General features: G+C 72.2%; 103 protein-coding genes and 5 tRNA genes (2 of these 108 only partly in view). 90 read left to right on the top strand and 18 right to left on the bottom strand.

Annotated features, from left to right (window positions below; translation table 11 throughout):
• Positions 1 to 632 carry the 5' portion of a glycerol kinase GlpK gene (gene glpK, locus ITJ40_RS09390; protein ID WP_194666750.1) on the bottom strand. It extends 886 nt beyond the left edge of the window, so only the first 632 of its 1,518 coding nucleotides appear in the window; it begins with the start codon at positions 630 to 632; its stop codon lies beyond the left edge, outside the window.
• Positions 633 to 660: 28 nt separating this feature from the next.
• Positions 661 to 1,467: an MIP/aquaporin family protein gene (locus ITJ40_RS09385; protein WP_194666749.1), complete on the bottom strand. Its 807-nt coding sequence runs from the start codon at positions 1,465 to 1,467 to the stop codon at positions 661 to 663.
• Positions 1,468 to 1,696: 229 nt separating this feature from the next.
• On the opposite strand from ITJ40_RS09385, the gene dhaK reads away from it, so the two are divergent.
• The 3 genes from dhaK to dhaM are packed head-to-tail and all read left to right on the top strand — an operon-like array spanning position 1,697 to position 4,086.
• Positions 1,697 to 2,698 carry a dihydroxyacetone kinase subunit DhaK gene (dhaK, locus tag ITJ40_RS09380; protein ID WP_194666748.1) on the top strand — a complete coding sequence of 334 codons (1,002 nt, stop codon included), beginning with the start codon at positions 1,697 to 1,699 and terminating at the stop codon, positions 2,696 to 2,698.
• Between the two features lie 3 nt (positions 2,699 to 2,701).
• The gene (gene dhaL / locus ITJ40_RS09375; RefSeq protein WP_194666747.1) at positions 2,702 to 3,355 is read left to right on the top strand and encodes a dihydroxyacetone kinase subunit DhaL; all 654 of its coding nucleotides are present in this window, start codon (positions 2,702 to 2,704) and stop codon (positions 3,353 to 3,355) included.
• Entirely contained in the window at positions 3,352 to 4,086 is a 735-nt protein-coding gene (gene dhaM, locus ITJ40_RS09370; protein WP_194666746.1) for a dihydroxyacetone kinase phosphoryl donor subunit DhaM, read from the top strand. The genes dhaL and dhaM overlap by 4 nt, the downstream gene beginning before the upstream one ends.
• A 27-nt stretch (positions 4,087 to 4,113) precedes the next feature.
• Here the strand turns inward: dhaM and ITJ40_RS09365 are convergent, their stop codons facing one another.
• On the bottom strand, positions 4,114 to 4,530 hold the full coding sequence (locus tag ITJ40_RS09365) for a YchJ family protein (RefSeq protein WP_194666745.1): 417 nt from the start codon (positions 4,528 to 4,530) through the stop codon (positions 4,114 to 4,116).
• 89 nt (positions 4,531 to 4,619) lie between these two features.
• On the opposite strand from ITJ40_RS09365, the gene ITJ40_RS09360 reads away from it, so the two are divergent.
• The gene (locus ITJ40_RS09360; RefSeq protein WP_194666744.1) at positions 4,620 to 5,135 is read left to right on the top strand and encodes a DinB family protein; all 516 of its coding nucleotides are present in this window, start codon (positions 4,620 to 4,622) and stop codon (positions 5,133 to 5,135) included.
• Between the two features lie 45 nt (positions 5,136 to 5,180).
• Here the strand turns inward: ITJ40_RS09360 and ITJ40_RS09355 are convergent, their stop codons facing one another.
• Together ITJ40_RS09355 and ITJ40_RS09350 are read right to left on the bottom strand one after the other, a co-directional pair.
• Entirely contained in the window at positions 5,181 to 5,672 is a 492-nt protein-coding gene (locus tag ITJ40_RS09355) for a glutathione peroxidase (RefSeq protein WP_086522148.1), read from the bottom strand.
• 109 nt (positions 5,673 to 5,781) lie between these two features.
• A complete protein-coding gene (locus tag ITJ40_RS09350; RefSeq protein WP_194666743.1) occupies positions 5,782 to 7,542 on the bottom strand; it encodes a glycerol-3-phosphate dehydrogenase/oxidase in 1,761 nt (586 codons plus the stop codon).
• A gap of 110 nt (positions 7,543 to 7,652) precedes the next feature.
• Between ITJ40_RS09350 and ITJ40_RS09345 the strand changes: the two genes are divergently transcribed.
• Positions 7,653 to 8,612 carry a sugar-binding transcriptional regulator gene (locus ITJ40_RS09345; protein WP_043586532.1) on the top strand — a complete coding sequence of 320 codons (960 nt, stop codon included), beginning with the start codon at positions 7,653 to 7,655 and terminating at the stop codon, positions 8,610 to 8,612.
• 32 nt (positions 8,613 to 8,644) lie between these two features.
• Here ITJ40_RS09345 and ITJ40_RS09340 read toward each other — a convergent pair.
• Positions 8,645 to 8,717, bottom strand: a tRNA-Val gene (locus tag ITJ40_RS09340).
• 280 nt (positions 8,718 to 8,997) lie between these two features.
• On the opposite strand from ITJ40_RS09340, the gene ITJ40_RS09335 reads away from it, so the two are divergent.
• The 16 genes from ITJ40_RS09335 (at position 8,998) to ITJ40_RS09260 (ending at position 23,020) form a co-directional block, all read left to right on the top strand.
• Positions 8,998 to 9,069 (top strand) — tRNA-Gly (locus ITJ40_RS09335).
• Positions 9,070 to 9,133: 64 nt separating this feature from the next.
• A tRNA-Cys gene (locus ITJ40_RS09330) sits at positions 9,134 to 9,207 on the top strand.
• Between the two features lie 10 nt (positions 9,208 to 9,217).
• Positions 9,218 to 9,292: transfer RNA gene (locus ITJ40_RS09325), tRNA-Val, on the top strand.
• 165 nt (positions 9,293 to 9,457) lie between these two features.
• A complete protein-coding gene (gene thrS / locus ITJ40_RS09320) occupies positions 9,458 to 11,512 on the top strand; it encodes a threonine--tRNA ligase (RefSeq protein WP_194666742.1) in 2,055 nt (684 codons plus the stop codon).
• 2 nt (positions 11,513 to 11,514) lie between these two features.
• On the top strand, positions 11,515 to 12,099 hold the full coding sequence (locus ITJ40_RS09315) for an HIT domain-containing protein (protein ID WP_194666991.1): 585 nt from the start codon (positions 11,515 to 11,517) through the stop codon (positions 12,097 to 12,099).
• Positions 12,100 to 12,112: 13 nt separating this feature from the next.
• Positions 12,113 to 13,015 (top strand): pyridoxal 5'-phosphate synthase lyase subunit PdxS, encoded by a 903-nt coding sequence (gene pdxS, locus ITJ40_RS09310; protein ID WP_194666741.1) that lies wholly within the window; start codon positions 12,113 to 12,115, stop codon positions 13,013 to 13,015.
• The gene (gene pdxT, locus ITJ40_RS09305) at positions 13,005 to 13,634 is read left to right on the top strand and encodes a pyridoxal 5'-phosphate synthase glutaminase subunit PdxT (protein WP_194666740.1); all 630 of its coding nucleotides are present in this window, start codon (positions 13,005 to 13,007) and stop codon (positions 13,632 to 13,634) included. The genes pdxS and pdxT overlap by 11 nt, the downstream gene beginning before the upstream one ends.
• Before the next feature lie 76 nt (positions 13,635 to 13,710).
• The gene (locus ITJ40_RS09300) at positions 13,711 to 14,478 is read left to right on the top strand and encodes a YebC/PmpR family DNA-binding transcriptional regulator (RefSeq protein ID WP_194666739.1); all 768 of its coding nucleotides are present in this window, start codon (positions 13,711 to 13,713) and stop codon (positions 14,476 to 14,478) included.
• A 51-nt stretch (positions 14,479 to 14,529) separates the two neighbouring features.
• A complete protein-coding gene (ruvC, locus tag ITJ40_RS09295) occupies positions 14,530 to 15,138 on the top strand; it encodes a crossover junction endodeoxyribonuclease RuvC (protein WP_194666990.1) in 609 nt (202 codons plus the stop codon).
• 17 nt (positions 15,139 to 15,155) lie between these two features.
• Positions 15,156 to 15,797, top strand: coding sequence for a Holliday junction branch migration protein RuvA (gene ruvA / locus ITJ40_RS09290; protein ID WP_194666738.1), 642 nt, complete (start codon positions 15,156 to 15,158; stop codon positions 15,795 to 15,797).
• The gene (gene ruvB / locus ITJ40_RS09285) at positions 15,794 to 16,873 is read left to right on the top strand and encodes a Holliday junction branch migration DNA helicase RuvB (protein WP_194666737.1); all 1,080 of its coding nucleotides are present in this window, start codon (positions 15,794 to 15,796) and stop codon (positions 16,871 to 16,873) included. The genes ruvA and ruvB overlap by 4 nt, the downstream gene beginning before the upstream one ends.
• Before the next feature lie 76 nt (positions 16,874 to 16,949).
• The gene (gene yajC / locus ITJ40_RS09280) at positions 16,950 to 17,333 is read left to right on the top strand and encodes a preprotein translocase subunit YajC (RefSeq protein ID WP_228511891.1); all 384 of its coding nucleotides are present in this window, start codon (positions 16,950 to 16,952) and stop codon (positions 17,331 to 17,333) included.
• A gap of 126 nt (positions 17,334 to 17,459) precedes the next feature.
• Positions 17,460 to 19,268 (top strand): protein translocase subunit SecD, encoded by a 1,809-nt coding sequence (gene secD / locus ITJ40_RS09275; protein ID WP_194666735.1) that lies wholly within the window; start codon positions 17,460 to 17,462, stop codon positions 19,266 to 19,268.
• On the top strand, positions 19,268 to 20,278 hold the full coding sequence (gene secF, locus ITJ40_RS09270) for a protein translocase subunit SecF (protein ID WP_194666734.1): 1,011 nt from the start codon (positions 19,268 to 19,270) through the stop codon (positions 20,276 to 20,278). Before secD ends, secF begins: the two co-directional genes overlap by 1 nt.
• The gene (locus ITJ40_RS09265; protein WP_194666733.1) at positions 20,275 to 20,634 is read left to right on the top strand and encodes a rhodanese-like domain-containing protein; all 360 of its coding nucleotides are present in this window, start codon (positions 20,275 to 20,277) and stop codon (positions 20,632 to 20,634) included. The genes secF and ITJ40_RS09265 overlap by 4 nt, the downstream gene beginning before the upstream one ends.
• 136 nt (positions 20,635 to 20,770) lie before the next feature.
• Positions 20,771 to 23,020: a bifunctional (p)ppGpp synthetase/guanosine-3',5'-bis(diphosphate) 3'-pyrophosphohydrolase gene (locus tag ITJ40_RS09260; protein ID WP_194666732.1), complete on the top strand. Its 2,250-nt coding sequence runs from the start codon at positions 20,771 to 20,773 to the stop codon at positions 23,018 to 23,020.
• Here ITJ40_RS09260 and ITJ40_RS09255 read toward each other — a convergent pair.
• The 3 genes from ITJ40_RS09255 to ITJ40_RS09245 all read right to left on the bottom strand — a co-directional run bounded on the left by ITJ40_RS09255 (position 23,007) and on the right by ITJ40_RS09245 (position 25,460).
• Complete coding sequence (locus tag ITJ40_RS09255) at positions 23,007 to 23,615, bottom strand: type IV toxin-antitoxin system AbiEi family antitoxin (protein ID WP_194666731.1); 609 nt, start codon at positions 23,613 to 23,615, stop codon at positions 23,007 to 23,009. The two genes, ITJ40_RS09260 and ITJ40_RS09255, sit on opposite strands and share 14 nt — an antisense overlap.
• Positions 23,616 to 23,708: 93 nt before the next feature.
• On the bottom strand, positions 23,709 to 24,941 hold the full coding sequence (locus ITJ40_RS09250) for a DUF349 domain-containing protein (RefSeq protein ID WP_194666730.1): 1,233 nt from the start codon (positions 24,939 to 24,941) through the stop codon (positions 23,709 to 23,711).
• A gap of 207 nt (positions 24,942 to 25,148) precedes the next feature.
• A complete protein-coding gene (locus tag ITJ40_RS09245; protein WP_194666729.1) occupies positions 25,149 to 25,460 on the bottom strand; it encodes a dioxygenase in 312 nt (103 codons plus the stop codon).
• 73 nt (positions 25,461 to 25,533) lie between these two features.
• Here ITJ40_RS09245 and ITJ40_RS09240 point away from each other — a divergent pair, with 73 nt between their 5' ends.
• From ITJ40_RS09240 to pyk, 49 genes are all read left to right on the top strand, one after another.
• Positions 25,534 to 26,952, top strand: coding sequence for a replication-associated recombination protein A (locus ITJ40_RS09240; protein WP_194666728.1), 1,419 nt, complete (start codon positions 25,534 to 25,536; stop codon positions 26,950 to 26,952).
• Positions 26,953 to 27,199: 247 nt separating this feature from the next.
• Positions 27,200 to 27,829 (top strand): 30S ribosomal protein S4, encoded by a 630-nt coding sequence (gene rpsD, locus ITJ40_RS09235; RefSeq protein ID WP_012038492.1) that lies wholly within the window; start codon positions 27,200 to 27,202, stop codon positions 27,827 to 27,829.
• 192 nt (positions 27,830 to 28,021) lie between these two features.
• Positions 28,022 to 28,243, top strand: a complete 222-nt coding sequence (locus ITJ40_RS09230; protein WP_194666727.1) for a hypothetical protein — start codon at positions 28,022 to 28,024, stop codon at positions 28,241 to 28,243.
• A gap of 5 nt (positions 28,244 to 28,248) precedes the next feature.
• On the top strand, positions 28,249 to 30,906 hold the full coding sequence (gene alaS / locus ITJ40_RS09225) for an alanine--tRNA ligase (RefSeq protein WP_194666726.1): 2,658 nt from the start codon (positions 28,249 to 28,251) through the stop codon (positions 30,904 to 30,906).
• Positions 30,906 to 31,391, top strand: coding sequence for a Holliday junction resolvase RuvX (gene ruvX / locus ITJ40_RS09220; protein WP_194666725.1), 486 nt, complete (start codon positions 30,906 to 30,908; stop codon positions 31,389 to 31,391). The genes alaS and ruvX overlap by 1 nt, the downstream gene beginning before the upstream one ends.
• A gap of 160 nt (positions 31,392 to 31,551) precedes the next feature.
• A complete protein-coding gene (gene mltG, locus ITJ40_RS09215; protein WP_228511889.1) occupies positions 31,552 to 32,922 on the top strand; it encodes an endolytic transglycosylase MltG in 1,371 nt (456 codons plus the stop codon).
• Positions 32,915 to 33,799, top strand: coding sequence for a shikimate dehydrogenase (locus tag ITJ40_RS09210; RefSeq protein ID WP_194666724.1), 885 nt, complete (start codon positions 32,915 to 32,917; stop codon positions 33,797 to 33,799). The genes mltG and ITJ40_RS09210 overlap by 8 nt, the downstream gene beginning before the upstream one ends.
• Positions 33,800 to 33,885: 86 nt before the next feature.
• A complete protein-coding gene (gene aroC / locus ITJ40_RS09205) occupies positions 33,886 to 35,124 on the top strand; it encodes a chorismate synthase (RefSeq protein WP_194666723.1) in 1,239 nt (412 codons plus the stop codon).
• Positions 35,125 to 35,126: 2 nt separating this feature from the next.
• Entirely contained in the window at positions 35,127 to 35,618 is a 492-nt protein-coding gene (locus ITJ40_RS09200; RefSeq protein WP_194666722.1) for a shikimate kinase, read from the top strand.
• On the top strand, positions 35,615 to 36,730 hold the full coding sequence (gene aroB / locus ITJ40_RS09195; protein ID WP_194666721.1) for a 3-dehydroquinate synthase: 1,116 nt from the start codon (positions 35,615 to 35,617) through the stop codon (positions 36,728 to 36,730). The genes ITJ40_RS09200 and aroB overlap by 4 nt, the downstream gene beginning before the upstream one ends.
• Entirely contained in the window at positions 36,727 to 37,509 is a 783-nt protein-coding gene (locus tag ITJ40_RS09190; protein WP_194666720.1) for an SDR family oxidoreductase, read from the top strand. The genes aroB and ITJ40_RS09190 overlap by 4 nt, the downstream gene beginning before the upstream one ends.
• 31 nt (positions 37,510 to 37,540) lie before the next feature.
• Positions 37,541 to 37,981: a type II 3-dehydroquinate dehydratase gene (locus ITJ40_RS09185; protein ID WP_194666719.1), complete on the top strand. Its 441-nt coding sequence runs from the start codon at positions 37,541 to 37,543 to the stop codon at positions 37,979 to 37,981.
• A 114-nt stretch (positions 37,982 to 38,095) separates the two neighbouring features.
• On the top strand, positions 38,096 to 38,659 hold the full coding sequence (efp, locus tag ITJ40_RS09180) for an elongation factor P (RefSeq protein ID WP_194666718.1): 564 nt from the start codon (positions 38,096 to 38,098) through the stop codon (positions 38,657 to 38,659).
• A gap of 4 nt (positions 38,660 to 38,663) precedes the next feature.
• A complete protein-coding gene (nusB, locus tag ITJ40_RS09175) occupies positions 38,664 to 39,077 on the top strand; it encodes a transcription antitermination factor NusB (protein WP_194666717.1) in 414 nt (137 codons plus the stop codon).
• A gap of 112 nt (positions 39,078 to 39,189) precedes the next feature.
• On the top strand, positions 39,190 to 40,059 hold the full coding sequence (locus ITJ40_RS09170; protein WP_194666716.1) for an ABC transporter ATP-binding protein: 870 nt from the start codon (positions 39,190 to 39,192) through the stop codon (positions 40,057 to 40,059).
• Between the two features lie 85 nt (positions 40,060 to 40,144).
• Positions 40,145 to 41,194, top strand: coding sequence for an aliphatic sulfonate ABC transporter substrate-binding protein (locus tag ITJ40_RS09165; protein WP_194666715.1), 1,050 nt, complete (start codon positions 40,145 to 40,147; stop codon positions 41,192 to 41,194).
• Positions 41,191 to 42,039 (top strand): ABC transporter permease, encoded by an 849-nt coding sequence (locus tag ITJ40_RS09160; RefSeq protein WP_194666714.1) that lies wholly within the window; start codon positions 41,191 to 41,193, stop codon positions 42,037 to 42,039. The genes ITJ40_RS09165 and ITJ40_RS09160 overlap by 4 nt, the downstream gene beginning before the upstream one ends.
• A 73-nt stretch (positions 42,040 to 42,112) precedes the next feature.
• Entirely contained in the window at positions 42,113 to 44,155 is a 2,043-nt protein-coding gene (gene acs / locus ITJ40_RS09155) for an acetate--CoA ligase (protein ID WP_194666713.1), read from the top strand.
• Positions 44,156 to 44,233: 78 nt separating this feature from the next.
• Complete coding sequence (locus ITJ40_RS09150; RefSeq protein WP_194666712.1) at positions 44,234 to 45,127, top strand: GNAT family N-acetyltransferase; 894 nt, start codon at positions 44,234 to 44,236, stop codon at positions 45,125 to 45,127.
• Between the two features lie 89 nt (positions 45,128 to 45,216).
• Positions 45,217 to 45,795, top strand: coding sequence for a bifunctional pyr operon transcriptional regulator/uracil phosphoribosyltransferase PyrR (pyrR, locus tag ITJ40_RS09145; protein ID WP_194666711.1), 579 nt, complete (start codon positions 45,217 to 45,219; stop codon positions 45,793 to 45,795).
• On the top strand, positions 45,792 to 46,748 hold the full coding sequence (locus ITJ40_RS09140; RefSeq protein ID WP_194666710.1) for an aspartate carbamoyltransferase catalytic subunit: 957 nt from the start codon (positions 45,792 to 45,794) through the stop codon (positions 46,746 to 46,748). The genes pyrR and ITJ40_RS09140 overlap by 4 nt, the downstream gene beginning before the upstream one ends.
• A complete protein-coding gene (locus ITJ40_RS09135) occupies positions 46,745 to 48,148 on the top strand; it encodes a dihydroorotase (RefSeq protein ID WP_194666709.1) in 1,404 nt (467 codons plus the stop codon). The genes ITJ40_RS09140 and ITJ40_RS09135 overlap by 4 nt, the downstream gene beginning before the upstream one ends.
• Positions 48,145 to 48,672, top strand: coding sequence for a hypothetical protein (locus ITJ40_RS09130; protein ID WP_194666708.1), 528 nt, complete (start codon positions 48,145 to 48,147; stop codon positions 48,670 to 48,672). Before ITJ40_RS09135 ends, ITJ40_RS09130 begins: the two co-directional genes overlap by 4 nt.
• 5 nt (positions 48,673 to 48,677) lie before the next feature.
• Positions 48,678 to 49,850 (top strand): glutamine-hydrolyzing carbamoyl-phosphate synthase small subunit, encoded by a 1,173-nt coding sequence (gene carA / locus ITJ40_RS09125; protein ID WP_194666707.1) that lies wholly within the window; start codon positions 48,678 to 48,680, stop codon positions 49,848 to 49,850.
• Positions 49,850 to 53,140: a carbamoyl-phosphate synthase large subunit gene (gene carB, locus ITJ40_RS09120; protein ID WP_194666706.1), complete on the top strand. Its 3,291-nt coding sequence runs from the start codon at positions 49,850 to 49,852 to the stop codon at positions 53,138 to 53,140. The genes carA and carB overlap by 1 nt, the downstream gene beginning before the upstream one ends.
• Positions 53,137 to 54,030 (top strand): orotidine-5'-phosphate decarboxylase, encoded by an 894-nt coding sequence (pyrF, locus tag ITJ40_RS09115; protein WP_194666705.1) that lies wholly within the window; start codon positions 53,137 to 53,139, stop codon positions 54,028 to 54,030. Before carB ends, pyrF begins: the two co-directional genes overlap by 4 nt.
• Positions 54,027 to 54,935 carry a guanylate kinase gene (gene gmk, locus ITJ40_RS09110; RefSeq protein WP_194666704.1) on the top strand — a complete coding sequence of 303 codons (909 nt, stop codon included), beginning with the start codon at positions 54,027 to 54,029 and terminating at the stop codon, positions 54,933 to 54,935. Before pyrF ends, gmk begins: the two co-directional genes overlap by 4 nt.
• 48 nt (positions 54,936 to 54,983) lie before the next feature.
• Positions 54,984 to 55,253, top strand: coding sequence for a DNA-directed RNA polymerase subunit omega (rpoZ, locus tag ITJ40_RS09105; protein WP_012038467.1), 270 nt, complete (start codon positions 54,984 to 54,986; stop codon positions 55,251 to 55,253).
• Between the two features lie 81 nt (positions 55,254 to 55,334).
• Complete coding sequence (gene coaBC, locus ITJ40_RS09100) at positions 55,335 to 56,549, top strand: bifunctional phosphopantothenoylcysteine decarboxylase/phosphopantothenate--cysteine ligase CoaBC (protein ID WP_194666988.1); 1,215 nt, start codon at positions 55,335 to 55,337, stop codon at positions 56,547 to 56,549.
• A gap of 38 nt (positions 56,550 to 56,587) precedes the next feature.
• A complete protein-coding gene (metK, locus tag ITJ40_RS09095; RefSeq protein WP_194666703.1) occupies positions 56,588 to 57,799 on the top strand; it encodes a methionine adenosyltransferase in 1,212 nt (403 codons plus the stop codon).
• 42 nt (positions 57,800 to 57,841) lie between these two features.
• Entirely contained in the window at positions 57,842 to 59,887 is a 2,046-nt protein-coding gene (locus tag ITJ40_RS09090) for a primosomal protein N' (RefSeq protein ID WP_194666702.1), read from the top strand.
• A gap of 103 nt (positions 59,888 to 59,990) precedes the next feature.
• On the top strand, positions 59,991 to 60,908 hold the full coding sequence (gene fmt, locus ITJ40_RS09085) for a methionyl-tRNA formyltransferase (protein ID WP_194666701.1): 918 nt from the start codon (positions 59,991 to 59,993) through the stop codon (positions 60,906 to 60,908).
• Positions 60,905 to 62,368 carry an RsmB/NOP family class I SAM-dependent RNA methyltransferase gene (locus ITJ40_RS09080; protein ID WP_194666700.1) on the top strand — a complete coding sequence of 488 codons (1,464 nt, stop codon included), beginning with the start codon at positions 60,905 to 60,907 and terminating at the stop codon, positions 62,366 to 62,368. Before fmt ends, ITJ40_RS09080 begins: the two co-directional genes overlap by 4 nt.
• Before the next feature lie 10 nt (positions 62,369 to 62,378).
• Positions 62,379 to 63,047 (top strand): ribulose-phosphate 3-epimerase, encoded by a 669-nt coding sequence (gene rpe / locus ITJ40_RS09075; RefSeq protein WP_194666699.1) that lies wholly within the window; start codon positions 62,379 to 62,381, stop codon positions 63,045 to 63,047.
• A 34-nt stretch (positions 63,048 to 63,081) separates the two neighbouring features.
• Positions 63,082 to 63,450 carry an FKBP-type peptidyl-prolyl cis-trans isomerase gene (locus ITJ40_RS09070; protein WP_012038460.1) on the top strand — a complete coding sequence of 123 codons (369 nt, stop codon included), beginning with the start codon at positions 63,082 to 63,084 and terminating at the stop codon, positions 63,448 to 63,450.
• 109 nt (positions 63,451 to 63,559) lie between these two features.
• Complete coding sequence (locus tag ITJ40_RS09065; protein ID WP_012038459.1) at positions 63,560 to 63,823, top strand: phosphoribosyl-ATP diphosphatase; 264 nt, start codon at positions 63,560 to 63,562, stop codon at positions 63,821 to 63,823.
• 47 nt (positions 63,824 to 63,870) lie between these two features.
• Entirely contained in the window at positions 63,871 to 64,710 is an 840-nt protein-coding gene (gene hisG, locus ITJ40_RS09060; RefSeq protein ID WP_194666698.1) for an ATP phosphoribosyltransferase, read from the top strand.
• A gap of 1 nt (position 64,711) precedes the next feature.
• The gene (gene hisF / locus ITJ40_RS09055) at positions 64,712 to 65,512 is read left to right on the top strand and encodes an imidazole glycerol phosphate synthase subunit HisF (RefSeq protein ID WP_370532021.1); all 801 of its coding nucleotides are present in this window, start codon (positions 64,712 to 64,714) and stop codon (positions 65,510 to 65,512) included.
• The gene (gene hisI, locus ITJ40_RS09050) at positions 65,509 to 65,925 is read left to right on the top strand and encodes a phosphoribosyl-AMP cyclohydrolase (protein ID WP_194666697.1); all 417 of its coding nucleotides are present in this window, start codon (positions 65,509 to 65,511) and stop codon (positions 65,923 to 65,925) included. The genes hisF and hisI overlap by 4 nt, the downstream gene beginning before the upstream one ends.
• The gene (locus tag ITJ40_RS09045) at positions 65,922 to 67,472 is read left to right on the top strand and encodes an anthranilate synthase component I (RefSeq protein ID WP_194666696.1); all 1,551 of its coding nucleotides are present in this window, start codon (positions 65,922 to 65,924) and stop codon (positions 67,470 to 67,472) included. The genes hisI and ITJ40_RS09045 overlap by 4 nt, the downstream gene beginning before the upstream one ends.
• Positions 67,472 to 68,110 carry a Trp biosynthesis-associated membrane protein gene (locus ITJ40_RS09040; protein WP_194666695.1) on the top strand — a complete coding sequence of 213 codons (639 nt, stop codon included), beginning with the start codon at positions 67,472 to 67,474 and terminating at the stop codon, positions 68,108 to 68,110. The genes ITJ40_RS09045 and ITJ40_RS09040 overlap by 1 nt, the downstream gene beginning before the upstream one ends.
• A 104-nt stretch (positions 68,111 to 68,214) precedes the next feature.
• Positions 68,215 to 68,454 (top strand): DUF6704 family protein, encoded by a 240-nt coding sequence (locus ITJ40_RS09035; protein ID WP_015490434.1) that lies wholly within the window; start codon positions 68,215 to 68,217, stop codon positions 68,452 to 68,454.
• On the top strand, positions 68,455 to 69,231 hold the full coding sequence (gene trpC / locus ITJ40_RS09030) for an indole-3-glycerol phosphate synthase TrpC (protein ID WP_194666694.1): 777 nt from the start codon (positions 68,455 to 68,457) through the stop codon (positions 69,229 to 69,231).
• Positions 69,228 to 70,442, top strand: a complete 1,215-nt coding sequence (trpB, locus tag ITJ40_RS09025; RefSeq protein ID WP_194666693.1) for a tryptophan synthase subunit beta — start codon at positions 69,228 to 69,230, stop codon at positions 70,440 to 70,442. Before trpC ends, trpB begins: the two co-directional genes overlap by 4 nt.
• A complete protein-coding gene (gene trpA / locus ITJ40_RS09020; RefSeq protein WP_370532020.1) occupies positions 70,439 to 71,257 on the top strand; it encodes a tryptophan synthase subunit alpha in 819 nt (272 codons plus the stop codon). The genes trpB and trpA overlap by 4 nt, the downstream gene beginning before the upstream one ends.
• 70 nt (positions 71,258 to 71,327) lie before the next feature.
• Positions 71,328 to 72,350 (top strand): prolipoprotein diacylglyceryl transferase, encoded by a 1,023-nt coding sequence (gene lgt, locus ITJ40_RS09015; protein WP_194666692.1) that lies wholly within the window; start codon positions 71,328 to 71,330, stop codon positions 72,348 to 72,350.
• A 107-nt stretch (positions 72,351 to 72,457) separates the two neighbouring features.
• Complete coding sequence (gene gltB / locus ITJ40_RS09010) at positions 72,458 to 77,029, top strand: glutamate synthase large subunit (protein ID WP_194666691.1); 4,572 nt, start codon at positions 72,458 to 72,460, stop codon at positions 77,027 to 77,029.
• Positions 77,022 to 78,479 carry a glutamate synthase subunit beta gene (locus ITJ40_RS09005; protein ID WP_194666690.1) on the top strand — a complete coding sequence of 486 codons (1,458 nt, stop codon included), beginning with the start codon at positions 77,022 to 77,024 and terminating at the stop codon, positions 78,477 to 78,479. Before gltB ends, ITJ40_RS09005 begins: the two co-directional genes overlap by 8 nt.
• 86 nt (positions 78,480 to 78,565) lie before the next feature.
• Positions 78,566 to 80,011, top strand: coding sequence for a pyruvate kinase (pyk, locus tag ITJ40_RS09000; protein ID WP_194632853.1), 1,446 nt, complete (start codon positions 78,566 to 78,568; stop codon positions 80,009 to 80,011).
• Between the two features lie 93 nt (positions 80,012 to 80,104).
• Here pyk and ITJ40_RS08995 read toward each other — a convergent pair.
• Positions 80,105 to 80,187, bottom strand: a tRNA-Leu gene (locus ITJ40_RS08995).
• Between the two features lie 84 nt (positions 80,188 to 80,271).
• Here ITJ40_RS08995 and ITJ40_RS08990 point away from each other — a divergent pair.
• Entirely contained in the window at positions 80,272 to 80,880 is a 609-nt protein-coding gene (locus ITJ40_RS08990) for an ANTAR domain-containing response regulator (RefSeq protein ID WP_015490426.1), read from the top strand.
• Between the two features lie 23 nt (positions 80,881 to 80,903).
• Here the strand turns inward: ITJ40_RS08990 and ITJ40_RS08985 are convergent, their stop codons facing one another.
• Positions 80,904 to 81,350 (bottom strand): PaaI family thioesterase, encoded by a 447-nt coding sequence (locus tag ITJ40_RS08985; RefSeq protein ID WP_194666689.1) that lies wholly within the window; start codon positions 81,348 to 81,350, stop codon positions 80,904 to 80,906.
• Between the two features lie 53 nt (positions 81,351 to 81,403).
• On the opposite strand from ITJ40_RS08985, the gene polA reads away from it, so the two are divergent.
• The 16 genes from polA (at position 81,404) to ITJ40_RS08905 (ending at position 102,286) form a co-directional block, all read left to right on the top strand.
• Positions 81,404 to 84,088, top strand: a complete 2,685-nt coding sequence (polA, locus tag ITJ40_RS08980) for a DNA polymerase I (RefSeq protein ID WP_194666688.1) — start codon at positions 81,404 to 81,406, stop codon at positions 84,086 to 84,088.
• A 47-nt stretch (positions 84,089 to 84,135) separates the two neighbouring features.
• On the top strand, positions 84,136 to 84,594 hold the full coding sequence (locus ITJ40_RS08975) for a PTS sugar transporter subunit IIA (RefSeq protein WP_194666687.1): 459 nt from the start codon (positions 84,136 to 84,138) through the stop codon (positions 84,592 to 84,594).
• Positions 84,591 to 86,270: a DUF885 domain-containing protein gene (locus ITJ40_RS08970; protein ID WP_194666686.1), complete on the top strand. Its 1,680-nt coding sequence runs from the start codon at positions 84,591 to 84,593 to the stop codon at positions 86,268 to 86,270. The genes ITJ40_RS08975 and ITJ40_RS08970 overlap by 4 nt, the downstream gene beginning before the upstream one ends.
• Before the next feature lie 180 nt (positions 86,271 to 86,450).
• A complete protein-coding gene (rpsA, locus tag ITJ40_RS08965) occupies positions 86,451 to 87,905 on the top strand; it encodes a 30S ribosomal protein S1 (RefSeq protein WP_045528136.1) in 1,455 nt (484 codons plus the stop codon).
• Positions 87,906 to 87,992: 87 nt separating this feature from the next.
• Positions 87,993 to 88,607 (top strand): dephospho-CoA kinase, encoded by a 615-nt coding sequence (gene coaE, locus ITJ40_RS08960; RefSeq protein WP_194666685.1) that lies wholly within the window; start codon positions 87,993 to 87,995, stop codon positions 88,605 to 88,607.
• Between the two features lie 9 nt (positions 88,608 to 88,616).
• Positions 88,617 to 90,683, top strand: coding sequence for an excinuclease ABC subunit UvrB (uvrB, locus tag ITJ40_RS08955; RefSeq protein WP_045528132.1), 2,067 nt, complete (start codon positions 88,617 to 88,619; stop codon positions 90,681 to 90,683).
• Positions 90,684 to 90,760: 77 nt separating this feature from the next.
• On the top strand, positions 90,761 to 93,682 hold the full coding sequence (uvrA, locus tag ITJ40_RS08950) for an excinuclease ABC subunit UvrA (protein ID WP_194666684.1): 2,922 nt from the start codon (positions 90,761 to 90,763) through the stop codon (positions 93,680 to 93,682).
• Entirely contained in the window at positions 93,682 to 95,610 is a 1,929-nt protein-coding gene (uvrC, locus tag ITJ40_RS08945; RefSeq protein WP_194666683.1) for an excinuclease ABC subunit UvrC, read from the top strand. Before uvrA ends, uvrC begins: the two co-directional genes overlap by 1 nt.
• 76 nt (positions 95,611 to 95,686) lie before the next feature.
• A complete protein-coding gene (gene rapZ, locus ITJ40_RS08940; RefSeq protein ID WP_012038435.1) occupies positions 95,687 to 96,562 on the top strand; it encodes an RNase adapter RapZ in 876 nt (291 codons plus the stop codon).
• A 29-nt stretch (positions 96,563 to 96,591) separates the two neighbouring features.
• Complete coding sequence (whiA, locus tag ITJ40_RS08935; RefSeq protein WP_012038434.1) at positions 96,592 to 97,572, top strand: DNA-binding protein WhiA; 981 nt, start codon at positions 96,592 to 96,594, stop codon at positions 97,570 to 97,572.
• Positions 97,573 to 97,739: 167 nt separating this feature from the next.
• Positions 97,740 to 98,366 carry a superoxide dismutase gene (locus ITJ40_RS08930; RefSeq protein WP_012038433.1) on the top strand — a complete coding sequence of 209 codons (627 nt, stop codon included), beginning with the start codon at positions 97,740 to 97,742 and terminating at the stop codon, positions 98,364 to 98,366.
• Between the two features lie 126 nt (positions 98,367 to 98,492).
• Positions 98,493 to 99,500 carry a type I glyceraldehyde-3-phosphate dehydrogenase gene (gene gap / locus ITJ40_RS08925; protein ID WP_012038432.1) on the top strand — a complete coding sequence of 336 codons (1,008 nt, stop codon included), beginning with the start codon at positions 98,493 to 98,495 and terminating at the stop codon, positions 99,498 to 99,500.
• Positions 99,501 to 99,506: 6 nt separating this feature from the next.
• Positions 99,507 to 100,721, top strand: coding sequence for a phosphoglycerate kinase (gene pgk / locus ITJ40_RS08920; RefSeq protein WP_194666682.1), 1,215 nt, complete (start codon positions 99,507 to 99,509; stop codon positions 100,719 to 100,721).
• Positions 100,712 to 101,515, top strand: coding sequence for a triose-phosphate isomerase (gene tpiA / locus ITJ40_RS08915; RefSeq protein ID WP_194666681.1), 804 nt, complete (start codon positions 100,712 to 100,714; stop codon positions 101,513 to 101,515). Before pgk ends, tpiA begins: the two co-directional genes overlap by 10 nt.
• 139 nt (positions 101,516 to 101,654) lie before the next feature.
• Positions 101,655 to 101,906 carry a preprotein translocase subunit SecG gene (gene secG / locus ITJ40_RS08910; protein WP_012038429.1) on the top strand — a complete coding sequence of 84 codons (252 nt, stop codon included), beginning with the start codon at positions 101,655 to 101,657 and terminating at the stop codon, positions 101,904 to 101,906.
• An 11-nt stretch (positions 101,907 to 101,917) separates the two neighbouring features.
• Entirely contained in the window at positions 101,918 to 102,286 is a 369-nt protein-coding gene (locus tag ITJ40_RS08905; RefSeq protein ID WP_012038428.1) for an RNA polymerase-binding protein RbpA, read from the top strand.
• A gap of 172 nt (positions 102,287 to 102,458) precedes the next feature.
• Here the strand turns inward: ITJ40_RS08905 and pgl are convergent, their stop codons facing one another.
• The 6 genes from pgl to tkt all read right to left on the bottom strand — a co-directional run bounded on the left by pgl (position 102,459) and on the right by tkt (position 110,748).
• Positions 102,459 to 103,229: a 6-phosphogluconolactonase gene (pgl, locus tag ITJ40_RS08900; protein ID WP_194666680.1), complete on the bottom strand. Its 771-nt coding sequence runs from the start codon at positions 103,227 to 103,229 to the stop codon at positions 102,459 to 102,461.
• Positions 103,226 to 104,224: a glucose-6-phosphate dehydrogenase assembly protein OpcA gene (locus ITJ40_RS08895; protein ID WP_194666679.1), complete on the bottom strand. Its 999-nt coding sequence runs from the start codon at positions 104,222 to 104,224 to the stop codon at positions 103,226 to 103,228. Before ITJ40_RS08895 ends, pgl begins: the two co-directional genes overlap by 4 nt.
• Entirely contained in the window at positions 104,221 to 105,762 is a 1,542-nt protein-coding gene (zwf, locus tag ITJ40_RS08890) for a glucose-6-phosphate dehydrogenase (RefSeq protein ID WP_194666678.1), read from the bottom strand. The genes ITJ40_RS08895 and zwf overlap by 4 nt, the downstream gene beginning before the upstream one ends.
• 38 nt (positions 105,763 to 105,800) lie before the next feature.
• Complete coding sequence (locus ITJ40_RS08885; protein ID WP_194666677.1) at positions 105,801 to 107,396, bottom strand: glucose-6-phosphate isomerase; 1,596 nt, start codon at positions 107,394 to 107,396, stop codon at positions 105,801 to 105,803.
• Complete coding sequence (gene tal, locus ITJ40_RS08880; protein ID WP_194666676.1) at positions 107,393 to 108,508, bottom strand: transaldolase; 1,116 nt, start codon at positions 108,506 to 108,508, stop codon at positions 107,393 to 107,395. The genes ITJ40_RS08885 and tal overlap by 4 nt, the downstream gene beginning before the upstream one ends.
• 149 nt (positions 108,509 to 108,657) lie before the next feature.
• Positions 108,658 to 110,748, bottom strand: coding sequence for a transketolase (gene tkt, locus ITJ40_RS08875; protein WP_194666675.1), 2,091 nt, complete (start codon positions 110,746 to 110,748; stop codon positions 108,658 to 108,660).
• 173 nt (positions 110,749 to 110,921) lie between these two features.
• On the opposite strand from tkt, the gene ITJ40_RS08870 reads away from it, so the two are divergent.
• Positions 110,922 to 111,842, top strand: coding sequence for a heme o synthase (locus tag ITJ40_RS08870; protein WP_194666674.1), 921 nt, complete (start codon positions 110,922 to 110,924; stop codon positions 111,840 to 111,842).
• A gap of 189 nt (positions 111,843 to 112,031) precedes the next feature.
• Here ITJ40_RS08870 and ITJ40_RS08865 read toward each other — a convergent pair whose 3' ends face one another.
• Positions 112,032 to 112,982 (bottom strand): heme A synthase, encoded by a 951-nt coding sequence (locus tag ITJ40_RS08865; RefSeq protein WP_228511887.1) that lies wholly within the window; start codon positions 112,980 to 112,982, stop codon positions 112,032 to 112,034.
• Positions 112,983 to 113,308: 326 nt separating this feature from the next.
• Here ITJ40_RS08865 and sufB point away from each other — a divergent pair, with 326 nt between their 5' ends.
• Positions 113,309 to 114,727 carry a Fe-S cluster assembly protein SufB gene (gene sufB / locus ITJ40_RS08860; RefSeq protein WP_012038419.1) on the top strand — a complete coding sequence of 473 codons (1,419 nt, stop codon included), beginning with the start codon at positions 113,309 to 113,311 and terminating at the stop codon, positions 114,725 to 114,727.
• A protein-coding gene (gene sufD, locus ITJ40_RS08855; protein ID WP_194666672.1) for a Fe-S cluster assembly protein SufD crosses the window boundary here: on the top strand, positions 114,728 to 115,343 show its 5' portion. It continues 596 nt past the right edge of the window; only the first 616 of its 1,212 coding nucleotides appear in the window; the start codon lies at positions 114,728 to 114,730; the stop codon falls past the right edge of the window. It begins immediately after the preceding gene.

Raw genomic sequence — 115,343 nt, 5'->3', positions numbered from 1 at the left:
TCGAACGCCGTGAGGATCTCGTCGTCCCACTGGAGCGTCTCGAGGTCCATGAAGAGCGTGCGGGACGCGTTGGTCACGTCCGTGACGTGCACGCCGCCGTCGGTGCCGCCGGTGAGGTTCCAGAGGACCCACGTGTCGGTCGTGCCGAACATGAGGTCGCCGGCCTCCGCCTTCTCGCGGGCGCCGTCGACGTTCTCGAGGATCCAGACGATCTTCGTGCCCGAGAAGTAGGTGGCGAGCGGGAGCCCGACGGTGGGCTTGAACCGCTCGACGCCGCCGTCTGCCGCGAGGCGGTCGACGATCTTCTGGGTGCGCGTGTCCTGCCAGACGATGGCGTTGTAGACGGGCTTGCCGGTGGTGCGGTCCCACACGACGGCGGTCTCGCGCTGGTTGGTGATGCCCACGGCCTCGACGTCGTGGCGCGTGATGTCGGCCTTGGACAGCGCCTGGCCGATGACCTCGCGCGTGTTGCGCCAGATCTCCATGGGGTCGTGCTCGACCCAGCCGGCGCGGGGGAAGATCTGCTCGTGCTCGAGCTGGCCGGTGGACACGATGGATCCGCTGTGGTCGAAGACGATGGCACGCGTGCTGGTGGTGCCCTGGTCGATGGCGACGATGTACTTCTCGCTCATGTGGTCTCTCCTATGAGGTGTGGGGGATCTAGAGGATGGGGAGCAGCGCGTAGGACGCGAGGCCGGCGAGCAGTCCGCCGATGGCGGGTCCGACGACCGGGACCCACGCGTAGGACCAGTCGCTCGAGCCCTTGCCCTTGATGGGGAGGAACGCGTGCGCGATGCGGGGTCCGAGGTCCCGGGCCGGGTTGATGGCGTAGCCGGTCGGGCCGCCGAGGGACGCGCCGATGCCGACCACGAGGAGCGCGACGGGGATCGCGCCGAGGGCCGAGAGGCCGGCGGGGGTGGACGCGTCGGGGTCGGGGTTGTTCGCGAGGCTGAAGCCGAGGATCACGATGACGAGCACGAACGTGCCGATGATCTCCGTGACGAGGTTCCAGGCGTAGTTGCGGATGGACGGGCCCGTCGAGAACACGCCGAGCTTGGTGGCCGCGTCGGGCTCCTCGTCGAAGTGCTGCTTGTAGGCGAGCCAGCAGAAGACCGCGCCGATGATCGCGCCGACCATCTGGGCGAGGATGTAGACCGGGACGCTCGCGACGTCGTCGATCTTGCCGGCGGCGAGGAGGCCGAGCGTGACCGCCGGGTTGAGGTGGGCGCCGGACGCGTACGAGACGGTGACACCGGCGAAGACCGCGAGGCCCCAGCCGAAGTTGACCATCAGGGTGCCGCCGGCGAGGCCCTTCGACTTGATGAGCGCGACGTTCGCCACGACTCCGCATCCGAGGAGGACGAGCAGGGCGGTGCCCACCGTCTCCGACAGGAATATGACTCCAAGATCCACTGCGTGGTGCTCCGATCGTTCGTCGAGGCGCGGGTACGACCTCTGCCGCATCATCGCGGTGCGTCCAATCTAGTGCCGGTGGAGTGGTGGGTCCCGTCGCCCCTGGCCGCTGCGCGACGCGGATCCCTGCCCCCGCGGGAGGGTCTGCGGAGGGCTGTCGGAACGCGTCGGCCCGGGCGTAGGTTTGCGCTACACCCGAGTCGCCGCCGACCGAGTCCCGTCCTCGATCCGGCTCGGATGCGCGGCTGTCGTCCGGTCGCCCGAGACCCGCGAGGAGCCGGCCGTGAAGAAGCTGATCAACGATCCGAGGGCGGTGGCCGACGAGGCCCTCGCGGGCTTCGCCGCCGCCCACCCCGACCTGGTCGTCCTGAGCGCGGATCCGCTGTTCGTCCGTCGCGCGGAGCCCACCCGTGCCGGACGCGTCGCGCTCGTGAGCGGCGGCGGCAGCGGTCACGAGCCGCTCCACGCCGGGTTCGTGGGACACGGGATGCTCGACGCCGCCGTGCCCGGACCGGTCTTCACGAGCCCCACCCCGGATCCCGTCGTCGCCGCCACCCTGGCCGTCGACGGCGGGGCGGGGGTGCTGCACATCGTCAAGAACTACACGGGCGACGTCCTCAACTTCGAGACCGCCGCCGAGCTCGCGGAGGCGGAGGGCGTGCGGGTGCGGACCGTCGTGGTCGACGACGACGTCGCGGTCACCGACTCCCTCTACACCGCCGGGCGCCGCGGGGTCGCGGGAACCGCGCTCGTGGAGCGGATCGCGGGCGCCGCCGCGGAGCGCGGGGACGACCTGGACGCGGTCGCGGCGATCGCGGAGCGGGTGGTCGGGCGGGTGCGGAGCATGGGCGTCGCCATCCGCGCGTGCACCGTCCCGCACGCCGGCGAGCCGAGCTTCGCGCTCGAGGACGACGAGATGGAGATCGGCATCGGGATCCACGGCGAGCCGGGTCGCGTCAAGCTGCCGCTCGAGCCCGTGGACGCCATCGTCGAGCGCCTCCTCGATCCCGTCCTCGAGGACCTGGCCGCGCCAGCCGGCAGCCGCGTGCTGCTGCTCGTGAACGGCATGGGCGCGACCCCGCTGTCCGAGCTCTACATCGCCTACCGCCGCGCGGCCGCCGTGCTCGAGGAGGCCGGCCTGACGGTCGCGCGCAGCCTCGTGGGAGACTACGTGACGGCCCTCGACATGGAGGGACTGTCCCTCACGGTGCTCCTGCTCGACGACGAGCTCGTCGACCTGTGGGACTCGCCCGTGCAGACCGCCGCGCTGCGGTGGGGGAGGTAGCTCATGGCACTCGGGACCGACTGGGTCGTCGCCTGGATCACGGAGGCGGCGCGCGTCGTCGCCGACCAGCGCGGTGCGCTCATCACCCTCGACCGCGAGATCGGCGACGGCGACCACGGCGAGAACCTCGACCGCGGATTCGGCGCCGTGACGGAGAAGCTCCGGGCCACCGCGTCCGACGTCGCTCCCGCCGACGTGCTGAAGACCGTCGCCACCACGCTCATCTCCACCGTCGGCGGCGCGTCCGGACCGCTGCTCGGCACCGCGTTCCTCAAGGCGTCGGCGGCCGTCGCGGGCCGCCCGGACCTCGACGCCTCCGCGATCGCCGACCTCCTCGATGCGGCGGTGGGCGGGATCGTCCTCCGTGGCAAGGCCGAGCGGGGCGACAAGACGATGGTGGATGCGTGGGGTCCCGCCGCCGAGGCCGCGCGCGCGGCCGCCGACGCGGGATCCGGCCCGGCCGACGCCCTCGAGGCCGCCGCCGACGCTGCCGCGCGCGGGGCGGAGGCGACGGAGCCGCTCGTGGCGCGGAAGGGACGCGCCTCATACCTGGGCGACCGTGCGATCGGCCACCGCGATCCGGGCGCGCAGTCGTCCGCGCTCATCCTGCGCGCCGCGGCCGCGACGGCCCGCGCCTCCGAGGGAGCGGCCTCGTGAGCGTCGGCCTCGTCCTCGTCTCCCACAGCGCGCTGATCGCGCACGGGCTCGTCGACCTCGCACGCCAGATGGCGCCGACCGTCGCCCTCGTGCCCGCGGGCGGGTCCGGCGACGGCACGCGCGACGACGCGGGCATCGGCACGAGCTTCGACGTGGTGTCCGCGGCGCTCGCCGCGGCGGAGGGCGGCGACGGCGTCGTCGTGCTCGCCGACCTGGGATCCGCGTACCTCACGGCCGAGACCGCCGTCGACATGCTCGACGAGGACGCCGCCGCGCGGGTCGTCGTGGTGCGCGCGCCGCTGGTGGAGGGCGCGGTCGCCGCCGCGGTGGCCGCCGAGACGGGCGGATCGCTCGAGGACGTCGCCGGGGCCGCCGCCTCGGCTGCCGGGGCCGACGCCGCGGAGGACTCCGACGCGGGCCTCGCGCGGGATCCGCGCGCCGACGGCACCGAGCCCGCGCCGATCACCGGGACGGGCACCGTCCGCGGCGAGGCCACGCTGGTCAATCGCGACGGCCTGCACGCGCGGCCGGCGGCCGACTTCGTCACGCGCGCATCCGCCTATTCGGCGGCCGTCACCGTCAACGGCCAGAACGCCGCGTCGCTGCTCGGCGTCATGGCCCTCGGGCTGACCCGCGGAGCGCACGTCGTCATCGAGGCGACGGGCGACGACGCCGAGGAGGCGGTGACCGCGCTGGTCGAGCTGATCGAGTCGGGGTTCGGGGAGGCCTGACGGCCGGCCCCCGCGCGCGGTGATCGGTCAGAGGGCATCGAGGTAGACCCACGATCCCGCGTGCCGGACGAAACGGCTCGCCTCGCGCTGGCTGCCGCGCTCGCCGTCGTGCCGGAACGACGCCTCGAAGTCGACGACGCCCGTCGTGTCGTCGGGACCGCCGAGCGAGCTGCGGTGGATCGTGAGCCGGAACCAGCGGACGGACGGGTCGAGGTCGATGTCCCCGGGGCGCGTCGACGGGTGCCAGCTGCGGGCGAGGTACGCGGCGTCGCCCCGCGCGTACGCGGCGAACCGGGAGCGCATCAGCCGCTCGGCCGTCGGGGCGGACGCGTCGCCGCGGTGCAGCGGACCGCAGCAGGCGCCGAACGGATCGCCGCTCGTGCACGGGCACCACGCATCGTCGTCGGGGGTCGACCACGGGGCGTCGGGGGAGAGGCGCGTCATCCTCCGAGCCTCCCACGCCGGGACCCGGAGCAGGATGGGGGAGCGGCCGACCCGCGGACCCGCTCGATCCACGACCCGAGGAGCGCACCATGACCCCCGCCACCGATCTGCTCGTGGACGCCTACGGGCGCATCGCCGAGATCGTCCGCGACGCCGTCGACGGCCTCGACGCCGACGAGCTGGCCTTCCGCCCGGATCCCGAGGCCAACTCCATCGGCTGGCTCGTCTGGCACCTCGCGCGCGTGCAGGACGCCCAGGTCGCCCACGTCGCGGGCCGGGTCCAGACCTGGTCGAGCGGGGGATGGGCGGCGCGGTTCTCCCTCCCCTTCGAGGAGTCGGCGACCGGATACGGCCAGTCACCCGAGGACGTCGGGGCGCTGGACGGCGTCACGGCCGAGCTGCTGGTCGGCTATCTCGACGCCGTGCAGTCAGCGACGATCGCCTACCTCGCGGGGCTGGAGGACGCCGAGCTCGACCGCGTGGTCGACGAGGGCTGGACCCCGCCCGTGACGCTCGGCGCGCGCCTCGTCAGCGTGCTCTCCGACGACCTGCAGCACGCCGGGCAGGCGTCGTACCTCGCGGGCCTCCTCGCCCGTCGCCGCTGACCGCGCAGTCGCACCGACGCGAGCGCGGGCGAGGGAGACCCGCGCTCAGGCGGGCAGCTCGGCCTCGATGAGCGACACGATCTCGGGCGCGTCCGGCTCGACGGTCGGCCGGAAGCGGTGCACGGCGCCCGACGGCGTGACGACGAACTTCTCGAAGTTCCACTTGACGCGGCCGGCCTTGCCGTCCGCGTCGGGCGTCTTCGTCAGCTCCGCGTAGACGGGATGCGCGGAGCGGCCGTTGACCTTGACCTTCTCCATCATCGGGAAGGTCACGCCCCACGTGGTGGAGCAGTACTCGTCGATGGCCTCCGCGGATCCGAGCTCCTGGAGGAACTGGTTGCTCGGGAAGCCGATGACGGTGAAGCCGCGCTCCCCGTAGGTGCGCTGCAGCTGCTCGAGCTTCTCGTACTGCGGCGCGAGGCCGCAGCGCGACGCGACGTTGACGACGAGCACGACCTTGTCGGCGTACGCGCCGAATGTGGTGTCCTCGCCCTGGAGGGTGGTCAGCGGGATCGGGTCGAGCCGGGGATGCGTCATGGCCCGACCGTAGACCCGTCCGCTGACAGCGGCTCCCGGGACGACGGGAGGCCGGCCGCCTGTCGGCGACCGGCCTCCAGGATGCGGATCGGATCCGCCGCGCGCGCTGCTAGTTCGCGAACTCCGTGACGGTCGCGTCGGCCGCGACCTTCGTGGCGCCGACGTCGACGCCGTGGTACGTCCGGAGCGTGTCGACGGTGTCCTGGATCTCCGCGTCGCGCTCCTCGCCGGTCCAGCCGAGCGTGTCCTGCAGCACGTCCGCGATCTCCGCGAGCATCTCGCGGGTCACGCCGCCGACGAACGCGAGGTTCGTGCGGCGGAGCACGACGTCGGCGAGGTGCACCGCGTCCTCGTGCGTGGCGAAGTACGCGATCTCGGCGCGCGTCAGCTGCGGGTCGGTCGTGAGCGGCGTCGACGGCTGTCCGGAGAGGACGTCGATGACGCTCGTGGCGCGGGTGCCGTAGCGGTTGAGCAGGCGGTCGACCTGCTCGGTGCCGATGCCCTCCGCGCGAGCGGCCTGCGTGGCGATCCAGCGGGCGCGGGCGGTGCTGGAGGACGGGAAGTCCTTGCCGCCGCCGATGGGCATGCCGGTCGTGTCGACCGAGCGCTCCACGCCGAGGCGCGTGGTGGCCTCGGTGGAGAGGTGCGCCGACAGCGCGCGGAACGTCGTCCACTTGCCGCCGACCAGGCTCAGCACCTTGCTGCCGGCGAGGCCCGCGATCTCGGTCTCGACGATGCGGTAGTCGCGGGACACGAAGCCGGGCGCTGTGTCCTCGTGGCGCGGCAGCGGGCGGATGCCCGAGTAGCGGTACACGATGTGGTCGCGGTTCAGCTCGATCTGCGGGAAGACGTGCTTGACGAGGTCGAAGAAGTAGTCGACCTCCTCCTCGGTGCAGACGGCCGGCTCGCTCGGGTCGGCGTCGATGTCCGTGGTGCCGATGAGGACGCGGCCCTTGAGCGGGTAGATGAGGACGATGCGGCCGTCGTTGTTCTCGAAGAAGATCTCGCGGCCCTTGGTCGCCTCGAGCAGCTCGGCGTTGTCGACGACGATGTGCGATCCCTTGGTGCCGCCCATGAACTTCGTCTCGCCGCCCATGGCCTCGTTGGTGAGGTCGGTCCAGGGGCCGGAGGCGTTGACGACCACGTCGGCCTTCACGACGAACTCGGTGCCGGAGATCACGTCCCGCAGCTTCACGCCGCCGTCCGCGACGCCCACGGCCTCGAGGTAGTTGGCGCTGCGGGCGTGGTCGCCGGCGGCCAGCCCGTCCTTGAGCACGTCGAGCGCGAGGCGCTCGGGCTCGTGCACGGAGGCGTCGTAGTAGGTGCCGGTGAACTTGACGTCCTTGTTGAGCGCGGGCATGTCCTCCCGGGCGGCCTTGCCGATGCGGAAGCGGTGGCGCGGCACCGAGCCGCCGTCACGGGAGAAGGAGTCGTACAGCGTCATGCCGACGCTGATGAGGAGCGCGCCGCGCTCCTTGGTGGAGCGCTGCTTGTGCGTCAGCATGCGCAGCGGCGCGTTGAGGATGCCGGAGAAGGTGGAGAAGATCGGCATGGTCGTCTGCAGCGGCTTCACGTAGTGGGGCGCGATGCGGATCAGGCCGTTGCGCTCCTCGACGGACTCGCGGACGAGGCGGAACTCGCCGTTCTCGAGGTAGCGGATGCCGCCGTGGATCATGTGCGAGCTCGCCGCCGAGGCGCCCGAGCCGTAGTCGGCGCGCTCGACGAGCACGACGTCGACGCCCTGGAGCGCGAGGTCGCGGAACGTCGCGATGCCGTTGATGCCGCCGCCGATGACGAGCACCTGGGCGCTCGGGCGGTCGTGGATGCGGGCGACGTTGTCCCGCAGGTCGGTCTTCTTCGACGTGGTCACGAGGAGGCTTCTCTCTGTTCGATGCGTGCGTGGTGCGCGTGCTCTGCGTCCATCATCCGCCCGCGAACGGATCATGCGAAGCCCGTGCACGGATGTGCAACCATGACCGGATGGTCGACGGCATCGCGCACGAGCGCACCCAGGACGCCCTGCGCGCGGCGCACCTCTACTACATGCAGGACCTGACGATGGAGGCCATCGCGCGCGAGCTCGGCACGAGCCGCTCGTCGGTGTCCCGGCTCCTCTCGTTCGCCCGGGAGACGGGCCTCGTGGACATCCAGATCCGCTCGCCGCTCGACCTCGCCACGGTGCTGGGGGAGCAGCTGCACGAGCGCTACGGCGTGGTCGCGCACGTCGTCCCCGTGCCGGACCAGACGAGCGACGTCGACCGGGTCGACCGCGTCGCCCTCTCGGCTGCACGGATGCTCACGCAGTACGTGGACTCGAACATGGTCGTCGGCGTCGCGTGGGGGTCGACGGTGAGCGCGGTGAGCCGCTACCTCGTGCCGAAGCCGACGCACAACACGCTCGTGGTGCAGCTCAACGGGGCCGGCAACGTGCGCACCACCGGGATCATGTACGCGAGCGAGATCCTCCGCCGGTTCGGGCAGGCGTACGGCGCCACCGTGCAGCAGTTCCCGGTGCCGGCGTTCTTCGACGACCCCGCCACCAAGCAGGCGCTGTGGCGGGAACGGAGCACGAAGCGCGTGCTCGAGCTGCAGGAGCGGATGGACATGGTGCTGTTCGGCGTCGGATCCCCGGTCGCGCTCGTGCCCAGCCACGTCTACTCGGGCGGGTACCTCGAGCGGTCCGACCAGCGCGCGCTCGACGCGGACGGCGTGGTGGGCGACGTCTCCACCGTGTTCTTCCGGGAGGACGGATCGTCGGCCGACATCGCGATCAACGCGCGCGCGAGCGGTCCGGACCTGGCCACGATCCGCAAGGCGCCGCGACGCGTGTGCGTGGTCGCGGGGGCGTCCAAGGCGCGGAGCGTGCGCGGCGCGCTGGCCGCCGGGCTCGTGACGGACATCGTCTTGGACGAGGGGACGGCACGCGCGCTGCTGACGTGATGCGGCGGGATCCGCCGGATGGACTGCTTCGGTGGGCGATACCGGACTCGAACCGATGACCTCTTCCGTGTGAAGGAAGCGCGCTACCAACTGCGCCAATCGCCCGTGCTCGCACCGCGGACGGTGCGGATCCATGATGCCATACCGCGGGGCCGCTCGAGGTCACGGGGCGCCGGTCCCCTCGGTCGGGGCGGCCCGGGTCGCGACACGCCCGGACCGGCGTCGGTCCCGCGTCCACCCGATCCGCGTGAACACGGGGGGAACGGCGTGCGAGACGGCCGCCCGGTGCGCTCGAGCGGGCGTCGTTTTGCACCCGCGCCAGGAGATCGGCTAGAGTCATCGAGCACGCAGGGTCGCCGGGAAGCCGGTGGCGAGCGAGTGAAATGCGGATGTGGCGCAGTGGTAGCGCATCACCTTGCCAAGGTGAGGGTCGCGAGTTCGAATCTCGTCATCCGCTCGAACAGGGGCCCTGAGAGGGGTCCCTTTCACAAGGTGGGAACCACCGGTGTGGAAGCACCCATGGTGGGGTGGCCGAGAGGCGAGGCAGCGGCCTGCAAAGCCGTCCACGCGGGTTCAAATCCCGTCCCCACCTCCAGCAAGTGCATGAGCGATTGGCGCAGCGGTAGCGCGCTTCCCTGACACGGAAGAGGTCGCTGGTTCGATCCCAGTATCGCTCACCACCAGAAGGCCCCGGGAGACCGGGGCCTTCTTCTTTTCCCGGGCCCCCGCGCCGGCGGCCCGCTCCGGCGTGTCCCGAGGCGGATCCGTGCCGCGGGCGTCGATGGGGCCCCGTCGCGCGCCGGTAGTCTGGATCGGTTCCCTCCCCGTCCCGCAAGGAGCCCGCAGTGGTAGACGCCGCCCAGCCCGAGATCCACGACGAGGCCGCGCCCGCGGAGACGACCGGGCAGCCGGTCGAGGCGACGGAGGCGGGCACCGGGTTCACGCTGTTCTCCGACCGCGCCGTCGTCGCCATGCGCATCGGCGGGGAGCTGAAGGACCTCGCGGCCGAGGTCGCGCCCGGCGACGTCGTCGAGCCCGTCCGCATCGACTCGCCCGACGGCCTCGCGATCCTCCGCCACTCGGCCGCTCACGTCATGGCGCAGGCCGTGCAGCAGATCAACCCCGAGGCGAAGCTCGGCATCGGCCCGCCCGTCACGGACGGCTTCTACTTCGACTTCGACGTGGCCGAGCCCTTCACCCCCGAGGACCTGAAGGCGATCTCCAAGAACATGGAGCGCATCATCCGGCAGGGTCAGCGCTTCACGCGCCGCGTCGTCTCCGAGGAGGAGGCCCGCGAGCTCATGGCCGCCGAGCCGTACAAGCTCGAGCTCATCGGCCTCAAGGGCGGATCCAGCGAGGAGCTGGGCGAGGACGGCGAGTCCGTGGAGGTCGGCGGCGCCGAGCTCACGGTCTACGAGAACGTCGACGGCAAGACCGGCGAGGTCTTCTGGCGCGACCTCTGCCGCGGCCCGCACCTGCCGAGCACGCGCATGGTCGGCAACGGCTGGGCGCTGTCGCGCGTCGCCGCCGCGTATTGGCGCGGATCCGAGAAGAACCCGCAGCTGCAGCGCATCTACGGCACCGCGTGGCCCACGAAGGACGAGCTGCGCGCGCACCAGGGCCGCATCGAGGAGGCGCTCAAGCGCGACCACCGCCGCTTGGGCGCCGAGCTCGATCTGTTCTCCTTCCCGGACGAGATCGGCTCCGGCCTCGCGGTCTTCCACCCCAAGGGCGGCATCATCCGCCGCGAGATGGAGGACTACTCGCGTCGCCGGCACGAGACGGCCGGCTACGAGTTCGTCTACTCGCCGCACATCACGAAGTCGAACCTCTTCGAGACGAGCGGTCACCTCGACTTCTACAAGGACGGCATGTTCCCCGCCATGCACCTCGACGAGGCGCGGAACGACGAGGGCGAGATCACCCGCCAGGGCGCGGACTACTACCTCAAGCCCATGAACTGCCCCATGCACGTGCTCATCTACCGCTCGCGCCAGCGCTCGTACCGCGAGCTCCCGCTGCGCCTGTTCGAGTTCGGCACGGTCTACCGCAACGAGAAGTCGGGCGTGATCCACGGCCTCACGCGCGTGCGCGGCATGACGCAGGACGACGCCCACATCTTCACCACCCGCGAGCGCATGGCGGACGAGCTGAAGGGCACGCTCGAGTTCGTGCTGTCGCTGCTGCGGGACTACGGGCTCGACGACTTCTACCTCGAGCTGTCCACCAAGGACCCGGAGAAGTTCGTCGGATCCGACGAGGTGTGGGAGGAGGCGACCGAGACGCTCCGGCAGGTCGCGGTCGACACGGGCCTCGAGCTCGTGCCCGACCCCGCGGGCGCCGCCTTCTACGGCCCCAAGATCTCCGTGCAGGCGCGCGACGCCATCGGGCGCACGTGGCAGATGTCGACCATCCAGCTCGACTTCAACCTGCCCGAGCGCTTCGGCCTCGAGTACACGGCGAACGACGGCACCCGGAAGCAGCCGGTGATGATCCACCGGGCGCTGTTCGGATCCATCGAGCGCTTCTTCGGCGTGCTCACCGAGCACTACGCGGGCGCGTTCCCGGTGTGGCTGTCGCCCGTGCAGGTCGTCGGGATCCCGGTGGCCGAGGACTACGAGGAGTACCTGGGCGGCGTGCTCGACCGGCTGCGGGAGGCGGGCGTGCGCACGCAGCTCGACACCTCGGACGACCGGATGCCGAAGAAGATCCGCACGCACACGAAGGCGCGCGTCCCGTACCAGCTCATCGCGGGCGAGGACGACCGGGCAGCCGGATCCGTGAGCTTCCGCTTCCGCGACGGCACGCAGGTCAACGGCGTACCCGTGGCCGAGGCCGTCGAGCGGATCACGGGCGCGATCGCCCGGCGCGAGCAGGTGGTGACCGCGTGGCCCGTCTGACGATGTCGGACCACGAGTCCGGGGGAGAGGACGGGCGCGGCGAGGTGCGCCTCGACGACCCCGGCCACCTCACGGGCGTGCCCGACGAGTTCCAGCGACTGTGGACCCCGCACCGCATGGTCTACATCGAGAAGGGGCAGCAGCCGGATCGGGACGAGTGCCCGTTCTGCATCGCGCCGTCGATGTCGGACGAGGACGCGCTCATCGTCGCGCGCGGCGAGCGTGCTTACGTGCTGCTCAATCTCTTCCCCTACAACAGCGGTCATCTGCTCGTCTGCCCGTACCGTCACATCGCGACCTACGACCTCGCGACCCCCGAGGAGGTCGCCGAGATCGGGTCGCTGACGCAGACCGCCATGCGGGTCGTGCGCGAGGTGTCGCGGAACGACGGCTACAACATCGGCATGAACCAGGGGCAGGTGGCGGGCGCCGGCATCGCCGAGCACCTGCACCAGCACATCGTGCCCAGGTGGGGGCAGGACGCGAACTTCCTGCCGATCATCGCGAAGACCAAGGCGCTGCCGCAGCTGCTGGGCGACGTGCGCGCATCCATCGCCGCAGCCTGGCCCGCCCCCGCGGGCGAATAGGATAGGGAGCACAATGACTGACACCAACACCCCCGGACAGGTCGGCTCGAGCCGCGTCAAGCGCGGACTCGCGGAGATGCTCAAGGGCGGCGTCATCATGGACGTCGTCAACGCCGAGCAGGCGCGCATCGCGGAGGACGCGGGAGCGGTCGCCGTCATGGCCCTCGAGCGCGTCCCCGCCGACATCCGCTCGCAGGGCGGCGTCGCCCGCATGAGCGACCCCGACCTCATCGACCAGATCAAGGCCGAGGTCTCCATCCCCGTCATGGCGAAGGCGCGCATCGGCCACTTCGTCGAAGCGCAGGTCCTGCAGTCCCTCGAGGTCGACTACATCGACGAGTCCGAGGTGCTGAGCCCCGCCGACTACGTGAACCACATCGACAAGTGGGGCTTCACCGTCCCCTTCGTCTGCGGTGCCACGACGCTCGGCGAGGCGCTCCGCCGCATCACCGAGGGCGCGGCCATGATCCGTTCCAAGGGCGAGGCCGGCACGGGCGACGTCTCCGAGGCCACCAAGCACATCCGCACCATCAAGTCCGAGATCCGCGCGCTCAGCGCCCTCACGCACGACGAGATCTACGTCGCGGCGAAGGAGCTGCAGGCGCCGTACGACCTGGTGCTCGAGGTCGCGAAGACCGGTCAGCTGCCCGTCGTCCTCTTCACCGCGGGCGGCGTGGCCACCCCGGCGGACGCGGCGATGATGATGCAGCTCGGCGCCGACGGCGTGTTCGTCGGATCCGGCATCTTCAAGTCGGGCAACCCGGTGGCGCGCGCCAAGGCCGTCGTCACCGCGACCGCGCTGTTCAACGACCCCGACGCCATCGCCGAGGCGTCGCGCGGGCTGGGCGAGGCCATGGTCGGGATCAACGTCGCCGACGTCCCCGCTCCGCACCGCCTCGCCGAGCGTGGCTGGTAGCACCCCGGCGTTGCCCGGCGACGGCCCGCTGGTCGGCGTCCTCGCGCTCCAGGGGGACGTCCGCGAGCACGTCCGCGTTCTCGAGGGCTTCGGCGCCCGGACGCGGCTCGTCCGCCAGCCGAAGGACCTGCCCGGTCTGTCCGGGCTCGTGATCCCGGGCGGCGAGTCCACCGTGATGGACAAGCTGTCGCGCCAGTTCGGGATCGCGGAGCCGCTGCGCGACGCCATCGACGGCGGGCTGCCCGTCTACGGCACCTGCGCGGGCCTCATCATGCTGGCCGACGAGATCGTCGACGCGATCCACGACCAGCGGAGCATCGGCGGGCTCGACGTGTCGGTCCGCCGGAACGCGTTCGGATCCCAGACGGCGTCCTTCGAGGTCGACCTCGACGTCCCGGCGCTGGGGGACCCGCCCGTGCACGCCGTGTTCATCCGCGCGCCCGTGGTCGCCTCGGTCGGCCCCGCGGCGACCGCGCTCGCCTCGCTCGACGACGGCCGCGTCGTCGCCGTGCGGCAGGGGGCGCTGCTCGGCACCTCGTTCCACCCGGAGGTCACGGGCGATCTCCGGTTCCACCGCCTCTTCCTCGACATGGTCGAGGACGCCGGCCGCATCCTCTGACCTCCCGGGTCCCAGGCGGCGGGCCCCGATGGTCCATCATTGACAGCGAGCAGACGCCGCGTAAGGAGAACCCCCCGTGTCCGGACATTCCAAGTGGGCGACCACGAAGCACAAGAAGGCGATCATCGACTCGCGGCGCGCCAAGTCGTTCGCGAAGCTGATCAAGAACATCGAGGTCGCGGCCAAGATCGGCGGCGCTGACATGAGCGGCAACCCGACCCTCGTCGACGCGGTGCAGAAGGCCAAGAAGACCAGCGTCCCTAACGACAACATCGATCGCGCGGTCAAGCGCGGCGCGGGCCTCCTCGGCGAGGTCGTCGACTACCAGACGATCATGTACGAGGGCTACGCGGCCAACGGCGTCGCGATGCTCGTCGAGTGCCTCACGGACAACAAGAACCGCGCCGCCGCCGAGGTCCGCACGGCCATGAGCCGCAACGGCGGCACCATGGCCGACCCCGGCAGCGTCGCCTACAACTTCCACCGCAAGGGCGTCATCGCCGTGCCGCATGCCGAGGCGCCCAGCGAGGACGACGTCCTCACCGCCGTGCTCGACGCGGGAGCGGAGGACGTGACCGACCACGGCGAGGTGTTCGAGATCCGCTGCGAGCCGTCCGACATGGTCGCCGTGCGCCAGGCCCTCCAGGACGCGGGGATCGACTACGACTCCGCCGACGTGGAGTTCGTGCCGCAGGTCAAGGTCGAGGTCGACCTCGAGACCGCGCGCAAGGTGAACAAGCTCGTCGACGCCATGGAGGACCTGGACGACGTCCAGAACATCTACGTCAACAGCGACGTGCCCGCCGATGTGCAGGCCGCGCTGGACGACGACGACGAGGAGTAGGCCCTCATCGCCGGGGTGCGGGGGAGCGGCGCGGGCGGCAGCGGCCCCTCCGTGCGGATCCTCGGGATCGACCCCGGGCTGACGCGCTGCGGCGTCGGCGTGGTCGACGTCTTCGCGGACCGGTCCGCCCGGCTCGTGGACGTGCAGGTCGTCCGCACGAGCCCGAGGGCCGAGCTGCACCACCGGCTGCTCGCGGTGGGCGACGGCATCGAGGAGCTCGTGGACCGGCACCGGCCGTCCGTCGTCGCCATCGAGCGCGTGTTCGCGCAGGACAACCTCTCGACGGTGATGGGCGTGGCGCAGATCACGGGCGTGGCCCTGGTGGGCGCGGCCCGGCGCGGGCTCGACGTCGCGCTGCACACGCCGAGCGAGGTCAAGGCCGCCGTGACCGGGTACGGGCAGGCCGACAAGAGGCAGGTGGCGACGATGGTGGCGCGCATCCTCGGTCTCGACGAGCTGCCCACGCCCGCCGACGCGTCGGACGCGCTCGCCCTCGCGATCTGCGCCGGATGGCGCGCGGGGATGTCCCGCGCGGGCATCGCGGGGACCCCTGCTCCCGCGGCGCGCACGTCCGGGGCGGACGCCGCCGCGGGCACCGGACCGACCGCGGCGCAGGCCGCGTGGCTCGCGGCCGAGCGTGCGCAGCGGGGTCGGCCCTAGCTCGTAGGGTTGGGGGCGTGATCTCCTCCCTCCGCGGCACCGTGCTGTCCGTCTCCGGCCAGACCCTCCTGCTGGAGGTGCACGGGGTGGGCTACGGCGTCTCCGTGACGCCGCGGCACGCGCTCGAGCTGCGCCACGGATCCGAGGCCACGGTGCTCACCTCGCTCGTCGTGCGCGAGGACTCGCTCACCCTCTTCGGCTTCCCGGGCCCGGACGAGCTGCGGGCCTTCGAGCTGCTCTGCGGCGTCACGGGCGTCGGCCCGAAGTCGGCCCTCGCGGTGCTCGAGCACCTGGATCCGGAGGCCATGGCCCAGGCCGTCGCCGCGGAGGACGACGCCGCGTTCCGCCGCGTCTCCGGGATCGGCCCGAAGACCGCGAAGCTCATCGTCCTCCAGCTCGCGGGGAAGCTGTTCGTCACGCAGCCCCGCGCGCGCACGTCGGCGTCGGCGTCGACGGTCACGGCCGACGTCGTCACGGCCCTCATCGGCCTCGGCTGGTCGGAGCGCGTCGCCCGCACCGCGGTCGACGACGCCGCGGCCGCCGCCGCCGAGCAGGGCGCGCCTGCCGACATGCCCCGCCTCCTGCGCGTCGCGCTGGGCATGCTCGGGCCGCAGCAGCCCGCGGGCGCGTCCGCCACGGGCACGGCGGCGGACCGGTGAGCGACCTCGCGCACGGCGACGCGTCCAGCCCCGTCCCGGAGTCCGACGCGGAGCTCGCCTTCGAGGGCGCGCTCCGCCCGCGCTCGCTCTCCGAGTTCGTCGGGCAGGTGAAGGTGCGCGGCCAGCTGGAGCTGCTGCTCACGGCCGCCGCGATGCAGAACCGCTCGCCCGACCACATCCTGCTCGCGGGCCCGCCCGGTCTCGGCAAGACGACGCTCGCCATGATCGTGGCCGAGGAGAGCCGTCGCCCGCTGCGGCTCACCAGCGGTCCCGCGATCCAGCACGCGGGCGACCTCGCGGCCGTGCTGTCGGCGCTGGTCCCGGGCGAGATCCTGTTCGTCGACGAGATCCACCGCATGGCGCGCTCCGCGGAGGAGATGCTGTACCTCGCGATGGAGGACTTCCGCATCGACATCATGGTCGGCAAGGGCGCAGGCGCGACCTCGATCCCGCTGGAGCTGTCGCCCTTCACGCTGGTGGGCGCGACGACGCGCTCGGGCATGCTGCCGAGCCCGCTCCGCGACCGGTTCGGCTTCACGGCCCACCTCGAGTTCTACGAGACGCACGAGCTCGAGCAGGTGATCGAGCGCGCCGCCCGCATGCTGCACCTGGAGATCGAGCACGAGGCCGTCGCGGAGATCGCGGGTCGCTGCCGCGGCACGCCCCGCATCGCGAACCGCCTGCTCCGCCGGGTGCGCGACTACGCGCTCGTGCACGGGACGGAGGCGGGCCTCGCGACCGTGCGCGCCGCGCTCGACCTGTACGACGTCGATCCGCTCGGCCTCGACCGCCTCGACCGGGCGGTCATGCGCGGCATCCTCACGCGCTTCGGCGGGGGGCCCGTGGGCCTCAACACGCTGGCCGTCTCGGTGGGGGAGGAGGCGGAGACGATCGAGTCCGTCGTCGAGCCGTTCCTCGTGCGCATCGGGCTGGTGACGCGCACGCCCCGCGGCCGGGTCGCGACGCCGGCGGCGTGGGAGCACTTCGACCTCCAGCCTCCCGCCGCCCCCGGGGCTCCCGCCCGCCCCGCCGGGCCGTCCGCAGCTGCCGGGGCCCTCTTCGGCGATGAACTATGATTCAAGCTGGCCTCCCGCGGAACGTCGCCGGTTCGTCGTGTCCGTCACCTCCCAGCACCTGAAAGGCCCGTCCCGCATGGACCCGTTCACCCTGATCATGTTCGCCGTCCTGGCGCTGCTCATCTTCTTCATGTTCCGCAACAGCCGGAAGCGCCAGAAGGACCTCGCCGCGCTGCAGACCCAGATGGTCCCCGGTGCCGAGGTCATGACGGCCTCCGGCGTGTACGGCACGCTCGTCTCCTTCGACGAGGAGAACAACCTCGCCTACCTCGAGGTCGCGCCCGGCACGGTGCTGAAGCTGCACCGCCAGACGATCGCCCGCGTGGTGGAGCCGACCGTCGCCGATGACGCGTCCGTGCTCGTGGACGACGCACCCGCCGCGGACGTCGTCGACGAGACCGGCACGAGCGACGTCACCCGCCGCACCGACGACGGCGACGCCCCGAGCGCGCGCTCCTGATCCTCCGGGCGGGCGGCCACCGGTCGCCCGCCTCTCCGGGCGGTTCCCCGCCCGGCCCGCTCACCCCTCCATCCGGAGCGCCGCGCGGATCCCGCCGGCCCACCGCGAAGAAAGTCGAGTGTCCAGGTGGCCAAGTCGCCCACACCGGTACGCAAGGCCAGGCGCAAGCTCATCTGGCTGCTGGTCATCATCGGCCTCCTGGCCGGCGGAAACGCCGCCAGCGTGGCGTTCAGCAACGGGTCATGGGCCCCGAAGCTGGCCCTCGACCTCGAGGGCGGGACGCAGATCATCCTGGCTCCGCAGCTCGACGGGGCCTCATCGGGTCCCACGAGCGAGCAGCTCGCCCAGGCGGTGTCGATCATCCGCCAGCGCGTCGACGCGAGCGGCGTCTCCGAGGCGGAGATCACCACGCAGGGCGGGAGCAACATCGTCGTGAGCCTGCCCGGCGAACCCGACGCGGCCACCATGCAGCGCCTGCAGTCCTCGGCGAAGCTCGAGCTGCGCCCCGTGCTCATCGGCGCGGCGGGCACGGCGTCCGTCGCCCCGACCCCGACGCCCGCGCCCACCGACGGGTCGGCGCCGACGGACGGGTCCACCCCCGCGGCGGAGACGCCGGCCGCGGCGGCCACCCCGGATCCCTCCACCCTCTCCGACGAGCCGACCGCGGAGCCCACGGGCCCGAGCGACGTCTCGTGGGTCACCCCGCGCCTCCAGGCCGAGTTCGCCGCCTACGACTGCGCGACCGCGCCCGAGAGCGACGGGCAGGCGGCCCCCGCCGACCGCGCGATCATCGCGTGCTCCGGCGACGGCGCCGCGAAGTACGTGCTCGGCCCGGTCGAGGTCGACGGCAGCACCATCTCCGACGCCACGAGCGGCCTGCAGCAGTCGAGCCAGGGCGTCAGCACCGGCACGTGGTCGGTCAACCTGGTCTTCGACGGCGACGGCACGAAGCAGTTCGGCGACATGTCCACCCGCCTCATCACGCTCGAGTCGCCGCGCAACCAGTTCGCCTTCGTGCTCGACAACGAGGTCATCTCCGCGCCGGTCACGCAGGGCGTCGTCACGAACGGCAAGCCCTCCATCACGGGCAACTTCACGCAGGAGAGCGCGAAGGCCCTGGCCGACCAGCTCAAGTTCGGTGCCCTCCCGCTCAGCTTCACGCTGCAGAGCTCGGACGTCATCTCGGCGACGCTGGGCTCCTCGCAGCTCACCAGCGGCCTGATCGCGGGTCTCATCGGGCTCGTGCTCGTGGTGCTCTACTCGCTCGTGCAGTACCGGGTGCTCGGCACGGTGACGATCGCGTCGCTCGTGATCGCCGCGGTGATCACCTACCTCCTCATCACGCTGCTCAGCTGGCGGGAGGGGTATCGACTGTCGCTCGCCGGGGTGGCGGGGCTCATCGTGGCCATCGGCATCACAGCCGACTCGTTCATCGTCTACTTCGAACGCATCAAGGACGAGCTGCGCGACGGACGCGGCCTCGTCTCGTCCGTCGAGCAGGGGTGGAAGCGCGCGCTGCGCACGATCATCGCGTCCGACACGGTCAACTTCCTCGCCGCCGCGGTGCTGTTCATCCTGGCGGTCGGCAACGTCAAGGGATTCGCGCTCACGCTGGGGCTCACGACGATCATCGACCTCATCGTCGTCTCGCTCTTCACGCACCCGATCCTCCAGCTGCTCGCCAACCGGCCGTTCTTCGCCGAGGGCCACCGCATGAGCGGGCTCGACCCGCGGGCGCTCGGTGCCGTCTACCGCGGCCGCGCGACGTTCCGCACCCCCACCGCCACGGCGGGGCGCAACGCCGCGGCGGCCAAGGAGGCCGCGCGCCGGCAGACCATCGCCGAGCGCAAGGCCGCCCAGGGCCAGGCCACCGGATCCACGAAGACCGCGACGATCGACGCACCGCGGGCCGACGACACGAGCAGGGACGACTGATGGCTGGCTTCTCCGAGTTCGGCAACGACCTCTACACGGGCAAGCGCTCGTTCGACATCGTCGGCCGCCGCCGCCTCTGGTACTCCATCGCGGCCGTCTGCATCCTGATCTCCGTCCTCGGCCCGCTTGTGCGCGGCGGCTTCACCTTCGGGATCGAGTTCACGGGCGGATCGGAGTACACGGTGAGCGGCGTACAGTCGCAGTCGCAGGACATCGCGAGCGAGGCGGTCGCCACCGTCACCCCGGTGCCGGCCCGCGTTTCGTCCGTCGGATCCGACGGCGTCCGCGTGCAGACCGACCAGCTGCAGCCCGACGCCAGCTCGGCCGTGCGCCAGGCTCTCGCGACGGCGTACGGCGTCGAGACGTCCAGCGTCACCGAGTCCTTCATCGGGCCGTCGTGGGGCCAGGACATCACGCGGCAGGCGCTCTGGGGCCTCGTGGTCTTCCTCGCGCTGGCGGCGGTGGTCATGTCGGTCTACTTCCGCACCTGGAAGATGTCCGTCGCCGCGATCATCGCGCTCCTGCACGACCTCGTCCTCACCGCGGGCATCTACGGCATCACGGGCTTCGAGGTCACGCCGGCTGCCGTCATCGGCTTCCTCACGATCCTCGGCTACTCGCTCTACGACACCGTCGTGGTGTTCGACAAGATCCGCGAGAACACCGCGCAGGACGGGCAGGAGTCCCGGCGCACGTTCGGGCAGTCGGTCAACCTCGCGGTGAACCAGACGCTGGTGCGCTCGATCAACACGTCGATCGTCGCCATCCTCCCGGTCGGCTCGATCCTCTTCATCGGCGCCGTCGTGCTCGGGGCGGGCACGCTGCGGGACATCGCGCTGTCGCTCTTCATCGGCATCATCGTCGGCACGTACTCGACCATCTTCATCGCGGCCCCGCTCTACGCGCACCTCCGCGAGGGCGAGCCGAGGGTCAAGCGCGGTGACCAGCTGGCGGCCGCGGCGGCCAGCCGCGCCCAGGCCGAGCGCGCCGCCGTCACGGTGGAGTCGTGACGAGCGCGCAGGGCGCCGGCGTCCCCGAGGACCTCGACGCGGCGACGGCGAAGGCCCGCACCGCGACGGGCGACTCCTGGCTCCTCGACGTGCGTGAGCACGACGAGTGGGAGGCGGGCCACTCCGCCCTGGCGCACCACATCCCGATGGGCGAGCTCGAGGCCCGCGTCGCCGAGATCCCGACCGACCAGCACATCGCGGTCGTCTGCCGCTCCGGGCATCGCTCCTCGCTCGCCACCCAGGCGCTCCTGCGCGGCGGATTCGCGGCGTCCAACATCACGGGCGGCATGCACGCCTGGTCCGAGATGGGCGGCGACGTGGTCACCGACGACGGGCAGCCCGGCCGCATCGCCTGAGCCGCGACCGCCGCGCCGCATCTCGGCGGCAGTCGTCCTCATCGATGCGCCGCCGGTGCCCGCGGACCGTCCGTGGTCGGGAGCCCTCGACCGCGGTGATAATTTGGTCTCCAGCACACGCCTGGGAGGCTGAACGATGACGGAGACGACCTCGAGCACGGCTTCCCTCCGGCGCCTGGTGCCCCGCCTGTTCTCCCGGGCGCAGCCCGCCGGGGCCGTCGAGCAGCTGATCCGCACCGCTCGCCTGCACCACCCCAAGGCCGACATGAGCCTCATCGAACGGGCGTACGCCGTCGCCGAGCGGGCGCACGAGGGGCAGAAGCGCAAGAGCGGCGAGCCGTACATCACGCACCCGGTCGCGGTGGCGCAGATCCTGGCGGACCTCGGCATCGGCCCCAAGACCCTCGCCGCGGCCCTGCTGCACGACACGGTCGAGGACACCGAGTACACGCTCGACATGCTCCGCCACGACTTCGGCGACGAGATCGCCATGCTCGTCGACGGCGTCACCAAGCTCGACAAGCTGAAGTACGGCGACAGCGCCCAAGCCGAGACGGTGCGGAAGATGGTCGTCGCGATGTCGAAGGACATCCGCGTGCTCGTGGTGAAGCTCGCCGACCGCCTGCACAACGCGCGCACGTGGGGCTTCGTCGAGTCCGCGTCCGCAGAGCGCAAGGCGAAGGAGACCCTCGAGATCTACGCGCCGCTCGCGCACCGTCTCGGCATCTCGACCATCAAGTGGGAGCTCGAGGACCTCTCGTTCGCGGTGCTCTACCCGAAGATCTACGTCGAGATCGAGAACCTCGTGAAGCAGCGCACGCCGCAGCGCGAGGAGTTCGTGCAGCAGGTGATCGACAGCGTCAACGACGACCTGCGCGCCGCCAAGATCCGCGGCAAGGTGGCCGGCCGTCCCAAGCAGTACTACTCGATCTACCAGAAGATGGTCGTGCGCGGCCGCGAGTTCGACGAGATCTACGACCTCGTCGGGATCCGGGTGCTGGTCGACTCGCTCCGCGACTGCTACGCGGTGCTCGGCGCGATCCATGCCAGGTGGACGCCGGTCCCCGGGCGCTTCAAGGACTACATCGCCACGCCGAAGTTCAACCTGTACCAGTCGCTGCACACGACGGTCATCGGGCCCAAGGGCCGCCCGGTGGAGATCCAGATCCGCACGCACGAGATGCACCAGCGCGCCGAGTTCGGCGTCGCCGCGCACTGGAAGTACAAGGAGCGCATGAACGGCGGGCGCGCGGCCGAGGTGTCGCCGCAGGGGGACACCGACCTCGCCTGGCTCGCGCACATCTCCGACTGGCAGTCCGAGACGGCGGATCCCGGTGAGTTCCTCGACTCGCTGCGCTTCGAGATCGGCGCGAAGGAGGTCTACGTCTTCACGCCGCACGGCAAGGTGATCGGCCTGCCCGCGGGCGGGACGCCCGTGGACTTCGCGTACGCCGTGCACACGGACGTGGGCCACCGCACGATGGGCGCCAAGGTCAACGGGCGGCTGGTCCCGCTCGAGAACCCGCTCGCCACGGGCGACGTGGTGGAGGTGTTCACCTCGAAGAACCCCGACAGCGGTCCCAGCAAGGACTGGCTCGCGTTCGTGAAGAGCGCTCGCGCGCGCAACAAGATCAAGCAGTGGTTCACCAAGGAGCGGCGCGAGGAGGCCATCGAGCAGGGCAAGGACGCCATCGCCCGGGCCATGCGCAAGCAGAACCTGCCGCTGCAGAAGCTGATGAACCAGGACGCGTTCTCGGACGTCGCCCAGAGCATGAAGTACGACGACGTCGCCGCGCTCTACGCCGCCGTCGGCGAGGGCCATGTCTCCACGCAGTCGGTGATCGAGAAGGTGCTCTCGTCCATACAGGGCGACAGCGGCGGGGAGGCCGAGGAGGTCTTCGCCGTCACGCAGCGCTCGCGCGTGTCGCGGAACAGCGACTCGGGCGTGCTCGTGCGCGGGGCGCCGGACATCCTCGTGAAGCTCGCCAAGTGCTGCACGCCGGTGCCGGGCGACGAGATCATCGGGTTCGTGACGCGCGGCGCGGGGGTCTCCGTCCACCAGGCCAACTGCCACAACGTCGACTCGCTGCGCGAGGAGCCCGATCGCATGATTGAGGTGGAGTGGGCGCCGTCGTCCAAGAGCCTGTTCCTGGTGCACATCCAGGTGGAGGCGCTCGACCGCTCTGGCCTCCTGAGCGACGTCACGCGCGTGCTGTCGGAGCACCACGTCAACATCCTGTCCGCGTCCGTCTCGACATCGTCGAACCGGCTCGCCATCAGCCGCTTCGTCTTCGAGATGGGTGACGTGACCCACCTGGATCGCGTGCTCAACGCCGTGCGCCGCATCGATGCGGTGTACGACGTGTACCGCGTCAACGGCGGCTGACGGATACCGCTCCCGGTCCGCGGTCCGCGTGCTCCGGCGCCGCGGAGCCACGGGCCAGGGCGTCGAGCCGGGCCAGGGCGCGGCGCTTGTCGGGCAGCGCGCCGGAGGCGGCGAGGTGCTGACGGGCTGCCGCGTCCGTGATGCCGGGCAGCGCCAGCAGCCCGAGGCAGGCGGCCTCGTGGAACGGCGTGAAATCGGCGACCGTCCGCGCGATGTCGCACAGCGTGCGCAGCGGGGTCGTGACGCGGAGGCCGGCCAGCGTGGTCGTGTCGCGCTCGTGGAGCACCACCTCGCGGATGCGCACGTTGCGCAGCGCCGGCGGATGGCAGCGGGCGACGCTGTCGACGCAGTACTCGTGCGTGCGCGGCGGTGTGCGGACGGCGCCGTGGACCCAGGCCGCCGTCGACCGCTCGGCGATGAGACGGGACGGGACCTGGGCCGCGAGGGCCGCGGCGCGGAGCCACGGCGACGCGAGCTCGTCGACGGGGGAGTAGCAGGCGTCGACCTCGTACACCTCGCCGTCGAGGCGGGCGGAGCAGAGCTCGGCGAGCGGGAGGTCGAGGACGGACAGGACGGGTGCGAGACGGGGCGGCATGGGCGCACCATGCCATCGTCGGCGGCCGGACGGACGACGGCCCGGGATCCTGTGGAGGATCCCGGGCCGTCGCCGGGCTGCGCAGGGGTCGAGCTACGAGCCGAGCGCGTCCAGCCAGACGCGGCGGGCGGCGAGGGCCTCCTCGGCGTCCTTGATGCGTCGCGCATCGCCGTCGGCCTTGGCCGCGTCGAGCTCGCGCTGGAGCTTGTCGATGGCGGCGCCGAGCTGCGAGGCGAGGCCCTCGGAGCGCGCCTTCGTCTCCGGGTTGTTCTTGCGCCAGAACTCCTCGTCCAGCGTGCGCACGTGGGACTCGACCTTGCGGAGGCGGTCCTCGACGGTCTTGACGCTGTCGCGCGGCACGCGGCCGATCGCGTCCCAGCGCAGCTGGACGGCGGTGAGCTTGTCGCGCGCCGCGGTGCGCTCCGTGATCTGGAGGATCGGCTCGGCCTCGTCGAGGAGGGCCAGCTTGGCCTGGAGGTTGGCCTGCTGCTCCTCGTCGTCCGCGGCGTCGACCTCCGCCTTGGCGCCGTACAGCACGTCGCCCGCGGCCTTGAACTGCGCCCAGAGCGCGTCGTCGTAGCGCTTGCCCGCGCGCCCGGCGAGCTTCCACTCGTCGAGGAGCCGGCGGTAGGCGGGGATGCCGCCGACGCCCTGCGGCTCGAGCGCGCGCGCCTGCTCGACGATCGCCTGCTTCTTCGAGCGGGCGTCCTTGTGGGCGTTGTCGAGCTCGGCGAAGAACGCCTTGCGCTCGGTGTCGATGGTGGACCGCGCGGTGCGGAAGCGCTTCCAGAGCTCGTTGGCCTCGTTCTTGGGCAGACGGGGCCCCGTCTGCTGGTGCTGCTGCCAGCGAGCGAACAGCGCGTCGACCTCGGCGGTCAGCTGCTTCCACTGGACCTTCGAGAAGTCCTGGGTCGCGAGGCGCTCGGTCTCCTCGACGATGGCGGTGCGCTCGGCGATGGCGCCCTGCACCACCTGCCGCTGCTCCTCGCCCTGCTTCTCGGTGAGCTCGCCGACCGTGGCGGCGAGGACGTCGAGCCGCGCGCGGAGCGCGGCGAGGTCGCCGACGGCGTTCGCGCCGTCCACGGCCTCGATGAGGTGCGCGACGGCCTTCGACACGTCGGCGGCGGGGGCGCCGCGCTTGGCGCGCTGCTCGAGGAGCGTCACCTGCCCCGCGAGATCGGTGAACTTGCGCTGGAAGTAGGCCAGCGCCTCCTCGGGGGTCCCGTCGGGGTATTGGCCGACGGCACGTTCGCCGTCGCCCTCGCGCAGGAAGACGGTGCCCGTCTCGTCGACGCGGCCCCAGGGGGTCTGATCGTTGTCAGCCACGGATTTCACCTTGTTCGTAGGACCGGCCGGACCGGTGCGGAGACGTGCACGTCAGCCTAGAGCACGCCCTCCGCGGGGGATCGTCCCGTGGCGGGCGCTGGCTGACCTGTCGATCATGCCCCAGGGCGGGGCGGGCCTGCGTGGGCGCGACGCCGATCGACCTCGGCTCGCAGACGCTCGTGAGGACCGACCGGCCGGATCGGCGGCTCAGGGCGTCGGGGTCGCCTCCGGCGCGGGGGTGGGGTCGGCGGTCGGCGCGACGTCCGGCGTCGTGGGTGCGGGGGCGTCGGGGGATGCGGGCGTGGAGGACGCGGGCACCGGTGCGGGAGCGCCGGGGCCCGCCTCGTACGCGAGCTGCGCGCCGATCGCGAGCGCGGCCACGACGATCACGGCGACGATCGCGACCACGTCATCGCGGCGGCGGCGGCGGACGGCGCGGGCGTGGAGCTCCTGGCGGGCCGCGTAGCGGCGGAGCCGGGCCTGCGCCTCACGGGCTGCGCGGTCGTTCTTGGGGGCCACGGCGTCCTCACGGTCGGTCCCGCCCGAGGCGGCGGTACGGGAACCATAGCCGGTCGCGCCTACCATCGAGATCATGACCGACACGCGACCGGGCCTCCGTTCGGGGGCGACGCCCCTGGCCGTCCGGATGCGTCCTCGCAGCCTCGACGAGGTCACGGGGCAGCGCCACCTCCTGACGCCCGGCTCGCCCCTCGTGAGCCTCGCGTCGGACGTGGCGGGGGAGCAGGGGTCGGTCTCGATCATCCTGTGGGGCCCGCCCGGGACGGGCAAGACGACGCTCGCGCAGGCGATCGCGCACGGATCCAGCCGCCGCTTCGTCGAGCTCTCGGCGGTGACCGCGGGCGTCCGCGACGTGCGGCAGGTGATGGAGAAGGCGCTCAGCGACCGCGACCTCTTCGGCGTCTCGACCGTGCTCTTCCTCGACGAGATCCACCGCTTCACCAAGGCCCAGCAGGACGCGCTGCTGCCGGGCGTGGAGAACGGGTGGGTGATCCTCATCGCGGCCACCACCGAGAACCCGTCCTTCTCCGTCATCTCGCCGCTGCTGTCCCGCAGCCTGCTGCTGACCCTCGAACAGCTCGACGACGACGACCTCGGCGTCCTCGTGGACCGCGCCGTCGCCGATGACCGCGGCCTCGGCGGGCGGTTCGCGCTCGACGATGACGCGCGGGCCATGATCATCCGGCTCGCGTCCGGGGACGCCCGACGTGCGCTGACGGCGCTCGAGGCGGCGGCGGTGTCGGCGCAGGCGGACGCGTCGGGCCGGGCGCGCGCGGCTGCCGCGGAGGACGACGAGGACGACGACGAGCGGGAGCCCGGCGATGCCGCTCCCGCCGAGGATCCGGCGCCCGCGCCCGTCCCCATCTCGACGGAGCAGGTCGCGCTCGCGGTCGACCGGGCGCTGCTCCGCTACGACCGCAACGGCGACGAGCACTACGACGTCATCAGCGCCTTCATCAAGTCGATCCGCGGCTCCGACGTCGACGCCGCGCTGCACTACCTGGCCCGCATGATCGAGGCGGGGGAGGACCCGCGCTTCATCGCTCGGCGGATCATCGTCTCGGCCTCCGAGGACATCGGGCTCGCCGACCCGCAGGCGCTCGTCGTCGCGGTCGCCGCCGCCGACGCGGTGCAGCTCATCGGCATGCCCGAGGGCCGGATCCCGCTGGCCCAGGCGGTCGTGCACCTCGCCACGGCGCCCAAGTCGAACGCCTCCTACCTCGGCATCGACCAGGCCATCGCCGACGTGCGGGCCGGCGCGTTCGGCCGCGTGCCCCTGCACCTCCGCGACGCCCACTACCCGGGCGCGAAGCGGCTCGGCCACGGCAAGGGCTACCGCTATCCGCACGACGCGGACATCGGCGTCGTGACGCAGCAGTACCTGCCGGACGAGCTCGTGGGCCGCACCTACTACTCGCCGACGCAGCACGGGCACGAACGCGACCTCTCGGCGCGGCTCGAGAAGCTGCGGCGCATCGTCCGCGGCGGGTGACGCCGGCGCGGCGCACCCCCGGATCCGCGCCGATCGCGTGCTACGCTTGCTGACGCCTCAATCGGGTGTCGCGTGCGGCTGCGTCGACATCATGATCAAGGGACACGTCCTGTAGCCGGACGACCCGTGGCGAATCCCTCTACTTCCGCAGGACCCGCATCAGCGGGATCGATCGTCGCGCGCCCATGCGTGTGCGCGGACGCCCTGCATCATCCGTAGTCAGAGACTTTCTCCCTGGAAGGAAAACGTGTCCACCAAGTCACGCACCCGCAGCAAGACCCGCCTCTCCCGCGCGCTGGGCATCCCGCTCACGCCGAAGGCGGCCAAGTACCTCGAGAAGCGCCCCTACGCGCCGGGCGAGCACGGCCGGTCCAAGCGCAAGCAGGACAGCGACTACGCCGTCCGCCTCCGCGAGAAGCAGCGTCTGCGCGCCCAGTACGGCATCCGCGAGGCCCAGCTCAAGATCGCCTTCCAGGAGGCGCGTCGCACGCAGGGCCTGACCGGTGAGAACCTCGTCGAGATCCTCGAGCAGCGCCTCGACGCGCTCGTCGTCCGCTCCGGCCTCGCGCGCACCACGGCGCAGGCCCGCCAGCTCGTCGTGCACCGCCACATCATGGTCGACGGCAAGATCGTCGACCGCCCCTCCTTCCGCGTGAAGGCCGGCCAGATGATCCACGTCAAGCCGCGCTCCGAGGGCACCGAGCCCTTCCAGGTCGCCGCCGCCGGCGGTCACGCCGACGTGCTGCCGAAGCTCCCCTCGTACCTCGAGGTCGAGCTCGACAAGCTCCAGGCCCGCCTGGTGCGCCTGCCGAAGCGCGCCGAGGTCCCCGTGACCTGCGAGGTCCAGCTGGTCGTCGAGTACTACGCGGCCCGCTAGAACCCGTACACCGTCCGCGAGGCGGGTCGCCCATCCGGGCGGCCCGCCTCGCGGCGTATCCGGGGGAGGCGGGGGCGTGCTCGACCTCGTCCGGTGCCGCCGAGCCGCCGGGTGCCGGGACGGCGGCCGGTAGGATCGCCCTCGGCCCCCGTGGCCGCGCACCGGCACGACGTCTCCCGGAAGGGGAACCCCATGAAGAACCTCGTCCTCATCGCCGTGGGGGTCCTCCTCGGCTTCGCCGTGGCCCACATCGTCGACCGCACGCCGGCCGGGCACCGCCTGTTCCAGGACGTGGACGCCCGGGCCCGCCGCTTCGGCGAGGCCGTCGAGCACGGGTACCGCCGCCGCGAGGCCGAGCTCCGCTCCGCCGTGGGCGAGGCCGAGGACACCATCACCGAGCTGGGAAAGCAGTAGACCGCATGCAGACCGCAGACATCCGCAACGCCTGGCTGACGTACTTCGGCGACCGGGGGCACACCGTCGTGCCGTCGGCGTCGCTCGTGAGCGAGGACCCCACGCTGCTGTTCACGGTGGCCGGCATGGTGCCGTTCGTGCCGTACCTCACGGGCGTCGTGCCCGCGCCGTTCGCCCGGGCCACGAGCGTCCAGAAGTGCATCCGCACGCTCGACATCGAGGAGGTCGGCCGCACGCCCCGCCACGGCACCTTCTTCCAGATGAACGGCAACTTCTCCTTCGGCGACTACTTCAAGGAGCAGGCCATCGCGTACGCGTGGGAGCTGCTCACGACGAGCGAGGCCGACGGCGGCCTCGGCTTCTCTCCCGACGACCTCTGGGTCACCGTGTACCACGAGGACGACGAGGCCCGGCAGGCGTGGAAGCGCGTCGCGGGTCTCCCGGACGAGCGGATCCAGGGCCTCGGCCGCGACACGAACTACTGGCACACCGGGCAGCCCGGCCCCGCCGGCCCCTGCTCGGAGATCTTCTTCGACCGCGGCCCGGCGTACGGCGTCGACGGCGGACCGGCGACGGACGACGACCGGTACGTGGAGATCTGGAACCTGGTCTTCATGCAGTACCTCCGCGGAGCCGGCACGGGCAAGAGCGACTTCGAGATCCTCGGCGACCTGCCGCAGCGGAACATCGACACCGGCATGGGGCTCGAGCGCGTCGCATTCATCAAGCAGGGCGTCGAGAACATGTACGAGATCGACCAGGTGCGCCCGGTCCTCGACCGCGCGGCCGAGCTCGCGGGCCGCCGCTACGGCGCCGACCACGAGGACGACGTGCGCATGCGCATCGTCGCCGACCACGTGCGCTCCTCCCTCATGCTCATGTCCGACGGCGTGCGGCCGTCCAACGAGGGGCGCGGCTACATCCTCCGCCGCCTCATGCGCCGCACCGTGCGCGGGATGCGCCTCATGGGCGTGGACACCGCGACGTTCGGCGAGCTGTTCCCCGCGTCGCGCGACGCGATGAAGGCCGCCTACCCCGAGGTGTCGGACGACTTCGACCGCATCTCCCGCCTCGCGTACGCGGAGGAGGAGACCTTCCTGCGCACGCTCTCCGGCGGCACGACGATCCTCGACGTGGCCGTCGGCGAGACGAAGGCGGCCGGCGGCGAGCGGATCGCCGGCGACACCGCGTTCCTCCTGCACGACACGTTCGGCTTCCCCATCGACCTCACGCTCGAGATGGCCGAGGAGAACGGCCTCACGGTCGACCGCGAGGCCTTCGACCGGCTGATGCTGGAGCAGCGCACGCGCGCCAAGGCCGACGCGAAGTCGAAGAAGACCGCTCTGGCCGACCTCACCGTCTACAGCGAGTTCCGCGCGGCCGGCGAGACGCGCTTCACCGGGTACGACGAGCTGGAGACCGGGACGACGATCCTCGGCCTCATCGTCGGCGGCCACAGCGTCGACCACGCGGTCGCGGGCGACATCGCGGAGGTCATCCTCCCCGCGACGAGCCTCTACGCGGAGTCCGGCGGCCAGGAGGCCGACGCGGGCAGCATCGTCGGGAACGGCTTCGACCTCGAGGTGCTCGACGTGCAGAAGCCCGTGAAGGGCCTCATCAGCCACCGCGTGCAGGTCCGCTCGGGCGAGGTCGGGGTCGGCGCCGCCGCCACCACCGTCGTCGACGCCGACTGGCGCCGCGGCGCCACGCAGGCGCACTCGGGCACGCACCTCGTGCACGCCGCCCTCCGCCAGGTGCTCGGCCAGGACGCGCACCAGTCCGGCTCGTACAACCGGGCCGGGTACATGCGGCTCGACTTCGCGTGGAACCAGGCGCTGAGCCCCGAGACCCGCAGCGAGATCGAGGACATCGCGAACGGCGCGGTGCGCGACGACCTGCAGGTCGTGACGCGCGTCATGCCGATCGACGAGGCCAAGCAGCTCGGCGCCATGGCGCTGTTCGGCGAGAAGTACGGCGACACCGTGCGCGTGGTCGACATCGGCGGCCCGTGGTCGCGCGAGCTGTGCGCCGGCACGCACGTGTCCTCCAGCGCGCAGATCGGCCTCATCAACGTCGTGGGGGAGTCGTCGGTCGGATCCACGAACCGCCGCATCGAGTCGCTCGTCGGCCGCGAGGCGTTCCAGGACCTGGCCGTCGAGCGCGCCATCGTGTCGCAGCTCACCTCGAGCCTGAAGACGCCGCGCGAGCAGCTGCCCGACCGCATCGCCGACCTCATGCAGAACCTCAAGACCGCGGAGCGGCGCATCGCCGACTTCGAGGCGCAGGCGCTGCAGCAGCGCGTGCCGGCGCTCCTCGCACAGGGATCGCGCGTCGGAGCCGTGACGCTCATCCAGGAGTCGCTCGGTAGCGTCCGCTCGGCCGACGAGGTGCGCCAGCTCGTGACGCTCGTGCGCGAGCGCGCGGGGTCCGAGCCCGTCGTGGTCGCCCTCGCGGGCGACGCGGGAGGCAAGCCGACGGTCATCGTGGCCACCAACCAGGCCGCGCGCGACGCGGGCGCCAAGGCCGGGCAGCTCGCCCGGGCGGCGGCTGCGGTGCTCGGCGGCGGCGGGGGCGGCAAGGACGACCTCGCGCAGGGCGGCGGATCCGACGTCACCGCCATCGGCGACGCGCTGGCCGCGGTCCGCCTGGCCCTCGAGTCCTGATGCGGATCGGATCCCGGCTCGCGGTCGACGTGGGGAAGGCCCGCGTCGGCCTCGCCCGGTCGGATCCGCACGGGCTGATCGCGACCCCCGTCGAGACCGTCCCGCGCGACGCCGGCGGCTCCGCGGACGTGCGGCGGATCCTCGAGGTCGCCGCCGAGATCGACTGCACCGAGCTCATCGTGGGACTGCCGCTCGCGCTCTCGGGCCGGGTGACCGCCTCCACGGACGACGCCGAGGGGTTCGCGCGGCGGCTCGCCGACGCCACCGACACGCCCGTGCGGCTGGTCGACGAGCGGCTCTCGACGGTCTCCGCCCAGGGCGCCCTGCGCGCCTCGGGCAGAGGGTCCCGTAAGCAGCGGCCCGTGATCGACCAGGTGGCGGCGGTTATAATCCTTCAACACGCGCTCGACACCGAGCGCGCCGCCGGCTCCCCACCCGGTGCTCTCGTCCCGAGGAACCGAGTCGATCCTGACCGACACGCCTGAGACCGATCCCACCCGACGCGCCACGGCGGCCGCGGGTGGCGGTGGCGACCCCTTCGAGAGCCTCTTCGGCGACCACGTCGCCGAGTCCCCGGCGCCCGCCGCGCCCGCGCCCGCTCCCGCTCCGCGCGGCGACGGACCCGGCATCGGGACGGGTGCGCCCATGACGCGACGCGAGCTGCGCGCGCTGAGGGAGGCGGCCGAGGCGCAGGCCGCGGCGTCCGCACCCGCTCGGGTCGATGCCCCGCGGCCGACGGCGGCCGACGAGCGCCCCGTCCGCCGGGCGACCGAGCCCGCGTCCTCGGCCGCCGTTCCGCGTCCCGTGTCCGAGGAGCGGCCGCGCGCCTCCTCGGCGACCGTGCCGACCTCCGCGGGTGCCGCTCGGACCACGCCGACCCCGCTCACGCCGACCCGCGCGACGACGGACGACGGACGAGGGACGCCGCCGCGCCGTGCGGCCCCCGTCGCCCCGAAGCCGAAGCGACGCCACCCCAAGTGGCCGTACGTGGTGGTCCTGCTCGTCGCGCTGTTCGGCGGCGCGGGCGTGATCGCGACCTCGATGTTCGGCCCCGTGGTCTCGGCGCTGCTGACGCCGGCCGCGCCCACCGACTACGACGGCGACGGCACCGGCGAGGTGCAGGTGGTCGTCAAGACGGGCGACACCGGCAGCACCATCGGCGACACGCTCGCCGCGCAGGATGTCGTGAAGACGTCGAAGGCGTTCTACCGGGCCGTCGTCGCCTCCGGCGGCGAGGTCGTCTTCCAGCCGGGGACCTACACGCTGCGGAAGCAGATGAGCGCGGCGTCCGCGCTCGCGATGCTGCAGGACCCCGCCAGCCAGATCCAGGCCAAGGTCACCATCCCCGAGGGCCAGACGGTCGCGCAGGCCTTCGAGCTCATCGCGGAGGGCACCGGCACGCCCGTGGCCGACCTCGAGGCCGCGGCCGCGGATCGCGCCGCCCTCGGCATCCCCGCCGAGGCGCCGAACATCGAGGGGTACCTCTTCCCGGCCACGTACGACTTCCCGCCCGGCACGTCCGCGACGGACATGGTCAAGGCGATGGTGAGCCGCACCTTCCAGGCGCTCGACCAGGCGGGCGTCGCGACCGCCGACCGCCACCGCGTCCTCACGCTCGCCGCGCTCATCCAGAAGGAGGCCCGCTTCGAGGGCGACTTCTACAAGGTGTCGCGCGTCTTCCAGAACCGCATCGCGATCGGCATGCCGCTGCAGTCGGACGCGACCGTCGCCTACGGCGCGAACTCGGTCGGCCGCGTGACCACCACGGACGCCGAGCGCGCCGACGACAACCCCTGGAACACCTACGTGCACACGGGACTCCCGATCGGCCCCATCTCCAACCCCGGCGACCTCGCGATCAAGGCCGCGATCGCCCCCGCGGACGGCCCGTGGCTGTACTTCGTCACCGTCAACACCATCACGGGCGACACCGTCTTCTCCCAGACGTACGAGGAGCACCAGAAGGCCGTCGCGCAGTGGCAGCAGTTCATGAAGGACAACCCGGGCAATGGCTGATCCGCGGACGCCGGCCGTGCGGCTGGCGGTCCTCGGCAGCCCCATCGCGCACTCGCTGTCGCCGCGGCTGCACGGGGCGGCCTACGACGTCCTCGGGCTCGACTGGTCCTACGAGGCGGTCGAGTGCACGGGGGCGGACCTCGGCGGGTTCGTCGCGGGCCTCGGATCCGGCTGGCGCGGACTCTCGCTGACGATGCCGCTCAAGCGCGACGTCCTGCCGCTCCTCGACCTGATCGACGACACCGCCCGCCTCGCGGGCGCCGCGAACACGCTGCTGCTCGACGGCGACGGCGGGGTGCGGCGCCGCGGCGCGAACACGGACGTGGCGGGCATCGTCCGGGCGTTCGCGATGGCCGGCATCGAGCGCGGCGGGCGCGCGGTCGTGCTGGGCGCCGGATCCACCGCGCGCTCGGCCCTCGTGGCGCTGGCCCGCATGGGCGCGCGGGAGGTGGTGGTCGCGGCCCGCCGTCCCGCGCAGGGCCGGGAGCTCGCGCCCCTGGCCGACGAGCTGGGCCTCGCGCTCCGGGCCGTGTCGCTCGCGGACGCGGTGGACGCGCTCCGCGACGCCGACACCGTGATCAGCACCCTCCCGGGCGACGCCGCCGCGGCCGTGCCCCTTCCCGCCGCCGTGCCCGAGCGGGCCGTGCTCCTCGACGTGACGTACGCGCCGTGGCCCACCGGCATCGCCACCGGGTGGGGGCGCGCGGGCGGTCGCGTCGTGCCGGGGATCGACATGCTCGTGCACCAGGCGCTCGACCAGGTGCGCCTGTTCGCCCATGGCGACGACGCCCGGCCGCTGCCGGGCGAGGAGCGCGTGCTGGCGGCGATGCTCGCGAGCGTCGGTCGGGATCCCGGGAAGCCCTGGACGGGAGCCTGACCCGCGGACCGGATGCTGTCGCTGCGGGAGGCCCGGAGGGGATCGTGCTCGCCGGTCCGACCCTGCCGCTGTGGGAGGATGGGGCCATGCTGCGTTGGCTCACCGCCGGGGAATCCCACGGCCCCGAACTCATCGCCGTCCTGGAGGGCCTGCCCGCGGGTGTGCCCGTCAGCCTCGACGGCATCCGCGCCGACCTCGCCCGTCGCAAGCTCGGCTACGGCCGCGGTGCGCGCATGGCGTTCGAGCAGGACGAGCTGAGCCTCTCCACCGGCGTGGTCCACGGGCGGACGCTCGGCAGCCCCATCGCCGTGCGCATCGGCAACACGGAGTGGCCCAAGTGGGTCGACATCATGAGCCCCGAGCCGGTGGATCCCGAGAAGCTGCAGGGCGCGCGCGCCGCGGCCCTCACGCGTCCCCGCCCCGGTCACGCCGACCTGGTGGGCATGCAGAAGTACGACTTCGACGAGGCGCGTCCCGTGCTGGAGCGCGCGAGCGCCCGCGAGACCGCGGCCCGCGTGGCGCTCGGCGCCGTGGCGCGCGCGTTCCTGGCGGAGCTCGGGATCACGCTCGTCAGCCACACGCTCGCGATCGGTCCCGTCCGCGTGCCCGAGGGCGCGCCGCTGCCGACGCCCGCCGACGTCGACGCCCTGGACGCGGATCCGCTGCGCTGCTTCCACCCCGACACGAGCGCGCGCATGGTCGCCGAGGTCGACGACACCAAGCAGAGCGGCGACACGGTCGGCGGCGTCGTCGAGGTCCTCGCGTACGACCTGCCGCCCGGCCTCGGCTCGCACGTCCACTGGGATCGCCGGCTCGACTCCAAGCTCGCGGCCGCGCTCATGGGCATCCAGGCGATCAAGGGCGTCGAGGTGGGCGACGGCTTCCTCACGACCACGCGTCGCGGATCCGAGGCGCACGACGAGCTGTTCTCCACGGACGCCGGCATCGGCCGGTCCACGGACCGCGCCGGCGGCACGGAGGGCGGCATGTCGACGGGCACGGTCCTCCGCGTCCGCGCGGGCATGAAGCCCATCGCGACCGTGCCGCGTGCCCTCCGCACCATCGACACCGCCACGGGCGGCGCGGCCCCCGCGAACCACCAGCGTTCCGACGTGTGCGCCGTGCCCGCCGCGGGCGTCGTCGCCGAGGCCATGGTCGCGCTGACGCTCGCCGACGCCGTCCTGGAGAAGTTCGGCGGCGACTCCGTGGGCGAGACCCGTCGCAACCTCCGCGGCTACCTCGACGCGATCCCCGAGGGCCGGCGCACGGGCGCCGACCTCGTGGACGAGGCGGACGCCGCGCCGCCCGCGCCTCCCGAGGCCTGAGCGTGCCGGTCGTCCTGATCGGCCCGCCCGGCGCGGGCAAGACCACGGTCGGCCGCCGTGTGGCGAAGGGCCTGGGGCTGCCGTTCACCGACACGGACCGGGCGATCGTCGACGCGCACGGATCCATCGCCGACATCTTCCGCGAGCACGGCGAGCCGCGGTTCCGCGAGCTCGAGCGCGACGCGGTCGCCGCCGCCCTCGCGGACGACGGCGTCGTCTCGCTCGGCGGCGGAGCCGTCCTCGACCCCGCGACGCGCGCCGACCTCGCGTCGTGCGGAGTGGTCCTGCTCACCGTGAGCGAGCACGCCGTGCGCGCGCGGATCCGCGGACACGACCGCCCGCTCGTCGACGGCCTCGACAGCTGGCGCCGCATCGTCGCCGACCGCGAGGAGCTCTACCGCTCGCTCGCCGACCTGACCATCGACACCTCCGACCGCCCGCTCCCGCGCATCGCCCGCGAGATCGAGCGCTTCGCCCGGGAGAGGCAGCCATGACCGAACCGACCCCCACCGCGACCCCCGCCGTCGAACCGGACGCGCCCACCGTCATCCGCGTGTCCGGCACGCCGGGCTACGACGTGACCGTGGGGCGCGGCCTCGTCGCCGGCGTGGGCGCGCTGCTCGGCCCGCGCGTGCGCAAGGTGCTCATCGTGCACGCGCCCGCCCTCGCCGAGGAGGCGTCGCGGCTCCGCGAGCGCCTGCAGGGCGACGTCGAGGTCTACCTCGCCGAGGTGCCGGACGCGGAGGGCGCCAAGCGCGTCGAGGTCGCGGCGTTCTGCTGGAAGATCATGGGCACCACCGACTTCACGCGCTCGGACGCCGTGATCACGCTCGGCGGCGGCGCCACGACCGACCTCGGCGGGTTCGTCGCGGCGACGTGGCTGCGCGGCGTGATGCTCATCCAGATCCCGACGACGGTGCTCGCCATGGTCGACGCGGCCGTGGGCGGCAAGACCGGCATCAACACGTCCGAGGGCAAGAACCTCGTCGGCGCCTTCTACGCGCCGACCGCGGTGATCGTGGACCTCGACCTGCTCGCGACCCTGCCGCGGAACGAGCTGGTCACGGGCTTCGCGGAGATCGTGAAGGCCGGGTTCATCGCCGTGCCCGAGATCCTGGACATCATCGAGCAGGACGTGGCGCGCGTCACGGATCCGACGAGTCCCGAGTTCCGCCGCGTCGTCGAGCTGGCCATCGCGATGAAGGCCGAGGTCGTGGGGGAGGACTTCACGGAGAAGGGCCGCCGCGAGATCCTCAACTACGGGCACACGCTCGGCCACGCCATCGAGCACGCCGAGCGCTACCGCTGGCGGCACGGCGCGGCCGTCGCTGTCGGCATGGTCTTCGCGGCGGAGCTCTCGCGCCTCACGCGCTCGCTGTCCGACGAGGCGGTCGACCGGCACCGGCGGATCCTCGACTCGCTCGACCTCCCCACCAGCTACCCCGTCGGCCGCTGGCCCACGCTCGTCGCGAGCATGAAGCGCGACAAGAAGGCGCGCGGCGACATGATGCGGTTCATCGTGCTCGACGGCGTCGGCCGGGCGAGCGTGCTCAACGGGCCCGAGGAGGCGCTGCTGTTCGCGGCGTACCAGGAGATCGGGTCGTGACGGATCCCGCGCATCCCGAGGCGCCCCGGCCCGTCGCCCTCGTCACGGGCGTCGGGCGGGTCGCCGGGCTCGGCGCGGCCATCGCGGAGGACCTCGCGCTCGGCGGCTGGGACGTCGCCTTCTCGTACTGGTCCGCCTACGACGCGCGCAAGGCCTGGGGTCCGCAGCCCGACGACCCCGCGCGGGTCGCCGAGGCCGTCGCGCGCGCCGGCGGACGCGCGCACGCGATCGAGGCCGACCTCATGGACACCGACGCGGCCGAGCGGATCCTCGAGGCCGCCGAGCAGGCGCTCGGACCCGTCACGGCGCTCGTCCTCTCGCACGCCGAGGGGGTCGACAGCTCGCTGCTGGCGACGAGCGTCGAGAGCCTCGAGCGGCACCTCGCCGTGAACGTGCGGGCGTCGCTGCAGCTGATCCAGGGCTTCGCGCGCCGCTACCGTGCGGTCCCGGGAGCCGGCCGCATCATCGCGCTCACGAGCGACCACGTCGTGGGCAACGTGCCCTACGGCGCCAGCAAGGCCGCGCTCGACCGCATCGTCATCGCGGCGGCGCGCGAGCTCGAGGACGCGCGGATCACGGCGAACCTCGTCGACCCGGGACCCATCGACACGGGCTGGTTCACGCCCGAGATCCGGGCGCACCTGCGGGAGACGACGCCACGCGGCCGTCTCGCCGAGCCCCGGGACGCCGCCGCGCTCGTCTGCTTCCTCGCCTCGGCCGAGGGCGGCTGGATCAACGGCCAGCGCATCCGCTCGGACGGCGGCCAGAGCGTCGGCTGAGCGGGCCGGGGCCGCGCCCTAGGCTGGTCGCATGTCACGCGTGCTCGTCCTCAACGGCCCCAACCTCGGACGGCTCGGCAGCCGCGAGCCCGACGTGTACGGCACGGGCCACCTGGACGCCCTCCGCCGGGAGCTCATGGACTTCGCGCCCGACGACGTCGAGATCGACCTCCGCCAGACCGACGACGAGGCGACCCTCATCGGCTGGCTGCACGAGGCCGTCGACACCCGGGCGCCCGTGATCATGAACCCGGCCGCCTTCACGCACTACTCGTACGCGCTCCGCGACGCCGCGGCGCTCGTGACGAAGGCCGGCATCCCGCTCATCGAGGTCCACATCTCGAACCCGCACGCGCGCGAGGAGTTCCGGCACACCAGCGTCATCTCGCCCGTCGCGACGGGCGTCATCGCCGGGTTCGGCTTCGGCTCGTACCTCCTCGCCCTCGCGCACGTCGTGACCGGCACCCGATAGGCTGGTCCCTCAGGAAAGCCGCACGCGCCCACCGGGCCCCCGCGGCACCTCGCGCGCCGGCACCTCTCGCCGCCGCCGCATCCCGCTCGTCGAACAGGCAAGGACCCTCCCCGCATGGCCTCTACCGCTGACATCAAGAACGGCGTCGTCCTCAACATGGACGGCCAGCTGTGGACCGTCATCGAGTTCCAGCACGTGAAGCCGGGCAAGGGCGGCGCGTTCGTGCGCACCAAGGTCAAGAACGTGATGAGCGGCAAGGTCGTCGACCGCACGTTCAACGCGGGCGCGAAGATCGAGACCGAGACGGTCGACCGCCGCGACTTCCAGTACCTCTACGCCGACGGCGAGAACTTCGTGTTCATGGACACGAGCGACTACGACCAGATCACGCTGTCCGCGGCGCAGGTCGGCGACGCGAAGAACTACATGCTCGAGAACCAGAACGTGACCGTGGCGCTGCACAACGGCGAGGGGCTCTACGTCGAGCTGCCCGCGTCCGTCGTGCTCACCATCACGTACACGGAGCCGGGCCTGCAGGGCGACCGCTCCACGGGCGGCACGAAGCCCGCGACGGTCGAGACCGGGCACCAGATCCAGGTCCCGCTCTTCCTCGAGCAGGGCACGCGCGTCAAGGTGGACACCCGCACGGGCGACTACCTCGGCCGCGTCACCGACTGACCCCGTGAGCGCACGCACCAAGGCGCGCAAGCGCGCCCTCGACGTCCTCTACGTCGCGGACATCCGCGGCGAGTCCATCCCCGCGACCCTCGCCGTCGAGCAGCAGCGCGCCGCCGCCGAGCCCGACCGCCAGGCGTCGTGGCAGTACGCCCGCGAGATCGCCGAGGGGTTCGTGGAGCACCAGGACGAGATCGACGAGCTCATCGAGACGTACTCGGTGAACTGGACCCTCGCCCGCATGCCCGCCGTCGACCGCGCGATCCTGCGCATCGGCATCTGGGAGATCCTCTTCAACACGGACGTGCCCGACGGCGTCGCGATCTCGGAGAGCGTCGACCTCGCGTCGTCGCTCTCGACGGACGAGTCCGCGTCGTTCGTGAACGGCATGCTCGCCCGGATCGCGGCCGCGCAGGCCTGACCCTCGGCACGGTCCGCCCGATCGTGCCCCCTCCGTTACGCCGCGTGTCGTCTCGCGACGGCGTGTGACGCGGGGTGGGACGGGTCGGCGCGCGTCGACCTAGCGTCGGGTCATGCCCGTCACCGTCACCGCCACGCACCGCGATCCCGCGACGCCCGCCCCGGCCGACGTCCGCGCGGATCCCGAGCCCGGCTCGGCCGGCGCCGTCGCGCTCCGCGGGGTCGGCCGGTCCTTCCCGATCGACGGCGGCCGCGGCACGCGCGTCGTGCTGCGCGACGTGGACCTCGACCTCGCGGCCGGCGACGTCGTCGCGATCCTCGGCCCCTCCGGCTGCGGAAAGTCGACCCTCCTCCGCCAGGTGAGCGGGCTCGACCGGCCCGATGCCGGCTCCCTCCTGATTGACGGCACGCCCGTCCGCGACGTCGACCAGCGCTCGGCGGTCGCCTTCCAGGAGCCCCGGCTGCTGCCCTGGCGCACGCTCCGCGCCAACGTGCGCCTCGGCCTCCCGCGCGACGTGCCGCCGGCCGAGGGCGACGCCCGGGTGCGCGACCTGCTGGAGCTCACGGGCCTCGCCGAGGCGGCCGACCTCCGTCCGCGGCAGGTCTCCGGCGGCATGGCGCAGCGCGCGTCGCTCGCCCGCGCGCTCGCCCGGCGACCCCGCGTGCTCGTGCTCGACGAGCCGTTCGGCGCGCTCGACGCCCTCACGCGGCTGCGGATGCAGGACCTCCTCCTCGACGTGCACGCCGCGATCCCCACGACCGTCCTCCTCGTCACGCACGACGTCGACGAGGCCCTGCACCTGGCCGACCGCGTGGTGCTGCTGGGGCCGGATCCCGCGCCCGGCGCCGCGCCGGGCGCGACCGTCCGCCGTGTGCTCGACGTGCCGGGCGCCCGCCCGCGCGACCGCGGCGACGCGACCCTGGCCGCGCTCCGCGCCGAGCTGCTCGAGGGGCTCGGCGTGCCGGGCCATCGGGCCGGCTGATCCGCCGCGGCAGTGGCCGCCGCCTCCGACCCGCATCCATCCCGCTTCCCACCGCCCCGATCCGACACCGCACCGAGGACCCACCGTGACCCGTCTCCTGCCCCGCCGATCCGCCCCCGTCGTCGCGCTCGCGACCGCCGCCGTCCTGCTCCTGGCCGGCTGCGCCGCCGGCGAGGGCTCGTCCGTCGCGCCCGCCCCGGCCGCTGCTGGAGGCTGGAGCGCCGACACGCTCACGGTCGACTGGGCGACCTACAACCCGCTCAGCCTCATCGTGAAGGACCAGGGGCTGCTCGAGGCGCGCCTGGGATCCGCGGTGAAGGTCGACTGGGTGCAGTCCGCCGGGTCCAACAAGGCCAACGAGCTGCTGCGGGCGGGCGCCGTCGACGTGGGCTCCACCGCCGGATCCGCCGCGCTGCTCGCGCGCGCCAACGGCTCGCCCATCCGCACGATCGACGTGTACTCGCAGCCGGAGTGGACGGCGATCGTCGTGCCGAAGGGCTCGCCCATCACGAGCGTCGACCAGCTCCGTGGCGCCGACATCGCCGCCACCAAGGGCACCGACCCGTACTTCTTCCTCCTGCAGACGCTGGATCAGGCGGGCGTCCCCGCCTCGGACGTCACCATCCAGAACCTCCAGCACGCCGACGGCCGCGCCGCGCTCGAGAACGGCGCGGTCGACGCGTGGGCCGGGCTCGACCCGCTCATGGCGGCGAGCGAGGCGCAGGCGGGATCCACGCTGCTGTACCGGAACGTCGACTTCGCGACCTACGGGTTCCTGAACGCCACGCAGTCGTTCCTCGACGCGTCGCCGGACCTCGCGCAGGCCGTCGTCGACGCGTACGAGGAGGCGCGCGCGTGGGCCGTCGCGCACCCGGACGAGACGGCGGCGATCCTCGCGCAGGCGGCCGCCATCGACCCCGGCGTCGCGACCTCCGTGATCGACCGCACGAACCTGGGCGTGGATCCGGTGCCCGGCGACGCGCAGCGCGCCGTGCTGGAGCGCGTCGGCCCGATCCTCGTGGCCTCGGACGACGTGGAGGACCAGGGGCAGGTGGACACCGCGCTCGACGAGCTGTTCGAGCCGCGGTTCGCCGAGGCCGCGGATCCCGCGGCCGCTGCCGGGACCGCCGGATGACCGCCGTCGATCATGCTCCCGTCGCCCGCGACGCCGGTGCGCCGCTCGACGCCCGCCCGGATCGCCCCCGGCGGGACGGCGCCCGCTCCGCCCGCGCCGCGCTGACCCGCACGGCCGTCGGCTTCGTGGTGCCCGCCCTCGTCGTCGGGCTGTGGGCGGTCGTCACCGCGACGGGCGCCGTGCCCGCCCATCTGCTGCCCGCGCCGCTCGACGTCGTGCGCGCGGGCGTCCAGCTCGCCGAGCAGGGGATCCTCGGGCCCTACGTCGCCATCTCGCTGCAGCGCGTGCTGCTGGGCTTCGCGCTGGGGGCCACGGTGGGCCTCGTGCTCGGCGCCGTCGTCGGCCTCTCCCGCGTCGGCCGGCTCCTCCTCGCCCCGACCGCGGGCGCGTTCCGCACGGTGCCGTCGCTCGCGTGGGTGCCGCTGCTGCTGCTCTGGATGGGGATCAACGAGGACTCCAAGGTCACGCTCGTCGCGATCGGCGCCCTGTTCCCCGTGTACACGACGGTCGCCGGCGCGCTCCGGCACGTGGACCCGCACCTCGTGGAGGTGGGGCGCGCCTTCGGGCTCACGCGGATCCCGCTGCTCGTCACCGTGCAGCTCCCCGCCGTGCTGCCCGCCGTCGTCTCGGGGCTCCGGCTCGCGCTCGCGCAGTCGTGGCTGTTCCTCGTGGCGGCGGAGCTGCTCGCCGCGTCGATGGGGCTCGGCTACCTGCTCACGGAGTCGTCCGCGAACGGGCGCGTCGACCGGGTGCTGCTCGCGATCGTGCTGCTCGCGGTGCTGGGCGCCGCCACCGACGCCGTCGTGGGGCTCGTCGAGCGGGTGCTCGTCCGCCGCTGGGGCTGACGCCCGCCGCCTCCGTGTCGCCCTGTGACGTCCCGGTTCCGGATCCCGGCCGCGTCGCACGTAGCGTCGGCGCATGACCTCGCAGCGCACCGAGCAGGCCGAGTCCGCCGCCACCGACGAGGACGCCGCCGCGCCCGTCGAGCAGGCGCTCTTCCCACCGCCGGCGTCCCTCGCGGCGTCCGCCAACGTGACGGCCGAGGCGTTCGCCCGGGCCGACGCGGATCCGGTCGCCTTCTGGGAGGAGGCCGCCCGCCGCCTCGACTGGGAGACGCCCTGGGAGACCGCGCACACGTGGATCCCGCCGCTCGCCGCCGACGGCACCCCGCAGGTCCCCGCCGCCACCTGGTTCGCGGGCGGGCGGCTCAACGTGGCCGCGAACTGCGTGGACCGCCACGTCGCCGCGGGCCGGGGCGAGACGGTCGCGCTGCACTTCGAGGGCGAGCCGGGGGACCGCCGCACCGTCACCTACCGCGACCTGCAGGAGGAGGTGTCGCGCGCCGCCAACGCCCTCACGGCGCTCGGCATCGGGCCGGGCGACCGCGTCGTGATCTACCTGCCCGTGCTCGTGGAGACGATCGTCGCCACGCTCGCCGTCGCCCGCATCGGCGCCGTGCACTCGCTCGTGTTCGGCGGCTTCTCCGCGGAGGCCCTGCGGTTCCGCGTCGAGGACACGGGCGCGAAGCTCCTCATCACGAGCGACGGCCAGAACCGCCGCGGCACAGCGGTCGCCACCAAGCCGCAGGCCGACGAGGCCGTCGCCGGTGTCGCGTCGATCGCGCACGTGCTCGTCGTCCGCCGCACCGGACAGGACGTGCCGTGGACGCCGGGACGCGACGTGTGGTGGCACGACGCCGTGGGATCCGCCTCTCCGCTGCACGAGCCCCGGGCGTTCGACGCCGAGCACCCGCTCTTCATCATCTACACGTCGGGGACGACCGGCCGCCCCAAGGGGCTCGTGCACACCTCCGGCGGCTACCTCACGCACGCGTCGTGGGCGCACTGGGCCCACTTCGACGCGAAGCCCGACGACGTGCACTGGTGCACGGCGGACCTCGCCTGGGTCACCGCGCACACCTACGAGATCTACGGGCCGCTCTCCAACGGGCTCACGCAGGTGATCTACGAAGGCACGCCCGACACGCCCCACCGCGGGCGGCACCTCGAGATCATCGAGCGGTACGGGGTCACGACCTACTACACGGCGCCCACGCTCATCCGCTCGCTCATGGGCTGGTTCCCCGACGGCGTCGCCGGGCACGACCTCTCGAGCGTGCGGCTGCTGGGGTCGGTGGGGGAGGCGATCAACCCCGCGGCCTGGCGCTGGTTCCACCGCGAGATCGGCGGGGGATCCGCGCCCGTCGTCGACACGTGGTGGCAGTCCGAGACCGGGGCCGCCGTCATCGCCCCGCTGCCGGGCGTCGCGACCCTCAAGCCCGGCGCCGCCGGCCGCGCCCTGCCCGGGTTCCGCGTGGACGTGGTCGACGACGACGGCGCGCCCACCGCGCCCGGGGAGTCCGGGCTGCTGGTGATCCAGCGCCCCTGGCCCGGCATGGCCCGCACCGTGTGGGGCGATCCCGACCGCTACCGCCGCGCGTACTGGGAGCGGTTCGCCGACCGCGGCTGGTTCGTCGCGGGCGACGGCGCCCGGCGCGACGCCGACGGCGACATCGCGCTGCAGGGCCGGATCGACGAGGTCGTCAACGTCTCCGGGCACCGCCTCTCCACCATCGAGATCGAGTCGGCGCTCGTCGCGCACCCGCGCGTGGGGGAGGCCGGCGTCACGGGCGTGGCCGACGACCTCACCGGCCAGCGCGTGGTCGCGTTCGTCGTGCCGCGCGGCGACGACCGGCCCGCGGACGACGACGCGGACGGGTGGGCGGCGCTCGCCGCGGAGCTGGGGCCCGTGCTCACGGCGCACGTCGCGCGCGCGATCGGGCCGGTCGCGAAGCCGCGCCGGATCGTCGCGGTGCCGGACGTGCCCAAGACGCGCTCGGGCAAGATCATGCGCCGCCTCCTCGCCGACCTCGTCGAGGGCCGCACCCTCGGCGACGCCACGAGCCTGCAGGACGCCGCCGTGCTCGGCCGGATCCGCGCGGTGCTCGACGCGTCGCGCTGACGGACACCGCGGCCCGTCGAGCAGGGGACCGTGCTCCGAGGGGTGGTCCTGGCGTCGCCCGGGTGATGGGATGAGGACATGTCCATCGTCCTCACTTCCCCCGGTCCGGACGAGCTCGGTCCTGTCGTGGACGCGCTCCGGCGATGGCAGCGCGACGATGCGCCCGTTCAGCTCCACCCGGGCGACATCGGCTGGGCGGAGCGGCACGGGTCGCGTGCGGTCGCCGACGCGCTCCGCGTCTGGCGCGACGACGGCCGGATCGTGGCGATCGGGTTCCTCGACGGGCCTGGCCTCCTCCGGACGACGGTGGCGCCGCAACGGTGGTCGGACCCGGCGCTCGCCGACGTCGTGCGGGCGGACATCGCGGACCCCGAGGCCGGCGTGCTGCCCGTCGGTCGGGCATCCGTCGAGATCCCCGCGGGCACGGCACTCGACGCGGCCCTCGCCACCTCCGGCTGGTCGGCGGGCGAGGCGTGGACCCCCCTGGTGCTCGATCTCTCCGAGCCCGTTCGGATCCCGGGCGGGCTCCGCGTCGAGCGCGTCGTGCCCGGTGCCTCTTCCGCGTTCACGGCCGTCCACCGGTCCGCGTGGGCCAACGCGACCTTCACCGACGCGCAGTGGGCGACCATGGCGTCCGGCGTCACCGCCCGTCGCGAGACAGGTGCCGACACGGCGTCGATGGTGTGCCTCCTCGGCCGCGACCCCGACGGGGTGCCCGTGGCGGGAGTCACGGTCTGGTCGGCAGGGCAGGGGCGGCCTGGCCTCCTCGAGCCGATGGGCGTGCGCGCGGACCAGCGCGGGAAGGGCCACGGCAGAGCAGTCTGCCGCGCAGCAGCGGAAGCGTTGCGCGAGCTCGGCTCCTCGGCGGCCCTCGTGTGCACGCCGAGTGACCTCCGCGGCGCCGTCGCGACGTACCGCTCGGCGGGATTCGTGGCGCTGCCCGAGCGCCGGGACCGCACCCGCGCGGCGTGACGGTGACCGACGGGCCGACACCCGCTAGAGTGACCGGCGGAACAGACCACCTTTAACATCCGTCCCGAGAGGCGGGGAAGGAGGTCGGATTGCCTCAGCGCGTCGTGCTGCAGCCCTCTGACATCACCCGTGCGCTCACGCGCATCGCCCACGAGATCCTCGAGTCGAACCGCGGCCCCGCCGGCCTGCTGCTCCTCGGCATCCCGACCCGCGGCACCGTCCTCGCCGAGCGGATCGGCCGGATCATCGCCCGCCTCGAGCCCGACGCCCCCGCCGACCTGGTGGGCTCGCTCGACGTGACGATGTACCGCGACGACCTCCAGCGGAACCCCACCCGCGCCCCCGCTCCGACGCGCCTGCCCGCCGGCGGCGTCGACGGCCGCACGGTCGTGCTGGTGGACGACGTGCTCTTCTCCGGCCGCACCGTGCGCGCCGCCCTCGACGCGATCGGCGACCTCGGCCGCCCCACGGCCGTGCGGCTCGCCGCGCTGGTCGACCGCGGCCACCGCGAGCTCCCCATCCGCGCCGACTTCGTGGGCAAGAACCTCCCCTCCAGCCTCGCCGAGCGGATCTTCGTCCGGCTCGAGGAGACCGACGGCGAGGAGTCGGTGAGCATCGCCGGCCCGGACGACGAACCCGCGACCGCGGCGGACGGGGCGACCCGATGAGGCACCTGCTCTCCACCCGCGACCTGTCCCGCGACGAGGCGGTCCACATCCTCGACGTCGCCGAGGACATGGCCGACGTCGGCACGCGCGAGATCAAGAAGACGCCCGCGCTCCGCGGCCGCACGGTCGTCAACCTCTTCTTCGAGGACTCGACCCGCACGCGCATCTCGTTCGAGGCCGCGGCCAAGCGCCTGTCGGCCGACGTCATCAACTTCAGCGCGAAGGGATCGAGCGTCTCCAAGGGCGAGAGCCTCAAGGACACGGCGCAGACGCTCCAGGCGATGGGCGCGGACGGCGTGGTCGTCCGCCACCCGTCCTCGGGCGCGCCGCACACGCTCGCCGGCAGCGGCTGGATCGACGCCGGCATCGTCAACGCGGGCGACGGCACGCACGAGCACCCCACGCAGGCGCTGCTCGACGCGTTCACCATCCGCCGCCGGCTGCACGGATCCGCCGCGCGCGGCAAGGGCCTCGACGGCACGCGCGTCGTCATCGTCGGCGACGTGCTCCACAGCCGCGTCGCCCGCTCCAACGCCTGGCTGCTCACGACGCTCGGCGCCGAGGTCACGCTCGTCGCGCCGCCCACGCTCGTGCCGGTGGGCGTCGGATCCTGGCCCGTCACCGTCCGCTACGACCTCGACGACGCGCTCACCGAGGGGAAGCCCGACGCCGTGATGATGCTGCGGATCCAGGCCGAGCGAATGCGCGCCGCCTTCTTCCCGAACCCGCGCGAGTACGCGCGCATCTGGGGCCTCGACGACGCGCGCCTCGCGCTCCTCGGGCCCGATACGATCGTCATGCACCCGGGGCCGATGAACCGCGGGCTCGAGATATCCGCCGCCGCCGCCGACTCGGAGAGGTCCACGGTGCGCGAGCAGGTCGCCAACGGCGTCTCGGTGCGCATGGCCGTCCTCTACCTCCTGCTGTCCGGCGACGGGAAGGCCGACCGATGACCCAGAACGCGATGAACGTGCACGACACCCACCTGATCCGCGGCGCGACCCTGCCCTCGGGCGAGCGCGCCGACATCCTCGTCGCCGACGGGCTCATCCGCGAGATCGGCCCCGACCTCGCGGTGCCCGAGGGCGCGCAGGTCATCGAGGCCGACGGCCTCGTCGCGCTGCCCGGCCTCGTCGACCTGCACGTGCACCTGCGCGAGCCCGGCTACGAGCAGAGCGAGACCGTGCTCACGGGATCCCGCGCCGCCGCCCTCGGCGGCTTCACCGCGGTCTTCGCGATGGCGAACACGATGCCCGTGCAGGACACCGCGGGCGTGGTCGAGCAGGTGAAGGCGCTCGGCGACGCGGCGGGGTACGCCACGGTGCGCCCCATCGGCGCCGTCTCGGTGGGCCTCGCGGGGGAATCGATGGCGGAGATCGGGGCGATGGCCTCCAGCCGCGCCGCCGTCCGCGTCTTCTCCGACGACGGGAAGTGCGTCTCCGACCCGCTGCTCATGCGCCGCGCGCTGGAGTACGTGAAGGCCTTCGACGGCGTCATCGCGCAGCACGCGCAGGACCCGCGCCTCACCGAGGGCGCCACCATGAACGAGGGCGCGCTGTCCGGCGAGCTCGGCATCACGGGCTGGCCCGCGGTCGCCGAGGAGTCGATCATCGCGCGCGACGTGCTGCTCGCCGAGCACGTCGGCTCCCGCCTGCACGTCTGCCACGTCTCCACCGCGGGGTCGGTCGACGTGATCCGCTGGGCCAAGGCCCGCGGCGTCGACGTGACCGCCGAGGTCACGCCGCACCACCTCCTCCTCACCGAGGATCTCGTCGCCGGCTACGACGCGCGCTACAAGGTCAACCCGCCGCTGCGCCGCCGCGAGGACGTGGATGCCCTCCGCGCCGCGCTCGCCGACGGCACGATCGACGTGGTCGCCACCGACCACGCGCCGCACCCGACGGAGGCCAAGGACTGCGAGTGGGACGCGGCCGCGTTCGGCATGGTGGGGCTCGAGTCCGCGCTCTCGGTCGTGCAGCTCGCCATGGTCGACACGGGCCTCCTCGACTGGCAGGGCGTCGCCCGGGTCATGTCGCATGCCCCCGCGCGCATCGGCCGGCTCGCCGAGCACGGGCACGCGCTGGCCGGCGGATCCCCGGCCGACATCACGCTCTACGACCCGGCCGCGTCGCGCGTCTTCGGGCGCGACGACCTCGGCGGGCTCAGCGGCAACTCGCCCTACCTCGAGATGACGCTGCCCGGCCGCGTCGTCGCGACCTTCCACCGCGGCTACCCGACCGTGCTCGACGGCGCGCTCGTGGACCGCGAGACCGTCGCCCGCGCCGCCGTCCTCCGCGACCGCGCGGACGCCGACGCACGCGACGCCGCCGCGACGCGGGGGAGCGTCGCATGAGCGGCCGCCTCGTGCCCGCGATCACGGTGATCGCGCTCCTCGTCCTGCTCCTCGCGCTCATGGTGCTCGGCTGGCGCGCGCGTCGGCGTCGCCAGCGCGCGCTGCCGGAGCCGCCGCGTCCGCCCGCCGGGCTCGGCGCACCCGCGCTCGAGGTCGACGTGCTCTACGTCGCCACGACCACGGCGGGGGAGCCGCTCGACCGGCTGACGGTGGCGCCCCTCGGATTCCGGGGTCGCGCCGCGGCCCGGGTGCACGACGCGGGCTTCGTGCTCGCGATCGACGGCGAGCGCGAGGTGCTCGTGCCCGCCGACCGCATCACGGGATCCGGCCTCGCGACCTACGCGATCGACCGCGTCGTGGAGGAGGGCGGCCTCGTGGCCGTCACCTGGATCCTCGACGAGGCCGCAGGCACCGCGGTCGACACGTACCTCCGGGTGATCGACCCGCGCGAGAAGACCGCGCTCGTCGACGCCCTCCAGCGGATCCCGCGCATCGCGCACGACGACGACAACGAAGGGAAGTGACCGACATGGCCCGACACGAACGAGCTGTCCTGGTGCTCGAGGACGGACGGAGGTACGTCGGACGCGCGTACGGCGCCCGCGGCGTGACCCTCGGCGAGGCCGTCTTCGCGACCGGCATGACCGGCTACCAGGAGACGATCACCGACCCGTCCTACGCGGGCCAGATCGTGCTCCAGACGGCGCCGCACATCGGCAACACCGGCATGAACGACGACGACATGGAGTCCCGCCGCATCTGGGTCGCCGGCTACGTCGTCCGCGACCCCTCCCGCGTGGTCTCCAACTTCCGCGGGCAGCGCACGCTCGAGGACGACCTCGTCGCGCAGGGCGTCGTCGGCATCTCCGGCATCGACACGCGCGCCGTCACGCGCCGGATCCGCGACGAGGGAGCCATGCGCGCCGGCGTCTTCTCTGGCGACGCCCTCGCGCTCGGCGACGACGAGCAGCTCGCGCAGGTGCGCCAGGCACCCGACATGGCCGGCCGCAACCTCTCCGCCGAGGTCTCCACGCAGGAGACCTACACGGTCCCCGCGGTGGGCGAGCGCATCGGATCCGTCGCGGTGCTCGACCTCGGGATCAAGACCGCCACGGTCAAGCACCTCGCGGCCCGCGGCCTCGACGTGCACGTGGTGCCGCAGTCGATCACCACGGAGGAGCTCGCGGAGCTCGCGCCCACGGCCGTCTTCTACTCGAACGGCCCCGGCGACCCCGAGGCCTCGCAGTACCACGTCGAGCTCCTGCAGGACGTGCTCCGCAAGGGCATCCCGTTCTTCGGGATCTGCTTCGGCAACCAGCTCCTCGGCCGCGCCCTCGGATTCGACACCTACAAGCTGCCGTTCGGCCACCGCGGGATCAACCAGCCCGTGCTCGACCGCCGCACGGGCCGCGTCGAGATCACGAGCCAGAACCACGGCTTCGCGGTCTCCGCGCCGCTCGACGGACCCGTCGACAGCCCCGCCGGCTTCGGCCGCGCGGAGGTCAGCCACGTGTCCCTCAACGACCAGGTGGTCGAGGGGCTGAACTGCCTCGACATCCCCGCATTCAGCGTCCAGTACCACCCGGAGGCGGCCGCCGGCCCGCACGACTCGTCGTACCTCTTCGACCGGTTCATCGAGCTGATCCACGACGCCTCGGGCACCGCCCCCGCATCCGCCGCGACCACCCAGGAGACCGTGTAATGCCCAAGCGCGACGACATCAACAGCGTCCTCGTCATCGGCTCCGGGCCGATCGTCATCGGCCAGGCCGCCGAGTTCGACTACTCGGGCACGCAGGCCTGCCGCGTGCTCCGCGAGGAGGGCGTGCGCGTCATCCTCGTGAACTCGAATCCCGCCACGATCATGACCGACCCGGGCTTCGCCGACGCGACGTACATCGAGCCCATCACGAGCGAGGTGCTCGAGAAGATCATCATCAAGGAACGTCCCGACGCGGTGCTCCCGACGCTCGGCGGCCAGACGGCGCTCAACGCGGCCATCCGGCTCGACGAGCTCGGCATCCTCGCCAAGCACGGCGTGGAGCTCATCGGCGCGAAGGTCGAGGCCATCCAGAAGGGCGAGGACCGCCAGCTCTTCAAGGACCTCGTCATCGAGTCCGGCGCCGACGTCGCCCGCTCGCACGTCGCGAAGACGCTCGAGCAGGCCGTCGAGTTCGCCGAGGACCTCGGCTACCCGCTCGTCATCCGCCCCTCCTTCACCATGGGCGGCCTCGGCTCCGGCTTCGCGCACACGCGCCAGGAGCTCGAGCGCATGGTCGCCGACGGCCTGCAGTCGAGCCCCACCACCGAGGTGCTCCTCGAGGAGTCGATCCTCGGCTGGAAGGAGTACGAGCTCGAGCTCATGCGCGACACCGCCGACAACACGGTCGTCGTCTGCTCCATCGAGAACGTCGACCCGGTCGGCGTGCACACGGGCGACTCGATCACCGTGGCGCCGGCCCTCACGCTCACCGACCGCGAGTACCAGCACATGCGCGACATCGGCATCGACATCATCCGCCGCGTGGGCGTCGACACGGGCGGCTGCAACATCCAGTTCGCGGTCGACCCCGCCGACGGCCGCCTCATCGTCATCGAGATGAACCCGCGCGTCTCCCGATCCAGCGCGCTCGCGTCGAAGGCGACGGGCTTCCCCATCGCCAAGATCGCCGCGAAGCTCGCCATCGGCTACCGGCTCGACGAGATCCCGAACGACATCACCAAGGTCACGCCCGCGAGCTTCGAGCCGACGCTCGACTACGTGGTCGTGAAGGTTCCGCGCTTCGCGTTCGAGAAGTTCCCGGCCGCGGACGCCGAGCTCACCACCACCATGAAGTCGGTCGGCGAGGCCATGGCCATCGGCCGCAACTACTCCACGGCGCTGCAGAAGGCGCTGCGCTCGCTCGAGAAGCGCGGATCCTCGTTCCACTGGGGCCCCGAGACGCGCTCCGTCGACGAGCTCCTCGAGGTGAGCCGCACGCCCACCGACGGCCGCATCGTCACGGTGCAGCAGGCGCTGCGCGCGGGGGCGACCGCCGAGCAGGTGTTCGACGCCACGAAGATCGACCCCTGGTTCATCGACCAGATCGTGCTGATCAACGAGGTCGCCGACGCCGTGCGCGACGCCGGCTCGCTCGATGCCGACACGCTCCGCGAGGCCAAGGACCACGGCTTCTCGGACGCGCAGATCGCCGAGATCCGCGGGCTGACCGAGCAGGAGGTGCGCGACGCGCGCCACGCGGCCGGCATCCGCCCCGTGTTCAAGACGGTCGACACGTGCGCGGGCGAGTTCCCGGCGCTCACGCCGTACCACTACTCCAGCTACGACTCCGAGACGGAGATCGTGCCGTCCGACCGCCGCAAGGTGCTCATCCTGGGCTCGGGCCCGAACCGCATCGGCCAGGGCATCGAGTTCGACTACTCGTGCGTGCACGCGTCGTTCGCGCTGGCGGACGCCGGCTTCGAGACCATCATGATCAACTGCAACCCGGAGACGGTCTCGACCGACTACGACACGAGCGACCGCCTCTACTTCGAGCCGCTCACGCTCGAGGACGTGCTCGAGATCGTGCACGTCGAGCAGCAGGCGGGCGAGCTCGTCGGCGTCGTCGTGCAGCTCGGCGGCCAGACCGCGCTCGGGCTCGCCAAGGGCCTCGAGGCCGCGGGCGTCCCGATCCTCGGCACGAGCCCGTCGGCCATCGACCTCGCGGAGGAGCGGGGCCTGTTCTCCGGGATCCTCGACGCCGCGGGTCTCGTCGCGCCGCGCAACGGCACGGCGGTCGCGATCGACGAGGCCGTGGTCGTCGCGGAGGAGATCGGCTACCCCGTGCTCGTCCGCCCCAGCTACGTGCTCGGCGGCCGCGGCATGGAGATCGTGTTCGACACCGCCACGCTGCACGACTACTTCCTGCGCATGGCCGACCAGGGGATCATCGGCGAGGGCAAGCCGCTCCTCATCGACCGGTTCCTCGACGACGCCATCGAGATCGACATCGACGCGATCTACGACGGCACCGAGCTGTACGTGGGCGGCGTCATGGAGCACATCGAGGAGGCCGGGATCCACTCCGGCGACTCGAGCTGCACCCTCCCGCCCGTGACCCTCGGCCGAGGCCAGATCCAGCAGGTCGTCGACGCCACGCGCGCCATCGCCGAGGGCGTGGGCGTGCGCGGCCTCCTCAACGTGCAGTTCGCGATCGGGGCGGGCGTGCTCTACGTCCTCGAGGCGAACCCGCGCGCGAGCCGCACGGTGCCGTTCGTCTCCAAGGCGCTCGGCATCCCGCTCGCGAAGGCCGCGTCGCTCGTCATGGTCGGCACGTCCATCGCCGAGCTGAAGGCCTCAGGCCTCCTTCCCGAGCGCGACGGGTCCGACGTCCCGATGGACTCGCCCGTCGCCGTGAAGGAGGCCGTGCTGCCCTTCAAGCGGTTCCGCACGAAGGACGGCCTCATCGTCGACTCCGTGCTCGGACCGGAGATGCGCTCCACGGGCGAGGTCATGGGCATCGACCGCGACTTCCCGCGCGCGTTCGCCAAGAGCCAGGAGGCGGCGTTCGGCGGCCTCCCGCTCTCCGGCACGGTGTTCGTCTCGGTCGCCGACCGCGACAAGCGCTCCATCGTGCTGCCGGTGCTGCGCCTGCAGCAGCTCGGCTTCGAGGTGCTCGCGACCGAGGGCACGGCCGAGATCCTCAGCCGCAACGGGATCCAGACGCGCGTCGTGCGCAAGTACAGCGAGGCCCCGGCCGCGGGCGACTCGCCGTCGATCGTCGACCTCATCAACCGCGACGAGGTGGACGTCGTGATCAACACGCCGTCGGGCCGCACCGCGCGGGCGGACGGCTACGAGATCCGCGCGGCGGCCGTGGCGGCCGACAAGCCGCTGTTCACGACCATCGCGCAGCTCACGGCCGCGGTCGCGTCGTTCGACGCCATCCGCGCCGGGTTCGACGTGACGAGCCTGCAGGACTACGCGATCGCCCGCGAGGCGCGCAGGTGACGACCGCGGACGGCGGGGCGGCCGCGGCCGCCCCGCCGTTCGGCGCGCGCCTCGCCCGCGCCTTCCGGGAGCGCGGCCACCTCTGCGTCGGCATCGACCCGCACCGGTCGCTGCTCGACGCGTGGGGCCTCGCCGACGACGCGCGCGGCCTCGAGGAGTTCGGGCTGCGCGTGGTCGAGGCGACCGCGGGGCGGGCTGGGATCGTCAAGCCGCAGGTCGCGTTCTTCGAGCGGCACGGATCCGCCGGGTACGCCGCCCTCGAGCGCGTGCTCGCCGCCGCGCGCGACGCCGGCCTCCTCGTGATCGCCGACGCCAAGCGCGGCGACATCGGCTCCACCGTCGACGCGTACGGCGCCGCGTGGCTCGCGCCCGACAGCCCGCTGCGCGCCGACGCCGTCACGCTGACCGCCTACACGGGCGTCGGGTCCCTCGACGGCGTGCGCGCCGCCGCCGACGGCTGGGGCGCGGGCATCTTCGTCCTCGCCGCGACCTCGAACCCCGAGGCGCGCGACCTCCAGCGCGCCGTGCTCCCGGGGGACGGATCCGCGTCCGCCCGCACGGTCGCCCGCGGGATCCAGGACGCCGCGGTCGCCGCGAACGGCCCGATCGACGACCCGTCGGCCGATCCCGGGCCATTCGGCCTGGTCGTCGGCGCGACGGTCGACGCCGCCGACGCGGGGCTCGACCTCGCGCGGCTGACCCGCACGCCGATCCTCGCGCCCGGCTTCGGCCACCAGGGCGCGCTGCTCGGCGATGTCCGGTCGCTGTTCGGACAGGCCTCCGGCGTTGTGATCGCGGCCGCCTCGCGGAGTATCCTCGCGGCAGGGCCACGGCGTGTCGCGGAGGCCGTCACCGACCACGCCGGACGACTCGAAGAGGTGCTGCCATGAGGCCCGAACCACCCGAGGTCGACCGGGTCGCCGCGTCGCAGGCCGCCGTCGCCGCCCGCCGGGCCCGGGCCCAGGTGAAGCACGACATCGTCACGGGGGAGCGCACGCCGCTCGGCGTGCTCGACGCGTCAGCGGATCCCGCCCACCGCGCCGAGAGCACGCTCCGCGTCACCGAGTTCCTCACGAGCATCCCGAACATCGGCCCCACCAAGCTCGAGCGGATCCTCGGCGAGCTCGGCATCTCCGCCGCCAAGCGCCTCGGCGGCCTCGGCGTGCACCAGCGCGTGCGGCTCACGCGCTTCCTCGAGGAGTGGCAGGCCGCGAAGCAGATCGTCGAGCCGAGCCGGCTCGTCGTGCTCGCGGGCCCGACCGCGGTGGGCAAGGGCACCGTCTCCACCTTCATCCGCGAGAACGAGCCCGACGTGCTGCTCTCCGTCTCCGCCACCACGCGCGCGCCGCGTCCCGGCGAGGTCGAGGGCGTCAACTACTACTTCGTGTCCGACGCCGAGTTCGACCGCATGGTCGAGCACGGGGAGCTCCTCGAGTGGGCGACGGTGCACAACGCCCACCGCTACGGCACGCCGCGCGCGCCCATCGACGCCGCCCTGGCCGAAGGACGCAGCGTGCTGCTCGAGATCGACATCCAGGGCGCGCGGCAGGTGAGGGCCGCGATGCCCGAGGCGCGGCTCGTGTTCCTGCTGCCGCCCACCTGGGAGGAGCTCGTGCGCCGCCTTGTCGGCCGCGGCACCGAGGGGCCCGAGGAGCAGCAGCGCCGGCTCGACACCGCGAAGGTCGAGCTGGCCGCCCAGGACGAGTTCGACCACCTCGTCGTCAACCGCGATGTCGCGGAGGCGGCGCGCGAGGTCGTAGACTTGATGAAATCCAGGAAGGCCGTCGGTCCATGACACGGACCCGTGCGGCCTTCTTCCATGCAATGAGGAAGCGGCACATCCATGGTTGACAAGACCCAGGGCATCATCGACCCGCCCATCGACGAGCTCCTCTCGAAGGTCGACTCGAAGTACGCGCTCGTGATCTTCGCCTCCAAGCGGGCCCGCCAGATCAACGACTACTACGCCGACCTGCACGAGGGCAGCCTCTTCGACAACGTCGGACCGCTCGTCGACTCCACCATCGACGACAAGCCCCTCTCGGTCGCCATGCACGAGATCAACGAGGACAAGCTCGTCGCCACGCCCATCGTGGAGCCCGCGGCCTCCTAGCCGCCTGCCCTCCCGGATGCCCCGCGCCCACCGCACGCCGCACACCGCTCCCGCCTCCGGGCACCGGAGCGCCGCCGCGTGATGGTGGTCGTGGGGATCACCGGCGGGATCGCGGCCTACAAGGCCGTAGGCGTGGTCAGGGGCCTCGTGCTCCTCGGCCACGACGTGCACGTCGTGCCGACCGAGGCGGCGCTCCGCTTCGTCGGGAAGCCCACGCTCGAGGCCGTCAGCCGGAACCCCGTCACGAGCGACCTGTACGACGGCGTCTCCGAGGTCCGCCACGTGGCGCTGGGCCAGAAGGCCGACCTCATCGTCGTGGCCCCCGCCACCGCGCACACGCTCGCGACCATGGCCCTCGGCCTGTCGGACGACCTGCTCGGCACCACGATCCTCGCCAGCCGCGCGCCCCTCGTGGTCGCCCCCGCGATGCACACCGAGATGTGGCAGCACCCGGCGACCCAGGCCAACGCGGCCCTCCTGCGCTCCCGCGGCGCCACCCTCGTCGGCCCCACCTCGGGCCGCCTCACCGGCACGGACTCCGGTCCCGGTCGCATGGCCGAGGTGGAGGACGTCATCGCCGCCGCCCTCGCCGCGGTGCGCCCCGGTGGTCGCGACCTCGCGGGACGCCGCATCGTCCTCTCCGCGGGCGGCACGCGCGAGCCGCTGGATCCCGTGCGCTTCCTCGGCAACCGCTCCTCCGGCAGGCAGGGGGTCGCCCTCGCATCCGCCGCGCGCGACCGCGGCGCCGACGTCGTCCTGGTCGCCGCGCACCTCGAGGTGCCCGCCCCGACGGGCGTCCGCGTGGTGCCCGTGTCGACCGCCCTCGAGCTCTCCGACGCCATGGTGCGCGAGGCGGAGGACGCCGACGTCGTGATCATGGCCGCGGCCGTCGCCGACTACCGGCCCGTCGCCGTCTCCGCGGGCAAGATCAAGAAGGAGGAGGCGGGCGACGCCCTCTCCGTCGATCTGGTGCGGAACCCGGACATCCTGCAGCGCCTCGCGGCCGACGCCGCCGTGCCGCGCGCGGACGGCTCGCGCCGCGTCGTCGTCGGCTTCGCGGCGGAGACCGAGGAGGACCCGGAGGAGCTGCTGCGGATCGGCCGCGCGAAGCTCGCCCGGAAGGGCTGCGACCTGCTCGTCCTCAACAGGGTGGGGTGGGCCGAGGGGTTCGCCACAGAGGGCAACACGATCACGGTGCTCGGGATCGCCGGCGATACACTGGCCGAGGCCTCCGGCTCCAAGGAGCAGGTGGCCCATCGAATTCTCGACGTAGTGGGTCAGCCGACTCCGCGATAGCGACCGGCTCTCGCCACGCGATCCCCCTGGAGAGACCCGTGACCGACCTGCGCCTGTTCACCTCCGAGTCCGTCACCGAGGGCCACCCCGACAAGATCTGCGACCAGATCTCGGACAGCATCCTCGACGCGCTCCTCACGCAGGACCCGACCAGCCGCGCGGCCGTCGAGACCCTCGTCACCACCGGGCTCGTGCACGTGGCGGGGGAGGTCACCACCAGCGGGTACGTCGACATCCCGCAGATCGTGCGCGACCGCATCCGGGACATCGGCTACGACTCCTCCGAGGTCGGCTTCGACGGGAGCAACTGCGGGGTCACGGTGTCGATCGGCGCGCAGTCGCCCGACATCGCGCAGGGCGTCGACCGCTCCTACGAGTCCCGCTCGGGATCCGCGTCCACCGACGCGCACGACCTCCAGGGCGCCGGCGACCAGGGCCTCATGTTCGGCTACGCGTCGCGCGACACCCCCGTCTTCCTGCCGCTGCCCATCTACCTCGCGCACCGCCTCGCCGAGCGCCTCGCGGCCGTCCGCCACTCGGGCGAGCTGGCGTACCTCCGCCCCGACGGCAAGACCCAGGTCACCATCGGCTACGACGGGCTCGTGCCCCGCACGGTCGACACCGTCGTGCTCTCCACCCAGCACGGCCCGCAGGTCTCCCAGGAGGACCTCCGCCGCGAGGTCGAGGAGCACGTGATCCGGCCGGTGCTGGCGCAGGCCGCGGAGATCGGCATCGAGCTCGACTCGCGCGACGCGACCCTGCTCATCAACCCCACCGGCAAGTTCGAGATCGGCGGGCCGAAGGGCGACGCCGGGCTCACCGGCCGGAAGATCATCGTCGACACGTACGGCGGCTTCAGCAGGCACGGCGGCGGCGCGTTCAGCGGCAAGGACCCGTCGAAGGTCGACCGCAGCGCCGCGTACGCCATGCGCTGGGTCGCGAAGAACGCGGTCGCCGCGGGCCTCGCCGACCGGCTCGAGGTGCAGGTCGCGTACGCCATCGGCAAGGCGGCGCCCGTGGGCCTCTACGTCGAGACCTTCGGCACGGCGCACGTGCCCGAGGACCGCATCGTGCGCGCCATCCGCGAGACCTTCGACCTGCGTCCCGCCGCCATCGTCGAGCGGCTCGACCTGCTCCGTCCCATCTACGCGCAGACCGCCGCGTACGGGCACTTCGGCCGCGAGCTGCCGGACTTCACCTGGGAGGCGCTCGACCGTGTCGCCGACCTGCAGAGCGCCGCGGGCCTCTGACGCGCGCCGCCGCCCGGATCCCGGCGTGATCGGGAGCGCCAGGTGACCGCGGGGGATCCGTCGACGGCCTCCCCGGCCGCGCCCGCGGGCACCCGCCCGCCCGTCGTGCGGGTCATGGTCGACTCCCCGCTGCCGCAGCTCGACCGCCTGTTCGACTACGCGGTGCCCGAGGCGCTGCGGGAGACGTGCGTGCCCGGCGTGCGCGTGCGCGTGCCGCTGCGGTCCGCGGGCCGGGTGGCCGACGGCTACGTGGTCGAGGTCGGCGACGGCGGCGGATACGACGGCGCGCTCAGCGAGGTGGAGCAGGTCGTGTCGCCGCTGCCGGTGCTGCGCCCGGAGATCTGGACGCTCGCGCGGGAGGTCGCCGACCGGCAGGCCGGGACCGCGTCCGACGTGATCCGGCTCGCCGTGCCGCCGCGGCAGGTGCGGGTCGAGAAGGCGCACCTCGCGGCCCTCGCGGAACCCGCCGCCGACGCCTCTCCCGATGATCCCGCCGAGCCCGCCGCCGCCATCTCCGCGCTCCCGCCGATCGACGGCTACGCGCCGGGCACGCTCGACGCCGCCGTCGACGGATCCGGGCGCGTCGCGGTCGACGCCGTGCCCGAGGTCGTCGAGCTGCCGGGCGGCGTCTGGGCCGGCCGCTGGGCCGTCACGCTCGCGCAGGCCGCGGCCCGCGTCCTCGCGTCCGGCCGCAGCAGCGTCCTCGTGGTGCCCGACTACCGCGACCAGGACCAGCTGGAGGCGGCCCTCGCCGCGCACGCCCCCGCCGGATCCGTGCTGCGCACCGACGCGCGCCAGTCCGGCCCCGACCGCTACCGCTCCTTCCTCGCCGGCCTCGGCGACGCGCCCCGCATCGTCGTCGGCAACCGCTCCGCCGTGTACGCGCCCGCGCCCCGCCTCGGCCTCGTCGCGATGTGGGACGAGGGCGACCCGCTGCACGCCGAGCCGCTCAGCCCCTACGCCCACGCGCGCGACGTCGCCCTCCTCCGCAGCCGCCAGCAGGGCACCGCGCTCGTGCTGCTCGCGCACTCCCGGAGCACGGAGGTCGAGCGCCTCGTCGCCATCGGCTACCTCGCGAGCGTGTCGCCCGCCGCGACCCGCACCCCGCGGGTGATCCCGACCACGTCCCAGACGGGAGACGAGGGCTTCGCCCGGCAGGCCAGGATCCCGTCGGGCGCCTGGCGCGCGGCGAAGGACGCCGTCGAGCACGGGCCGGTCCTCATCCAGGTCGCCAGCCCCGGCTACGCGCCGCTCGTCGCCTGCCGCGCCTGCCGGCAGGCCGCCCGCTGCACCGTCTGCACGGGCCCGCTCGGCATGTCGACCGCCACGAGCACGCCCACGTGCGGCTGGTGCGGGCACCTCGCGGGGGACTGGCGCTGCGTCAACTGCGGATCCGACGAGCTGCGCCTCGTCACCATCGGCGCAGGTCGCACCGCGGAGGAGCTCGGCCGCGCGTTCCCCGGCGTGCAGGTGGTGCTGGCCGACGGCGAGCGCCACGTGCAGGAGGTCGACGCCGAGTCGCGGCTCGTCGTGGCCACGCGCGGGGCCGAGCCCGTCGCAGCGGGCGGCTACCGCGCGATCCTGCTGCTCGACGGCGAGCGGATGCTCGCCCGCGAGAGCCTCCGGGTGGGGGAGGACGTGCTCCGCCAGTGGTCCAACGCCGCCGCCCTCGCCGCGCCCCGCGCGCCCGTGATGCTCGTGGGCGTCGGCGGCCAGGTCGCGCGCGCCCTCGCGACCTGGCAGCAGGCGCGGTACGCCCGCGAGGAGCTGCTCGAGCGCCGGGCCCTGCGCTTCCCGCCGGCCGTGCGCGCCGCGAGCGTCGAAGGGCTCCCGGACGCGGTCGGCCAGGCGGTCGAGCGGCTCGCGGGGATCGAGGGGGTCGACATCCTCGGCCCGGTGCCCACCGAGCAGGGTCGCGTGCGGGCCATCGTCCGCCTCGACTACGCGAGCGGCCCCGACGCGGCGCGGGAGCTGCGCGCCGCCGTCGTGCGCAACGCCTCGAGCCGTCGGAAGCCCGTCGCCGGCCGCACCGGGTTCCGGCCCACGGTCCCGCTCCGTGTACGGTTCGACGACACGGGGCTGTTCTGATCCCCGGCCGCCGCCTGGCCCGCGCACCCGGCCGCGTCGCCCCCGCACCCGCCGCCTCCGCCCGCCCCGCCCACCCGCACGCCGTCCCCGAGAGGAATGCGCAATGAGACTCGTCTTCGCCGGCACGCCCTTCGCGGCCGTGCCCTCGCTCCAGCTGCTCGCGGCGTCCGGCCACGAGGTCGCGCTCGTCGTGACCCGCGCCGACGCGCCGCTCGGGCGCAAGCGCGTGCTCACCCCGTCGCCCGTCGCCGCGGAGGCCGAGCGCCTGGGCATCCCGACGCTCCGGGTCAACCGCCTCGACGACGACGCGACCGCCCGCATCGCCGCGGTGGACGCGGAGCTCGGCGTCATCGTCGCCTACGGCGGCCTCGTGCGCGAGCCGCTGCTCTCGACGCCCGCGCGCGGCTGGATCAACCTGCACTTCTCCCTGCTGCCCCGGTGGCGCGGCGCCGCGCCCGTCCAGCGGTCGATCATGGCGGGCGAGCGCGTCACGGGCGCGAGCGTCTTCCAGCTGGAGCGCGGCATGGACACGGGTCCCGTCTTCGCGATGGAGGAGCGGCCCACGGGCGACCACGAGACGGCCGGTCACGTGCTCGACGCGCTCGCGGTCCAGGGCGCCGACCTCCTCGCGCGCACGGTCGACGCCATCGCGGCGGGCACCGCCGTCGCGCGCCCGCAGGAGGGTGAGCCGACGCTCGCGCCGAAGACCACGATCGAGGACGGCCGCATCGACTGGGCCCTCCCCGCCGACGAGGTGCTCGCGCGGATCCGCGGCGTCACGCCCGAGCCCGGCGCGCACACGTCCGTGGACGACGTGCGCCTCAAGATCCACCTCGCGGCCGCCCTGCGCGACGCCGCGCCGCTCGCGCCCGGCGCGATCGCGGCCGTCGACGGCCGCGTCGCGGTCGGCACCGCCAGCCACCCCGTCGAGCTCATCCAGGTGCAGCCCGCCGGGAAGAGCACCATGCCCGCCGCCGACTGGTGGCGCGGCGTCACGAACAAGGACGTCACCGCACGATGAGCGACAGCACCGGATCCCCCGCCCGCCGACCGGGCCGACGCCGCCCCGCGGGAGGGGGCCGCCCGGACGTCGGCGGCCCCGCCACCGTGAGCCCCGCCCGCCGCGTCGCCTACGAGGTCGTGAGCGCGGTCCGCGAGTCGGACGCGTACGCGAACCTGCTCCTGCCCGTGAAGATCCGCCGCGCGGCCCTCAGCGCGCAGGACGCGGCGCTCGCCACCGAGCTGACCTACGGCACCCTGCGCATGTCCGGCTACTACGACCGCGTCGTCGAGCTGGCCGCCGGTCGCCCCGCCACGGCGATCGACGCGCCGATCCTCGACGTCCTGCGCCTCTCCGTCCACCAGCTGCTGAGCATGCGCGTCGCGACCCACGCGGCCGTGAACGAGGGCGTCGACATGGCGCGGGCGGTCGGATCGCGCTCGGCCACGGGCTTCGTCAACGGCGTCCTCCGCACCATCACCCGCTCGGAGCCCGACGCGTGGCGGCAGCGCGTCCTCGACAGCGCCGCGAGCGACGACGAGCGCCTCGCCCTCGAGCACTCCCACCCGCTCTGGGTGCTGCGCGCCCTCCGTCAGGCGCTCGCCCGCGAGGGCCGCGCCGACGAGCTTGAGGACCTGCTGCGCGCCGACAACGCCGCGCCCGCCGTCAGCCTCGTCGCGCTCCCGGGCCTCGCGACCGTCGCGGAGACGGGCGAGCAGCCCGCCGCGTTCTCGCCCGTCGGCGCCTACCTCGAGGGCGGCGACCCGATGGACGCGCCGGGCGTCGCCGCGGGCCGCGTCCGCGTGCAGGACGAGGGCTCCCAGCTCGCCGCCCTCGCGCTCAGCCGCGCCCGCGACGTCACCCCGGGCGAGCGCTGGCTCGACCTGTGCGCGGGGCCCGGCGGCAAGGCCGCGCTGCTCGCCGCCGAGGCGGGACGCTCCGGCGCGCTGCTCACCGCCAACGAGCTCGTCCCGGCGCGCGCGGGCCTCGTCCGCGACGCCCTCCGCGCCGTCCCCGGCGACACCGAGGTGTGGGAGCTCGACGGCACGACCGTGGGGGAGACCCACCCGGGGGAGTTCGACCGGATCCTGCTCGACGCCCCCTGCAGCGGCCTCGGCGCCCTCCGCCGCCGACCCGAGGCGCGCTGGCGCAAGACCCCGCGCGACGTCGCGGGCCTCGGCGCCCTGCAGGCCGGCCTCATCGACTCCGCGATCGGTGCGCTCGCGCCCGGCGGGATCCTCGCCTACGTCACGTGCTCGCCGCACCTCGCCGAGACCCGCGCCATCGTGCAGGCCGCGCTCCAGCGCCACGCCGACGTGACCGCGCTCGACACCCGCGCCGTGCTGCAGGAGGTGGCCGACGGCGACCTCGAGCTGCCGGCGGCCGACCCGGACGCCGGGTCCCGCGGTTCCAGCGTGCAGCTCTGGCCGCACCGGCACGGCACGGACGCCATGTTCATCGCCCTGCTGACCCGCCGGTAGGGTCGGGAGCATGCCCGTCCGCATCGAACCGAGCATCCTGTCCGCCGACTTCGCGAACCTGGAGCGCGAGATCCAGCGCCTCGCCACCGCCGACCTCGTGCACGTCGACATCATGGACAACCACTTCGTGCCGAACCTCACCTTCGGCCTGCCGATGGTGGAGCGCCTCCAGCAGGTGACCCCGGTGCCGCTCGACATCCACCTGATGATCGACGACGTCGACCGCTGGGCCCCCGGCTACGCGGAGGCGGGCGCCGCGAGCGTCACCTTCCACGCGGAGGCCACGCGCGAGCCCGTCGCGCTCGCCAGGCGCCTCCGGGAGATCGGCGCGCGCGCCGGCATCGCGCTGAAGCCCGGCACCCCCGTCGACGACTACCTCGACCTGCTCCACGAGTTCGACCAGGTGCTCGTGATGACGGTCGAGCCCGGCTTCGGCGGCCAGTCCTTCATGCCCGAGACGATGCCCAAGCTCCGCGCCCTCCGCTCCCGCCTCCGCGAGTCCGGCCACGACGTGTGGCTCCAGGTGGACGGCGGCATCGACGTCGAGACCATCGGCCGCGCGGCCGAGGCCGGCGCCGACACGTTCGTCTCCGGATCCGGCGTCTTCCGCGGCGGCGACCCCGAGGCGGCCATCGCCGAGCTGCGCCGGGCCGCCGAGGCGCACACCCACGCGCACTGACGGAGGGCCCGCGCGGATCTGCTTGACTGGATCCATGACCGACACCACGAAGCCCGAGGTCGAGCCCGTCGACGGCCCGGCCCCCGCAGAGCTCACCATCTCCGACATCACCGTGGGCGACGGCCCCGAGGCCCAGCCCGGCGACACGGTCGACGTGCACTACCTCGGCGTCGACTTCGAGTCCGGCGAGGAGTTCGACTCCTCGTGGAGCCGCGGCCAGTCCGTGCGCTTCCCCCTCCGCAGCCTCATCGCCGGCTGGCAGCAGGGCATCCCCGGCATGAAGGTCGGCGGCCGCCGCCAGCTCGTCGTCCCGCCGGAGCTCGCGTACGGCCCCGCGGGCGGCGGACACCGCCTCTCCGGCCGCACGCTGATCTTCGTGATCGACCTGCAGGGCGTCGGCTAGGGCCTCGTCCGCCGCACCATCGCACCACCACCGGGAGGCCGGGAGCGTCGCGCTCCCGGCCTCCCGTCGTCGTGCCGGGCGCCCGTCGTGCGGCTGTACCCTGGAGCACGTGAAGACCTTCGATGACCTGTTCGGCGAGCTGACCCGGATCGCCGCCGAGCGGCCCGAGGGGTCCGGCACCGTCCGCGAGCTCGACGGCGGCGTGCACGCGATCGGCAAGAAGGTCGTCGAGGAGGCCGCCGAGGTCTGGATGGCGGCCGAGCACGAGTCCGACGACCGCGCGGCCGAGGAGATCTCGCAGCTGCTGTACCACGTGCAGGTCATGATGATCGCGCGCGGCCTCACCCTGGAGGACGTCGGCCGACATCTGTGACGCGCGAGTCACCCGTGTCGTCCCCTCCATCGGAAGAAGTGATCCCCATGCTCCGTGTCGCCGTGCCCAACAAGGGCTCGCTCTCAGAGACCGCCGCCCAGATGCTCGCCGAGGCCGGGTACGCCGGCCGTCGTGACCCCAAGGAGCTCTACGTCCTCGACGCGCGCAACGACGTCGAGTTCTTCTACCTCCGCCCGCGCGACATCGCGACCTACGTCGGATCCGGCGCGCTCGACGTCGGCATCACCGGCCGTGACCTCCTCATCGACTCCGCGTCCGAGGCCGTCGAGACCGCGGAGCTCGGCTTCGCGGGATCCACGTTCCGCTTCGCGGGACCCGTCGGCCGCTTCGCGGACCTCGCCGACCTCGCCGGCGTGCGCATCGCCACCAGCTACCCCGTCCTCGTGGGCGGCTTCCTCCGCGAGCACGGCGTCGAGGCGCAGCTGATCCGCCTCGACGGCGCGGTCGAGTCGGCCATCCAGCTGGGCGTCGCGGACGCCATCGCCGACGTCGTCGAGACCGGCACCACGCTGCGGAAGGCCGGGCTCGAGATCTTCGGCCCCGTGATCCTCCGCTCCACCGCCGTGCTCATCTCCGGCGCCGAGGAGAAGGCGGGTGCCGCCACGCTGCTCCGCCGCCTCGAGGGCGTGCTCGTCGCCCGCCGCTACGTGCTCATGGACTACGACGTGCCGCTGTCGCTGCTCGACGCCGCGACCGCCATCACGCCGGGCATCGAGTCGCCCACCATCTCGCCGCTGCAGGATCCCGCGTGGGTCGCCGTGCGGTCGATGGTGCCCCGCGACGACACGAACCAGATCATGGACCGCCTGCACGAGGTGGGCGCACGCGCCATCCTCGTCAGCCCGATCCACGCCGCCCGGATCTGATGTGGCCGCCGACCGTCCCGTGCCCGGGTCCCCGTCCTCCGGCGGCCTCGCCGTCCGCGTGATCCCCTGCCTCGACGTGGCCGCCGGCCGCGTCGTCAAGGGCGTCAACTTCCTCGACCTGCAGGACGCGGGCGATCCCGTCGAGTTCGCGCGCCTCTACTACGAGCAGGGTGCGGACGAGCTCACCTTCCTCGACGTCACGGCCACGGTCGAGGACCGCTCCACGATGTACGACGTCGTGAGCGCCACCGCCGAGCAGGTCTTCATCCCGCTGACGGTCGGCGGGGGAGTGCGCAGCGCCGACGACGTCGCGCGGCTGCTCGCGAGCGGCGCGGACAAGATCGGCGTCAACAGCGCGGCCATCGCGCGCCCCGACCTCGTGGGCGAGATCGCCGACCGCTTCGGCGCCCAGGTGTGCGTCCTCTCGCTCGACGTCACGCGCGGCGACACGGACTCCGGCTTCGTCGTCACGACGCACGGCGGCCGCACGCGCACGACCATCGACGCCGTGGCCTGGGCGCGCGAGGCCGTCGAGCGCGGCGCGGGCGAGCTGCTCGTCAACTCCATCGACGCCGACGGCACGCGCGACGGCTTCGACCTCGAGCTCGTGGCCGCGATGCGCGCCGCGAGCCGCGTGCCCGTCATCGCCTCGGGCGGCGCGGGCGAGCTGGACCACTTCGCGCCCGCGATCGAGGCCGGCGCCGACGCCGTGCTCGCCGCGAGCGTCTTCCACTCCCGCCGGTTCACGATCGGCGACGTCAAGGGCGCCCTCGCGGACGCCGGTCAGGTGGTCCGACGATGAGCGCAGCCCCACTCGACTCCCCGGTGCACGGCGTCCCCGACGTCGACGGCATCCTCGCCCGCGCGTCCTTCGCCGACGACGGTCTGCTCCCCGCCGTCATCCAGCAGCACGACACGCGCGAGGTGCTCATGCTCGGCTACATGGATCGCGAGGCCCTCCGCCGCACGCTCACCACGGGTCGCGTCACCTTCTGGTCCCGCTCCCGGAGCGAGTACTGGCGGAAGGGCGACACGTCCGGGCACGGACAGTACGTGCGCGACGCAGCCCTCGACTGCGACGGCGACACGGTCCTCGTCCAGGTCGACCAGGTAGGAGTGGCCTGCCACACCGGCACGCGCACCTGCTTCGACGCCGACCACCTCCACCCCGTCACGGGCGCGCGCCCCGCCGCCGACGAAGGGCCCACCCCATGAGCGAGACCCCGCGCCCCGGCGCACCCGCCTCCGGCACCACCACGCGCGAGGCGTTCCACGCCCTCGCCGCCGACCACCGGGTGATCCCCGTGCTCCGCGAGGTCTTCGCCGACGGCGAGACGCCCGTGGGCGTGCACCGCAAGCTGACCGCGGGGCGTCCCGGCAGCTTCCTGCTCGAGTCCGCCGGCCAGGGCGGCATCTGGACCCGCTTCTCCTTCGTCGGCGTCTCGTCGTTCGGCGTCCTCACGCAGCAGGGCGATGTCGCGCGCTGGCTCGACTACGGCGTCGACGCGCAGCGCGCCCTCGGGGAGGACGCGCCCGACGGCCCGCTCGCCGCCCTCGCCGCGCTCTACGCGCGCTGGGAGACGCCGCGCATCCCCGGCCTGCCGCCGCTCACCGGCGGCCTCGTCGGCTTCATCGGCTGGGAGGCCGTGCGGCAGATCGAGCGCCTGCCCGACCGCCCGCCCGCCGAGGTCCCCGTGCCCGGCCAGGCGCTCAGCTTCGTCTCCGAGCTCGCGGTGCTCGACCACCGCCGCGGCACCGTCACGCTCGTCGCCACCGCCCTGAACGACGGCGTCGACGACGCGGACGCCATGTGGGCCGACGCGCAGGCGCGCCTCGACCGGATGCAGGCCGACCTCGCCCGCCCGTCCGAGACGTTCCTCGCCGAGGTGGACCTCCAGGCGCAGCCGTCCGCGACGCTCCGCACCCAGCCCGCCGACTTCCACGCGGCCATCGCGCGCAGCAAGCACCACATCCACGAGGGCGACGTCTTCCAGGTCGTGATCTCGCAGCGCTTCGACCAGCCGACCACGGCCGACCCGATCGACGTCTACCGCATCCTGCGCGTGCTCAACCCGAGCCCGTACATGTACCTGCTCACGCTCGAGGACGCCGACGGGAAGCCGTACTCGATCGTCGGATCCTCGCCCGAGGCGCTCGTCACCGTCACCGACGACCACGTCTACATGCACCCCATCGCCGGATCCCGCCCCCGCGGCGCGACCGTGGAGGAGGACGTCGCCCACGAGGAGTCGCTCCTCGCCGACCCGAAGGAACGCGCCGAGCACCTCATGCTGGTCGACCTCGCGCGCAACGACATGCTGAAGGCCTGCGCCCCGGGATCCGTCGAGGTCACCGAGTTCATGCGGGTCGAGCGGTTCAGCCACATCATGCACCTGGTCAGCTCGGTCGAGGGCACGCTCCGGCCCGGCGTCTCGAGCATCGACGTGTTCCGCGCCACGTTCCCGGCCGGCACGCTCTCGGGCGCGCCCAAGCCGCGCGCGCTGCAGATCATCGACGAGCTCGAGCCCGCCCAGCGCGGCGTGTACGGGGGAGTCGTGGGCTACTTCGACTTCGCGGGCGACGCCGACCTCGCCATCGCGATCCGCACGGCGACCATCGTCGACGGCATCGCGCACGTGCAGGCTGGCGGCGGCATGGTCGCCGACTCCGACCCGGACGCCGAGTACCTCGAGTCGCAGAACAAGGCCGCCGCCCCGCTGCGCGCCGTGGCCGTCGCCGAGGCCATGCGGCGCGTGCGCTGATGCGCGTCACCCGCCGCACGAAGTCCCTCGCCCTCCTGCTCGTCCTCGCCACGAGCGCCGCCACCTTCCTCGGCTGGTCGCAGGACTGGTCGACGCTCCGCATCGGCGGCCAGGCGCCGGCGCTCGTGCCCGTCGCGGGCAGCGTCGCCGCCCCCGCGCTCAGCGCGTTGGCGCTCTCGAGCCTCGCCCTCGCCGGCGCGCTCGCCATCGCCGGCCGCGTGCTCCGCGTGGTGCTCGGGATCCTCCAGGCGCTCATCGGCGCGACCGTCGCGCTCACGGCGTTCTCCGCGACCGCGGGTCCCGTCCAGGCGGGCGAGGCCGCGGTCACGACCGTCACGGGCGTGGCGGGATCGGCGCCCGTGGCCGACCTCGTCGTCGGGTGGACCACGACCCCCTGGGGCCCGGTCACGCTGGTCGCGGGCATCGCCTCCGCGCTGACGGGCCTGTTCATCGCGATCACCGGCCCGCGCTGGCCCACCGGCCGGTCCCGCTACGACGCGCCCGACCAGTCGCCCGCGCGCCGGATCGTCCCGCGGGAGGATCCCGTCGCGGCCTGGGACAGCCTGAGCGGCGGCGCGGATCCCACCCGCCGCGAGCCCGGCGAGGCGGACGACGCCCCGGCCGGAGGGGCCGCGTGAGGCTCACCTGACGGGCCCCGCCGGCCGTCCCCATCCCGACGGCCGCCCCGACGCCGCCGGGTAGACTCGATCCGTCCCGATCGCACGAACCCCGAGGAGCACGCATGTCCACAGAGTCCGCAGAACCCGGCCACGGCAACTCGCCGGCGGCCTGGACGGCTGTCGTCATCATGCTCGTCGCGTTCACCGTCGGCACCATCGCCTTCTGGTTCGCCATCGAGCCCGTCGTGTGGGCCTCCGCGGTCCTCGCGATCCTCGGCTGGATCACCGGCGGCGTCATGAAGAAGCTGGGCTTCGGCGTCGGCGGGCACCGCACCGTCACGCACGCGAAGGCGCACTCCTAGATGCTGGGCGACCTCCTCGCCGGAGCCCTCGAGGACGCGGCCGCACGTCGTGAGACCCGTCCCCTCGCCCAGGTCGAGGCCGACGCGCTCGCGCGTCCCGCGGCCCTCGACGCCCTGAGCGCCCTCGCGCCCGCCGACCGCGTGAAGATCATCGCCGAGGTCAAGCGCTCGAGCCCGTCGCGCGGCGCCCTCGCCGAGATCCCGGATCCCGCCCTCCTCGCGTCCCGCTACGAGACCGGCGGCGCCAGCGCCATCAGCGTCCTGACGGAAGGCCGCAAGTTCCGCGGCTCGCTGCAGGACCTCGAGCAGGTGCGCGACACCGTCTCCATCCCCGTCCTCCGCAAGGACTTCATCGGCGAGCCGTACCAGGTGCTGGAGGCGCGCGCCTCGGGCGCCGACCTCGTGCTCCTCATCGTCGCCGCGCTCGACCAGAAGACCCTCGTCGAGCTGCACGCGCTCGTGAACGAGCTCGGCATGACCGCGCTCGTCGAGACGCACTCGGCGGAGGAGGTGTCGCGCGCCCTCGACCTCGGCGCGCAGGTCGTCGGCGTCAACGCCCGCAACCTCACCACATTCGAGCTGGACCGCGACCTCTTCGGATCGCTGGCCGACTCCATCCCCGCGGGTGTCGTGCGCATCGCGGAGTCCGCGGTGAAGACGGCCGACGACGTGGCGCACTACCGCCGCTCGGGCGCCGACGTCGTCCTGGTGGGCGAGGCGCTCGTCACGGGCGATCCCGTCCGCACGCTCACCGAGTTCCTGGACATCCGCGCATGACCGACCTGCGCAGCGCGACCGGTCCGTACTTCGGCGACTTCGGCGGGCGCTACGTGCCGGAGTCCCTCGTCGCCGCCCTCGACGAGCTGTCGGAGGCGTGGGAGGAGCTCAAGGTCGATCCCGCGTTCATCGAGGAGCTGAAGGAGCTGCACCGCAGCTACACCGGACGCCCGTCCCTCATCACGGAGGTGCCGCGCTTCGCCGAGCACGCCGGCGGGGCCCGCATCATCCTCAAGCGCGAGGACCTCAACCACACCGGTTCGCACAAGATCAACAACGTGCTGGGCCAGGCCCTGCTCACGAAGAAGATCGGCAAGAAGCGCATCATCGCCGAGACGGGCGCAGGCCAGCACGGCGTCGCGACCGCCACCGCGGCGGCGCTCTTCGGCCTCGACTGCGTCATCTACATGGGCGAGGTCGACACGGAGCGCCAGGCGCTCAACGTGGCGCGGATGCGCCTGCTCGGCGCCGAGGTCATCCCGGTCCGCTCGGGCTCGCGCACGCTCAAGGACGCCATCAACGACGCCATGCGCGACTGGGTCACGAACGTCGAGACCACGAACTACGTGTTCGGCACGGTCGCGGGCCCGCACCCGTTCCCGGCCATGGTCCGCGATCTCCAGAAGGTCATCGGCGAGGAGGCGCGCGAGCAGGTCCTCGCGCTCACCGGCCGCCTGCCCGACGCCGTCGCCGCGTGCGTCGGCGGCGGATCCAACGCCATCGGCATCTTCCACGCGTTCCTCGACGACGCCGACGTGGCCCTCTACGGCTTCGAGGCCGGCGGCGACGGCGCGGACACCCCGCGCACGGCCGCCACCATCACCAAGGGCCGGCCCGGCATGCTGCACGGCGCACGCAGCTACCTCCTCCAGGACGAGGACGGCCAGACCATCGACTCGCACTCGATCTCCGCGGGCCTCGACTACCCGGGCGTCGGCCCGGAGCACTCCTGGCTGTCGGACCTCGGCCGCGCGTCGTACCGTCCCGTCACGGACGACCAGGCCATGAGCGCGCTGCGCCTCCTGAGCCGCACGGAGGGCATCATCCCGGCCATCGAGTCGGCGCACGCCCTCGCCGGAGCGCTCGAGCTCGGCAAGGAGCTCGGCCCGGACTCGATCATCCTGATCAACCTCAGCGGCCGCGGAGACAAGGACATGGAGACCGCGGGGAAGTACTTCGACCTCATCGACGCCGGGGCGGAGCAGTCGTGACCGCGTCCGCGCACGCCGCCGCGCCCGTGGGCAGCCCGGTCGAGCGCACCATCGCGCTCCGCCGCGAGCAGGGGTCGGGCGCCCTCGTCGGCTACCTCCCCGTCGGCTTCCCCGACGTCGCCACGAGCATCGAGGCGGCCGTCGCCCTCGTCGAGAACGGGGTCGACGTCATCGAGCTCGGCCTGCCGTACAGCGACCCGGTCATGGACGGCCCCGTGATCCAGCGCGCCACGCAGACGGCGCTCGCGCAGGGCTTCCGCCTCCGCGACGGCTTCGACGCGCTGCACGCGATCACCCAGCGCGTGGACGCGCCCGTGCTCCTCATGACGTACTGGAACCCCGTCGTCCAGTACGGCGTGGAGCGCTTCGCGGACGACATCGTCGCCGCGGGCGGCGCCGGCCTCATCACGCCCGACCTGATCCCGGACGAGGGCGGCGACTGGCTCGCCGCGTCCGAGCGCACGGGCCTGGACCGCGTGTTCCTGGCGGCGCCGTCCTCCAGCGAGGCCCGTCTGCACCAGGCGGTCGAGCGGAGCCGCGGCTTCGTCTACGCCGTGTCCACCATGGGCATCACGGGCGCGCGGCAGGACGTCGACCAGGCCGCCCGCGGCCTCGTGTCGCGCCTGCGCGACGCGGGCTCCACGAGCGCGTGCGTCGGCATCGGCATCTCCACGGGCGACCAGGTCCGCGAGGTGCTCGACTACGCCGACGGCGCCATCGTCGGGTCCGCCCTCGTGGCGGCCCTCGCCGACGGCGGCGTGCCCGGCGTCGCCCGCGCCGCGGCCGATCTCGCGCGGGGAACCGCGCTACAGTAGCCCCGGCCCGGGGTCCCGCCGCGCCCGCCGAATCCCCTCCGAAAGTGAGCGCCATCCGTTGTTCGTCCCGATGAGCATCCCCAGCCCGGATCCGTCCGACACCCGGTTCGACGTCACCGCGTGGCTCCAGGGCTTCGGCATCGACCTGCCGCTCACCTTCGTCATCCACGCCTACGCGGTGTGCATCCTCGTCGGCATCCTCATCGCCGCGTTCCTCACCAACCGCCGCCTCGTGGCGCGCGGCGTCGAGTCGGGCACGGTCATCGACTTCACGCTGTGCGCGCTCGTGCTCGGCATCGTCGGCGCGCGGGCATTCCACGTGCTCACGCACCCCGGCGACTACTTCTACGACGGCGCGAACCTCTGGCGCGTGTTCTACGTGTGGGAGGGCGGGATCGCCATCTTCGGCGCCCTCATCGGCGGCGCCGTGGGCGTCTGGCTCGGCTCCAAGTGGACCGGCGTCCGCTTCTGGACCTTCGCCGACGCGCTGGCCCCCGGCCTCCTCCTCGCGCAGGCCGCAGGCCGCATGGGCAACTACTTCAACCAGGAGCTGTTCGGCACGCCCACCACGCTGCCGTGGGGCCTCGAGGTCGACCCGACCAACGCCGCCTTCCCGGCCGGCCTCCCGGCGGGCACGCTCTTCCACCCGACGTTCCTGTACGAGATCGTGTGGAACGTCGCCGGCGCGCTCGTCATCATGGCGCTCGGTCGCGCCGTCCGCCTGCAGTGGGGCCGCGGCCTCGCCGTCTACCTCATCTGGTACGGCCTCGGTCGCATGGTCTTCGAGTCGATCCGCATCGACCCGAGCGAGATCTTCTTCGGCATCCGCACCAACGTGTGGGCCGCGTTCCTCGCGGTCGCTCTCGGGCTCGTGCTCTTCATCGTGCAGACCCGGCGCCACGTCGGGAGCGAGCCGAGCCCCTACCTGCCGGGCCGCACCCCGGATGACGTAAGCGCCCGCGCGAAGGCGGGCCGCGACGGCGAGGTAGCATCGGTGTACACGGATTCGGATTTCGCCGACGTCGACGACGATCGGGCATCCACCGGTTCGGACTCCCACGCTCTCCCCGCCACAAGCGGACGCGGCGCCTAGTCCCCAGCGCGGGCACCCCCGCGGTCACCGCCTCCTCTCCCTCCCGCGAGGCGGTCCCCACCACAGGGCCAGCGACGTCCCTCCGCAGTGCATCTAGGACGGTTCCCATGGCGTTCTCCTCCACCTCCCCTCCCGGCGGCTCGTTCCCCGCGAAGCAGGGCCTGTACGACCCGGCGTTCGAGAAGGACGCATGCGGCCTGGCCATGGTGGCCACCCTGCGCGGCACCCCCGGCCACGACATCATCGTCAACGCCCTCGACGCGCTCCGGAACCTGGAGCACCGCGGGGCCATCGGGTCCGACGCGGGCACGGGCGACGGCGCCGGCATCATGACGCAGATTCCCGACGCGTTCCTCCGCGGGGTCGTCGGGTTCGACCTGCCCCCCATGGGGGAGTACGCGGTCGGCATGGCTTTCCTGCCGACGGACGACGCCGAACGCGAGGAGCTGCAGGCCGGCATCGAGCGCATCGCCGGCGACGAGCGCCTGCGCGTGCTCGGCTGGCGCGAGGTCCCGGTCGACGCGACGCACCTCGGCAACCTGGCCCGCAAGGCGATGCCCGCCTTCCGCCAGCTGTTCCTCGCCTCCGACGCCGCGTCCGTAGCCGACCGTCCCTCCGGGCTCGCGCTGGACCGCCTGGCCTTCCGGCTGCGCAAGCGCGCGGAGCGGGAGCTCGGCGCCTACTTCATCTCGCTGTCCTCGCGCACCCTGGTCTACAAGGGCATGGTCACGACGCTCCAGCTGGAGCCGTTCTACCCCGACCTCTCGGACGAGCGCTTCGCCTCGAAGCTCGCCATCGTGCACTCGCGCTACTCCACGAACACGTTCCCGTCCTGGCCCCTCGCGCAGCCGCTGCGGATGATGGCGCACAACGGCGAGATCAACACGGTCGCGGGCAACCGCAACTGGATGCGGGCGCGCCAGTCCCAGCTCGAGTCCGAGCTCCTCGGCGACCTGTCGCCGCTGATGCCCATCGTCACGCCCGGTGCGAGCGACTCGGCGTCCTTCGACGAGGTCCTCGAGCTCCTCAGCCTCAGCGGCCGCAGCCTGCCGCACGCCATGATGATGATGGTCCCCGAGGCGTGGGAGAAGCAGACCGACATCGACCCCGTCCGCCGCGACTTCTACGAGTACCACTCCATGGTCATGGAGCCGTGGGACGGCCCGGCCGCCCTCACGTTCACCGACGGCACGCTCGTCGGCGCGACCCTCGACCGCAACGGCCTGCGCCCGGGCCGCTACCTCGTCACGCACGACGGACTCGTGGTGCTCGGCAGCGAGATCGGCGTGCTCGAGATCGACCCCGCCCGCATCGCCCGCAAGGGCCGCCTGCGCCCCGGCAAGATGTTCCTCGTCGACACCGAGGCCGGCCGGATCATCGAGGACGACGAGATCAAGGCCGAGCTCGCCGCCAGCGCGCCCTGGGGCGAGTGGCTCCGGAACCGCATCCACCTGGCCGACCTGCCCGAGCGCGAGCACGTGGTGCACACGCCCGCATCCGTCGTCCGCCGCCAGCGCACCTTCGGCTACACCGAGGAGGAGGTGCGGATGCTCCTCATGCCGATGGCGAAGGTCGGCGCCGAGCCACTCGGCGCGATGGGGTCGGACACGCCCATCGCCGTGCTCTCGCAGCGCCCGCGCCTGCTGTTCGACTACTTCACCCAGCAGTTCGCGCAGGTCACGAACCCGCCGCTCGACTCCATCCGCGAGGAGGTCGTCACCAGCCTCCGCCTCGGCCTCGGGCCGCAGCGCAACCTCCTCGACGCCGGTCCCGAGCACACCAAGCAGGTCGTGCTCGACTTCCCCGTGATCGACAACGACGAGCTCGCCAAGGTCATCCACATCGACCACCGGCCGGGCAGCCGCACCACCACCATCGTGAGCGGCCTCTACCGCGTCGACGACGGCCCGCTCGCCATGCAGAAGCGCATCGACGCCATGTGCGACGAGGTCGACCGCGCCATCGCGCACGGCGCGCAGTTCATCGTCCTGTCGGACCGCGACAGCACCCGCGACCTCGCGCCGATCCCGTCGCTCCTCATGATCGCGGCCGTGCACCACCACCTCATCCGCTCGCAGACCCGCATGAAGGTCGGCATCGTGGTCGAGGCCGGCGACGTGCGCGAGGTGCACCACATCGCGCTGCTCATCGGCTACGGCGCGTCCGCCGTGAACCCGTACCTGGCCATGGAGTCCTGCGAGGACCTCGTCCGCAGCGGCATGCTCACGGGCGTGACGCCGGAGAAGGCCACGCGGAACCTCATCAAGGGCCTCGGCAAGGGCGTCCTGAAGATCATGTCCAAGATGGGCATCTCGACGGTCTCCTCGTACGCGGGCGCGCAGTGCTTCGAGGCGGTCGGCCTCTCGCAGGGGCTCGTCGACCAGTACTTCTCGGGCACCACCACGCGCCTCGGCGGCGTCGGCATCGACGTCATCGCGGCCGAGAACGCCGCGCGCCACCGCAGCGCGTACCCGACCGACGGCGCCGTGCTCTCCCACGAGCGCCTGCAGACGGGCGGCGAGTACCAGTGGCGCCGCGACGGATCCCCGCACCTGTTCAACCCGGACACGATCTTCCGGCTGCAGCACGCGACGCGCACGCGGCGGTACGACATCTTCCGCGAGTACACCTCGATGGTCGACGCGCAGTCGAAGGACCTCATGACCCTCCGTGGCATGTTCCGGCTCCGGACGGGCACGCGCCCGCCCGTGCCGCTCGACGAGGTGGAGCCCATCAGCGACATCGTGAAGCGCTTCTCCACGGGCGCGATGAGCTACGGGTCGATCTCCGAGGAGGCGCACGAGACGCTCGCCATCGCGATGAACCGGCTGGGCGCCAAGTCCAACACCGGCGAGGGCGGCGAGAACGTCGAGCGCCTGCTCGACCCCGAGCGCCGCAGCTCCATCAAGCAGGTCGCGTCCGGGCGCTTCGGCGTCACGAGCATGTACCTCACGCACGCCGACGACATCCAGATCAAGCTCGCGCAGGGCGCCAAGCCCGGCGAGGGCGGCCAGCTGCCGCCCGGCAAGGTGTACCCGTGGGTGGCGCGCACGCGCCACGCGACCGCGGGCGTCGGCCTCATCTCCCCGCCGCCGCACCACGACATCTACTCGATCGAGGACCTCAAGCAGCTGATCTTCGACCTCAAGCGCGCGAACCCGGCCGCCCGGATCCACACGAAGCTCGTCAGCCAGTCGGGAATCGGCGCGGTGGCCGCGGGCGTCGCGAAGGCGCTGAGCGACGTGATCCTCGTCTCGGGCCACGACGGCGGCACGGGCGCGAGCCCCGTCAACTCCCTCAAGCACGCGGGCACGCCGTGGGAGCTCGGCCTCGCCGAGACGCAGCAGACCCTCCGCCTCAACGGCATGCGCGACCGCGTGGTCGTCCAGGTCGACGGGCAGATGAAGTCCGGCCGCGACGTCATCGTCGGCGCGCTGCTGGGGGCCGAGGAGTTCGGCTTCGCCACCGCGCCGCTCGTGGTGTCCGGCTGCATCATGATGCGCGTCTGCCACCTCGACACCTGCCCGGTGGGCGTCGCGACGCAGAACCCGGAGCTGCGCAAGCGCTTCCCCGGCAAGGCGGACCACGTCGTCAACTTCTTCGAGTTCATCGCCCAGGAGGTGCGCGAGCACCTGGCCGCTCTCGGCTACCGCTCGCTCGACGAGATCGTGGGCCGCAACGACCTGCTCGGCGTCGAGGACGCGGTCGACCACTGGAAGGCGTCGGGCCTCGACCTCACGCCGATCCTGGTCGGCCCGACCTTCGCGGACGACGAGCCGATGAAGCACGGCCGGTCGCAGGACCACGAGCTCGAGGCCCACTTCGACAACGAGCTCATCCGCCTCAGCCGCGACGTGCTCGACCACGGCGGCCGGGTCGAGATCGACCTGCCCGTGCGCAATACGGCGCGCGCGGTCGGCACCATGCTCGGCCACCTCGTCACGAAGGCGCACGGCGTGGACGGCCTGCCGACGGGATCCATCGACGTCACGCTGCGTGGATCCGCCGGTCAGTCCTTCGGCGCGTTCATGCCGTCGGGGATCACGCTGCGCCTCGTCGGCGACAGCAACGACTACCTCGGCAAGGGGCTCTCGGGCGGCGACATCGTGGTCCGCCCCGACGAGAAGGCCGGCTTCCCCGCGGAGGAGAACGTCATCGCGGGCAACGTCATCGGCTACGGCGCGACGCAGGGCACCATGTTCATCCGCGGGATGGTGGGGGAGCGGTTCCTCGTGCGCAACTCCGGCGCCACCGCGGTCGTCGAGGCCGTGGGCGACCACGCGCTCGAGTACATGACCGGCGGGCTCGCGCTCGTCCTCGGCGGCACCGGCCGGAACATCGGCGCCGGCATGTCGGGCGGCACGGCGTACGTGATCGACCTCGACCGCGACCGCATCAACACCGACGCCCTCGCGTCGGGCGAGCTCGAGCTGCACCCGCTCGGGAGCGCCGACGTCGAGATCGTGCTCGACCTCCTCCGCCGGCACCTCGCCGAGACCGGATCCACCGTGGCCGAGCGCCTGCTCGCCGACCCGGAGACCTCCATGGAACGCTTCACCAAGATCCTGCCGCGGGACTACGCGGCCGTCCTCGCCACCCGCCAGACCGCGGTGGACGAGGGCATCGACCCCGACGGCGACGTCGCCTGGAAGCGCATCCTGGAGGTGACCGGTGGCTGACCCCAAGGGCTTCCTCAAGGTGACGGAGCGCGAGCTCCCCAAGCGCCGGCCCGTCTCGGTGCGGCTCATGGACTGGAAGGAGGTGTACGAGCAGCAGGAGCGCGGCGAGCTCGTGCGCCAGGCGGGCCGGTGCATGGACTGCGGCATCCCCTTCTGCCACCAGGGCTGCCCGCTCGGCAACCTCATCCCGGAGTGGAACGACCTCACGTGGCGCGGCGAGGGCCGGCAGGCCATCGAGCGCCTGCACGCCACGAACAACTTCCCCGAGTTCACGGGCCGCCTGTGCCCCGCGCCCTGCGAGAGCTCGTGCGTGCTGGGCATCAACCAGCCGCCCGTGACGATCAAGCAGGTCGAGGTGTCGATCATCGACGACGCCTTCCAGAACGGCTGGGTCGAGCCGCACCCGCCCGAGCGCCTCACGGGCAAGACCGTGGCGGTCGTGGGATCCGGTCCCGCCGGCCTCGCCGCCGCCCAGCAGCTCACGCGCGCCGGACACACCGTCGCGGTCTTCGAGCGCGACGACCGCATCGGCGGGCTGCTGCGCTACGGGATCCCCGACTTCAAGATGGAGAAGAAGCACCTCGAGGCGCGCCTCGCGCAGATGACCGCCGAGGGCACGCGCTTCCGCGCGGGCGTCGACATCGGGAAGGACATCACCTGGTCCGACCTGCGCCTCCGCTACGACGCGGTCGTGGTCTGCACGGGCGCGCTCGTGCCGCGCGACCTCGACATCCCGGGCCGCGACGTCGACGGCGTGCACTTCGCCATGGACTACCTGCGCCAGTCGAACCACGCGACGGCGGGCGACCAGGTGCCCGAGCAGATCCACGCGGAGGGCAAGCACGTCGTCGTCCTCGGCGGCGGCGACACCGGCGCGGACTGCATCGGCACCGCTCACCGGCAGAAGGCCGCCTCCGTCACCAACCTCGCCATCGGCCAGCAGCCGCCGACGGAGCGACGCCCCGACCAGCCGTGGCCGACGTACCCGACCCTCTTCGAGGTGTCGAGCGCGCACGAGGAGGGCGGCGAGCGCCACTACCTGGCCACCACGGTGGAGTTCCTGAAGGACGACGACGGGCACGTCCGCGCCGTCCGCGTCGCCGAGACCGAGTTCCGCGACGGCCGCCGCGTGCCGAAGTCGGGCACGGAGCGCGAGATCCCCGCCGACCTCGTGCTCCTCGCGCTCGGCTTCACCGGCCCGGAGAAGGCCGCCCTCGAGAGCCAGCTGGCGGTCCCGTTCGACGACCGCGGCAACGTCGCGCGCGGCGAGGACTACCAGACCGACCAGGCCGGCGTCTTCGTCGCGGGCGATGCGGGACGCGGGCAGTCGCTCATCGTGTGGGCCATCGCGGAGGGACGTTCAGCGGCCTCCGCCGTCGACCGGTACCTTGAGGGGGACACGGAGCTCCCGTTCCCGGTCCGTCCAACGGACCGCGCTCTCTCCATCTGACCCGGCCGGCGCGCCCGCGCGCCCGACCGCGACCACTCACCCGAACCGCGTCCGTGTGCGACGCAGAAACGCGAGACAGACAGAGCATGACCAGACGAGCGAAGATCGTCGCGACCCTCGGGCCCGCGACCAGCTCCTACGAGAGCATCCGCGCCATCATCGACGCCGGCGTGGACGTGGCCCGGATGAACCTGAGCCACGGCACCTACGACGTCCACGAGGGCATCTACTCCACCATCCGGAAGGCCGCCGACGACGCGGGCCGCGCGGTCGCGGTCCTCGTCGACCTGCAGGGCCCGAAGATCCGCCTGGGCAAGTTCTCCGACGGCCCGCACGACCTGGCGTTCGGCGACACCTTCGTCATCACCGTCGAGGACATCCTCGGCACCAAGGACATCTGCTCCACCACCTACAAGGGCCTCCCGGGCGATGTGAAGCCGGGCGACCCGCTGCTCATCGACGACGGCAAGGTCACGCTCCGCGTGGTCTCCACCGACGGCACGCGCGTCACGACCACGGTCGAGGTGGGCGGCGCCGTCAGCAACAACAAGGGCATCAACCTCCCGGGCGTCGCGGTCAACGTGCCGGCGCTCTCCGGCAAGGACGAGGCCGACCTCCGCTGGGGCCTCCGCCTCGGCGCCGACCTCATCGCGCTGAGCTTCGTGCGCGACGCGTCCGACATCATCCGCGTGCACGAGATCATGGACGAGGAGGGCCGTCGCGTCCCCGTCGTCGCCAAGGTCGAGAAGCCGCAGGCCGTCGACGCGCTCGAGGAGATCGTCGACGCCTTCGACGCCATCATGGTCGCCCGCGGCGACCTGGGCGTCGAGCTGCCGCTGGAGGCCGTGCCGATCGTGCAGAAGCGCGCGGTCGAGCTGGCCCGCCGCAAGGCGAAGCCCGTCATCGTCGCCACGCAGATGCTCGAGTCCATGATCACGAGCCCGCGGCCCACGCGCGCGGAGGCCTCCGACTGCGCCAACGCCGTGCTCGACGGCGCCGACGCGCTCATGCTGAGCGGCGAGACGAGCGTGGGCGAGTTCCCCGTCGTCACCGTCAAGACCATGGCCCGCATCATCGAGTCGACCGAGGAGCACGGGCTGGAGCGCATCCCCAAGCTCGGCACGCGTCCCTTCACGCAGGGCGGCGCGATCACCCTCGCGGCCGCCGAGGTCGCCGAGTTCGTCGAGGCGAAGGCCCTGTGCGTGTTCACCGAGTCGGGCGACTCCGTCCGCCGCATGACCCGGCTCCGCAACGGCATCCCCATCCTCGCGTTCACGCCGAACGAGGGCATCCGTCGTCGCCTCGCGCTGTCGTGGGGCGTGCAGACCTACCTCGTGGAGCCGGTCACGCACACCGACCAGATGTTCCACCAGGTCGACGACGTGCTCCTCGCGGAGGGCCTCGCGGAGGTCGGCCAGAAGGTCGTCGTCATCGCCGGGTCCCCTCCCGGGATCGCGGGCTCGACGAACGAGCTGCGCGTGCACGTCGTCGGCGACGCCGTGAACGAGGCGGCTCCCGCGTACGAGAAGTAGCGCGATCGGGCGGGGTCCTGCCCCCGCCCCGACGCCAGGAGGGCGGGCGACCACGTGGTCGCCCGCCCTCTCCGCGTCTCTCGCGTGATGCGGTGCCGGATGTGGGACTCGAACCCACACGCCCTCACGGACAGAGCATTTTGAGTGCTCCGCGTCTGCCATTCCGCCAATCCGGCGCACCCCGGTCGACGCGGGGACGGGCGGTGATCCGCCGTCCCGGCGCGCACCGGCCCGCCCGACGATACCGTAGGCTCCTATCCGTGAGTGACCAGGAAACAGCCCCCGCAGCCCCCCGCCGTGTCGTCGTCGCCGAGGACGAGTCGCTCATCCGCCTCGACATCGTGGAGACCCTCCGCGACAACGGCTTCGAGGTCGTGGGCGAGGCGGGAGACGGCGAGACCGCCGTCGCGCTCGCCACCGAGCTGCGTCCCGACCTCGTCATCATGGACGTCAAGATGCCCCAGCTCGACGGCATCTCCGCGGCCGAGCGGCTGAACCGCAACCACATCGCGCCCGTCGTCCTCCTCACCGCCTTCAGCCAGAAGGAGCTCGTGGAGCGCGCGGGCGAGGCCGGCGCGCTGGCCTACGTCGTCAAGCCGTTCACGCCGAACGACCTGCTTCCCGCGATCGAGATCGCGCTGGCCCGCTACGCCCAGATCATCACGCTCGAGGCTGAGGTGTCCGACCTCGTCGAGCGCTTCGAGACCCGCAAGCTCGTCGACCGGGCCAAGGGCCTGCTCAACGAGAAGATGGGGCTCACCGAGCCCGAGGCGTTCCGCTGGATCCAGAAGGCGTCCATGGACCGCCGCCTCACCATGCACGACGTGGCCCAGGCCATCATCGAGCAGCTGAGCGCCAAGAAGGCCTAGCCGCCGCGCCCGCCGCGCCCGGGTCAGCGCCCGGAGCGCTCGCGGATGATGTTCGTGATGCGCACGGTCGACAGGCGTCGACCGTCGTCGTCGGTCATGACGATCTCGTGCGTCGTGAGCGTGCCGCCGAGGTGGATCGCCGTGCACGTGCCGGTGATGGTGCCGGACGACGCCGAGCGCGTGTGGCTCGCGTTGAGCTCGATCCCGAACGCGACCCGGTCGGCGCCGGCGTGGACGTTCGCCGACATGGATCCGAGCGACTCCGCGAGCACGACGTACGCGCCGCCGTGCACCACGCCGTAGGGCTGCGTGTTCCCCTCAGCGGGCATCGTCGCGACGGATCTCTCGGGGCTCAGCTCCTGGAAGACGATGCCCATCTTCTGGGCGAGCGCCCCCACGTCCTGGGGCTGGCGGAGGAGCCGCTCGGTGGCGGACGGCTCGCGTGACGACTCGGGTGCGGGCGGGGTCATGGGGGATCCTCCAGGGCCGGTCGGACGTCGGGAGCCCTCTATAGGCTGGACCCGTGCCGAACTCGGAAAAGCCTACCCTCCTCGTCATCGACGGCCATTCCCTGGCGTTCCGGGCCTTCTACGCCCTGCCGGCGGAGAGCTTCCAGAACCGCGAGGGGCAGCACACGAACGCCGTGCACGGCTTCATCGCCATGCTCATCAACCTCCTGCAGAAGGAGAAGCCCACGCACGTGGGCGTCGCGTTCGACATCTCGCGCTTCTCGTTCCGCACACGGGAGTACCCCGAGTACAAGGGCACGCGCGGCGAGACGCCCGTGGAGTTCACCGGGCAGGTGCCGCTGCTCGAGCGGGCGCTGAAGACCATGAACATCCCCACCCTCACCAAGGAGGATCACGAGGCGGACGACATCCTCGCGACCCTCGCCACGCAGGGCCGCGAACAGGGCTTCCGGGTGCTCGTCGTCTCGGGCGACCGCGACGCGATCCAGCTGGTCAACGACGACGTCACGCTGCTCTACCCGTCCACCCAGGGCGTCTCGCAGCTCACGCGCTACGACGCCGAGAAGGTGTTCGAGAAGTACGGCGTGCAGCCGGAGATGTACCCGGACATCGCGGCGCTCGTGGGGGAGACGAGCGACAACCTCATCGGCGTCGACAAGGTCGGCCCGAAGACCGCGGTCAAGTGGCTGAACCAGTACGGATCCCTCGACCAGGTCCTCGAGCACCGCCACGAGATCTCGGGGAAGGTCGGGGACAACCTCCGCGCCCAGTACGAGAACGTCATCCGCAACCGCCGCCTCAACCGGCTGCTCACCGACGTGGAGCTGCCGCTCGGCCCGGCCGACCTCGAGCGGAAGCCCATCGACGAACCGGCGCTCCGCGAGGTCTTCGCGGTGCTGGAGTTCAAGCAGCTGCTGGACCGCGTGCTGAAGCTCGAGGGATCCGGCGCCTCCGCGTCGAGCGAGGGCACGCCCGTGGGCGCGGTCGAGCAGGAGCCGTCGACGGCGCCTGCCGCCCCGCAGCCGCAGCAGCTGCTGGACGAGGAGCTGGAGAAGTGGATCCGCACCCAGAGCGCGGCATCGCCGCACGGCCTCGGCCTCACGGTGGAGACGCAGGACGGGAAGCCCGTCGGGTTCGGCATCGCGAGCGCCACCGAGGCGGTGGCCCTGCCGTGGCAGGAGGGCCGTGCCGACTACGCGCCGTTCGAGCGCTGGCTCGCGAGCGACGCGCCGAAGATCATGGCGGACGCCAAGGTGCAGGTGAAGGCGATGCGGCGCGCGGGTCTCGCCGTCTCCGGTCTCGCCTTCGACGTGCTCGTGGCCGGATGGCTGCTGCGCCCCGGCTTCACCGACAAGACCCTCGCCGCGCTCGTCAGCAGGTACCTCCTGGAGGACCTGCCCGAGCCCGACGCGAACCAGCTCGTGCCCGAGACCGAGGCCCTCACGGCCCCGGTCGAGGCCTGGTACACGCTCCGCGTCGAGCACGCGCTGCGCGAGGTGCTCGACGAGCGCACGCTCGGGGTCATGGTCGACATCGAGATGCCGACGCTGCTCGTGCTCGTGGAGATGGAGCTGCGCGGCGTCGCGACCGACCGGGCGGGGCTCGCCGAGCTGTCGGCGCAGCTGCAGGAGCGCATCACCGACCTCGCCCAGCGCGCGTTCGCGGAGATCGGCACGGAGATCAACCTCGGGTCGCCCAAGCAGCTGCAGGAGGTCCTCTTCGATCAGCTCGGCATGCCGAAGACCCGGGCCAACAAGACCGGCTTCTCCACGGACGCGGGCGCGCTGGCCGACCTGCAGGCGTCGAACCCCCACCCGTTCCTCGACCTGCTCCTCGAGCACCGCGACGCGAGCAAGCTGCGGCAGATCATCCAGACCCTCGAGCGCGGGATCGGCGACGACGAGCGGATCCACACCACCTACGTGCAGACCGGCACCACCACCGGCCGCATCTCCTCGAACGACCCGAACCTCCAGAACATCCCCGTGCGCACCGAGGAGGGACGACGCATCCGCAGCGCCATCCGCGTGGGCGAGGGCTACGAGACGCTGCTCACCGCCGACTACTCGCAGATCGAGATGCGGATCATGGCGCACCTCTCGGGCGACGCGGGCCTCATCGAGGCCTTCGCGGCGGGGGAGGACCTCCACCGCTTCGTGGGATCCCGCATCTTCGGCGTGGAGCCGGCCGACGTCAGCCCCGAGATGCGCACCAAGGTCAAGGCCATGAGCTACGGGCTCGCCTACGGCCTCAGCGCGTTCGGTCTGTCGAAGCAGCTGCGCATCCCGTCGTCCGAGGCGAAGCAGCTCATGACCGACTACTTCGCCCGCTTCGGCGCCGTGCGCGACTACCTGCGCCAGGTGGTGGAGGAGGCACGCGCCGCCGGGTACACGGAGACCATCTTCGGCCGTCGCCGCCCGTTCCCCGACCTGAACAGCCCCAACCGCGTCCTGCGCGACAACGCGGAGCGGGCCGCGCTCAACGCGCCCATCCAGGGATCGGCGGCCGACATCATGAAGATCGCGATGATCCGCATCGAGGCCGACATGCGCGAGCGCGACATGGCGTCGCGCATGCTCCTCCAGGTGCACGACGAGCTCATCCTCGAGGTCGCCGTGGGGGAGTGGGACGCGCTCGAGGCCATCGTCACGGACCGCATGGCCCATGCCGCCGATCTCCGGGTGCCGCTCGAGGTGCAGGTGGGCCGCGGCGACTCGTGGGCCGCCGCCGCGCACTGACCGGCGGATCCGCCCTCCCCACCCACCCAGCACGAGGAGCACAGCGCATGACGACAGCACGACTCTCCGACCTCCTCGCCGACGGCTCCATCCGGCTCGACGCGCGCGCCGACGACCGCGAGTCCGCCATCCGCCAGGCGGGCGAGGCGCTCGTCGCGGCCGGCGCGGTCGATCCCGGCTACGTGGAGGCCATGGTCGAGCGCGAGCGCTCCGTGTCGACCTTCGTGGGCGAGGGCGTCGCCGTGCCGCACGGCACCCTCGCCGCCGGACGCGACCTCGTGCGCGCCGACGCCATCAGCGTGCTGCGCCTGCCCGACGGCGTCGACTGGGACGGCCACGACGTCCGCATCGTCATCGGCATCGCGGCCACCGGCGGCGGGCACATCGCGCTGCTGTCGCGCCTCGCCGAGATCCTGCTCGATCCCGAGCGCGCGGAGCAGCTGCGCGGCGCGACGGATCCCGCGACCGTCCGGTCCCTCCTGGGAGCCGGTACGGTCGAGGGATGACGACGACGCCGAAGGCCCCCCGACCGCAGACGGACATCGACCGGATCGCCGAGGGGTGGATCGACGTCTCGCTCGACCTGCACCCCGAGGAGCGCGTCTACCTCGGCCGCCCGGGTCGCGAGGGCGAGTACGGCGACACCTCGCCCGCGGGCCACGCGGCGCACGCCGAGGCCGCGCGCGCGGTCGTCCGGCAGCTCGCCGCCGCCACGCCCGTCGACGCGGTCGACGAGGTCACCCGCATGGACCTCACGCGCGAGCTGGAGCTGGACGTCGAGATGCACGACGCCGGCGTGCACCTCTCCGACCTCAACGTGATCGCGTCGCCCGCGCAGGGCATCCGCGAGGTCTTCGACATCTCGCCGACGGCCACCGTCGACGACTGGGAGCATGTCGCGACGCGCCTCGGCAACGTCGCCGGCGCGGTCGACGGCTACATCGAGACCCTGCGGGAGGGCGTCCGCCGCGGCCAGGTGCCGGCCAAGCGGCAGATCCGCGAGGTGCTCGGCCAGGTCGAGCGGCAGGCGGCGCCGGACGGATTCTTCCGCTCCTTCGCCGCCGACGCGCGCCCCGACGCCGGCGAGCTGCCCGCGTCGCTGCGCCAGGACCTCGGCGCCCGCGCCGAGGAGGCCCGCTCCGCCTACGAGCGGCTCGCCGCGTTCCTCGGCTCCGAGCTCGAGCCCGCGGGCCGCGACGCCGACGCAGTGGGCCGCGAGCAGTACGCCCTGCGGTCGCGCTCCTTCCTCGGCGCCGAGGTCGACCTCGACGAGACGTACGAGTGGGGCGTGGGCGAGCTCGCCCGCATGGTGGAGGAGCAGGAGGCCATCGCCCGCGAGATCCTCCCCGGTGCGAGCGTGCTCGAGGCCATCGCGCACCTCGACGGCGACGCCTCGCGCAAGCTCCACGGCACCGACGCCCTGAAGGCGTGGATGCAGGAGACCAGCGACCGCGCGGTGGAGGAGCTCGGGCGCACGCACTTCGACATCCCCGAGGAGATCCGGGCGCTCGAGTGCATGATCGCCCCCACCCAGGAGGGCGGCATCTACTACTCGGGCCCCGCGGACGACTTCAGCCGCCCCGGCCGCATGTGGTGGTCCGTGCCCGAGGGCGTCACGGAGTTCGACACCTGGCGCGAGCTGACCACCGTCTACCACGAGGGCGTCCCCGGCCACCACCTGCAGATCGCGCAGGCCACCTACAACAAGGCCGAGCTCAACACGTGGCGCCGCTTCGCCGGTACCTCGGGCCATGCCGAGGGCTGGGCCCTGTACGCCGAGCGCCTCATGCAGGAGCTCGGCTACCTCGACGACCCGGCCGACCGGCTCGGCATGCTCGACGGCCAGCGCATGCGCGCCGCCCGCGTGGTGCTCGACATCGGCGTGCACCTCGGCAAGACGCGCCCCGACGGCGAGGCCGCCTGGGACGCCGAGTACGCCTTCGACTTCATGGGCCGCAACGTCAACATGGATCCCTCGTTCGTGCGCTTCGAGGTCAACCGCTACCTCGGCTGGCCCGGCCAGGCCCCCTCCTACAAGGTGGGCCAGCGCATCTGGGAGGACCTCCGCGATGAGACCCGCCGCCGGGAGGGCGACGCGTTCGACATCCGCGCGTTCCACCGCCGCGCGCTCGATGTCGGCGGCGTGGGCCTCGACACGCTGCGGGCCGCGGTCCTCCGCTGAGCCCGGCCGCGCGGTCGCGCCGCGCCGACGTCCCGCGCGGCGCGGTTGTCGCACCTCCCGGGCCGGGTCTAAGATCGACTGTCGCACTTCTGCGACGACCCATCCGTCCGCCGCTCGACCGGTACCCGCGCGGGTCCGCGCCAGCGGCCTTATTCATGCCCATCCTGGAGCACTAACTACATGACAATCGCAACGACCGACAAGGCGCCCAAGCAGGTCGCGATCAACGACATCGGATCTGCAGAGGACTTCCTCGCCGCGGTCGAGAAGACACTGAAGTTCTTCAACGACGGAGACCTCATCGAGGGCACCGTCGTGAAGATCGATCGGGACGAGGTCCTGATCGACGTCGGCTACAAGACCGAGGGCGTCATCCCCTCGCGTGAGCTGTCCATCAAGCACGACGTCGACCCCACGGAGGTCGTCAAGGTCGGCGACACCGTCGAGGCCCTCGTCCTCCAGAAGGAGGACAAGGAAGGCCGTCTGATCCTGTCGAAGAAGCGCGCGCAGTACGAGCGCGCGTGGGGCGACGTGGAGAAGATCAAGGAGTCCGACGGCGTCGTCACCGGCACCGTCATCGAGGTCGTCAAGGGCGGCCTCATCGTGGACATCGGTCTCCGCGGCTTCCTCCCGGCCTCCCTCATCGAGCTGCGCCGCGTCCGCGACCTCACGCCGTACCTCGGCCAGGAGATCGAGGCCAAGATCCTCGAGCTCGACAAGAACCGCAACAACGTGGTCCTGTCGCGCCGTGCGCTCCTCGAGCAGACGCAGTCCGAGAGCCGCAGCACGTTCCTCAACAACCTCCAGAAGGGCCAGGTCCGCAAGGGCGTGGTCTCCTCGATCGTCAACTTCGGTGCGTTCGTGGACCTGGGCGGCGTCGACGGCCTCGTGCACGTCTCCGAGCTCAGCTGGAAGCACATCGAGCACGCCAGCGAGGTCGTCGAGGTGGGCCAGGAGGTGACCGTCGAGATCCTCGAGGTCGACCTGGACCGCGAGCGCGTCTCGCTGTCGCTCAAGGCGACGCAGGAGGACCCCTGGCAGGTCTTCGCCCGCACGCACGCCATCGGCCAGGTCGCGCCCGGCAAGGTCACCAAGCTGGTGCCGTTCGGTGCGTTCGTCCGCGTGGCCGAGGGCATCGAGGGCCTCGTGCACATCTCGGAGCTCTCCGGCAAGCACGTCGAGCTCGCCGAGCAGGTCGTGTCCGTGGGCGACGAGGTCTTCGTCAAGGTCATCGACATCGACCTCGAGCGTCGCCGCATCTCGCTGAGCCTCAAGCAGGCCAACGACGGCGTCGACCCGGAGGGCACCGAGTTCGACCCCGCCCTCTACGGCATGCTCACCGAGTACGACGACCAGGGGAACTACAAGTACCCCGAGGGCTTCGACCCGGAGACCAACGAGTGGAAGGACGGCTTCGAGTCGCAGCGCGAGACCTGGGAGCAGCAGTACGCCGCGGCCCAGGCCCGCTGGGAGGCCCACAAGAAGCAGGTCGCGGCGGCAGCCGAGGCCGAGGCGGCCGACACGGGCATCACGTCCGCCGGCCCCGGCTTCACGAGCGACTCGACGGGCGCCGGCACGCTGGCGGACGACGAGAGCCTCGCCGCCCTCCGCGAGAAGCTGTCCAGCTCCAAGTAGTCCCATCGCACCACGACGAGGCCGCTCTCCCTTCGGGAGGGCGGCCTCCGTCGTCCCCGGGGCGAGCCGCCCGCCTAGGCTGGATCCATGCAGGTGATCGGATTGACGGGCGGCATCGCCGCGGGCAAGACGGTGGTGGCCGACCGGCTGGCGGAGCTGGGGGCGGTGCGGATCGACGCCGACCGCCTGGCCCGCGAGGTCGTCGAGCCGGGCACCCCCGCGCTGACGGAGATCGCCCGCCGATTCGGCGCGGGCGTCATCGCCGCGGACGGCACGCTCGACCGGCCGGCCCTCGGGGCGATCGTCTTCCGGGATCCCGAGGCCCGCCGTGACCTCGAGGCCATCACCCACCCCGCCGTGCGGGCGCTGTCCGCCGCGCGCATCCAGGCGGCGGGGGAGGCGGACGCCGACGCTGTCGTCGTCTACGACATCCCGCTCCTCGTGGAGTCCGGCCGCGTCGACGAGTTCGACCGGATCGTCGTGGTCCACGCGCCGCGCGAGGAGCGGATCCGCCGCCTCGTCGAGCTGCGCGGCATGCCCGTCGAGGAGGCCGAGCGCCGCATCGCCCTGCAGGCGTCCGACGAGGAGCGTCTCCGTGTCGCCGACGACGTCGTCGACTCCGGCGTCTCGCTCGCGTCGACGCTGGCCCAGACGGATCGGCTCTGGGCGAACCTGGCCGGCGGTGTCGGAGGCCGCTCGTAGGCTGGTCCCATGCAGCCCACCCGTTCCGTGCGCCCGTTCAAGGTCGTCAGCGACTACTCCCCCAGCGGCGACCAGCCCACCGCGATCGCCGAGCTGGCGGGCCGTGTCAACGCCGGCGAGCCGGATGTCGTGCTCCTGGGAGCCACCGGAACCGGCAAGTCGGCCACGGCCGCCTGGCTCATCGAGCAGGTGCAGCGGCCCACGCTGATCCTCGCGCACAACAAGACGCTCGCCGCCCAGCTCGCCACCGAGTTCCGCGAGCTCATGCCGGACAACGCGGTCGAGTACTTCGTCTCGTACTACGACTACTACCAGCCCGAGGCGTACGTCCCGCAGACGGACACGTTCATCGAGAAGGACTCGTCGGTCAACGCCGAGGTCGAGCGCCTGCGCCACTCCACGACGAACTCGCTGCTCAGCCGCCGCGATGTCGTGGTGGTGAGCACCGTGTCGTGCATCTACGGCCTCGGGCAGCCCGAGCAGTACATGAACGCCATGGTGGCGCTGCAGGTCGGGATGCAGATCAACCGCGACACCCTCATCCGCAAGTTCGTCTCCATGCAGTACCAGCGCAACGACGTCGACTTCTCGCGCGGCAACTTCCGCGTCCGGGGCGACACCATCGAGATCATCCCGATGTACGAGGAGCTGGCCATCCGCATCGAGATGTTCGGCGACGAGATCGAGGCGCTCTACCAGCTGCACCCGCTCACGGGCGACGTGGTCCGCAAGATGGACTCCGTGTCCGTGTTCCCCGGCTCGCACTACGTGGCGGAGACCGAGGTCATGCGGCGGGCCATCGGCACCATCCAGCAGGAGCTCGAGGAGCGCCTCGCGGTGCTCGAGCGCGAGGGCAAGCTCCTCGAGGCCCAGCGGCTGCGCATGCGCACCAACTTCGACATCGAGATGATGCAGCAGATCGGCTTCTGCTCCGGCATCGAGAACTACTCCCGCCACATCGACGGGCGCGACGCGGGGGAGGCCCCGCACTGCCTGCTCGACTACTTCCCGGACGACTTCCTCGTCGTCATCGACGAGTCGCACGTCACGGTGCCGCAGATCGGCGCCATGTTCGAGGGCGACTCATCGCGCAAGCGCACGCTCGTGGAGCACGGCTTCCGCCTCCCGAGCGCGCTCGACAACCGGCCGCTCAAGTGGAACGAGTTCACCGAGCGCGTTCCGCAGACCGTGTACATGTCGGCGACGCCCGGCAAGTACGAGCTCGGCATGGGCGACGGCGTGGTCGAGCAGATCATCCGCCCCACCGGCCTCATCGACCCGGCCATCGTGGTCAAGCCCACCAAGGGCCAGATCGACGACCTGCTCGAGCAGATCCGCATCCGTGTGGAGAAGGACGAGCGCATCCTCGTCACGACGCTCACGAAGAAGATGGCCGAGGAGCTCACCGACTACTTCGCGGAGGCGGGCGTGCGTGTCCGCTACCTGCACTCGGACGTCGACACGCTGCGCCGCGTCGAGCTGCTGAGCGAGCTGCGGGCCGGCGTGTACGACGTGCTCGTGGGCATCAACCTGCTGCGCGAGGGCCTCGACCTGCCGGAGGTGTCGCTCGTCGCGATCCTCGACGCCGACAAGGAGGGCTTCCTCCGGTCGTCCACGTCGCTCATCCAGACCATCGGCCGCGCGGCGCGCAACGTGTCCGGCGAGGTGCACATGTACGCCGACGTGCTCACGGACAGCATGAAACGCGCCATCGAGGAGACCGACCGCCGGCGCGAGAAGCAGGTGGCGTACAACACCGAGCACGGGATCGACCCGACGCCGCTGCGCAAGCGCATCGCCGACATCACCGAGATCCTGGCGCGCGAGGGCGAGGACACGAAGAAGATGCTCGAGGGGCGCGGCGGCGGCAAGCGGTCGCCCACGCCCAACCTCCGGCGCGAGGGCAAGGCGGCGGCCGGGGCGAACGAGCTGGAGACGATCATCTCCGACCTCAACGACCAGATGCTCCAGGCCGCGGGCGAGCTGAAGTTCGAGCTCGCCGCGCGGCTCCGCGACGAGCTGGGAGACCTGAAGCGCGAGCTGCGGCAGATGGAGAAGGCCGGCCACCTGTCCTGACGCCAGCGCGGGGGAGCGGCGGTGGCCGGCGCCCCCGCCCCGCGCTCGCTGTCGGTGGCGACGCATACGATGGACAGGTGTCAATCTCCCCCGTCGAGTCCTCCTCCCTCCTCAGCGTGCGCGGCGCTCGCGTCCACAACCTCCGCGACGTCGACCTCGACATCCCGCGCGACTCGCTCGTCGTCTTCACGGGCCTGTCGGGGTCGGGCAAGTCGTCCCTCGCGTTCGACACGATCTTCGCGGAGGGCCAGCGCCGCTACGTCGAGTCGCTCTCGGCGTACGCGCGCCAGTTCCTCGGACAGGTGGACCGGCCTGACGTCGACTTCATCGAGGGCCTGAGCCCCGCGGTCTCCATCGACCAGAAGTCGACGAACCGCAACCCGCGCTCGACGGTGGGCACCATCACCGAGATCTTCGACTACATGCGCCTGCTGTGGGCGCGCATCGGCATCGCGCACTGCCCCGTGTGCGGCGAGCGCATCTCCCGCCAGACCGTGCAGCAGATCGCCGACCAGCTCATGGAGCTGGAGACCGGCACCCGGTACCAGGTCGTCAGCCCGATCGTGTCGCAGAAGAAGGGCGAGTTCGTCGACCTGTTCGCCGAGCTCGCCTCCGGCGGCTACTCGCGGGCCATCGTCGACGGGGAGCTCATCCAGCTCAGCTCGCCGCCCAAGCTCAAGAAGCAGTACAAGCACGACATCTCCGTCGTGGTGGACCGCCTGGTCGCGAGCGACGACATCCTCGGCCGCCTGACGGACTCGCTCGAGACGGCGCTCCGGCTCACCGACGGCATCGTCATGATCGACTTCGTCGACGTCGAGGGCCCCGGCGGCCTCCGCACGTACTCGGAAAAGCTGTCGTGCCCGAACAACCACCCCATCCAGCTCACCGAGATCGAGCCGCGCACCTTCTCGTTCAACGCGCCCTTCGGCGCGTGCCCCGAGTGCTCGGGCCTCGGCACGCGCATGTCCGTGGACCAGGAGCTCCTCATCGGCGACGAGTCGCTGAGCATCGCCGACGGCGTCATCCTCCCGTGGACCACGCAGGGCAAGGGCCTGTTCCAGTACTACGAGAAGCTGCTGGCGGGCCTCGCGCGCGACCTCAAGTTCTCCCTCACGACACCGTGGCGGAAGCTGTCCGAGGAGGTCCGCGAGGCCGTCCTGCGGGGCAACGACTTCGAGGTCCAGGTCAAGTGGAAGAACCGCTACGGCCGCGAGATGACGTACTCCTCGGGCTTCGAGGGCGTCATGCCCTACATCGAGCGCCAGTTCGCCCAGGCCGAGACCGACAACCAGCGCGCGCGCTGGGGGGAGTACCTGCGCGAGATCCCGTGCCCGGTGTGCGACGGCAAGCGGCTGAAGCCCGAGGTGCTCGCCGTCCTCGTGCACGGCGCGAACATCGCGGATGTCGCCGAGATGAGCCTCTCGGACGCGCAGGAGTTCATGGCCCAGCTCGAGCTCACCGACCGCGAGGCGCACATCGCCGCGCAGGTGCTGCGGGAGATCCGCGTGCGGCTCGAGTTCCTCATCGAGGTGGGCCTCAACTACCTCAATCTCGCCCGCGCGGCGGCCTCGCTCTCCGGTGGCGAGGCGCAGCGCATCCGCCTGGCCACGCAGATCGGCTCGGGGCTCACGGGCGTGCTCTACGTGCTCGACGAGCCGTCCATCGGCCTCCACCAGCGCGACAACCGCCGCCTCATCGAGACGCTCGTGAAGCTGCGCGACCTCGGCAACACGCTCATCGTCGTGGAGCACGACGAGGACACCATCCGCACGGCCGACTGGATCGTGGACATCGGCCCCGGCGCCGGTGTCAACGGCGGCCGGGTCGTGCACTCCGGTTCGTACGAGGGCCTCATCGAGAACCGCGAGTCCCTCACGGGCGACTACCTCGCGGGTCGTCGTGCCATCGCCACGCCGGCGAAGCGACGCAAGATCGACAAGAAGCGCCAGATCCAGGTGGTGGGGGCGCGCGCCAACAACCTGCAGAACGTCACGGCGACGTTCCCGCTCGGCACGCTCACGGCCGTCACGGGCGTCAGCGGATCCGGGAAGTCGTCGCTCGTGAACGACATCCTGTACCGCGTGCTCGCCAACGAGCTCAACGGCGCCCGCAAGGTGCCGGGCAAGCACTCCCGCGTCACCGGCCTCGAGAACCTCGACAAGGTCGTCCACGTCGACCAGAACCCCATCGGGCGCACCCCGCGCTCCAACCCCGCCACCTACACGGGCGTGTTCGACCGCATCCGCAACCTGTTCGCCGAGACCACGGAGGCCAAGGCGCGCGGGTACCTCCCCGGGCGGTTCAGCTTCAACGTCAAGGGCGGGCGTTGCGAGGCGTGCTCGGGCGACGGCACCATCAAGATCGAGATGAACTTCCTGCCCGACGTGTACGTGGCCTGCGAGGTCTGCGGGGGAGCGCGGTACAACCGCGACACCCTCAGCGTGCACTACAAGGGGAAGAGCATCGCCGAGGTGCTCGACATGTCCATCAGCGAGGCGGCGGAGTTCTTCGAGCCGATCCAGGCGATCCACCGCTTCATGAAGACGCTGGTGGACGTGGGCCTCGGCTACGTGCGGCTCGGCCAGAGCGCCACCACGCTCTCCGGCGGCGAGGCGCAGCGCGTGAAGCTGTCCACGGAGCTGCAGCGCCGGTCGAACGGCCGGAGCATCTACGTCCTCGACGAGCCGACCACGGGCCTCCACTTCGAGGACGTGCGGAAGCTCCTCCTCGTGCTGAACGGGCTCGTCGACAAGGGCAACACCGTCATCGTCATCGAGCACAACCTCGACGTCATCAAGTCCGCCGACTGGCTCATCGACATGGGTCCCGAGGGCGGTGCGGGCGGCGGCACGGTGCTCGCCACCGGCACGCCGGAGCACCTGGCCACCGTGCGGGAGAGCTACACGGGCGGCTTCCTCAAGGAGGTCCTCGACGCCGAGGCCGAGGCCTCCGCGGTCGCGTCCCCGCGCGCGCGCGCGGAGCGCGCGACCGTCTGATGGCCCGCACCGACACCGTCGGGTACCGACCCGCCGCGGGGGAGATCCCCACGGCGCCGGGCGTGTACCGCTTCCGCGACGCCGCGGACCGCGTGCTCTACGTGGGCAAGGCCAACAACCTCCGTGCCCGGCTGGCCAACTACTTCGCGCCGCTCGAGAGCCTGCACGAGCGCACCCGGCGCATGGTCACGTCCGCCGCCGGGGTCGAGTGGACCGTCGTCGGCAGCGAGTTCGAGGCGCTCCAGCTCGAGTTCACGTGGATCAAGGAGTTCGACCCGCCGTTCAACGTCAAGTTCCGCGACGACAAGTCGTACCCGTACCTGGCGGTCACGCTGGGCGAGGAGTACCCGCGGGTCATGGTCACCCGCAACCGGAAGATCCGCGGCGCCAAGTACTTCGGGCCGTACACCAAGGTCTGGGCGATCCGCGAGACCGTCGACCACATGCTCAAGGTCTTCCCCGTGCGGTCCTGCTCGGAGAGCACCTTCAAGCGCGCCCGCCAGACGAACCGGCCCTGCCTGCTCGGCGACATCGGCCGGTGCGCCGCGCCGTGCGTCGGCCGCGTGTCGGAGGAGGAGCACCGCGAGATCGCGGACGACTTCGTGAGCTTCATGGCCGGCAACGACTCGACGTACGTGGGCCAGCTCACCCAGCGGATGAAGGACGCGGCCGCGGAGATGGACTACGAGGCCGCCGCCCGCCATCGCGACGACATCGGTGCGCTCGAGGCCGCCCTGTCCAAGACCGCGGTCGTGTTCGACGACCGGGTCGACGCCGACGTGTTCGGCATCGCCGCCGACGAGCTCGCCGCGGCCGTGCAGCAGTTCATGGTCCGCGGTGGCCGCATCCGGGGCACGCGCACCTGGGTGGTCGACAAGGAGCTCGACATCGGCATCGGGGAGCTCGTCGAGACGGTTCTGCACAACGCCTACGAGGACGAGGCGCACCCGCCGCGCGAGGTCCTCGTCCCCGAGCTGCCTGCGGACGCGGCCGAGCTCGAGCTGTGGCTCAGCCAGCGACGGGCCGCGGGGGAGGACGACGGCACCGTCCGCCGGGGACGTCCGAGCTCGTGGCAGGTCGACCTCCGGGTCGCCCAGCGCGGCGACAAGGCGGCGCTCGCGCACACGGCCGCCACGAACGCGCAGAACGCGCTCATGCTCTACAAGACGCGCCGCAGCTCCGACTTCACCACGCGGTCGAAGGCCCTCGCCGACATCCAGGAGGCGCTCGGCATGCCCGACGCGCCGCTGCGGATGGAGTGCTACGACGTCTCGCACCTGAGCGGCACCAACATCGTCGCGTCCATGGTCGTCTTCGAGGACGGCCTCCCGCGCAAGGACCAGTACCGCCGGTTCAACATCGCCGACTCCACGGACGACACCGAGTCGATCCACCAGGTCATCACGCGCCGTCTCGCCTACCTCGGCAAGGAGGCGGAGGTCCCGGCCGACGCCGCGCCGCCCGAGCTGGGGGAGGCGCCCGCGGTGAACAAGTTCTCGTACAGCCCCAACCTGCTCATCGTCGACGGCGGCCAGCCGCAGGTCGCCGCGGCGCGGCGGGCGCTCGAGGAGTCCGGCGTGACGGGGATCCAGCTGGTCGGCATCGCGAAGCGCCTCGAGGAGATCTGGCTGCCGGACTCCGACTACCCCGTCATCCTGCCGCGCAACAGCGACGCGCTCTTCCTCATCCAGCGCATCCGCGACGAGGCCCACCGGTTCGCCATCACGCACCAGCGGGCCCGCCGGAAGCGCGACATCACGTCGGTGCTCAACGAGATCCCGGGGCTCGGGCCGTCGCGCGTGCAGCGGCTGCTGCAGCAGTTCGGATCCGTCGCGAAGCTGAAGCAGGCCGAGGTCGAGGAGATCGCGGCGGTCCGCACCATCGGGCCGACGCTCGCCCAGGCCGTCTACGAGCGGCTCCGTTCGTGATCCGCGCCCGGTCGGGTGTCGCGGGTCCCGCCTAGACTGGACCCATCGACCGGCGCGACGAGAGGTGCATGCCCGCATGAGCGTGGAGATCCCCCAACAGGACGTCATGATCGTGACGGGGATGTCCGGCGCGGGCCGCTCCACCGTCGGCAACGCGCTGGAGGACCTCGGCTGGTACGTGGTCGACAACCTCCCGCCGCAGATGCTCAAGCCGCTCGTCGAGCTGGCCGGCCGCGCGGGCACGTCGCTGCCGAAGATCGCGGCGGTGGTCGACGTCCGCGGCGGCGACTTCTTCTCCGAGCTGCGCGACATCCTGCAGACCTTCGGCACCGGGCCGCGCCTGCGCGTCCTCTTCCTCGAGGCCACCGACGCGGCGCTCGTGCGACGTTTCGAGCAGGTCCGCCGCCCGCACCCGCTCCAGGGCAACGGCACGCTGCTCGACGGCATCGCCGCGGAGCGGGCGCGCATGATCGAGATCCGCGAGGCCAGCGACCTCGTCATCGACACGTCCGAGCTCAACATCCACCAGCTCGCCACCACCATCACCGAGCAGTTCAGCGGCGCGGACGACGCGGGCGTGCGGGTCACCGTCATGAGCTTCGGCTTCAAGTACGGCACCCCCGCGGACGCCGACATGGTGGCCGACATGCGCTTCCTCCCGAACCCGTTCTGGACCCCGGAGCTCCGCCCGCTCACGGGTCGCGACAAGGCCGTCAGCGACTACGTGCTCGGTCAGGAGGGCGCCGAGGAGTTCGTCCACGCGTACGCCCGCGCGCTCGCCCCGGTGCTGGCCGGGTATCAGCGGGAGAACAAGAGACACGCTACGATCGCTATCGGCTGTACCGGCGGCAAGCACCGCTCGGTCGCCGTCTCCGAGGAGCTCTCCAGCCTCCTCCGCGCCCTTCCCGGCGTCGCTGTCAGCACCAAGCACCGCGACCTCGGCCGGGAGTAGGGCACCCATCTCATCAAGGGAGTAAGCATTTGCCTCTGACCTCGGACGTCAAGGAAGAACTGTCACGCGTCGAGGTCAGCAAGACCACGGTGAGGGCCGCCGAGCTGGCAACCATCCTGCGCTTCTCCGGCGGGCTGCACCTCATCTCGAACCGCATCGCGGTCGAGTCCGAGCTGGACACCCCTCTCCTCGCCCGCCGCGTCCGCAAGGACCTCGCGGAGCTCTACGGCGTCCGCAGCGACATCTCCGTCATCCCCGCCTCCGGCATGCGCCGGGCCACGCACTACCTGGTGCGCGTGATGGAGGGCGGGGAGACGCTCGCCCGCCAGACCGGCCTGCTCGACGCGCGCCGTCGGCCCATCCGCGGCCTGCCCAACCGCCTCACCACGGGATCCCGCGAGGAGATCGCGGCCGTCTGGCGGGGCGCGTTCCTGGCTGCCGGCACGCTCACGGATCCCGGCCGCTCGGCCGCGCTGGAGGTCACCTGCCCCGGCAACGAGGCCGCCATGGCGCTCGTCGGCGCCGCCGGCCGCCTCGACGTGAGCGCCAAGGCGCGCGAGGTCCGCGGCGTGCACCGCGTGGTCATCCGCGATGGCGACGCCATCGGGCAGATGCTGCGTGTCATGGGCGCGCAGGGCACGGTCGTCAACTGGGAGGAGATGCGCCAGCGCCGCGAGGTGCGGGCGACCGCCAACCGCCTCGTCAACTTCGACGACGCCAACCTCCGCCGCTCCGCCCAGGCCGCCGTCGCCGCGTGCGCGCGCGTCGAGCGGGCCATGGAGATCCTCGGCCCGGACATCCCCGAGCACCTCAAGTACGCGGGCGACCTGCGCCTGCGCTTCCGCGACTCCAGCCTCGACGAGCTGGGCCACCACGCGGACCCGCCCATGACGAAGGACGCCGTCGCCGGCCGCATCCGCCGCCTGCTCGCGATGGCCGACAAGAAGGCCGTCGACGAGGGCCTGCCCGGCACCGACGCCAACCTCCCCGCCGACCTCGACGACGTCTGAGTCGCCTCGCGTCCGTCGGCATCGCCCGCGCGGCGGCGACGGGGATCCGCGGGACGTCGCGCGTCATCCGGCCAGGTGGCGCGGAGGGCCGCCGGACTAGACTCGATCCGTCACCCACCCCCGGCCTCTGGCCGGGAGCCCCCGGGCAATGAAGAGGAGATACACCTATGGCTGACTACACTCTCGTCGACCTCCCGTACGACTACTCGGCCCTCGAGCCGAGCATCAGCGGCCGCATCATGGAGCTGCACCACGACAAGCACCACAAGACCTACGTCGACGGCGCGAACACCGCCCTCGTCAAGCTGCAGGAGGCGCGTGACGCCGGCGACCTGACCTTCGTCAACAAGCTGCAGAAGGACCTCGCGTTCAACCTCGCGGGCCACGTCAACCACACGGTCTTCTGGAACAACCTCAGCCCCGACGGCGGGGACAAGCCCACCGGCGAGCTCGCCGCGGCCATCGACGAGTTCTTCGGCTCGTACGACAAGTTCCAGGCGCACTTCACCGCCTCCGCCCTCGGCATCCAGGGCTCCGGCTGGAGCATCCTCGCGTGGGACTCGCTCGGTCAGAAGCTCATCATCGAGCAGCTGTACGACCACCAGGGCAACCTCGCCGCGGCGACCGTCCCGATCCTGCTGCTCGACATGTGGGAGCACGCCTTCTACCTCGACTACGTCAACGTCAAGGCCGACTACGTGAAGGCGTTCTGGAACATCGTCAACTGGGCGGACGTGCAGGCGCGCTTCGACGCCGCGCGCACGAAGACGCAGGGCCTCTTCCTCCTCTCCTAGCCGCATCCGCGGGCGGCCGGAGGGGAGACCCCGGCCGCCCGCGGATCCGCACGCCAGGACTCCCGCGCACCCCGAACCTCCCTCACCCACCGCCGCCCCCGAGCGCGCAGAACAACAGGAGAACACGTGACCGTCAAGATCGGCATCAACGGCTTCGGCCGCATCGGCCGCAACTACTTCCGCGCCGCGCTCGCCAAGGGCAGCGACATCGAGATCGTCGCGGTGAACGACCTCACCGACAACAAGGCGCTCGCGCACCTGCTCAAGTACGACTCCATCACGGGCCGCCTCGACGCGACTGTCGAGCTGGACGGCGACAACATCGTCGTCAACGGCAAGGCCATCCGCGTCCTCGAGGAGCGCGACCCCGCGAACCTCCCCTGGGGCGAGCTGGGCGTCGAGATCGTCATCGAGTCCACCGGCCGCTTCACGAAGGCGGAGGACGCGCGCAAGCACATCACCGCCGGCGCCAAGAAGGTCCTCGTCTCCGCACCCGCCACGGGCGACAACGTCGCGACCCTGGTCCTCGGCGTCAACGAGGGCACCTACGACCCCGCCACCCACGACGTCATCTCCAACGCGTCCTGCACCACGAACTGCCTCGCGCCCCTCGCCAAGGTCTTCCTCGACGAGTTCGGCATCGAGCGCGGCCTCATGACGACGGTGCACGCGTACACGGCCGACCAGAACCTGCAGGACGGCCCGCACAGCGACCTGCGTCGCGCCCGCGCCGCCGCGGTCAACATCATCCCCACGTCGACGGGTGCCGCGAAGGCGCTCGGCCTCGTGATCCCCGAGCTCGTCGGCAAGCTCGACGGCTACGCGCTCCGCGTGCCCGTGCCCACCGGCTCGATCACCGACCTCACCATCGAGACCTCGGCCAACGTCACCGTCGAGCAGGTCAACGCGGCCTACAAGGCCGCGGCCGACGGCCCGCTCAAGGGCATCCTCAAGTACACCGAGGACCCCATCGTCTCGAGCGACATCGTCAACGACCCGCACTCCTCGATCTTCGACGCGGGCCTCACCAAGGTCATCGGCAACCAGGTCAAGGTCGCGTCGTGGTACGACAACGAGTGGGGCTACTCGAACCGCCTCGTCGACCTCACCGAGTACGTCGCCGACCGCCTGTAACCGGCCGTGGCACTCCGCACCATCGACTCCCTGGGGGATCTCCGGGGACGCCGCGTCATCGTGCGCTGCGACCTCAACGTCCCCCTCAAGGACGGCCTGATCGGCGACGACGGGCGCATCCGCGCCTCGCTGGGGACCCTCACGGGTCTCCGCGAGGCCGGGGCACGCGTCGTCGTGATCTCCCACCTCGGCCGCCCCGACGGCACGCCGGATGAGAAGTACAGCCTGCGTCCCGTCGCGGCCCGCCTCGGCGAGCTGCTGGGCGCCGACGTGGCCTTCGCGACCGACACCGTCGGCGACTCCGCCCGCGCGGCCGTCGAGGCCCTCGGCGACGGCGACGTCGTCGTGCTCGAGAACCTCCGCTTCCACGCGGAGGAGACCAGCAAGGACGAGGCCGTCCGCCGCGGCTTCGCGGAGTCGATCGCCGAGCTCGGGGACGCGTTCGTGTCCGACGGCTTCGGCGTCGTGCACCGCAAGCAGGCGAGCGTCTTCGAGCTCGCGTCGGTGCTCCCCAGCGCCGCCGGCTCGCTCATCGCGAGCGAGCTCGAGGTCCTCGACCGCCTCACGGAGAACCCGGAGCGGCCGTACACGGTCGTGCTCGGCGGATCCAAGGTGTCCGACAAGCTCGGCGTGATCGGCCACCTGCTGCCGCGCGTCGACTCGCTGCTCATCGGCGGCGGCATGCTCTTCACGTTCCTCAAGGCCCAGGGCCACGAGGTGGGCGCGAGCCTCCTCGAGGAGGACCAGGTCGAGACCGTCAAGGGCTACCTGGCCGAGGCGGAGGAGCGCGGCGTGAAGATCGTCCTCCCCACCGACGTGGTCGTCGCCGACGGCTTCTCGGCCGACGCGGCCCACGAGGTCACGGGCGCCGACGCCATCGAGTCGACGCCCGCGGGCGCGAAGGGGCTCGGGCTCGACATCGGCCCCGAGACCGCCGACGCGTTCGCGACGATCATCCGCGGCTCGACCACGGTGTTCTGGAACGGGCCCATGGGCGTCTTCGAGCTGGAGCCGTTCGCGGCCGGCACGAGGACGGTCGCCGACGCGCTCACCCGCGTCGAGGGGCTCTCCGTGGTCGGCGGCGGCGACAGCGCCGCGGCCGTCCGCGCGCTCGGATTCGATGATGACCGCTTCGGTCACATCTCGACCGGAGGCGGCGCGAGCCTCGAGTTCCTCGAGGGGAAGCGCCTGCCGGGACTGGAGGTCCTCGGATGGCAGTGACCGATCGCCCGCAGGGGCGCACGCCCCTCATCGCGGGCAACTGGAAGATGAACCTGGACCACCTCCAGGCCATCGCGTTCGTCCAGAAGCTCGCGTGGAGCCTCAAGGACGCCAAGCACGACTACACGGAGGCGGAGGTCGCGGTCTTCCCGCCGGCCACCGACATCCGCAGCGTGCAGACGCTCGTCTCGGCCGACAAGCTCGAGCTGGCCTACGGAGCGCAGGACGTGTCGGAGCACGAGTCGGGCGCGTACACGGGGGAGATCTCCGCGGCGTTCCTGGCCCAGCTCGCCTGCCGCTACGTCATCGTCGGCCACTCCGAGCGGCGCACGCTGCACGGCGAGACCGACGAGCAGGTGGCCGCGAAGTCCGCGGCCGCCGTGAAGCACGGCATCGTCCCGGTGATCTGCGTGGGCGAGACCGCGGCCGACCTCGAGGAGCACGGCGCGAGCGCCGTCCCCGTGGCCCAGCTGCGCGTCGCGCTCCAGGGCCTCGAGAAGGGCGCCGACGTGGTCGTCGCCTACGAGCCCGTGTGGGCCATCGGGTCCGGCCAGGCCGCGACGCCGGAGCAGGCGCAGCAGGTCGCCGCGCCGCTGCGTGCCGTCGTCGCCGAGCTCCTGGGCGACGAGGCGGCGAAGGCCACGCGCATCCTCTACGGCGGCTCTGTCAAGTCCGGCAACATCGCGGGCTTCCTCCGCGAGCCGGACGTCGACGGCGCCCTCGTCGGCGGTGCGAGCCTCGACGTGCAGGAGTTCTCCGCGATCGCGCGGTTCCGCTCGCACGTCGGGGTCTGATCCGCTGTCGTCCACGAGCCGCTCGCGTCCATCCGGGCGCGGGCGGCTCGCCGCATCCAGGCGCCCGCTATAATCGACAACGGCCCATCGGCCGTTCATCGGTCGACTCGGCCACAGCACCGCACCCGAAAGGCCGCACGTGGAAATCCTCCAGGTAGTCCTGCAGGTGGTTCTGGGAATCACCAGCCTCCTGCTGACCATGCTCATCCTCCTGCACAAGGGGCGGGGCGGCGGTCTCTCCGACATGTTCGGGGGCGGCACCACGTCGAGCCTCGGCTCGTCGGGCGTGGCCGAGCGGAACCTGAACCGCATCACCGTCATCCTCGGCCTCGTCTGGGTCACGTGCATCGTGGTCCTGGGGCTCATCACCAAGTTCGACACCGGATTGTAGGGAGCAGCCACATGGCATCTGGAGGAAGCGCCATCCGCGGTTCGCGCGTCGGCGCGGGCCCCATGGGCGAGCAGGACCGCGGCTTCCACGCGGAGCGCATCTCGATCTCGTACTGGGACGCCCTCGGCAATGAGACCGTCCGCCACTTCGCGGCGAACCTGCCCGAGGAGGAGATCCCCGTCACGATCGACTCGCCCCAGTCGGGTCTGCCCGCCGGGCGCGACAAGGCCAACCCGCCGTCGGTCGCGAAGCTCGAGCCGTACAAGACCCACCTCGCGTACGTGAAGGAGCGTCGCAGCGAGGAGGAGGCCAGCCAGCTCCTCGAGGAGGCGCTGGAGCAGCTCCGCGCCCGTCGCGGCACGGTCAAGGCCACCAAGTAGCTCCACCGCACCACAGCGTCGAACGCCCCCGTCCTCCCGGACGGGGGCGTTCTGCGTAGGTGCTTCCCTCTTCGCTCACGATCTTGCCGACGCCGGTCGGCGAGGACGACGAAGGGCGGATCCCGGAGGATCCGCCCTTCGCGTCGTGCGCCGGATGATGCCGGCACCGTCGTCAGTACGAGGAGAGCCTGAGGTTCTCCGGCACGTCCGCCGCGGCCTCGCGGTCGATGAAGAACACCGTGCGCTTGCGGCCCTTGATGCCCGCGACGGGCACCTCGATCCGGTCGGCGCCCGCGAGCGCGAGGCCCAGGGCGAACGCCTTGTCGGGCCCCGCGAGCACCATCCAGATGCGCAGCGACGAGTTGAGCACCGGCAGGGTGAGCGAGATCCGCTCCGCGGGAGCCTTCGGCGAGTTGCGCACCGGGATGACGGCGGCGTCCATGGTGCGGATGCCGTCGCTGTCCGGGAAGAGCGACGCCACGTGCCCGTCCGGCCCGACGCCGAGGAACGTGATGTCGAAGCGGGGGAGCGCGGTGTCGCCGTTGGCGTGCGCGGCGAGCTCCGCCGTGTACGCCGCGACGGCCTCGTCGAGGCTCAGCCCCGCGTCGCTCGCGCCCATGGCGTGGACGTTCTCCGCGGGCAGCTCGATGTGATCCAGCAGGGCCGCGCGCACCGTGGTGTCGTTCCGCTCGGGGTCGCCATGGGGCAGCCACCGCTCGTCGCCGAACCAGAAGTGGACGCGGGTCCAGTCGACGCTGTCGCGCGCCGCGGACTCGTTGACGGCCGCGAGGATGCTCGGGCCCACCGTCCCCCCGGTGAGGACGACGTTGGCGATCTCCTCCTCATCCAGGATGTCGACGAGCTTCGTGAGGAAGCGCGCGGCGACGGAGCCGGTCATGGCCTTCTTGTCGGGGTGCACGAGCACCCTGCGGTCGTTGGTCATCGGTCTCCCGAGTCCTTCCCTGCGGTCGTGGACGCGGTGACGTACCCGTGGCCGGCTGTCGAGCGCTCGAGACCGTGACGGATCACGTCCCCGTACAGCGCATCGGGGTCGAGGCGCCGGAGCTCCTCCGCCAGGCAGTCGCGGAGGCTCCTCCGGGGGAGGCTCACATCGTGCGTGGGCTGGTTCGGCTGCTTGAGCGTCGCCACGTTCGCGATGGGGCGATCGAGGTCGATGACGCCCGACGCGCGGTGGAGGCGCACGCCGTGGATCCCGCTCGAGCCGGTGGCCCGCGTGGTGACCTCGTGCAGCACCGGAACCTGCAGCTGCAGACCGAGCCAGGCGGCGAGGAGGACGGTGGAGGGGGAGTCGGCGGCGCCGGACACCTCCACCTGCGTGACGGGCTCGTACGGCGGCTGGTCGAGCACCGCGGCGAGCAGCGCACGCCAGAGCGTCAGGCGCGTCCAGGCGAAGTCCGTGTCGCCGGGGGCGTACGTCTCCGCCAGGTGCTGCAGGGCCACGCGCGGGTTGCTGCTCGTGGACGAGTCCGTGATGCGGCGCTGCGCGATGCGGCCGAGCGGCGACTGGCTGACCACCGCGGGGGCATCGTGCGGCCACCAGGCGACGACGGGCGCGTCGGGGAGCAGGAGGCCCGTGACCAGGCTCTCCTTGTCCTCGGCGGCGGCGCCGTAGACGCGGAGCACGACGACCTCGCTCGCGCCGGCGTCGCCGCCCACGCGGATCTCGGCGTCGACGCGCGCCTTCTCCGTGGTCGTCTCCGCGGCGGCACCGCGCTCGGTGGAGATCACGATGACGCGCATGGGGTGCTCGCGCGACGCGTCGTTGGCCGCCTCGATGGCCTCCTCCTCGCTGCCGAGCGAGGTGGAGATCACGAGCGTCAGGACGCGACCGAGGGCGACGGCGCCGCCCTCCTCGCGGATCTTGACGAGCGCCTTCGAGATCTTGGCGGTGGTGGTGTTCGGCAGATCGACTCTCATGGCCGCCTCCAGGTCCGTCCGTCGCGGGCGAGGAGCTCGTCGGCCGAGGCCGGCCCCCAGGTGCCCGGACGGTACTGCTCGGGCTGGCCCTGCGTGCGCCAGAATTCTTCGATGGGGTCCAGGATCTTCCAGCTCAGCTCGACCTCCTGGTGGCGGGGGAAGAGCGGCGGGTCGCCGAGCAGCACATCGAGGATGAGCCGCTCGTACGCCTCCGGGCTCGCCTCGGTGAAGGCGTGGCCGTAGCCGAAGTCCATGGTGACGTCGCGCACCTGCATCCCCGCACCCGGCACCTTGGAGCCGAAGCGGATGGTGACGCCCTCGTCGGGCTGCACCCGGATCACGAGCGCGTTCTGGCCCAGGGCCGACGTCTGGTCCTCCGCGAACAGGTTCTGCGGCGCGCGCTTGAACACGACCGCGATCTCCGTCACGCGGCGGCCGAGGCGCTTCCCGGCACGCAGGTAGAACGGCACGCCGGCCCAGCGGCGCGTGTTGATGTCGAGCCGCATGGCCGCGTAGGTCTCGGTCAGGGACTCGGGGTCCATGCCGTCCTCGTCGAGGAAGCCCAGGACCTCCTCGCCGCCCTGCCACCCGCCGGCGTACTGCCCGCGGGCAGTGGCGGTGGAGAGGTCCTTCGGCAGGCGCACCGCGGACAGCACCTTCTCCTTCTCGTCCCGGAGGCTCGACGCGTCGAACGCGACGGGCTCCTCCATGGCCGTGAGGGCGAGGAGCTGCAGGAGGTGGTTCTGGATCACGTCGCGCGCCGCGCCGATGCCGTCGTAGTAGCCGGCACGGCCGCCCACGCCGATGTCCTCGGCCATGGTGATCTGGACGTGGTCCACGTAGTTGGCGTTCCACAGGGGCTCGTAGAGCTGGTTCGCGAAGCGCAGCGCCAGGATGTTCTGGACCGTCTCCTTGCCCAGGTAGTGGTCGATGCGGAACACTGAGTCCGGCGGGAAGACCGATTCGACGACCGCGTTGAGCTCGCGCGCGGTCTTGAGGTCGCTCCCGAAGGGCTTCTCGATGACGACGCGGCGCCAGTGGCCCTCCTTCTGGTCCGCGAGGCCCGAGCGGCGGAGCTGCTCGGTGACCAGCGGGAAGGACTTCGGCGGGATCGAGAGGTAGAACGCGTGGTTGCCCATCGTGCCCCGCTCGCGGTCGAGCTCCTCCGTGATGTCCTTCAGCGTCTGGAACGCCTCGTCGTCGTCGAAGGTGCCCTGCACGAAGCGGATGCCCTGCGCCAGCTGGCGCCAGACGTCCTCGTCGAACTTGGTGCGGGAGTACTGCTTGACGGCCTCGTACACGACCTGCTCGAAGTCCTGGTCCTCCCAGTCCCTCCGGGCGAAGCCGATGAGCGCGAAGCCGGGGGGCAGGAGCCCCCGGTTGGCGAGGTCGTAGACGGCCGGCATCAGCTTCTTTCGCGACAGGTCACCCGTCACGCCGAAGATGATGAGGCTGCTCGGCCCCGCGATGCGGTTCAGCCGTCGGTCTGACGGGATCCGCAGTGGATTGAATTCCGGGGTGATATCCACCGGCGACATGTAACTCCTCGATCTGCCGGACGGATCCGGCGATGCGGTCATTCGAGCGTCGAGAGCAGAGCCCGGGCGTCCGTGGTGGGATCGGTCAGGTTCAGTCGCAGGACGGGACGGCCGTGCTCGGCGAGCACGGTGGCGTCGCCGGCGGCCTGCGCCTGGATGAGCTGCCCGAAGGTGAAGGGGCGGTCGGGGATCTCGAGATCCTCGGCAGCGTCCGCGGTGATCTGCAGGAACACGCCGACGGGGGTGCCGCCCTTGTGGAACTGCCCCGTGGAGTGGAGGAAGCGCGGGCCCCAGCCGAACGTGACGGGGCGGCCGACCTTGCGGGCCACCGCGTCGCGCAGGCGCTCGAGCTCGGGGAGCGCGAGGCGGTCGACGAAGGCCTGCACGGCGACGTAGCCCGTGGGGCCGACCTGCGCGAGCAGGGCGTCGATCGCGGAGGACACGTCGGTCGCGCCGTCGGTGACCTCGCTCGTGCCGCGCACCTCGATGCCGTCCGTCGTGACGACGGGGGCCTCGGGCGCGGGTCGGTCGTCGAGCAGTCCGCGCGCGGCGACCTTGGCGGCCTCCACGTCGGGCTGGTCGAACGGGTTGATCTCGAGCAGGCGACCCGCGACCGCGACGGCGTACTCCCACGTGAGGATCTGCGCGCCGAGCGTGCCGCTGATGACGATCTCGCCCTCGGCCGCGTCGTGCGCGTCGACGTCGGCGACGAGCCGCGCGATCTGCAGGTCCGCGAGCCCGAGGCCCAGCTCGGGGGCGTCGGTCGGCAGGACGACGGGCAGGAGGCCCGTGCCGAGCTTGCCGGTGGACTCCGCGATGAGCTGCTCGACCCAGTCGCCGAAGCCCACGATGTGCGTGCCGTCGGAGACGATGCCGAGCTTGTCCTTCAGCGGCGAGGTGCCGGCGATCGCGGCGCCGAGCACGAGGCCCGGGTTCGAGACGTCGTCGACGGCGAGCTGCGCGGACGCGGCCTCCGCCTCGTCGAGCAGGCCGCCGATGTCGGCACCGGCGAGGCCGGACGGCACGAGGCCGAACGCGGTCAGCGCGCTGTAGCGGCCGCCCACGTCGGGGTCGGCGTTGAAGACGCGGTACCCGTCGGCGCGGGCCGACTCGTCGAGCGGGGAGCCCGGGTCGGTCACGATGACGATGCGCGTGGTCGGGTCGATGCCCGCCTCGCGGAACGACTTCTCGTAGACGCGCTTCTGGCTGTCGGTCTCGAGCGTGGACCCGGACTTCGAGGAGATGACGACAGCGGTGGTGGCGAGTCGGTCGCCGAGCGCGGCGAGCACCTGGCCCGGGTCCGTCGAGTCGAGGACCGTGAGCTCGACGCCCGCGGTGCGGGTGATGACCTCGGGCGCGAGCGAGGATCCGCCCATGCCGCCGAGGACGATGTGGTCGACGCCCTGCCCGCGGAGCTCCTCGCGGAGCGCCGTGATCTCGGCGACGAGGGGACGCGAGACGGCGACCGCCTGCGTCCAGCCGAGGCGCTTGGTGGCCTCGGACTCGGCGTCCGGTCCCCACAGCGTGCCGTCGAGCCCGGTGATGCCGGAGGCGACATGCGCCTCGACGAGCGCCGGGACGTGGGTCTCGACGGCCGTGGCCGCCGCGCCGCTCAGCGCGATGCGGACGCTCACTTGGCGCCGTCCAGGGCGGTCGTGACGGTCTCGATGAGCTCGCTCCACGACACCTTGAACTTCTGGACGCCCTCCTCCTCGAGGAGCTCGGTGACCTCCTTGTAGGAGATGCCGAGCGCGTCGACCCGGTTGAGCACGTCGTTCGCGGCGTCGTAGGAGCCCGTGATGGTGTCGCCCTCGATGACGCCGTGGTCGAACGTGGCGTCCAGCGTCTTCTCCGGCATCGTGTTGACGACATCGGCCGCGACGAGCTGCGTCACGTAGAGCGTGTCGGGCAGGTCGGGGCTCTTGACGCCCGTCGACGCCCAGAGGGGGCGCTGCTTGTTGGCGCCGGCGCCGAGGAGGCCCTGGGCCCGCTCGGACGCGAAGGACTGCTCGAAGGCCTGGTAGGCGAGCTGCGCGTTGGCGACGCCGGCCTTGCTCTTCAGCGCCGTGGCCTCGTCGGTGCCGAGCGCGTCGAGGCGCTTGTCGATCTCGGTGTCGACGCGCGACACGAAGAAGGAGGCGACCGAGTGGATCGTCGACAGGTCGATGCCCGCCGCCTTCGCCTTCTCGAGGCCGGTGAGGTACGCGTTGATGACCTCGCGGTAGCGCTCGAGGCTGAAGATCAGGGTCACGTTGACGCTGATGCCGGCGCCGATGACCTCGGTGATGGCCTCGAGTCCCTCGCGGGTCGCGGGGATCTTGATCATGACGTTGGGCTCGGCGATCTTGTCCCACAGCTTGTGGGCCTCGTCGATGGTGGCCTTCGTGTCGTTCGCGAAGTCGGGGGAGACCTCGATGGAGACGCGGCCGTCGAATCCGGCGGTGCGGTCGTAGACGGGGCGGAAGATGCGCGCGGCCTCGCCGACGTCGCGCGTGGTGATCTCGAAGACCGCGCGGTCGACGTCGGCGCCGTCGGCCGCGAGCTCGCGGACCTGGGCGTCGTACGCCTCGCCCTTGGCGAGGGCCGACGCGAAGATGGTGGGGTTCGTCGTGATGCCGACGACGTCGCGCTCGGCGATCACCTTCTCGATGCCCTTGGCATCGATGCGCTCGCGGGACAGGTCGTCAAGCCAGATGCTGACGCCCGCGGCGGAGAGCTGCGCGGTGGGGGATGTGGTGTCGGTCATGTTGCCTTCTTCTCGCTGGTTGTGAGGTTCGGGGGAGGGGCGCACGCGTGCGCCCCTCCGGGTGCCCGACCGACGCGCCGGTGACGCGGTCGGTCGGGACGGGCCGGCGGGGAGCGGAGCAGCTCGGCCGCCCCGCTCCTCGTCAGCTTCTAGAGGGAGGCGATGGACTCCTTGGCCGCCTTCACGACGGCCTCCGTGGTGATGCCGAACTCGCGGTACAGGACCTCGTACTCGGCGCTCGCGCCGAAGTGCTCGATCGAGATGCTGCGGCCGTGGTGCCCGACGTACTGCTTCCAGGAGAGCGAGATGCCCGCCTCGACGGAGACGCGCGCGGCGACCGCCTCAGGGAGCACGTGCTCCTTGTACGCGGCGTCCTGCTCCTCGAACCACTCGAGGCTCGGGGCGCTGACGACGCGAGCCTGGACGCCGTCCGCGGCGAGGGCCTCGCGGGCCTCGACGGCGAACTGGACCTCGGAGCCCGTGGCGATGAGGATCACGTCGGGCGTGCCCTCGGTGTCGGCCAGGATGTACGCGCCCTTGGCCACGCCGGCCGCGGAGGCGAACTCGGTGGCCGTGGCGTCACCCGTGCCGCGCTCCAGGACCGGGAGGTTCTGGCGCGACAGCGCGAGACCCGCGGGGCCCATGCGACGCGTGAGGATGGTCTTCCACGCCTGCGCGGTCTCGTTGGCGTCCGCGGGGCGGATGACGTCGAGGCCCGGGATGGCACGGAGGCTGGCGAGCTGCTCCACCGGCTGGTGCGTCGGGCCGTCGCCACCGAGGGCGACGGAGTCGTGCGTCCAGACGAAGATCGACGGTGCCTTCATGAGCGCGGCGAGACGGACCGCCGGGCGCATGTAGTCGCTGAAGATGAGGAACGTGCCGCCGAAGGGGCGGGTGTTGCCGTGCAGGACGATGCCGTTGAGGATCGCGCCCATGGCGTGCTCGCGGATGCCGAAGTGGAGGACGCGGCCGTAGGGGTCGCCCTTCCACATCTCGGTCGAGCGCTCGGCCGGCACGAAGGACGGCGCGGACTCGATGGTCGTGTTATTCGACTCGGCGAGGTCGGCGGAGCCGCCCCACAGCTCGGGCATGACCTCGGCGATGGCGTTGATGACCTTGCCGGACGCGGCGCGCGTCGAGACGTCCTTCCCCGCGGGGAACACGGGGAGCGCCTCGTCGAGGCCCTCGGGGGCGTCGCCCGCGAGGACGCGGTCGAGGAGCGTCTTGCGCTCGGGGTTCGCCTCGGCCCACGCGGCGAGCTTCTCGTCCCACTCGCGGTGCTGCTGCTGGCCGCGCTCGACGGCCTGGCGCGTGTGCTCGAGGACGCCGTCCGGCACCTCGAAGCTCTTCTCGGGGTCGAAGCCGACGATCTGCTTGACGGCCGCGAGCTCCTCGGCGCCGAGCGCCGAGCCGTGGATCTTGCCCGAGTTCTGCTTCTTCGGGGAGGGCCAGCCGATGATCGTCTTCAGGATGATCAGCGAGGGCTTGCGCGTCTCGGCCTTGGCGGCCTCGACGGCGTCGAACAGCTCCTGGACGTCCTCGACGTACTCGCCCGTCTTCTTCCAGTCGACGTGCTGCACGTGCCAGCCGTAGGCCTCGTAGCGCGCGGCCACGTCCTCGGTGAAGGCGATGTCGGTGTCGTCCTCGATGGAGATCTGGTTGCTGTCGTAGATCGCGATGAGGTTGCCGAGCTCCTGGTGCCCCGCGAGGGACGAGGCCTCGGAGGTGATGCCCTCCTGCATGTCGCCGTCGCCGGCGATCACGTACACGAAGTGGTCGAAGGGGCTCTCGCCCGCAGGGGTCTCCGGGTCGAACAGGCCGCGCTCGTAGCGGGCGGCGTACGCGAAGCCGACGGAGGAGGCGAGGCCCTGGCCGAGGGGGCCCGTGGTGATCTCGACGCCGTCGGTGTGGCCGTACTCGGGGTGACCCGGGGTCTTGGAGTCCCACGTGCGGAGGGCCTGGAGGTCCTCGATCTCGAGGCCGTAGCCGCCGAGGAAGAACTGCGTGTACTGCGTGAGCGAGCTGTGGCCCACCGAGAGGATGAACCGGTCGCGACCGATCCAGGTGCTGTCGGACGGGTCGCGGCGCATGACCTTCTGGAAGAGGAGGTAGGCCGCCGGGGCCAGGCTCATGGCGGTGCCGGGGTGACCGTTTCCGACCTTCTCGACCGCGTCCGCGGCGAGGATTCGCGCGGTGTCCACCGCTGTGCTGTCGATGGGGTCCCATTGCAATGCTGCCACTTGGTTCTAGCCCTTCTGAAGATGGGGGGAGGCCCAGCCGGACCGCCTATCAGTATAGGGAACACCCACCTCGGCCCAGGTGTTCCGAGCCCGTCCGGGCGGGCCCCCGCGGCTCGGCTCGCAGGGGGCGTGGCTTACCATGGGAAGGGAATGTCCGGCGAGTTAGAGGTGCGATGAACGTTGCGGTGCAGAGTCGGGTCGATCGGGAGACGATCGGCGTGGCGAGGAAGACCAAGGCGTACGTCGCACTGACGAAGCCGCGCGTCATCGAGCTCCTGCTCGTGACCACCGCGCCCGTCATGATCCTCGCCCAGGGGGGATGGCCGAACCCCTGGCTGATCCTCGGCGTCCTCGTCGGCGGCACGCTCAGCGCGGGCAGCGCGAACGCCTTCAACTGCTACATCGACCGCGACATCGACCGCGTCATGAAGCGCACGCAGCGCCGTCCCCTGGTGACGGGGGAGCTGACGGACCGCGAGGCTCTCGTCTTCGCCTGGATCATCGGCGTCGCCAGCATCGTGTGGCTCGGCATCATCTCTAACTGGCTGGCTGCGGCGCTCTCGCTCGCCGCGATCCTCTTCTACGTGTTCGTCTACACGCTGTGGCTCAAGCGCCGCACGCCGCAGAACATCGTCTGGGGCGGGGCCGCCGGCTGCATGCCGGTGCTCATCGGCTGGGCGGCCGTGACGGGGGACGTCTCCTGGGCACCCGTGATCCTCTTCATGATCGTGTTCCTCTGGACCCCGCCGCACTACTGGCCGCTGTCCATGAAGTACCGCGACGACTACGCCTCGGTCAACGTGCCCATGCTCGCCGTCGTGCGCGGCCGCGCGGCCGTCGGGCTGCAGACCATCCTCTACGCGTGGGCCACGCTCGCCTGCTCGCTGCTGCTCATCCCGGTCGCGGGCATGGGCCTCGTCTACACGCTCGCCGCGCTCGCGGGCGGCGGCTGGTTCGTCTACGAGACGCACCGCCTGTACGACCTCGCGGTGCGGCACGAGCCCATCAAGCCCATGCGCGTCTTCCACGCGTCCATCTCGTACCTCTCGCTGCTGTTCCTCGCGGTCGGCATCGACCCGCTCCTGCCCTTCTGATCCGCTCGGGCCGTGCGCCCGCCCGCGTGAGGGGGTCGGGTACCCGCGCGGGTCCCGCGTCGGCGGATGCCGGACCGGATCCCCGATCGCCGCCGGTCCCGTGACCGACCGTCGCCCGCGGTCGGCGCCCGACACGTCGACGCCCGCCGCGAGCGGTGCTCGGGCGGGCGTCGAGGGGACGGGCGGGGATCAGCCCACGTGGGCGGAGCGCCGCACCTCCGCGGGCGTGAGCCGGAGCGTGTCGGCGCGTCGTGTCGTGCTCAGCAGGGTCGCCGTCATCGCCGCCGCCAGCAGGCACGCCAGGACCATGTGCAGCCCGACCAGGAACTCGGGCAGGCCGGTGCGCGCCTGGATGAGGCCCACGGCGATCTGCGCGAGCTCGACCGCGAGCAGCACCCGGGTCCAGCGCGAGACGGCGGTCCACCTGCTGCGGGTGGCGACGACGACGAGCGCCACGGTGAGCGCGAAGGTCGTGTAGGCCGGCCAGCTGTGGACGTGCTGCAGCAGCTCCGGGTCGAGGCCGTTGCGCGCCGCCCCCTGGTCGCCCGCGTGGGGGCCGGATCCGGTGACGACGATGCCGACGAGGATCGTGATGCCCACGACGACGGCGGTGATGCGCGCGAGGGCCACGAAGGACGAGGGGACCGAGCGCTCGGCCTCGTCGAGCGGGTGGTAGGCGCGCCACACCAGCACGGTCGACAGGACCACGAGCACCACCGACACGACGAAGTGCAGGCCCACGACGTACGGGTTCAGCCCCGTCAGCACGGTGATCCCGCCGATGACGCCCTGCGCGGGGATGCCCAGGCCGATGGCGAGCGCGATCGAGAAGAGCCCGCGTCCGCGGTTCCGGAGCCGGAGCACGGCGAGGAAGGTGGCGATCGCCACGATCACCAGGACGAAGGTGAGCAGGCGGTTGCCGAACTCGATGATGCCGTGCACGCCCATCTCGGGCGTCGAGACGAAGGAGTCCGCGGTGCACCTCGGCCAGGTGGGGCAGCCGAGGCCCGAACCCGTGAGCCGGACGAGCCCGCCCGTGCCGACCACGAGCGTCTGCACGACGAGGGTGGTCCAGACGAGGAGCCGCGTCGTGCGCGTGATCCCGTCCGGCAGCCGCTCCCGCAGCCTCCTCGCCACCATGGTGGTCTGACCTAGCACGCTCCCACTGGGAGACTGCCCCGCATCGGTGCCGTGAGTCACTGCCTGCCTTCCGTGCCCGCTGGATTGCCCGTAGAATCGGGTGGTTCGTGCAACACGTCGGGTCTTGCAGCATCCGGCCCGTCATCGAGGACGGCGGGAACAAGTCCACCCGCGTTCCCGTTCATCCTAAGAGGGGTGCGCGGCGCGGAACCGCCGCATCCCGGACACCCACAGTCTTCCCTCCGTCACCGAAGCGGCATCGCCGTGCGGAGGGTGAATGCCGATACGGCGCTGATACGCCCAGATCGTCAGGAAAGCAGGTAGCCATGTCAGATGTGCTCATCGACCGACCGGAGCTCGAGAGCCTGGGGCAGTACGAGTTCGGCTGGTCCGACTCGGACGTCGCCGGCGCCTCGGCCAAGCGCGGCATCTCCCCGCAGGTCGTCGCCGACATCTCGCGGCGCAAGAGCGAGCCCGAGTGGATGCTCGCCAACCGCATGAAGGGCTACGAGCTGTTCGGCAAGAAGCCCATGCCCACCTGGGGCGCCGACCTCTCCGGCATCGACTTCGACAACATCAAGTACTTCGTGCGCTCCACGGAGAAGCAGGCCCAGACGTGGGAGGACCTGCCCGACGACATCAAGAACACGTACGAGCGTCTCGGCATCCCCGAGGCGGAGCGCCAGCGCCTCGTCTCCGGCGTCGCGGCCCAGTACGAGTCCGAGGTCGTCTTCCACTCCATCCAGAAGGAGCTCGAGGACCAGGGCGTCATCTTCATGGACACCGACACGGCCCTGCGCGAGCACCCGGAGCTCTTCAAGGAGTACTTCGGCACCGTCATCCCCGCGGGCGACAACAAGTTCGCCGCGCTGAACACGGCCGTGTGGTCGGGCGGCTCGTTCGTGTACGTGCCCAAGGGCGTGCACGTCGAGATCCCGCTGCAGGCGTACTTCCGCATCAACACCGAGAACATGGGCCAGTTCGAGCGGACGCTGATCATCGCGGACGAGGGCAGCTACGTCCACTACATCGAGGGCTGCACCGCCCCCATCTACAAGTCCGACTCGCTGCACTCCGCGGTCGTCGAGATCATCGTGAAGAAGGACGCCCGCGTCCGCTACACGACCATCCAGAACTGGTCGAACAACGTCTACAACCTCGTCACCAAGCGCGCGACGGCGGCCGAGGGCGCGACCATGGAGTGGATCGACGGCAACATCGGCTCCAAGGTCACGATGAAGTACCCCTCCATCTACCTCATGGGCGAGCGGGCCAAGGGCGAGACCCTGTCCGTCGCGTTCGCGGGTCCCGGCCAGCACCAGGACGCCGGCGCGAAGATGGTGCACATGGCGCCGTACACGCAGTCGTCGATCGTCTCCAAGTCGATCGCGCGCGGCGGCGGCCGGGCCGGCTACCGCGGCGAGATCCGCGTCGACGCGGCCGCCCACCACTCCGCCAACACCGTCCGCTGCGACGCGCTGCTGGTCGACACCATCTCCCGCTCCGACACGTACCCCGCGATCGACATCCGCGTGGACGACGTGCAGCTCGGCCACGAGGCCACGGTCTCGCGCGTCAGCGAGGAGCAGCTGTTCTACCTGATGAGCCGGGGCATGCCCGAGGACGAGGCCATGGCCATGATCGTCCGCGGCTTCATCGAGCCCATCGCCCGAGAGCTGCCCATGGAGTACGCGCTCGAACTCAACAAGCTCATCGAGATGGGCATGGAAGGATCCGTCGGCTAGATGACGACCCCACTCGCCACCACAGAAGCCCCCGTCCCCGCCGACCAGCACGGCAGCCGGGCGCACACCGACGGAGGGTGGGCGGCCGTCCCCATCCAGACGCGCTCCGAGCGCTTCACGTCGACCGACGTCGACGCGTTCGACGCCGTCACCGGCCGCGAGGCCGTCTGGAAGCTGACGCCCGTCCGCCGGCTCGACGACCTCATCTCCGGGGAGCTCGACGGCTCGCGCTACCCGGTCACCAGCTCCGAGGCCGCGGGCACGTCCGTGACGTGGATCCCTCGCGACGACGCCCGCATCGGCGGCGCGGGCGCCCCCGAGGACCGCGCCCAGGCCAACGCCTGGTCGTCGTTCGGCGAGGCGCTCGCCATCGACGTCTCGGGGGAGGAGCGCGTCACCGTCACGGTCGGCCGCTCCGAGCTCGGTTCCGCGCCGCGCGCCGCGCACACCGTCATCACGGCGGCGCCCTTCAGCCGCGGTGTCGTCATCCTCGACAACGCCGGCTCGGCCTCGCTCGTCGAGAACGTCGAGATCGTCGTCGGCGACCAGGCCGAGCTCACCGTCGTCACCGTGCAGGAGTGGGACGACGAGGCGCGCCATCTCGCGGCGCACCAGG

Origin of the sequence: Clavibacter sp. VKM Ac-2872, from assembly GCF_015351105.1 — a bacterium.
GTDB lineage: Bacteria > Actinomycetota > Actinomycetes > Actinomycetales > Microbacteriaceae > Clavibacter.
The sequence above is the reverse complement of the archived record's forward strand: the minus strand, read 5'-3'. Positions and strand labels throughout refer to the sequence as shown.

Coding starts and splice junctions, on each gene's coding strand:
- ITJ40_RS09385 (WP_194666749.1), bottom strand. CDS start 1,467: ATGATGCGGCAGAGGTCGTACCCGCGCCTCGACGAACGATCGGAGCAC.
- dhaL (WP_194666747.1), top strand. CDS start 2,702: ATGGCACTCGGGACCGACTGGGTCGTCGCCTGGATCACGGAGGCGGCG.
- ITJ40_RS09365 (WP_194666745.1), bottom strand. CDS start 4,530: ATGACGCGCCTCTCCCCCGACGCCCCGTGGTCGACCCCCGACGACGAT.
- ITJ40_RS09360 (WP_194666744.1), top strand. CDS start 4,620: ATGACCCCCGCCACCGATCTGCTCGTGGACGCCTACGGGCGCATCGCC.
- ITJ40_RS09355 (WP_086522148.1), bottom strand. CDS start 5,672: ATGACGCATCCCCGGCTCGACCCGATCCCGCTGACCACCCTCCAGGGC.
- ITJ40_RS09345 (WP_043586532.1), top strand. CDS start 7,653: ATGGTCGACGGCATCGCGCACGAGCGCACCCAGGACGCCCTGCGCGCG.
- ITJ40_RS09315 (WP_194666991.1), top strand. CDS start 11,515: ATGTCGGACCACGAGTCCGGGGGAGAGGACGGGCGCGGCGAGGTGCGC.
- pdxS (WP_194666741.1), top strand. CDS start 12,113: ATGACTGACACCAACACCCCCGGACAGGTCGGCTCGAGCCGCGTCAAG.
- yajC (WP_228511891.1), top strand. CDS start 16,950: ATGGACCCGTTCACCCTGATCATGTTCGCCGTCCTGGCGCTGCTCATC.
- secF (WP_194666734.1), top strand. CDS start 19,268: ATGGCTGGCTTCTCCGAGTTCGGCAACGACCTCTACACGGGCAAGCGC.
- ITJ40_RS09260 (WP_194666732.1), top strand. CDS start 20,771: ATGACGGAGACGACCTCGAGCACGGCTTCCCTCCGGCGCCTGGTGCCC.
- ITJ40_RS09255 (WP_194666731.1), bottom strand. CDS start 23,615: ATGCCGCCCCGTCTCGCACCCGTCCTGTCCGTCCTCGACCTCCCGCTC.
- ITJ40_RS09240 (WP_194666728.1), top strand. CDS start 25,534: ATGACCGACACGCGACCGGGCCTCCGTTCGGGGGCGACGCCCCTGGCC.
- ITJ40_RS09230 (WP_194666727.1), top strand. CDS start 28,022: ATGAAGAACCTCGTCCTCATCGCCGTGGGGGTCCTCCTCGGCTTCGCC.
- alaS (WP_194666726.1), top strand. CDS start 28,249: ATGCAGACCGCAGACATCCGCAACGCCTGGCTGACGTACTTCGGCGAC.
- ruvX (WP_194666725.1), top strand. CDS start 30,906: ATGCGGATCGGATCCCGGCTCGCGGTCGACGTGGGGAAGGCCCGCGTC.
- mltG (WP_228511889.1), top strand. CDS start 31,552: ATGACGCGACGCGAGCTGCGCGCGCTGAGGGAGGCGGCCGAGGCGCAG.
- ITJ40_RS09210 (WP_194666724.1), top strand. CDS start 32,915: ATGGCTGATCCGCGGACGCCGGCCGTGCGGCTGGCGGTCCTCGGCAGC.
- aroC (WP_194666723.1), top strand. CDS start 33,886: ATGCTGCGTTGGCTCACCGCCGGGGAATCCCACGGCCCCGAACTCATC.
- aroB (WP_194666721.1), top strand. CDS start 35,615: ATGACCGAACCGACCCCCACCGCGACCCCCGCCGTCGAACCGGACGCG.
- ITJ40_RS09185 (WP_194666719.1), top strand. CDS start 37,541: ATGTCACGCGTGCTCGTCCTCAACGGCCCCAACCTCGGACGGCTCGGC.
- efp (WP_194666718.1), top strand. CDS start 38,096: ATGGCCTCTACCGCTGACATCAAGAACGGCGTCGTCCTCAACATGGAC.
- ITJ40_RS09170 (WP_194666716.1), top strand. CDS start 39,190: ATGCCCGTCACCGTCACCGCCACGCACCGCGATCCCGCGACGCCCGCC.
- ITJ40_RS09160 (WP_194666714.1), top strand. CDS start 41,191: ATGACCGCCGTCGATCATGCTCCCGTCGCCCGCGACGCCGGTGCGCCG.
- acs (WP_194666713.1), top strand. CDS start 42,113: ATGACCTCGCAGCGCACCGAGCAGGCCGAGTCCGCCGCCACCGACGAG.
- ITJ40_RS09150 (WP_194666712.1), top strand. CDS start 44,234: ATGTCCATCGTCCTCACTTCCCCCGGTCCGGACGAGCTCGGTCCTGTC.
- ITJ40_RS09140 (WP_194666710.1), top strand. CDS start 45,792: ATGAGGCACCTGCTCTCCACCCGCGACCTGTCCCGCGACGAGGCGGTC.
- ITJ40_RS09135 (WP_194666709.1), top strand. CDS start 46,745: ATGACCCAGAACGCGATGAACGTGCACGACACCCACCTGATCCGCGGC.
- ITJ40_RS09130 (WP_194666708.1), top strand. CDS start 48,145: ATGAGCGGCCGCCTCGTGCCCGCGATCACGGTGATCGCGCTCCTCGTC.
- carA (WP_194666707.1), top strand. CDS start 48,678: ATGGCCCGACACGAACGAGCTGTCCTGGTGCTCGAGGACGGACGGAGG.
- carB (WP_194666706.1), top strand. CDS start 49,850: ATGCCCAAGCGCGACGACATCAACAGCGTCCTCGTCATCGGCTCCGGG.
- gmk (WP_194666704.1), top strand. CDS start 54,027: ATGAGGCCCGAACCACCCGAGGTCGACCGGGTCGCCGCGTCGCAGGCC.
- rpoZ (WP_012038467.1), top strand. CDS start 54,984: ATGGTTGACAAGACCCAGGGCATCATCGACCCGCCCATCGACGAGCTC.
- coaBC (WP_194666988.1), top strand. CDS start 55,335: ATGGTGGTCGTGGGGATCACCGGCGGGATCGCGGCCTACAAGGCCGTA.
- fmt (WP_194666701.1), top strand. CDS start 59,991: ATGAGACTCGTCTTCGCCGGCACGCCCTTCGCGGCCGTGCCCTCGCTC.
- ITJ40_RS09080 (WP_194666700.1), top strand. CDS start 60,905: ATGAGCGACAGCACCGGATCCCCCGCCCGCCGACCGGGCCGACGCCGC.
- rpe (WP_194666699.1), top strand. CDS start 62,379: ATGCCCGTCCGCATCGAACCGAGCATCCTGTCCGCCGACTTCGCGAAC.
- ITJ40_RS09070 (WP_012038460.1), top strand. CDS start 63,082: ATGACCGACACCACGAAGCCCGAGGTCGAGCCCGTCGACGGCCCGGCC.
- hisG (WP_194666698.1), top strand. CDS start 63,871: ATGCTCCGTGTCGCCGTGCCCAACAAGGGCTCGCTCTCAGAGACCGCC.
- hisI (WP_194666697.1), top strand. CDS start 65,509: ATGAGCGCAGCCCCACTCGACTCCCCGGTGCACGGCGTCCCCGACGTC.
- ITJ40_RS09045 (WP_194666696.1), top strand. CDS start 65,922: ATGAGCGAGACCCCGCGCCCCGGCGCACCCGCCTCCGGCACCACCACG.
- ITJ40_RS09040 (WP_194666695.1), top strand. CDS start 67,472: ATGCGCGTCACCCGCCGCACGAAGTCCCTCGCCCTCCTGCTCGTCCTC.
- ITJ40_RS09035 (WP_015490434.1), top strand. CDS start 68,215: ATGTCCACAGAGTCCGCAGAACCCGGCCACGGCAACTCGCCGGCGGCC.
- trpC (WP_194666694.1), top strand. CDS start 68,455: ATGCTGGGCGACCTCCTCGCCGGAGCCCTCGAGGACGCGGCCGCACGT.
- trpB (WP_194666693.1), top strand. CDS start 69,228: ATGACCGACCTGCGCAGCGCGACCGGTCCGTACTTCGGCGACTTCGGC.
- lgt (WP_194666692.1), top strand. CDS start 71,328: ATGAGCATCCCCAGCCCGGATCCGTCCGACACCCGGTTCGACGTCACC.
- gltB (WP_194666691.1), top strand. CDS start 72,458: ATGGCGTTCTCCTCCACCTCCCCTCCCGGCGGCTCGTTCCCCGCGAAG.
- pyk (WP_194632853.1), top strand. CDS start 78,566: ATGACCAGACGAGCGAAGATCGTCGCGACCCTCGGGCCCGCGACCAGC.
- ITJ40_RS08985 (WP_194666689.1), bottom strand. CDS start 81,350: ATGACCCCGCCCGCACCCGAGTCGTCACGCGAGCCGTCCGCCACCGAG.
- ITJ40_RS08975 (WP_194666687.1), top strand. CDS start 84,136: ATGACGACAGCACGACTCTCCGACCTCCTCGCCGACGGCTCCATCCGG.
- ITJ40_RS08970 (WP_194666686.1), top strand. CDS start 84,591: ATGACGACGACGCCGAAGGCCCCCCGACCGCAGACGGACATCGACCGG.
- rpsA (WP_045528136.1), top strand. CDS start 86,451: ATGACAATCGCAACGACCGACAAGGCGCCCAAGCAGGTCGCGATCAAC.
- coaE (WP_194666685.1), top strand. CDS start 87,993: ATGCAGGTGATCGGATTGACGGGCGGCATCGCCGCGGGCAAGACGGTG.
- uvrB (WP_045528132.1), top strand. CDS start 88,617: ATGCAGCCCACCCGTTCCGTGCGCCCGTTCAAGGTCGTCAGCGACTAC.
- uvrC (WP_194666683.1), top strand. CDS start 93,682: ATGGCCCGCACCGACACCGTCGGGTACCGACCCGCCGCGGGGGAGATC.
- rapZ (WP_012038435.1), top strand. CDS start 95,687: ATGAGCGTGGAGATCCCCCAACAGGACGTCATGATCGTGACGGGGATG.
- ITJ40_RS08930 (WP_012038433.1), top strand. CDS start 97,740: ATGGCTGACTACACTCTCGTCGACCTCCCGTACGACTACTCGGCCCTC.
- tpiA (WP_194666681.1), top strand. CDS start 100,712: ATGGCAGTGACCGATCGCCCGCAGGGGCGCACGCCCCTCATCGCGGGC.
- ITJ40_RS08905 (WP_012038428.1), top strand. CDS start 101,918: ATGGCATCTGGAGGAAGCGCCATCCGCGGTTCGCGCGTCGGCGCGGGC.
- pgl (WP_194666680.1), bottom strand. CDS start 103,229: ATGACCAACGACCGCAGGGTGCTCGTGCACCCCGACAAGAAGGCCATG.
- ITJ40_RS08895 (WP_194666679.1), bottom strand. CDS start 104,224: ATGAGAGTCGATCTGCCGAACACCACCACCGCCAAGATCTCGAAGGCG.
- zwf (WP_194666678.1), bottom strand. CDS start 105,762: ATGTCGCCGGTGGATATCACCCCGGAATTCAATCCACTGCGGATCCCG.
- tal (WP_194666676.1), bottom strand. CDS start 108,508: ATGACCGACACCACATCCCCCACCGCGCAGCTCTCCGCCGCGGGCGTC.
- ITJ40_RS08870 (WP_194666674.1), top strand. CDS start 110,922: ATGAACGTTGCGGTGCAGAGTCGGGTCGATCGGGAGACGATCGGCGTG.
- ITJ40_RS08865 (WP_228511887.1), bottom strand. CDS start 112,982: ATGGTGGCGAGGAGGCTGCGGGAGCGGCTGCCGGACGGGATCACGCGC.
- sufB (WP_012038419.1), top strand. CDS start 113,309: ATGTCAGATGTGCTCATCGACCGACCGGAGCTCGAGAGCCTGGGGCAG.